This window comes from Pseudomonas sp. H9, assembly GCF_004353925.1.
Classification (GTDB): domain Bacteria; phylum Pseudomonadota; class Gammaproteobacteria; order Pseudomonadales; family Pseudomonadaceae; genus Aquipseudomonas.
This window is the reverse complement of the sequence record NZ_SMOK01000012.1, coordinates 281399-395852: the sequence shown is the minus strand read 5'-3', so window position 1 is coordinate 395852 and position 114454 is coordinate 281399. Positions and strand designations below refer to the sequence as shown.

General features: G+C 59.9%; 104 protein-coding genes, 1 other RNA gene and 2 pseudogenes (2 of these 107 cut by a window edge). 47 read left to right on the top strand and 60 right to left on the bottom strand.

What is annotated here, in order from left to right; translation table 11 throughout:
• The 4 genes from E1573_RS12430 to ggt form a co-directional block, all read left to right on the top strand.
• Nucleotides 1–803, top strand: the 3' portion of a protein-coding gene (locus E1573_RS12430) for a GMC family oxidoreductase (protein WP_133214033.1). Its footprint begins 793 nt before the window's first position; 803 of the gene's 1596 nt are visible here — the last part of the coding sequence; the start codon falls outside the window, past its left edge; the stop codon is at nucleotides 801–803.
• 115 nt (nucleotides 804–918) lie between these two features.
• Nucleotides 919–1398: a pantetheine-phosphate adenylyltransferase gene (gene coaD / locus E1573_RS12425; protein ID WP_133214031.1), complete on the top strand. Its 480-nt coding sequence runs from the start codon at nucleotides 919–921 to the stop codon at nucleotides 1396–1398.
• Nucleotides 1399–1506: 108 nt separating this feature from the next.
• Nucleotides 1507–1758: a YfhL family 4Fe-4S dicluster ferredoxin gene (locus E1573_RS12420; RefSeq protein ID WP_010222176.1), complete on the top strand. Its 252-nt coding sequence runs from the start codon at nucleotides 1507–1509 to the stop codon at nucleotides 1756–1758.
• Nucleotides 1758–3449: a gamma-glutamyltransferase gene (ggt, locus tag E1573_RS12415; protein ID WP_133214029.1), complete on the top strand. Its 1692-nt coding sequence runs from the start codon at nucleotides 1758–1760 to the stop codon at nucleotides 3447–3449. Before E1573_RS12420 ends, ggt begins: the two co-directional genes overlap by 1 nt.
• A gap of 95 nt (nucleotides 3450–3544) precedes the next feature.
• Here ggt and mutM read toward each other — a convergent pair whose 3' ends face one another.
• Nucleotides 3545–4357 carry a bifunctional DNA-formamidopyrimidine glycosylase/DNA-(apurinic or apyrimidinic site) lyase gene (mutM, locus tag E1573_RS12410; protein WP_133214027.1) on the bottom strand — a complete coding sequence of 271 codons (813 nt, stop codon included), beginning with the start codon at nucleotides 4355–4357 and terminating at the stop codon, nucleotides 3545–3547.
• Between the two features lie 3 nt (nucleotides 4358–4360).
• Nucleotides 4361–5173, bottom strand: coding sequence for an HDOD domain-containing protein (locus E1573_RS12405; protein WP_177494577.1), 813 nt, complete (start codon nucleotides 5171–5173; stop codon nucleotides 4361–4363).
• Nucleotides 5174–5380: 207 nt separating this feature from the next.
• Here E1573_RS12405 and E1573_RS12400 point away from each other — a divergent pair, with 207 nt between their 5' ends.
• Both E1573_RS12400 and ilvD read left to right on the top strand, forming a co-directional pair.
• Nucleotides 5381–6577 carry a class I SAM-dependent rRNA methyltransferase gene (locus tag E1573_RS12400; protein WP_133214023.1) on the top strand — a complete coding sequence of 399 codons (1197 nt, stop codon included), beginning with the start codon at nucleotides 5381–5383 and terminating at the stop codon, nucleotides 6575–6577.
• 287 nt (nucleotides 6578–6864) lie between these two features.
• On the top strand, nucleotides 6865–8706 hold the full coding sequence (gene ilvD, locus E1573_RS12395; RefSeq protein WP_133214021.1) for a dihydroxy-acid dehydratase: 1842 nt from the start codon (nucleotides 6865–6867) through the stop codon (nucleotides 8704–8706).
• 78 nt (nucleotides 8707–8784) lie between these two features.
• On the opposite strand, the gene E1573_RS12390 is transcribed toward ilvD, so the two are convergent.
• From E1573_RS12390 to E1573_RS12380, 3 genes are read right to left on the bottom strand one after another with little or no spacing between them, the layout of a single operon-like run.
• On the bottom strand, nucleotides 8785–11832 hold the full coding sequence (locus tag E1573_RS12390; RefSeq protein ID WP_133214019.1) for an efflux RND transporter permease subunit: 3048 nt from the start codon (nucleotides 11830–11832) through the stop codon (nucleotides 8785–8787).
• The gene (locus E1573_RS12385) at nucleotides 11829–12899 is read right to left on the bottom strand and encodes an efflux RND transporter periplasmic adaptor subunit (protein ID WP_133214017.1); all 1071 of its coding nucleotides are present in this window, start codon (nucleotides 12897–12899) and stop codon (nucleotides 11829–11831) included. Before E1573_RS12385 ends, E1573_RS12390 begins: the two co-directional genes overlap by 4 nt.
• Entirely contained in the window at nucleotides 12896–13987 is a 1092-nt protein-coding gene (locus E1573_RS12380) for an efflux RND transporter periplasmic adaptor subunit (protein WP_133214015.1), read from the bottom strand. The genes E1573_RS12385 and E1573_RS12380 overlap by 4 nt, the downstream gene beginning before the upstream one ends.
• Before the next feature lie 207 nt (nucleotides 13988–14194).
• Here E1573_RS12380 and E1573_RS12375 point away from each other — a divergent pair.
• Nucleotides 14195–14572, top strand: a pseudogene (locus E1573_RS12375) (AAA family ATPase); the annotation flags it as partial.
• A 74-nt stretch (nucleotides 14573–14646) separates the two neighbouring features.
• Here the strand turns inward: E1573_RS12375 and E1573_RS12370 are convergent.
• The 7 genes from E1573_RS12370 to E1573_RS12340 all read right to left on the bottom strand — a co-directional run bounded on the left by E1573_RS12370 (nucleotide 14647) and on the right by E1573_RS12340 (nucleotide 22944).
• Nucleotides 14647–15537, bottom strand: a complete 891-nt coding sequence (locus E1573_RS12370; protein ID WP_133214013.1) for an ABC transporter permease subunit — start codon at nucleotides 15535–15537, stop codon at nucleotides 14647–14649.
• The gene (locus E1573_RS12365; RefSeq protein WP_133214011.1) at nucleotides 15534–16454 is read right to left on the bottom strand and encodes an ABC transporter permease subunit; all 921 of its coding nucleotides are present in this window, start codon (nucleotides 16452–16454) and stop codon (nucleotides 15534–15536) included. Before E1573_RS12365 ends, E1573_RS12370 begins: the two co-directional genes overlap by 4 nt.
• Nucleotides 16451–17593, bottom strand: a complete 1143-nt coding sequence (gene potA / locus E1573_RS12360) for a polyamine ABC transporter ATP-binding protein (protein ID WP_133214009.1) — start codon at nucleotides 17591–17593, stop codon at nucleotides 16451–16453. The genes E1573_RS12365 and potA overlap by 4 nt, the downstream gene beginning before the upstream one ends.
• 60 nt (nucleotides 17594–17653) lie before the next feature.
• Nucleotides 17654–18748: a polyamine ABC transporter substrate-binding protein gene (locus E1573_RS12355; protein ID WP_133214007.1), complete on the bottom strand. Its 1095-nt coding sequence runs from the start codon at nucleotides 18746–18748 to the stop codon at nucleotides 17654–17656.
• 164 nt (nucleotides 18749–18912) lie between these two features.
• Nucleotides 18913–20010 (bottom strand): polyamine ABC transporter substrate-binding protein, encoded by a 1098-nt coding sequence (locus E1573_RS12350; RefSeq protein WP_133214005.1) that lies wholly within the window; start codon nucleotides 20008–20010, stop codon nucleotides 18913–18915.
• A 169-nt stretch (nucleotides 20011–20179) separates the two neighbouring features.
• Nucleotides 20180–21538 (bottom strand): aspartate aminotransferase family protein, encoded by a 1359-nt coding sequence (locus E1573_RS12345; RefSeq protein ID WP_133214003.1) that lies wholly within the window; start codon nucleotides 21536–21538, stop codon nucleotides 20180–20182.
• Nucleotides 21539–21585: 47 nt separating this feature from the next.
• Nucleotides 21586–22944 carry a glutamine synthetase family protein gene (locus tag E1573_RS12340; protein ID WP_133214001.1) on the bottom strand — a complete coding sequence of 453 codons (1359 nt, stop codon included), beginning with the start codon at nucleotides 22942–22944 and terminating at the stop codon, nucleotides 21586–21588.
• Nucleotides 22945–23525: 581 nt separating this feature from the next.
• On the opposite strand from E1573_RS12340, the gene E1573_RS12335 reads away from it, so the two are divergent.
• Nucleotides 23526–24902, top strand: a complete 1377-nt coding sequence (locus E1573_RS12335) for a glutamine synthetase family protein (RefSeq protein ID WP_133213999.1) — start codon at nucleotides 23526–23528, stop codon at nucleotides 24900–24902.
• A gap of 521 nt (nucleotides 24903–25423) precedes the next feature.
• On the opposite strand, the gene argA is transcribed toward E1573_RS12335, so the two are convergent.
• Complete coding sequence (gene argA, locus E1573_RS12330) at nucleotides 25424–26722, bottom strand: amino-acid N-acetyltransferase (protein WP_133213997.1); 1299 nt, start codon at nucleotides 26720–26722, stop codon at nucleotides 25424–25426.
• 115 nt (nucleotides 26723–26837) lie between these two features.
• Nucleotides 26838–27995 (bottom strand): acetylornithine deacetylase, encoded by a 1158-nt coding sequence (argE, locus tag E1573_RS12325; protein WP_133213995.1) that lies wholly within the window; start codon nucleotides 27993–27995, stop codon nucleotides 26838–26840.
• 127 nt (nucleotides 27996–28122) lie between these two features.
• Here argE and E1573_RS12320 point away from each other — a divergent pair, with 127 nt between their 5' ends.
• Complete coding sequence (locus E1573_RS12320; protein ID WP_133213993.1) at nucleotides 28123–29514, top strand: inorganic triphosphatase; 1392 nt, start codon at nucleotides 28123–28125, stop codon at nucleotides 29512–29514.
• A gap of 3 nt (nucleotides 29515–29517) precedes the next feature.
• Here E1573_RS12320 and E1573_RS12315 read toward each other — a convergent pair whose 3' ends face one another.
• Complete coding sequence (locus tag E1573_RS12315) at nucleotides 29518–29988, bottom strand: Lrp/AsnC family transcriptional regulator (protein WP_133213991.1); 471 nt, start codon at nucleotides 29986–29988, stop codon at nucleotides 29518–29520.
• A gap of 126 nt (nucleotides 29989–30114) precedes the next feature.
• On the opposite strand from E1573_RS12315, the gene E1573_RS12310 reads away from it, so the two are divergent.
• The 3 genes from E1573_RS12310 (at nucleotide 30115) to E1573_RS12300 (ending at nucleotide 32600) form a co-directional block, all read left to right on the top strand.
• Nucleotides 30115–30435 carry a hypothetical protein gene (locus E1573_RS12310; RefSeq protein WP_133213989.1) on the top strand — a complete coding sequence of 107 codons (321 nt, stop codon included), beginning with the start codon at nucleotides 30115–30117 and terminating at the stop codon, nucleotides 30433–30435.
• Between the two features lie 99 nt (nucleotides 30436–30534).
• Nucleotides 30535–32244 (top strand): GspE/PulE family protein, encoded by a 1710-nt coding sequence (locus tag E1573_RS12305; protein WP_133213987.1) that lies wholly within the window; start codon nucleotides 30535–30537, stop codon nucleotides 32242–32244.
• Nucleotides 32245–32297: 53 nt separating this feature from the next.
• Nucleotides 32298–32600 (top strand): DUF2388 domain-containing protein, encoded by a 303-nt coding sequence (locus tag E1573_RS12300; protein ID WP_133213985.1) that lies wholly within the window; start codon nucleotides 32298–32300, stop codon nucleotides 32598–32600.
• A 67-nt stretch (nucleotides 32601–32667) separates the two neighbouring features.
• Here the strand turns inward: E1573_RS12300 and gcvP are convergent, their stop codons facing one another.
• The 10 genes from gcvP to E1573_RS12250 form a co-directional block, all read right to left on the bottom strand.
• Nucleotides 32668–35544 carry an aminomethyl-transferring glycine dehydrogenase gene (gene gcvP, locus E1573_RS12295; RefSeq protein ID WP_133213983.1) on the bottom strand — a complete coding sequence of 959 codons (2877 nt, stop codon included), beginning with the start codon at nucleotides 35542–35544 and terminating at the stop codon, nucleotides 32668–32670.
• Nucleotides 35545–35625: 81 nt separating this feature from the next.
• Nucleotides 35626–36009, bottom strand: coding sequence for a glycine cleavage system protein GcvH (gene gcvH / locus E1573_RS12290; RefSeq protein WP_133213981.1), 384 nt, complete (start codon nucleotides 36007–36009; stop codon nucleotides 35626–35628).
• Between the two features lie 45 nt (nucleotides 36010–36054).
• Nucleotides 36055–37137 carry a glycine cleavage system aminomethyltransferase GcvT gene (gene gcvT, locus E1573_RS12285; RefSeq protein ID WP_133213979.1) on the bottom strand — a complete coding sequence of 361 codons (1083 nt, stop codon included), beginning with the start codon at nucleotides 37135–37137 and terminating at the stop codon, nucleotides 36055–36057.
• Nucleotides 37138–37258: 121 nt separating this feature from the next.
• Entirely contained in the window at nucleotides 37259–38881 is a 1623-nt protein-coding gene (locus tag E1573_RS12280; protein WP_133213977.1) for an iron ABC transporter permease, read from the bottom strand.
• A gap of 121 nt (nucleotides 38882–39002) precedes the next feature.
• A complete protein-coding gene (locus tag E1573_RS12275) occupies nucleotides 39003–40004 on the bottom strand; it encodes an extracellular solute-binding protein (RefSeq protein WP_133213975.1) in 1002 nt (333 codons plus the stop codon).
• Between the two features lie 113 nt (nucleotides 40005–40117).
• A complete protein-coding gene (locus E1573_RS12270) occupies nucleotides 40118–41335 on the bottom strand; it encodes a 2-octaprenyl-3-methyl-6-methoxy-1,4-benzoquinol hydroxylase (RefSeq protein ID WP_165957324.1) in 1218 nt (405 codons plus the stop codon).
• Nucleotides 41336–41344: 9 nt separating this feature from the next.
• Nucleotides 41345–41827, bottom strand: a complete 483-nt coding sequence (locus E1573_RS12265; protein WP_133213971.1) for a DUF4442 domain-containing protein — start codon at nucleotides 41825–41827, stop codon at nucleotides 41345–41347.
• 2 nt (nucleotides 41828–41829) lie between these two features.
• Nucleotides 41830–43023: a 2-octaprenyl-6-methoxyphenyl hydroxylase gene (gene ubiH / locus E1573_RS12260; protein WP_133213969.1), complete on the bottom strand. Its 1194-nt coding sequence runs from the start codon at nucleotides 43021–43023 to the stop codon at nucleotides 41830–41832.
• Nucleotides 43020–44354: a Xaa-Pro aminopeptidase gene (gene pepP, locus E1573_RS12255; RefSeq protein ID WP_133213967.1), complete on the bottom strand. Its 1335-nt coding sequence runs from the start codon at nucleotides 44352–44354 to the stop codon at nucleotides 43020–43022. The genes ubiH and pepP overlap by 4 nt, the downstream gene beginning before the upstream one ends.
• Nucleotides 44355–44376: 22 nt before the next feature.
• On the bottom strand, nucleotides 44377–44931 hold the full coding sequence (locus tag E1573_RS12250; RefSeq protein ID WP_133213965.1) for a YecA family protein: 555 nt from the start codon (nucleotides 44929–44931) through the stop codon (nucleotides 44377–44379).
• A gap of 152 nt (nucleotides 44932–45083) precedes the next feature.
• Here E1573_RS12250 and E1573_RS12245 point away from each other — a divergent pair, with 152 nt between their 5' ends.
• The 4 genes from E1573_RS12245 to E1573_RS12230 all read left to right on the top strand — a co-directional run bounded on the left by E1573_RS12245 (nucleotide 45084) and on the right by E1573_RS12230 (nucleotide 46498).
• Nucleotides 45084–45293, top strand: a complete 210-nt coding sequence (locus tag E1573_RS12245; protein WP_133213963.1) for a TIGR02449 family protein — start codon at nucleotides 45084–45086, stop codon at nucleotides 45291–45293.
• Nucleotides 45290–45607, top strand: coding sequence for a cell division protein ZapA (locus tag E1573_RS12240; RefSeq protein WP_133213961.1), 318 nt, complete (start codon nucleotides 45290–45292; stop codon nucleotides 45605–45607). Before E1573_RS12245 ends, E1573_RS12240 begins: the two co-directional genes overlap by 4 nt.
• A gap of 18 nt (nucleotides 45608–45625) precedes the next feature.
• Nucleotides 45626–45803, top strand: a non-coding RNA gene (ssrS, locus tag E1573_RS12235) — 6S RNA.
• 83 nt (nucleotides 45804–45886) lie between these two features.
• On the top strand, nucleotides 45887–46498 hold the full coding sequence (locus E1573_RS12230; RefSeq protein WP_133213959.1) for a 5-formyltetrahydrofolate cyclo-ligase: 612 nt from the start codon (nucleotides 45887–45889) through the stop codon (nucleotides 46496–46498).
• Nucleotides 46499–46513: 15 nt separating this feature from the next.
• Here E1573_RS12230 and E1573_RS26715 read toward each other — a convergent pair whose 3' ends face one another.
• Nucleotides 46514–46654, bottom strand: coding sequence for a hypothetical protein (locus E1573_RS26715; RefSeq protein ID WP_165957322.1), 141 nt, complete (start codon nucleotides 46652–46654; stop codon nucleotides 46514–46516).
• Between the two features lie 180 nt (nucleotides 46655–46834).
• Between E1573_RS26715 and E1573_RS12225 the strand changes: the two genes are divergently transcribed.
• The 4 genes from E1573_RS12225 to E1573_RS12210 all read left to right on the top strand — a co-directional run bounded on the left by E1573_RS12225 (nucleotide 46835) and on the right by E1573_RS12210 (nucleotide 52174).
• Nucleotides 46835–47284, top strand: a complete 450-nt coding sequence (locus E1573_RS12225) for an EVE domain-containing protein (RefSeq protein WP_133213957.1) — start codon at nucleotides 46835–46837, stop codon at nucleotides 47282–47284.
• Nucleotides 47285–47376: 92 nt separating this feature from the next.
• Nucleotides 47377–48336, top strand: a complete 960-nt coding sequence (locus tag E1573_RS12220) for an HlyD family secretion protein (protein WP_133213955.1) — start codon at nucleotides 47377–47379, stop codon at nucleotides 48334–48336.
• Nucleotides 48333–51056 carry a ribosome-associated ATPase/putative transporter RbbA gene (rbbA, locus tag E1573_RS12215; protein WP_133213953.1) on the top strand — a complete coding sequence of 908 codons (2724 nt, stop codon included), beginning with the start codon at nucleotides 48333–48335 and terminating at the stop codon, nucleotides 51054–51056. Before E1573_RS12220 ends, rbbA begins: the two co-directional genes overlap by 4 nt.
• Complete coding sequence (locus E1573_RS12210) at nucleotides 51056–52174, top strand: ABC transporter permease (RefSeq protein ID WP_133213951.1); 1119 nt, start codon at nucleotides 51056–51058, stop codon at nucleotides 52172–52174. The genes rbbA and E1573_RS12210 overlap by 1 nt, the downstream gene beginning before the upstream one ends.
• A gap of 12 nt (nucleotides 52175–52186) precedes the next feature.
• Here the strand turns inward: E1573_RS12210 and E1573_RS12205 are convergent, their stop codons facing one another.
• Nucleotides 52187–52591: a flagellar basal body-associated protein FliL gene (locus E1573_RS12205; protein ID WP_133213949.1), complete on the bottom strand. Its 405-nt coding sequence runs from the start codon at nucleotides 52589–52591 to the stop codon at nucleotides 52187–52189.
• Between the two features lie 236 nt (nucleotides 52592–52827).
• Between E1573_RS12205 and E1573_RS12200 the strand changes: the two genes are divergently transcribed.
• Entirely contained in the window at nucleotides 52828–53805 is a 978-nt protein-coding gene (locus E1573_RS12200; RefSeq protein ID WP_133213947.1) for an NADPH:quinone oxidoreductase family protein, read from the top strand.
• 5 nt (nucleotides 53806–53810) lie between these two features.
• Here the strand turns inward: E1573_RS12200 and E1573_RS12195 are convergent, their stop codons facing one another.
• The 6 genes from E1573_RS12195 to trxA form a co-directional block, all read right to left on the bottom strand.
• Complete coding sequence (locus E1573_RS12195) at nucleotides 53811–54452, bottom strand: energy transducer TonB (RefSeq protein ID WP_133213945.1); 642 nt, start codon at nucleotides 54450–54452, stop codon at nucleotides 53811–53813.
• A 146-nt stretch (nucleotides 54453–54598) separates the two neighbouring features.
• On the bottom strand, nucleotides 54599–55255 hold the full coding sequence (locus tag E1573_RS12190; RefSeq protein WP_133213943.1) for a gamma-glutamylcyclotransferase: 657 nt from the start codon (nucleotides 55253–55255) through the stop codon (nucleotides 54599–54601).
• A gap of 276 nt (nucleotides 55256–55531) precedes the next feature.
• Nucleotides 55532–56500 (bottom strand): CDP-6-deoxy-delta-3,4-glucoseen reductase, encoded by a 969-nt coding sequence (locus tag E1573_RS12185; RefSeq protein ID WP_133213941.1) that lies wholly within the window; start codon nucleotides 56498–56500, stop codon nucleotides 55532–55534.
• Nucleotides 56501–57967, bottom strand: coding sequence for a 4-hydroxy-3-polyprenylbenzoate decarboxylase (gene ubiD / locus E1573_RS12180; protein WP_133213939.1), 1467 nt, complete (start codon nucleotides 57965–57967; stop codon nucleotides 56501–56503).
• Nucleotides 57968–58093: 126 nt separating this feature from the next.
• Complete coding sequence (gene rho / locus E1573_RS12175; protein WP_010221159.1) at nucleotides 58094–59353, bottom strand: transcription termination factor Rho; 1260 nt, start codon at nucleotides 59351–59353, stop codon at nucleotides 58094–58096.
• A gap of 229 nt (nucleotides 59354–59582) precedes the next feature.
• A complete protein-coding gene (gene trxA, locus E1573_RS12170) occupies nucleotides 59583–59912 on the bottom strand; it encodes a thioredoxin TrxA (protein ID WP_045201042.1) in 330 nt (109 codons plus the stop codon).
• A gap of 242 nt (nucleotides 59913–60154) precedes the next feature.
• Here trxA and ppx point away from each other — a divergent pair, with 242 nt between their 5' ends.
• On the top strand, nucleotides 60155–61657 hold the full coding sequence (gene ppx / locus E1573_RS12165; RefSeq protein WP_133213937.1) for an exopolyphosphatase: 1503 nt from the start codon (nucleotides 60155–60157) through the stop codon (nucleotides 61655–61657).
• Here the strand turns inward: ppx and ppk1 are convergent.
• Both ppk1 and hemB read right to left on the bottom strand, forming a co-directional pair.
• Nucleotides 61644–63836, bottom strand: a complete 2193-nt coding sequence (gene ppk1, locus E1573_RS12160; protein ID WP_371925160.1) for a polyphosphate kinase 1 — start codon at nucleotides 63834–63836, stop codon at nucleotides 61644–61646. The two genes, ppx and ppk1, sit on opposite strands and share 14 nt — an antisense overlap.
• A 79-nt stretch (nucleotides 63837–63915) precedes the next feature.
• Entirely contained in the window at nucleotides 63916–64926 is a 1011-nt protein-coding gene (gene hemB, locus E1573_RS12155; protein ID WP_133213933.1) for a porphobilinogen synthase, read from the bottom strand.
• 207 nt (nucleotides 64927–65133) lie between these two features.
• On the opposite strand from hemB, the gene E1573_RS12150 reads away from it, so the two are divergent.
• Together E1573_RS12150 and elbB are read left to right on the top strand one after the other, a co-directional pair.
• Nucleotides 65134–65736, top strand: a complete 603-nt coding sequence (locus E1573_RS12150; RefSeq protein ID WP_133213931.1) for a DedA family protein — start codon at nucleotides 65134–65136, stop codon at nucleotides 65734–65736.
• Between the two features lie 110 nt (nucleotides 65737–65846).
• On the top strand, nucleotides 65847–66515 hold the full coding sequence (elbB, locus tag E1573_RS12145) for an isoprenoid biosynthesis glyoxalase ElbB (protein ID WP_133213929.1): 669 nt from the start codon (nucleotides 65847–65849) through the stop codon (nucleotides 66513–66515).
• A gap of 68 nt (nucleotides 66516–66583) precedes the next feature.
• On the opposite strand, the gene E1573_RS12140 is transcribed toward elbB, so the two are convergent.
• From E1573_RS12140 to E1573_RS12120, 5 genes are all read right to left on the bottom strand, one after another.
• Nucleotides 66584–67036 carry a YaiI/YqxD family protein gene (locus E1573_RS12140; protein ID WP_133213927.1) on the bottom strand — a complete coding sequence of 151 codons (453 nt, stop codon included), beginning with the start codon at nucleotides 67034–67036 and terminating at the stop codon, nucleotides 66584–66586.
• A 61-nt stretch (nucleotides 67037–67097) separates the two neighbouring features.
• The gene (locus E1573_RS12135) at nucleotides 67098–68996 is read right to left on the bottom strand and encodes a cytochrome c/FTR1 family iron permease (RefSeq protein ID WP_133213925.1); all 1899 of its coding nucleotides are present in this window, start codon (nucleotides 68994–68996) and stop codon (nucleotides 67098–67100) included.
• Nucleotides 68997–69176: 180 nt separating this feature from the next.
• Nucleotides 69177–69809, bottom strand: coding sequence for a LysE family transporter (locus E1573_RS12130; RefSeq protein ID WP_133213923.1), 633 nt, complete (start codon nucleotides 69807–69809; stop codon nucleotides 69177–69179).
• Nucleotides 69810–69892: 83 nt separating this feature from the next.
• On the bottom strand, nucleotides 69893–70480 hold the full coding sequence (locus tag E1573_RS12125) for a mechanosensitive ion channel family protein (protein ID WP_133213921.1): 588 nt from the start codon (nucleotides 70478–70480) through the stop codon (nucleotides 69893–69895).
• Nucleotides 70480–72390 (bottom strand): ATP-binding cassette domain-containing protein, encoded by a 1911-nt coding sequence (locus tag E1573_RS12120; RefSeq protein ID WP_133213919.1) that lies wholly within the window; start codon nucleotides 72388–72390, stop codon nucleotides 70480–70482. The genes E1573_RS12125 and E1573_RS12120 overlap by 1 nt, the downstream gene beginning before the upstream one ends.
• Nucleotides 72391–72440: 50 nt before the next feature.
• Between E1573_RS12120 and E1573_RS12115 the strand changes: the two genes are divergently transcribed.
• Nucleotides 72441–72923, top strand: a complete 483-nt coding sequence (locus E1573_RS12115) for a TIGR02444 family protein (RefSeq protein ID WP_133213917.1) — start codon at nucleotides 72441–72443, stop codon at nucleotides 72921–72923.
• Here E1573_RS12115 and E1573_RS12110 read toward each other — a convergent pair.
• Nucleotides 72899–74011: an AlgP family protein gene (locus E1573_RS12110; protein WP_133213915.1), complete on the bottom strand. Its 1113-nt coding sequence runs from the start codon at nucleotides 74009–74011 to the stop codon at nucleotides 72899–72901. The two genes, E1573_RS12115 and E1573_RS12110, sit on opposite strands and share 25 nt — an antisense overlap.
• A 226-nt stretch (nucleotides 74012–74237) precedes the next feature.
• On the opposite strand from E1573_RS12110, the gene E1573_RS12100 reads away from it, so the two are divergent.
• Complete coding sequence (locus E1573_RS12100) at nucleotides 74238–74903, top strand: FKBP-type peptidyl-prolyl cis-trans isomerase (protein WP_133213911.1); 666 nt, start codon at nucleotides 74238–74240, stop codon at nucleotides 74901–74903.
• Nucleotides 74904–74919: 16 nt separating this feature from the next.
• Here E1573_RS12100 and rsd read toward each other — a convergent pair whose 3' ends face one another.
• The 8 genes and pseudogenes from rsd to E1573_RS27245 all read right to left on the bottom strand — a co-directional run.
• Nucleotides 74920–75390 (bottom strand): sigma D regulator, encoded by a 471-nt coding sequence (gene rsd, locus E1573_RS12095; RefSeq protein ID WP_133213909.1) that lies wholly within the window; start codon nucleotides 75388–75390, stop codon nucleotides 74920–74922.
• 222 nt (nucleotides 75391–75612) lie between these two features.
• Nucleotides 75613–76131 (bottom strand): disulfide bond formation protein B, encoded by a 519-nt coding sequence (locus E1573_RS12090; protein WP_133213907.1) that lies wholly within the window; start codon nucleotides 76129–76131, stop codon nucleotides 75613–75615.
• A gap of 216 nt (nucleotides 76132–76347) precedes the next feature.
• Entirely contained in the window at nucleotides 76348–77586 is a 1239-nt protein-coding gene (locus E1573_RS12085; protein ID WP_133213905.1) for a heme biosynthesis protein HemY, read from the bottom strand.
• A complete protein-coding gene (locus tag E1573_RS12080; protein WP_133213903.1) occupies nucleotides 77583–78677 on the bottom strand; it encodes a uroporphyrinogen-III C-methyltransferase in 1095 nt (364 codons plus the stop codon). The genes E1573_RS12085 and E1573_RS12080 overlap by 4 nt, the downstream gene beginning before the upstream one ends.
• Before the next feature lie 45 nt (nucleotides 78678–78722).
• Nucleotides 78723–79490, bottom strand: a complete 768-nt coding sequence (locus tag E1573_RS12075) for a uroporphyrinogen-III synthase (RefSeq protein ID WP_133213901.1) — start codon at nucleotides 79488–79490, stop codon at nucleotides 78723–78725.
• A complete protein-coding gene (gene hemC / locus E1573_RS12070; RefSeq protein WP_133213899.1) occupies nucleotides 79487–80428 on the bottom strand; it encodes a hydroxymethylbilane synthase in 942 nt (313 codons plus the stop codon). The genes E1573_RS12075 and hemC overlap by 4 nt, the downstream gene beginning before the upstream one ends.
• Before the next feature lie 117 nt (nucleotides 80429–80545).
• Nucleotides 80546–81292 carry a LytTR family DNA-binding domain-containing protein gene (locus E1573_RS12065; RefSeq protein ID WP_133213897.1) on the bottom strand — a complete coding sequence of 249 codons (747 nt, stop codon included), beginning with the start codon at nucleotides 81290–81292 and terminating at the stop codon, nucleotides 80546–80548.
• Nucleotides 81289–81395 (bottom strand): annotated as a pseudogene (locus E1573_RS27245) (sensor histidine kinase); the annotation flags it as partial. The pseudogene E1573_RS27245 and the gene E1573_RS12065, both read right to left, overlap by 4 nt.
• A gap of 218 nt (nucleotides 81396–81613) precedes the next feature.
• Here E1573_RS27245 and argH point away from each other — a divergent pair.
• Nucleotides 81614–83008, top strand: coding sequence for an argininosuccinate lyase (argH, locus tag E1573_RS12055; RefSeq protein ID WP_133213895.1), 1395 nt, complete (start codon nucleotides 81614–81616; stop codon nucleotides 83006–83008).
• A 53-nt stretch (nucleotides 83009–83061) separates the two neighbouring features.
• On the opposite strand, the gene E1573_RS12050 is transcribed toward argH, so the two are convergent.
• Complete coding sequence (locus E1573_RS12050) at nucleotides 83062–83727, bottom strand: glutathione S-transferase (RefSeq protein WP_133213893.1); 666 nt, start codon at nucleotides 83725–83727, stop codon at nucleotides 83062–83064.
• 147 nt (nucleotides 83728–83874) lie between these two features.
• Here E1573_RS12050 and E1573_RS12045 point away from each other — a divergent pair, with 147 nt between their 5' ends.
• From E1573_RS12045 to E1573_RS12035, 3 genes are all read left to right on the top strand, one after another.
• The gene (locus E1573_RS12045) at nucleotides 83875–84159 is read left to right on the top strand and encodes a hypothetical protein (RefSeq protein WP_133213891.1); all 285 of its coding nucleotides are present in this window, start codon (nucleotides 83875–83877) and stop codon (nucleotides 84157–84159) included.
• Nucleotides 84160–84243: 84 nt separating this feature from the next.
• Nucleotides 84244–84489 carry a TIGR02647 family protein gene (locus E1573_RS12040; RefSeq protein ID WP_133213889.1) on the top strand — a complete coding sequence of 82 codons (246 nt, stop codon included), beginning with the start codon at nucleotides 84244–84246 and terminating at the stop codon, nucleotides 84487–84489.
• A gap of 151 nt (nucleotides 84490–84640) precedes the next feature.
• Nucleotides 84641–87490, top strand: a complete 2850-nt coding sequence (locus tag E1573_RS12035) for a class I adenylate cyclase (RefSeq protein ID WP_133213887.1) — start codon at nucleotides 84641–84643, stop codon at nucleotides 87488–87490.
• Between the two features lie 3 nt (nucleotides 87491–87493).
• Here the strand turns inward: E1573_RS12035 and rnk are convergent, their stop codons facing one another.
• From rnk to cyaY, 3 genes are all read right to left on the bottom strand, one after another.
• Complete coding sequence (rnk, locus tag E1573_RS12030) at nucleotides 87494–87913, bottom strand: nucleoside diphosphate kinase regulator (RefSeq protein WP_133213885.1); 420 nt, start codon at nucleotides 87911–87913, stop codon at nucleotides 87494–87496.
• Nucleotides 87914–88046: 133 nt separating this feature from the next.
• Nucleotides 88047–88268, bottom strand: a complete 222-nt coding sequence (locus tag E1573_RS12025; RefSeq protein WP_133213883.1) for a DUF1289 domain-containing protein — start codon at nucleotides 88266–88268, stop codon at nucleotides 88047–88049.
• Nucleotide 88269: 1 nt separating this feature from the next.
• Nucleotides 88270–88602 (bottom strand): iron donor protein CyaY, encoded by a 333-nt coding sequence (cyaY, locus tag E1573_RS12020; RefSeq protein WP_133213881.1) that lies wholly within the window; start codon nucleotides 88600–88602, stop codon nucleotides 88270–88272.
• Nucleotides 88603–88797: 195 nt separating this feature from the next.
• Here cyaY and E1573_RS12015 point away from each other — a divergent pair, with 195 nt between their 5' ends.
• The 6 genes from E1573_RS12015 to E1573_RS11990 are packed head-to-tail and all read left to right on the top strand — an operon-like array spanning nucleotide 88798 to nucleotide 93369.
• Complete coding sequence (locus E1573_RS12015) at nucleotides 88798–88935, top strand: lipoprotein (protein WP_128321863.1); 138 nt, start codon at nucleotides 88798–88800, stop codon at nucleotides 88933–88935.
• A 9-nt stretch (nucleotides 88936–88944) separates the two neighbouring features.
• On the top strand, nucleotides 88945–90192 hold the full coding sequence (gene lysA, locus E1573_RS12010) for a diaminopimelate decarboxylase (RefSeq protein ID WP_133213879.1): 1248 nt from the start codon (nucleotides 88945–88947) through the stop codon (nucleotides 90190–90192).
• 4 nt (nucleotides 90193–90196) lie between these two features.
• The gene (dapF, locus tag E1573_RS12005) at nucleotides 90197–91027 is read left to right on the top strand and encodes a diaminopimelate epimerase (RefSeq protein WP_133213877.1); all 831 of its coding nucleotides are present in this window, start codon (nucleotides 90197–90199) and stop codon (nucleotides 91025–91027) included.
• A gap of 13 nt (nucleotides 91028–91040) precedes the next feature.
• On the top strand, nucleotides 91041–91778 hold the full coding sequence (locus E1573_RS12000; RefSeq protein ID WP_133213875.1) for a DUF484 family protein: 738 nt from the start codon (nucleotides 91041–91043) through the stop codon (nucleotides 91776–91778).
• The gene (gene xerC, locus E1573_RS11995) at nucleotides 91778–92677 is read left to right on the top strand and encodes a tyrosine recombinase XerC (RefSeq protein WP_133213873.1); all 900 of its coding nucleotides are present in this window, start codon (nucleotides 91778–91780) and stop codon (nucleotides 92675–92677) included. Before E1573_RS12000 ends, xerC begins: the two co-directional genes overlap by 1 nt.
• Nucleotides 92674–93369 carry an HAD family hydrolase gene (locus E1573_RS11990; protein ID WP_133213871.1) on the top strand — a complete coding sequence of 232 codons (696 nt, stop codon included), beginning with the start codon at nucleotides 92674–92676 and terminating at the stop codon, nucleotides 93367–93369. The genes xerC and E1573_RS11990 overlap by 4 nt, the downstream gene beginning before the upstream one ends.
• A gap of 153 nt (nucleotides 93370–93522) precedes the next feature.
• Here the strand turns inward: E1573_RS11990 and sutA are convergent, their stop codons facing one another.
• From sutA to glnK, 3 genes are all read right to left on the bottom strand, one after another.
• On the bottom strand, nucleotides 93523–93849 hold the full coding sequence (gene sutA, locus E1573_RS11985) for a transcriptional regulator SutA (protein WP_133213869.1): 327 nt from the start codon (nucleotides 93847–93849) through the stop codon (nucleotides 93523–93525).
• Nucleotides 93850–94323: 474 nt separating this feature from the next.
• Complete coding sequence (locus E1573_RS11980) at nucleotides 94324–95655, bottom strand: ammonium transporter (protein ID WP_133213867.1); 1332 nt, start codon at nucleotides 95653–95655, stop codon at nucleotides 94324–94326.
• 41 nt (nucleotides 95656–95696) lie between these two features.
• Nucleotides 95697–96035, bottom strand: coding sequence for a P-II family nitrogen regulator (gene glnK / locus E1573_RS11975; protein WP_002555808.1), 339 nt, complete (start codon nucleotides 96033–96035; stop codon nucleotides 95697–95699).
• A gap of 372 nt (nucleotides 96036–96407) precedes the next feature.
• On the opposite strand from glnK, the gene E1573_RS11970 reads away from it, so the two are divergent.
• The 7 genes from E1573_RS11970 to E1573_RS11940 all read left to right on the top strand — a co-directional run bounded on the left by E1573_RS11970 (nucleotide 96408) and on the right by E1573_RS11940 (nucleotide 103113).
• Nucleotides 96408–96671, top strand: a complete 264-nt coding sequence (locus tag E1573_RS11970; RefSeq protein ID WP_133213865.1) for an accessory factor UbiK family protein — start codon at nucleotides 96408–96410, stop codon at nucleotides 96669–96671.
• A gap of 673 nt (nucleotides 96672–97344) precedes the next feature.
• Entirely contained in the window at nucleotides 97345–98841 is a 1497-nt protein-coding gene (locus E1573_RS11965; protein ID WP_133213863.1) for a YifB family Mg chelatase-like AAA ATPase, read from the top strand.
• A 141-nt stretch (nucleotides 98842–98982) separates the two neighbouring features.
• On the top strand, nucleotides 98983–99774 hold the full coding sequence (locus tag E1573_RS11960) for a winged helix-turn-helix domain-containing protein (RefSeq protein ID WP_133213861.1): 792 nt from the start codon (nucleotides 98983–98985) through the stop codon (nucleotides 99772–99774).
• Nucleotides 99771–100250 (top strand): hypothetical protein, encoded by a 480-nt coding sequence (locus tag E1573_RS11955; RefSeq protein WP_256659524.1) that lies wholly within the window; start codon nucleotides 99771–99773, stop codon nucleotides 100248–100250. The genes E1573_RS11960 and E1573_RS11955 overlap by 4 nt, the downstream gene beginning before the upstream one ends.
• A gap of 134 nt (nucleotides 100251–100384) precedes the next feature.
• The gene (locus E1573_RS11950; RefSeq protein ID WP_133213859.1) at nucleotides 100385–101068 is read left to right on the top strand and encodes a DUF3313 domain-containing protein; all 684 of its coding nucleotides are present in this window, start codon (nucleotides 100385–100387) and stop codon (nucleotides 101066–101068) included.
• Nucleotides 101069–101111: 43 nt separating this feature from the next.
• Nucleotides 101112–101612 (top strand): outer membrane beta-barrel protein, encoded by a 501-nt coding sequence (locus tag E1573_RS11945; protein ID WP_133213857.1) that lies wholly within the window; start codon nucleotides 101112–101114, stop codon nucleotides 101610–101612.
• A 70-nt stretch (nucleotides 101613–101682) separates the two neighbouring features.
• Nucleotides 101683–103113 (top strand): mechanosensitive ion channel family protein, encoded by a 1431-nt coding sequence (locus tag E1573_RS11940; protein WP_133213855.1) that lies wholly within the window; start codon nucleotides 101683–101685, stop codon nucleotides 103111–103113.
• Between the two features lie 3 nt (nucleotides 103114–103116).
• On the opposite strand, the gene E1573_RS11935 is transcribed toward E1573_RS11940, so the two are convergent.
• Complete coding sequence (locus E1573_RS11935; protein ID WP_133213853.1) at nucleotides 103117–104403, bottom strand: FAD-binding oxidoreductase; 1287 nt, start codon at nucleotides 104401–104403, stop codon at nucleotides 103117–103119.
• Nucleotides 104404–104525: 122 nt separating this feature from the next.
• Complete coding sequence (locus E1573_RS11930) at nucleotides 104526–106016, bottom strand: aldehyde dehydrogenase family protein (RefSeq protein ID WP_133213851.1); 1491 nt, start codon at nucleotides 106014–106016, stop codon at nucleotides 104526–104528.
• A gap of 135 nt (nucleotides 106017–106151) precedes the next feature.
• Between E1573_RS11930 and E1573_RS11925 the strand changes: the two genes are divergently transcribed.
• Together E1573_RS11925 and E1573_RS11920 are read left to right on the top strand one after the other, a co-directional pair.
• A complete protein-coding gene (locus E1573_RS11925; protein ID WP_133213849.1) occupies nucleotides 106152–107042 on the top strand; it encodes a LysR substrate-binding domain-containing protein in 891 nt (296 codons plus the stop codon).
• A gap of 101 nt (nucleotides 107043–107143) precedes the next feature.
• Complete coding sequence (locus E1573_RS11920; RefSeq protein ID WP_133213847.1) at nucleotides 107144–108541, top strand: VOC family protein; 1398 nt, start codon at nucleotides 107144–107146, stop codon at nucleotides 108539–108541.
• Nucleotides 108542–108611: 70 nt separating this feature from the next.
• On the opposite strand, the gene E1573_RS11915 is transcribed toward E1573_RS11920, so the two are convergent.
• Nucleotides 108612–109529 carry a LysR substrate-binding domain-containing protein gene (locus E1573_RS11915; protein ID WP_133213845.1) on the bottom strand — a complete coding sequence of 306 codons (918 nt, stop codon included), beginning with the start codon at nucleotides 109527–109529 and terminating at the stop codon, nucleotides 108612–108614.
• Nucleotides 109530–109685: 156 nt separating this feature from the next.
• On the opposite strand from E1573_RS11915, the gene E1573_RS11910 reads away from it, so the two are divergent.
• Nucleotides 109686–111077 carry a NorM family multidrug efflux MATE transporter gene (locus tag E1573_RS11910; protein WP_133213843.1) on the top strand — a complete coding sequence of 464 codons (1392 nt, stop codon included), beginning with the start codon at nucleotides 109686–109688 and terminating at the stop codon, nucleotides 111075–111077.
• A 61-nt stretch (nucleotides 111078–111138) separates the two neighbouring features.
• Here E1573_RS11910 and E1573_RS11905 read toward each other — a convergent pair whose 3' ends face one another.
• The gene (locus tag E1573_RS11905) at nucleotides 111139–112803 is read right to left on the bottom strand and encodes a bifunctional diguanylate cyclase/phosphodiesterase (protein ID WP_133213841.1); all 1665 of its coding nucleotides are present in this window, start codon (nucleotides 112801–112803) and stop codon (nucleotides 111139–111141) included.
• Between the two features lie 263 nt (nucleotides 112804–113066).
• Here E1573_RS11905 and rep point away from each other — a divergent pair, with 263 nt between their 5' ends.
• On the top strand, nucleotides 113067–114454 hold the 5' portion of the coding sequence (gene rep / locus E1573_RS11900; protein ID WP_133213839.1) for a DNA helicase Rep. It continues 622 nt past the right edge of the window; only the first 1388 of its 2010 coding nucleotides appear in the window; the start codon lies at nucleotides 113067–113069; the stop codon falls past the right edge of the window.

The window sequence follows — 114454 nt, the reverse complement described above, 5'->3', positions numbered from 1 at the left end:
TCGCCGGTGGCGGCATCAACAGCCCGGCCCTGCTGATGCGCTCGGATGCCCCTGATCCGCATGAGCGTCTGGGCAAACGGACCTTCCTGCACCTGGTCAATTTCAGCGCTGGGTTGTTCAAAGACAAGGTCAACCCGTTCTACGGCGCACCCCAGTCGATCTACTCCGATCACTTCCAGTGGCGTGACGGCACCACCGGGCCGATTGGCTACAAACTTGAAGTGCCGCCACTGCACCCGGCGCTGGCAGCCACCTTGCTCGGCAGTTTTGGCCACGACAATGCCATGCGCATGGAACAACTGCCCAACACCCACGTCATGCTTGCCCTGCTGCGTGACGGCTTCCACCCAGAAAGTGTCGGCGGCGAAGTGCAACTGCGCAGCGACGGTACACCCGTGCTCGATTACGCCGTATCTGCTTACGCCTGGGACGGCGTGCGCCGTGCGTTCCATAGCATGGCCGAGATCCAGTTCGCTGCCGGTGCCGAAGCCGTACTCCCCGTGCACAGTGACAGCCGCTATGTGAAAACCCCGAGTGAAGCCCGGCAATTGATCGATAGCTTGAGCCTGGAACTGTTCCGCACGCGCTTGGGCAGCGCTCACGTGATGGGCGGCTGCGCCATGGGTGAAGACCCGCGCCAGGCCGTGTGCGACAGCCTTGGGCGCCATCATCAGCTGGCCAACCTGTCCGTCCACGACGGCTCGCTGTTCCCCACCAGCATCGGTGCCAACCCGCAACTATCGGTGTATGGCCTCGCCGCGCGGCTCACCGATGGCCTGATTCAACGCCTGGTTGTCAACTGATGACAACAAATGGACACAATGTCTATAGTGCCTTCAGCGTGCGCAGGCGGCTTGGCCGACTGCCACTGCTGCGATACCATCCGACTCCCCAACGCACTCCTGCCAGGACGACGCGATGAACCGAGTGTTGTACCCAGGTACTTTCGACCCTATTACCAAGGGCCATGGCGATCTGGTCGAGCGTGCCTCGCGGCTGTTCGACCAAGTGATCATTGCGGTCGCTGCCAGCCCGAAGAAAAATCCGCTGTTCCCCCTGGAACAACGGGTAGAGCTGGCTCGTGAGGTCACCAAGCACCTGCCCAATGTCGAAGTCATCGGCTTCTCTTCCCTGCTGGCGCATTTCGCCAAGGAACAGCAAGCCAATGTATTTCTGCGCGGCCTGCGCGCCGTCTCGGACTTCGAATACGAATTCCAGTTGGCCAACATGAACCGTCAGTTGGCACCGGATGTCGAGAGCCTGTTCCTGACCCCATCAGAGCGTTACTCCTTCATTTCCTCGACCCTGGTTCGGGAAATCGCAGCGCTCGGTGGCGATATCAGCAAATTCGTCCATCCAGTGGTGGCCGAAGCCCTGACTGAACGCTTCAAGAAGTGACATCGGTGATTTGACCACGGCGCCCGCGTGCACTGCGGGCGCTAATGCGGCACAATTATGCCCATTGGTTTTCAAATGCCTGGGTTCTGAGCCCTGGCCGGAGTCCCCATGTCCCTGATCATCACCGACGATTGCATCAATTGCGACGTCTGCGAACCCGAGTGCCCAAACGCCGCTATTTCCCAGGGCGAAGAGATCTATGTGATCGACCCGAACCTGTGCACCCAGTGCGTTGGCCACTACGACGAACCACAATGCCAGCAAGTCTGCCCGGTTGACTGCATCCCACTGGATGAAGCCCACCCGGAGACTGAAGAGCAGTTGATGGAAAAGTACCGCCGTATTACCGGCAAGGCCTGATGCCGTTTGTCGCCCGGCTAGCCCCGCTGTTTGTTGGCGCCGCCCTGGCGCTGGGGGCAGTCTGTGCCCAGGCCCAAGGCCCGGGGCAAGCTGCCATCGCCAGCCCGCACGCCGAAGCGACCGCCGCCGCACGAGAAATACTCGAACAAGGCGGTAACGCCTTCGATGCGGCCATCGCCGTCAGCGCAGCCTTGGCTGTGGTTGAACCCTATGGTTCCGGCCTCGGTGGTGGTGGCTTCTTCCTCCTTCGCGAAGGCGGCACCCCGGCCCGATACGTCTTTATCGATGCTCGCGAGCGCGCGCCTGGCAAGGCCAGCGAGAGCATGTACCTCAAAGACGGCAAGGTTCAGCCTGGCTTGTCCATCAATGGCCCGTTGGCTGCCGCAATCCCCGGATTGCCGGCGGCACTGGCCGATCTCGCTGCACATTACGGCAAGCTTCCGCTGAAAAACACCTTGGCTCCTGCCATTCGCCTGGCCAACCAGGGTTTTAGTGTCGATCGCATCTATCGCGATCGAGCAAAAATGCGCCTGACTGCACTGCGTGACGATCCCGAAAGCGCCCGACTGTTCCTGCAGCAGGGGGAAGTCCCGACACTGGGTGCACATATCCGCCAACCAGAGCTTGCGGTCACCCTCGAACGTATCGCCAATCGAGGCCGCGACGGCTTCTACAGCGGCCCGACTGCCCAAGCTCTGGTGCAGGGTGTGCAAGCTGCAGGTGGTATCTGGAGCCTGGACGACCTGGCCAATTACCGGACGGCCAAACGTGAACCGCTGCGCTATCAACTGGCAGACCAACGCGAACTGATCAGCGCCCCACCACCGTCAGCCGGTGGCGTCGCTTTGGCCCAGAGCCTGGCAATGCTCCAGCGCCTACCGTGGCAAAGCGCCGAGCCGGTACAACGTAGCCACTACGTGCTCGAAGTGCTGCGCCGCGCCTACCGCGACCGCGGCCTGCTAGGTGACCCGGATTACGTCACCAACCCAATCCCACAGCTGCTGGCGCGTAACTACCTGAGCCAGCTGGCCGACGGCATCGACGTCCACAACGCCACACCAAGCAGCAGCTTGCCCCCGGCCCCAGCCTGGCGTGAAGGCGACCACACCACCCATTTCGCCGTGATCGACGCCGAAGGCAATGCCGTCGCGGCAACGCTCTCGGTCAATTTGCCCTTCGGCGCCGCCTTCAGCGCCCCCGGTACCGGCGTGGTACTGAACAACGAAATGGATGACTTTGCCGCCGATCCGCGAGGCAGCAACAGCTACGGCTTGGCCGGCAGCCAGGCCAATGCCGTAGCCGCTGGCAAGCGACCGTTGTCGAGCATGAGCCCCAGCTTTATCGAAAGCCCAACCCAATTCGCCGCCTTCGGCACACCGGGCGGCAGCCGCATTCCCAGCATGGTGCTGTTATCGATGCTGGGCTTTCTTGAAGGCAAACCGGTCTCCACCTGGCCCGCCGTGCCACGCTACCACCACCAGTATCTGCCAGATGTGATCGAACACGAACCGGGCACGTTCAGCGCTGAACAGCAACGCGAACTGCAGGCGCGTGGTTACCAGCTCAAAGACCTGGGCCGCACCTATGGGAATCAGCAAGTTCTGTACTGGAACAAGGCCAAACAAACCCTGGAAGCCGCCAGTGATCCGCGTGGCGTAGGTGTCGCCGAAGTGCTCAACCCGCCTCGGTAGGAGCGGGCTTGCCCCGCGATCAGCTGCGCAGCGACTGAAATATCGCGGGGCAAGCCCGCTCCCACCGATGGAGATGTAGGGGCCAGCGGATTTGCTTACTTCTGGCAGCGCGGGCAGAACACGCTGGCGCGTTGGCCCAGTTTGACTTCACGCAAGATGCTACCGCACACCTTGCAAGGCTCTTCTCTGCGCCCGTAAACAAACAGCTCCTGCTGGAAATAGCCCGGCTGGCCGTCACCCCCGATAAAGTCGCGCAAGGTAGTGCCGCCACGCTCGATGGCACAGGCCAGGATGCGTTTGATCTCGATGGCCAGTTTCAGGTAACGCGCCCGCGAGATACTCCCGGCTTCGCGACGCGGGTCAATGCCCGCCGCAAACAGGGCTTCAGTCGCATAAATGTTGCCCACCCCAACCACCACCGCGTTGTCCATGATGAACGGCTTGACGGACATCGCTTTGCCGCGCGACAACTGGAACAAACGCTCGCCATCGAACAGGTCGGTCAACGGTTCCGGGCCGAGTTTGATCAGCAACTCATGGTTGAGTGGATCGAGGCTCCAAAGCATCGCACCAAACCGACGCGGGTCGGTGTAGCGCAAAGCCAGGCCTGACTCCAGCTCGATATCCACATGCTCATGCTTGGCGGCGGGCAAACCAATTTCGACCAGGCGCAGGTTACCGGACATACCCAGGTGGCTGATCAACGTGCCGACTTCGGCATTGAGCAGCAGGTATTTGGCACGCCGCTCCACCTTGACGAAGCGTTGCCCCGACAGGCGAATATCCAGGTCTTCAGGAATAGGCCAGCGCAGGCGCCGGTCACGGACGATTACCCGGTTGACCCGTTGGCCTTCCAGGTAGGGCGCTATACCGCGCCGGGTGGTTTCAACTTCGGGTAATTCAGGCATGGATCAGTGAGTGCCCAATTCGCGGATGGTCTGTTTCAGGTTCTCAAAGTCGTACTCGGAAAGCCCCACATAGTCGAGCACCAGGTGCCCAACGGCATTCCACTCGTGGTCGACGGCTTGATTACCGAGCACTCGGTAAGACGAACAGATGTTCTCGGCCATTTTCAGAATTGCCAGCAGGTTCTTCAACTGCGAATTACGCGCCGATTCATCGCTGAACACCGCCAGGGCGTTGTGATGGTTGGCGATCGCATTGCTCAGGTGCTCAGGCAACCGCCAGGACTTGGCGGTGTAATACCCCACCACCGCGTGATTGGTGTTGAACGCCTGATTTTCGGTGTCTACCACGCGCTGATGCGTACCGGCATTGGCATATGCCTGCTCAAGCACACGCATGTAATCGGGAAAGCGCTTGAGCATCAGCGGCACACCGCAATCGTGGAACAGGCCCAGCGCGTATGCTTCGTCTACCGCCTGTGAACCGATGCGCTTGGCCAGGGTCATGCAGGTCATGGCCACGTCCTGAGCGGTGTCCCAGAAGCGGTTGAGGGTGACGATGGTGTCATCGCTCATTTCACCCTTGATCGATTGGGCGTTGATCAGGTTGATAATCGAACGGCTGCCGAGCAGATTCACCGCACGCTGGATCGAGGCAATCTTGTTGGTCAATCCGTAATAGGGCGAGTTCACCAGCTTGAGCAACGCGCCAGACAGGCCAGGGTCTTGAGAGATCAGCTTGGCGATGACCTCAAGGTCAGGATCAGGCATGTATTGCTCGAACTGCAGGTCTACCATGATCTGCGGTTGCGGCGGCACGCTGATTCCTTGCAGGGCGTGCTGGATCTGTTCGGCGGAGAGTTCCTGGGACATAAGTACACACTCGGGGCTGAGCGGCGATTCTAACCTGTTAGTACAAGCCTGCGGTGATACGAAAGGCCAGTGCTCTGTTGCAATTTGTCGCCATTCACATCAGTGAAACCGCCATCAGGTTATACTCCCGCTCTTTTTTCCCGGAGCGACGTCATGTCCCTGCCCAGCCTTCGTCTCAAAGCCAATGCCGACCGCCGCCTGCGCGCCGGCCATCTGTGGGTCTACAGCAACGAAATCGACGTCGCCGCCACCCCGTTGCACGGCTTCAAGGCCGGTGACCAGGCGATTCTGGAAACCACCAGCGGCAAAGCCCTGGGTGTCGTGGCCATGAGCCCGAACAACCTGATCTGCGCCCGTTTGCTGTCGCGTGACGCCAAGCTGGCACTGGACAAGTCGCTGCTGGTGCATCGCATCAATGTCGCCCTTTCGCTGCGCGAACGCCTGTTCGACAAGCCGTTCTACCGTCTGGTTTACGGCGACTCCGACCTGCTGCCAGGCCTGGTCGTCGACCGTTTCGGCGATATCCTGGTGGTGCAATTGGCATCGGCGACCATGGAACAACACAAGGACGACGTCATTGCCGCCCTGGTGCAAGTGCTCAAGCCAACCGGCATCCTGTTCAAGAACGACTCGGCCGCCCGCGATGCTGAAGGCCTGAACCGCTACGTCGAAACCGTGTTCGGCCTGGTGCCGGAGTGGGTTGCGCTGGAAGAGAACGGCGTGAAATTCGAAGCGCCGGTAATGGAAGGCCAGAAAACCGGCTGGTTCTACGATCACCGCATGAACCGCGCACGCCTGGCGCCGTACGTCCAGGGTAAGCGCGTGCTGGACCTGTTCAGCTATATCGGCGGCTGGGGCGTGCAAGCTGGTGCCTTCGGCGCCAGCGAAGTGTTCTGCGTTGACGCCTCGGGCTTTGCCTTGGATGGTGTTGAACGCAACGCTGCACTCAACGGCATCGGCGAAAAGCTCACCTGCATCGAAGGCGACGTGTTCGAAGCCCTGAAAGAGCTCAAGGCCTCCGAAGAGCGTTTCGACGTAATCGTTGCCGACCCGCCCGCCTTCATCAAGCGTAAAAAAGACCTGAAGAACGGCGAAGGCGCCTACCGTCGCCTGAACGAACAAGCCATGCGTCTGCTGACCAAAGACGGCATTCTGGTCAGTGCATCGTGCTCGATGCACCTGCCAGAAGACGACCTGCAGAACATCCTGCTGACCAGCGCCCGTCACCTGGACCGTAACATCCAGCTGCTCGAGCGTGGCGGCCAGGGCCCGGATCATCCGGTGCACCCGGCGATTCCGGAAACCCGCTACATCAAGAGCATTACCTGCCGTTTGCTGCCTAACAGCTAACACCTTCGCGGGGCAAGCCCGCTCCCACCAACCAGGTAGGAGCAGGCTTGCCCCGCGATGCTTTTCTCGCCAACCATCTACAACGCCATTCCTTCACAGCGCCAGCGGTGTAGAATCGGGCTATTCATCGCCAGTCATCCCGGCGGGTTTATGAGCTCTGGCCGAGCGCACGGCGATCCCGCGGCGATCTCGGCTTCATCCGTACCAGCGGCCACCTGCCTTCGGTGCAAAGGACAAGAGAAGCTCACTTCCCTTTTTGTTACCTGATTAGCCGCCAGGAGTGCTTCATGCCTGATTACCGCTCGAAAACGTCCACCCACGGCCGCAACATGGCCGGCGCACGCGCTTTGTGGCGCGCCACTGGGATGAAAGACGAAGACTTTAAAAAACCGATCATCGCCATCGCCAACTCGTTCACCCAGTTCGTCCCGGGGCACGTGCACCTGAAGGACCTGGGCCAACTGGTCGCCCGCGAGATCGAACGCGCCGGTGGCGTGGCCAAAGAGTTCAACACCATTGCAGTTGACGATGGCATCGCCATGGGCCACGACGGCATGCTCTATTCGCTGCCAAGCCGCGAGATCATCGCCGACTCGGTCGAGTACATGGTCAACGCCCACTGTGCCGACGCCATTGTCTGCATCTCCAACTGCGACAAGATCACCCCCGGCATGCTGATGGCTGCCCTGCGCCTGAATATCCCGGTGATTTTCGTCTCCGGCGGGCCAATGGAAGCCGGCAAAACCAAGCTGGCCAGCCACGGCCTGGACCTGGTCGACGCCATGGTCATCGCTGCCGACTCGACCGCATCCGATGAAAAAGTCGCCGAGTATGAGCGCAGCGCCTGCCCGACTTGCGGTTCCTGCTCCGGCATGTTCACCGCCAACTCGATGAACTGCCTGACCGAAGCCCTGGGCCTGGCCCTGCCGGGTAACGGTTCGACCCTGGCCACTCACAGCGACCGCGAACAGTTGTTCCTGAAGGCTGGGCGCACCATCGTCGAGCTGTGCAAACGTTACTACGGTGAGAACGACCAGAGCGTCCTGCCGCGCAACATTGCCAATTTCAAGGCGTTCGAGAACGCCATGATGCTCGACATCGCCATGGGCGGTTCGACCAACACCATCCTGCACCTGCTGGCCGCCGCTCAGGAAGCTGAAATCGATTTCGACCTGCGTGATATCGATCGCCTGTCGCGCAAAGTGCCGCAACTGTGCAAGGTTGCGCCGAACATCCAGAAGTACCACATGGAAGACGTCCACCGCGCTGGTGGCATCTTCAGCATCCTCGGTTCGCTGGCCCGTGGCGGCTTGCTGCACACCGATCTGCCAACCGTGCACAGCCCGAGCATGGAAGAAGCCATCGCCAAGTGGGACATCACCCAGACCGACGACGAAGCGGTGCACCACTTCTTCAAAGCCGGCCCGGCCGGTATCCCGACGCAAACCGCGTTCAGCCAGTCGACCCGCTGGGAAACCCTGGATGACGACCGTGAGAACGGCTGCATCCGCAGCTTCGAGCACGCCTACTCCAAAGAAGGCGGCCTGGCCGTGCTGTACGGCAACATCGCCCTTGACGGTTGCGTGGTGAAGACGGCCGGTGTCGACGAGTCGATCCATGTGTTCGAAGGCAACGCGAAAATCTTCGAAAGCCAGGACAGCGCAGTACGCGGCATCCTTGCTGACGAAGTGAAAGAAGGCGACATCGTCATCATTCGCTACGAAGGTCCGAAGGGCGGCCCGGGCATGCAAGAGATGCTCTACCCGACTTCCTACCTGAAATCCAAAGGCCTGGGCAAAGCCTGCGCCCTGCTGACCGACGGCCGCTTCTCCGGTGGTACTTCGGGCCTGTCCATTGGCCACGCTTCGCCTGAAGCGGCTGCTGGCGGTGCCATCGGCCTGGTGCAGGACGGCGACAAGGTACTGATCGACATCCCGAACCGTTCGATCAACCTGTTGGTTAGCGACGAAGAGCTGGCAGCACGCCGTGTTGAGCAAGACAAGAAGGGCTGGAAGCCGGTGGAAGTGCGTCCACGTAAAGTGACTACCGCGCTGAAAGCCTACGCCCTGCTGGCCACCAGTGCCGACAAAGGCGCGGTGCGCAACAAGGCCTTGCTTGACGGGCTGTAAGTAAAAAGCCTTCGCGGGGCAAGCCCGCTCCCACAGTCACTAACCTGTGGGAGCGGGCTTGCCCCGCGATTGCATTAATCACTCACCCTGCGGCTCCCTGATCTTGTACCAGGCCACATACAGCGCCGGCAGAAACAGCAATGTCAGCAGTGTCGCAACAATAATCCCGCCAATCATCGCGTAAGCCATCGGCCCCCAGAACACTTCCCGCGCAATAGGGATCATGCCCAGGCTCGCCGCTGCCGCCGTCAGCAGAATCGGCCGTCTACGATGGTTGGTCGCTTCCATCACCGCCGCCCAGGGCGACAGCCCATGCGACTCGAACTCATCGATCTGGGTCACCAGAATCACCGAGTTACGGATGATGATGCCGATCAGCGCGAGAATACCCAGAATCGCCACAAAGCCCATTGGCGTGCCCGTTGGCACCAACGCCAGCACCACACCAATCAAGCCCAGAGGCGCCACGCTGGCCACCAGGAAGAGCTTCTGTACGCTGTGCAGTTGGATCATCAGGAAGGTGCCCATCAGGAACAGCATCAGCGGTATCACCTTGGCAATCGGCCCCTGAGCCTTGCCACTCGCCTCCACCGTACCGCCGGTTTCAACCGTGTAGCCCACCGGCAGCTTGCTGATGAAGTCGTTGATCTGAGGCTCAAGCTCACGCACCAGGTCCGTCGGCTGAATCTCGCCGCGCACGGCGGCTTTGATGGTGATGGTTGGTTTACGGTCACGACGCCATACCAGCGGTTGCTCCAGCTCATAGCGCACGGTGGCAAAGGCCAGCAACGGAATCGACGTGCCGTTGGGGGTGACAATCTGCAGGTTCTGCAAGGTCTGCGGCGAACTGCGCTCACTGTCGACAGCGCGGGCGACAACGTTGATCAGGTAAATGTTGTCGTTCACCTGAGTGATCTGCGTACCGCTGACGATGCTATTCATGACATTGGCCACGTCTTCAGACGAAAGGCCAAGCTGACGCGCCTTGTCCTGAGCGATCTCGACCCGCAACACTTTGCCCGGCTCGTTCCAGTCGTAAATCAAACTGCCAATGTGTTGGTTGCTGTCGAGCATGGCCGCCAGGGCAATGGCATGTTTACGCACCTGATCGATGTCTTTGCCCATAACCCGGTACTGAATCGGTAACCCCACCGGTGGCCCCATTTCCAGGCTCTGAACGTTGCTGCCAATACCGACGAAGTCTTCGCGCAACCGCTGCTTCAAGCGTTTGATCAACCCTTCCCGCTCTTCGAAACCTTTACTGACGATCACCAACTGGGCGTAGTACGGGTTCTGCAGTTGCTGGTCGAGCGGCAGATAGAAGCGGATAGCCCCCTGGCCAATGTAGGTACTCCAGCGCTCAATATCCGGATCGCCTTTCAGTGTTGCTTCAAGCCGGTCCACCGCCTTGCGGGTTTCGTCAATCGAGGCGTTCTGCGGCAGGTTGAGGTCGACGAGAATCTCGGGGCGGTCCGAGGACGGGAAGAACTGGTTCTGAACAAAACGCATGCAGAACAACGCCAGCAGGAACAGCACAATGGTGCCGATAATGGTCAGCCAGCGGTGGCGCATACACCACACCAGGCTGTGTTCGAACATCTTGCCGACTCGCCCGGCTTCTTCATTGTGTGGTTTGACCTTGGCACTGAGGATATGCACACCAAGCACCGGCGCAAACACTACCGCCACCACCCAGGACACCAGCAACGCTGCGGCAATCACCGCGAACAAGGTGAAGGTGTATTCCCCTGCCGAACTGGCGTTGAGGCCGATAGGCATGAAGCCTGCCACGGTAACCAAGGTACCGGTAAGCATCGGGAAGGCTGTCGAGGTGTACGCGAACGTCGCCGCCTGCTCCTTGGTTTCCCCCATTTCCAGGCGTGTCACCATGACCTCCACGGTGATCATCGCATCGTCCACCAACAGCCCCAGGGCAATGATCAACGCACCCAGCGAGATCCGCTGCATGGTGATGCCGCTGTACTCCATGAAAACGAACACCATCGCCAGCACCAGCGGAATCGAACAGGCCACCACCAGGCCTGCGCGAATCCCAAGGCTGACAAAACTGACCGCCAATACAATGATCACCGCCTCGAACAAGGCACTGGTAAAGCCACCTACCGCTTCTTCCACCACCACCGCCTGGTCAGAAACGGTGTGCACCCCGACCCCCACCGGCAGCTCTGTGATCACGCGGTCCATCATTTTGTGCAGGTCGGCACCAAACACCTGAATGTTGCCACCCGCCTTCATACCAATGCCCAGGCCTATGGCAGGCTGGCCGTTGTAACGGAACAGTGGCGTAGGCGGGTCGACATAACCGCGCTCGATGTCGGCGATGTCGGCCAGGCGGTAGAAGCGGTCATTAATACGCAGGTTGACCGTTTCCAGGTCTTTTTCCGAGGCGAACTGGCCGGTGGTGCGCACCGACACGCGCTCGGGCCCGGCCTCAATTACCCCGGCCGGGGTCACCGCGTTCTGGCTCTGCAAGGCTTGCAGCACCTGGCGCTGATCGATGCCGAACGAGGCCAGCTTGCGGGTGGAGAAGTTCAGGTACAGCACCTCATCCTGGGTACCGATCATTTCGACCTTGCCCAAGCCCGGCACTTCACGAATCTCGGCCCGCACCTGCTCGACGTAGTCGCGCAGCTGCCGCATGGTCAGGCCGTCGGCGGTAAAGGCATAGATCGAGCCATAGACATCGCCGAACTCATCGTTGAACCCCGGCCCCTGGATACCCTGCGGGAACTGACCACGGATATCCGAGATCTTCTTGCGTACCTGATACCAGATTTCGGGAATGTCTTTGGCAGGCGTGGTATCCAGCAAGTTGACATAGACAATCGATTGGCCCGGCCGGGTGTAACTCTTCACGTAATCGAGTGAATCCAGCTCTTCGAGCTTCTTCTCGATGCGGTCGGTGATCTGGTTAAGGGTTTCGTCCTGGGTTGCACCCGGCCATGAGGTCTGGATCACCATGGTTTTGATGGTGAATGAAGGGTCTTCCTCACGGCCAAGGTTGAAGTAGGAAAAGATGCCCATCAGCAAGCTGACGAACATCAGGTACCAAACAAAGGATTGGTGCTTCAGCGCCCACTCCGACAGGTTGAAGCTTCCTTTCATTGCGGACCTTCCTCATCGACTATGACCTTCTGGCCCGGTTTCAGGGTGTTCACCCCGGCGGTTACCACCCGCTCCCCAGCATTAACACCTGAACCCACCACGATGCTGTTGGCTGTGCGCTCAAGCAGCTTCACCTCTCGGGCAGCGACCGTGTTCTGTCGCGGATCAATCACCCAGACTCGCGTCTGCCCGTCACGCTCCCACAACGCAGTGGCCGGAAGCTCGCTGCGCGGCGACACCGCAGAGGTCAGCGTGACACTGATCGCCGTACCCAAATAGAACGACTCGGGGGTATTGGCCAGGGTCAGGCGCGCACGGCGGGTGCGCGTGGCCGCATCGGCCTGGGGTTCAAGCACCCGCATGGTTGCAGAGGTGCTGATGCTCGGATCAAGTTGCGACGCCACCAGAAACTTCAGCTCACCGGTCAACTGCTCCGCCAGATTGGTTGGCAGGTCAATGACCGCCTCTTTGACATCCGGGCGGGCCAGGGTGACCACTGGTTGGCCGGCACTGATGGTCTGCCCGGCCTCGGCCTGCCAATCGGTGACCACTGCAGCATGATCGGCTCGCAGATCGCTGTAGCTCAGCTGGTCACGCGCCTGGCTGACACCCGCCTGGGCTTGCTCCAGGGATGCTTTAGTGGTCTTCAGGTTGGTCTGGGCTTCGTCCAGTTGCGCCTGGGCACCTACACCACGATCGAATAGCTGCTGCTGGCGGCGCGCATCGGCCTGGGCATTGATCCACTGCGCCTGGACTTTGGCCAGATCGCCTTCGGCAGCTCGTAACTGGTTACGTTGGTCGGCCGGATCAAGGCTGGCCAGAATGTCCCCCGCTTTCACCGTATTGCCGACATCGACCCAGCGTCGGGCAATACGGCCGGCGACACGAAAGCCCAAGGTGCTCTCGTAACGCGCCTCGATCGTGCCGGCAAAGCGGCCCAGATCGGCTTGTATCTGGGGTTCGACAACCACCGACAGCACCGGCCGAACCGGCTCCGGCGCCGTACTTTCCTTGTCGCACCCCACCAGCAACAATGCGCTGCACAGACCCAATATGAAGGCTTTCATTCAGCGACCCCGCTGTCCTTGAGCGGTGCGACTTCCACCTGCATGCCAGGGGTGAGCAACTGCCCACCGGCGACCACCACGGTTTCTCCGCCTTTGAGGCCTTCGGCAATGACCACTTTGCCGGTGAGGTAGCGGCTGACCTTGACCTGCTGCAAGCTGACCTTATTGCCCTCACCCACCAGCCACACCGCTGGCTCATGCAGGGCCTTGGTCAAGGCCGACCAGGGCAGCTCGATACTTGGCTTGCCTTGGACATGGCCAGTGGCAGACACAGCCGATCCCAGGTCCATGCCGGACGGAACATCGCGTAATGCCACTTTGACTTGCACCGTACCGCTTTGTGCCGAAACAGTCGGGGTGATTTCTCGCACATGGCCCTTGGCCTGGATTTCTGGGTTATCCACCAGGCTGACGACAATGGTTTCGCTGCTGGGCGGCGCCACCAGCAACGATTCGTAGACATTGAACACCGCATCGCGCTCGCCATCGTGGGCCAGGCTGAAGATCGGCGCCGTGGCCTGTACCACCTGCCCCACTTCGGCCTGACGCGCGGTGATTACCCCGTCGGCGTCGGATATCAACGCGGTATAGCTCAACTGATCGCGGGCGTTGGCCAACTGCGCCTGGGCCGCTTTCAAGGCGCTCTGGCTGCTGCGCAGAGACGCTTGAGCAGAGTCGTACTCGCTTTGACTGGTAAAGCCTTTGGGCAGCAGTTTCTGCTGACGATAAAAGGCCTTACTGGCCTCAGTAACTCGCGCTTGCTCGGCGAACACCTCAGCCTTGGCCGAGTCGACATTGGCCTGCAAGTCTTTGGGGTCAAGCCGTGCCAGCACTTGGTTGGCCTTCACGTGATCGCCAACGTCGACGCTACGAGAAATAATCTTGCCGCCCACGCGAAATGAAAGGTCCGCCTGCACCCGTGCCTGAATATCACCGGTGAGGGTTACGGACGCTGCAAAATCACTGGGTTGAACACGTTGTACACCCACCCTGCGAAGCTCGGATTCGAGAGGGGCTTGTTTCTCACAGCCAACCAGCACGAGCGCAAAGCCCAAGCTGACGATCAATACTCCACGCGACACCGTCATGCAGGCTCCTTGCATGTGTCAATTCGATACAGAGATGCGAGTGTTAGCGTAGATCAGGGAAAGGAGCGTTGCTGTAACAAATGCAATTCCTTTGAGTTCGATCAGATAGGTGATACTGCCGCCAATTTCACCTGCGCAAGGACGCCAAGATGCTGACCACGTTGGCTGTTGCAAATTACCGCTCGATCAACCACTTGGTACTGCCTCTGGCGCTTCTACGATCATTTTCGAACAGATCGCGACGCCCCAGCCCGACGACCTCAACTGGGCACGCGCACGCCGATCCTGCACCATGACGGCCGCGACCTGGCCGCCGCCCTGCAAACCATCATCGAGATCGGCGATGCGCAAGCGCTATGGGATACGATCAGCGACGCCTTTCCCGGCTCACATCTGACCATCGATGCGCTGCCTGGCAGCCAGTTCAGCTTGCAGTTCCATCAGCAAGGTCTGCTACGACCATTGTCCGCTGCCGAGCTCTCGGATAGGACCTGTAACTCGATTGTGCTGGAGAAGGTGTTGGGACAGACCCAGGTGACAGGTCAGGGGATGCTGACTGAACCGGCCTGGAATTGGCCGGATTAAACCTCATCGCGGGGCAAGCCCGCTCCCACCAAGGTCGGTGGGAGCGGGCTTGCCCCGCGATGGAGTGCTACAGATCAGGCCGAGACAGGCGTCCCGGCACGACTCACTTCAGGTTGTTTCCACGAATCGGCAGCGCTTTCTTCGATGGCCTGCTGGATCGCCCGACGGCGACGCTCTTCGGCCTGACGGCTGAAGTACCAGACCAGGAAGGTCACCAGCGACACCGACAGCAGGATCAGGCTGGCCACGGCGTTGATTTCCGGCTTCACGCCCAGACGCACGGCAGAGAAGACTTCCATCGGCAAGGTGGTCGAGCCTGGGCCCGACACGAAGCTGGCCAGTACCAGGTCGTCCAGCGACAGGGCGAACGACATCATGCCGCCCGCCGCCAGCGATGGCGCAATCATCGGGATGGTGATCAGGAAGAACACCTTCCACGGCTTGGCGCCCAGGTCCATCGCCGCCTCTTCGATCGACAGGTCCAGCTCGCGCAAGCGAGCCGACACCACCACGGCCACATAAGCGGCACAGAACGTGGTGTGCGCGATCCAGATGGTGACAATGCCACGCTCTTGCGGCCAGCCGATCATCTGCGCCATGGCCACGAACAGCAGCAACAGCGACAGACCGGTGATCACCTCAGGCATTACCAGTGGTGCAGTCACCAGGCCGCCGAACAGGGTGCGGCCTTTAAAGCGCGTTACCCGAGTCAGCACGAACGCGGCCAGGGTACCCAGCGCCACTGCGGCGATCGCGGTGTAGCAAGCGATCTCCAGCGAGCGCATCACCGAGCCCATCAGTTGGCTGTTGTCGAGCAAACCGACGTACCACTTCACCGACCAGCCGCCCCACACCGTTACCAGCTTGGAGGCGTTGAACGAGTAGATCACCAGGATCAGCATGGGCAGGTAGATGAACAACAAGCCCAGGATCAACATCAGCTTGGAGAAACTGAAACGCTTCATGCCCTGCCCTCCATCTCTTTGGCCTGACTACGGTTAAAGAGCAGAATCGGCACGATCAGAATCGCCAGCATCACCACCGCCAGGGCGGAAGCCACCGGCCAGTCACGGTTGTTGAAGAACTCTTGCCAGAGCACTTTACCGATCATCAAGGTTTCCGGACCGCCGAGCAGTTCCGGGATAACGAACTCACCCACCACTGGAATGAACACCAGCATGCAGCCAGCGATAATGCCGTTCTTCGACAGCGGCACGGTGATTTTCCAGAAGCTGTTGAAGGTACTCGAACCCAGGTCCGAAGCGGCCTCAAGCAGGCTCGCGTCGTGTTTGACCAGGTTGGCGTACAGCGGCAGGATCATGAACGGCAGGTACGAATAGACCACACCGATATACACCGCAAGGTTGGTGTTGAGGATCTGCAACGGCTGATCGATCAACCCCAGCCACATCAGGAAGCTGTTGAGCAGGCCGTTGTTGCTGAGAATGCCCATCCAGGCATAAACGCGGATCAGGATCGCGGTCCAGGTCGGCATCATGATCAGCAGCAACAGAACCGTCTGGGTCTCTTTTTTGGCGTTGGCAATGGCATAGGCCATCGGATAGCCGATCAGCAAGCACAGCAGTGTGCTAAAGAAGGCCATCTTCAACGAACCCAGGTACGCCGAGAGGTACAGCTCATCCTCGGTCAACAGGCCATAGTTGGCCATGTTGAGCACCAGCTGCAGCTTGTCTTCGACGTAGCTGTAGATTTCGGTGTACGGCGGAATAGCCACGTCTGCTTCTGCAAAGCTGATCTTCAGTACGATGAAGAACGGCAGCATGAAGAACAGGAACAGCCAGATGAAAGGCACGCCGATCACCAGATGGCGTCCCTCGGGTTTCACCCGTTCGAAGGCTCGCTTGAGCTTGCGCATGTTCATGACCGCAGTACCACGCCGCTGTCGTCTTCCCACCAGACGTAAACCTGATCATCCCAGGTCGGCCGAGTGCCCTGACGCTCGGCGTTGGCCACGAACGACTGGACGATCTTGCCGCCAGGCAGTTCAACGTAGAACACCGAGTGGCCGCCCAGGTAGGCGATGTCGTGGACCTTGCCGCGCGACCAGTTGTGCTCGCAGGTTGGCTGCTGAGTAGTGACCAGCAGTTTTTCTGGACGCAGTGCGTAGGTGATGCGCTTGTCTTCAACCGAAGTGGTCACACCGTGGCCCACGTAGATTTTGCGCTCCAGTTCAGGTGTGGCAATGACCGCATGGCCTTCGGCGTCTTCGACCACTTCACCGTCGAACAGGTTGACGTTGCCGATGAACTCGCAAACCAGGCGGCTGGTCGGGGTCTCGTAGATGTCGATCGGGCTGCCGATCTGGGCAATCCAGCCCAGGTGCATGATGGCGATGCGCTGGGCCATGGTCATGGCCTCTTCCTGGTCGTGGGTCACCATGACACAGGTCACGCCGACCCGCTCGATGATCTCAACCAGCTCAAGCTGCATCTGCGAACGCAGTTTCTTGTCCAGTGCACCCATCGGCTCGTCGAGCAGCAGCAGCTTCGGACGCTTGGCCAGGGAGCGGGCCAGGGCCACACGCTGACGCTGACCACCCGAGAGCTGGTGAGGCTTGCGCTTGGCGTACTGGGTCATGTGCACCAGCTTGAGCATCTCGCCAACGCGGGCGTCGATCTCAGCTTTGGGCATGCGGTCTTGCTGCAGGCCGAAGGCGATGTTCTGCGCCACAGTCATGTGTGGGAACAGTGCGTAAGACTGGAACATCATGTTGATCGGACGCTCATAGGGCGGCATGTCCGTGATGTCTACGCCATCAAGGAAGATGCGCCCTTCAGTCGGCCGTTCGAAGCCGGCCAGCATCCGCAGCAAAGTGGATTTACCCGAACCGGAGCCGCCAAGCAGGGCGAAGATCTCGCCCTTCTTGATTTCGAGGGACACATCGTCCACCGCGACCGTTTCGTCGAATTTTTTCGTGACCCGGTCGATTTTGACCAGCACCTGCTTAGGTTGCTGGTCGCCCTCGAGGGCTTTCTTATAGGCACCGGAGGCAACAGCCATTTTGTGAAACTCCCAACAAGATTTTTTGCGTCCGCCCCTGCCGTGGCGGACTCTGGATTTTTACTTGCCCGACTTGATCTTGGTCCAGCTACGGGTCATCAACCGTTGCACCTTGGGGGGTAGCTCGGAGTTGACGTACAACTTGTCCAGCACTTCTTGCGGTGGATAAACCGCTGCGTCGGTTCGCACGCTCTGGTCCATCAGATCGCCAGCCTTGGGGTTCGGGTTGGCATAACCGACGTAATCACTGACCTGGGCAATCACCTCAGGCTGCAGCAAATAGTTGATGAAGGCATGGGCCTCTTTGACATTGGTCGAGTCCTTGGGGATCGCCAGCATGTCGAACCAGAGGTTGCCGCCCTCTTTGGGAATCACATAGGCCACTTCAATCCCCTTTCCGGCTTCTTCGGCACGCGTTTTGGCCTGGAAGACATCGCCGGAGAAGCCAGCGGCCACGCAGATGTCGCCGTTGGCCAGGTCCGAGATGTACTTGGAGGAGTGGAAGTAGGTCACGTAAGGACGTACCGCCAGCAGCTTTTTCTCAGCGTCGGCGTAATCCTTGGGATTGGTGCTGTTGGGGTCACGCCCCATGTAATTCAGAACCGCCGGGAGCATCTCGTCAGCCGAGTCGAGGAAAGCGACACCGCACTTGGAGAGCTTCTTGATGTTTTCCGGCTCGAACAGCATGGCCCAGGAGTCGATCTTGTCGGTGCCCAGCGCAGCTTTGACCTTCTCGACGTTGTAGCCGATGCCATTGGTGCCCCACAGGTAAGGCACTGCGTACTGGTTACCCGGATCGTTCTTCTCCAGACGCTTCATCAGCACTGGGTCCAGGTTCGAATAGTTCGGCAGCAGCGACTTGTCGAGCTTCTGGAACGCGCCCGCCTTGATCTGCTTGCCGAGGAAATGGTTGGACGGCACCACTACGTCATAACCGGTACGACCGGCCAGCAGCTTGCCTTCCAGGGTTTCGTTGGAGTCAAAGACATCCTGCACCGGCTTGATACCAGTGGCTTTTTCGAAGTCAGCGAGTGTCGTCTGGCCGATGTAGTCCGACCAGTTGTAAATGTGCACCGTGGGCGCCGCTTGGACGCTGATCGCCAGCGTCAGACCCGCTCCAGCCAACATGGCCTTGCGAAATACAGAAATAGACAAGTGGGAGGTCCTCTACAAAAGTGCCCGTGTCGTTCGACAGAATGTTCTGCCGGACAAGCAAACCGGCGCGCAACTTACCTTCGATACACCCCTGCGGCAAAAAAATTTTGCCCTTCAACCGCTCTCGGACGCTGCTTTCACAGCGCCCGAGGGAAAAATCGGACTTATTTGCCCGATTTGATCTTGGTCCAGCTACGAGTGATATCGCGCTGAGCCGCCTTCTCCGGTGCTTTGATGGCGTACAACTTCGCCTTCACTTCATCGGATGGGTAGATGGCCGGGTCGCTGGTGATGTCTTTATCCACCAGCGGGGTAGCCGCCTGGTTGCCGTTCGGGAAACGTACGGCGTTGGTGATTTCGGCCATGACTTCTGGCTGCATCAGGAAGTCCATGAACTTGTAGCCCGCTTCGACGTTCTCGGCATCTTTCGGCATGGCGACCATGTCGTAGAAAGTACCGGCGCCTTCCTTCGGAATGACGTAGTTCAGCTTGACCTTGTCGCCGGCTTCGTGGGCACGGGCCTTGGACTGCTCCAGGTCACCCGAGTAACCCACGGCCACGCAGATGTTGCCGTTGGCCAGGTCCGAGATGTACTTGGAGGAGTGGAAGTAGGTGATCGAAGGACGGATCTTCAGGAACAGCTCTTCGGCTGCCTTCAGGTCTTCCTTCTTGGTGCTGTCGCTCGGCTTGCCCAGGTAGTGCAACGCCGCCGGAATCATTTCGGTCGGGGCATCAAGGAAGCTCACACCGCAGCTTTTCAGCTTTTCGATGTTCTCAGGCTTGAACACGGCATCCCAGGAATCGATCTTGTCGACGCCCAGTGCAGCCTTGACCTTCTCTGGGTTGTAGCCGATGCCGATGGAACCCCACATGTACGGGAACGCAAACTTGTTGCCTGGGTCACTGGCATCGCCGACGGCCTTGAGCAGTGCAGGGTCGAGGTTCTTCCAGTTCGGCAGCTTGGAGCGGTCCAGTTCCTGGTAGACGCCGGCCTTGATCTGTTTGGCCAGGAAGTTGTTGGACGGTACGACTACGTCGTAGCCCGACTTACCTGCCAGCAGTTTGGCTTCAAGGGTTTCGTTACTGTCAAAGACGTCATAGACAACTTTGATACCGGTCTGCTTTTCAAACTTGGCGACGGTTTCTGGTGCGATGTAGTCGGACCAGTTGTAGACGTGAACTACCTTGTCATCCGCTTGAACAGCACTGGCCATGGCGCCCATCAAGGACACAGCCAACAACGTCTTGCCCAATTTCTTCATGCGTAATGCTCCAGAATTTTTATTTAGCCATCTGTCCAGTTGGCCAGCTCTCTATGGTGCAAGTACCGGGCGACTGAAACAGCCGCTAGTCTGGCAAGTTCCAAGGCGCTCTTTCAAGGAAAGAGCACCTCGAAACGTGATGATGCCATTACGCTAGCCTAGCACTTGGTTATTTCAGCGCCTCAAGTGTCAAGTCCAGGCATTTGCGCGCCTTTTCCACCAACTCGTCGATCTCTTCACGGCTGATGACCAGCGGTGGTGCAATGATCATGGTGTCACCCACCGCACGCATGATCAGGCCGTTGTCGAAGCAGTGCTGGCGGCAGATCATGCCTACGCCCTGGCCTTCGTAACGTGCCCGCGTGGCTTTGTCTTTGACCAGCTCGATTGCACCGAGCATGCCCAGGCCACGCACTTCGCCCACCAACGGGTGATCGCTCAGCTCGCGCAGACGTTTCTGCAAATACGGTGCCGTTTCTTCCTTAACCCGCTCGATAATGTGCTCTTCGCGCAGGATGCGCAGGTTTTCCAGGCCCACAGCGGCAGCGACCGGGTGGCCGGAATAAGTGAAGCCGTGGTTGAAGTCACCGCCTTCGCTGACCACCTTGGCCACTTCGTCACGTACGATCACACCACCCATCGGGATGTAACCGGAAGTCAGGCCTTTGGCGATGGTCATCAGGTCAGGCTTGAGGTCGTAGTAGTCGGAACCGAACCACTCGCCAGTACGGCCAAAGCCGCAGATCACTTCGTCAGCGATGAACAGAATGTCGTACTTGGCGAGAATTTCCTTGATCTTCGGCCAGTAGGTATCTGGCGGAATGATCACACCGCCAGCGCCCTGAATTGGCTCGGCAATAAAGGCAGCGACGTTGTCTTCGCCCACTTCGAGAATCTTCTTCTCCAGTTGCTCGGCTGCCCAGACGCCGAACTCGTCCGGGGTCATATCACCGCCTTCACCGAACCAGTACGGCTGCGGGATATGCACGATGTCTGGCAGCGTGCCGCTTTGCGCGTGCATACCGCTCATGCCACCCAGTGCAGCACCGGCCACGGTGGAACCGTGATAACCGTTGATACGGCCGATGATCACCTTCTTCTGTGGCTTGCCTTTGACCGCCCAGTAATGACGGACCATACGCAAGTTGGTGTCGTTGCCTTCGGAGCCGGAACCGGTGAAAAACACATGGGTCATGCCTTCCGGCGCTACGGCCGAAACCGCTTTGGCCAGTTCCAGCGCCGGAGGGTGGGCGGTCTGGAAGAACAGGTTGTAGTACGGCAGCTCGCGCATTTGCTTGGCTGCCACATCAACCAGTTCTTCGCGACCGTAACCAATCGCCACACACCACAGACCAGCCATGCCATCGAGGATCTTGTTGCCCTCGCTGTCCCACAAGTGCACGCCTTCGGCTTTTGTGATGATGCGCGGCCCCTTCTCTTTCAGCTGCTTGTAGTCACTGAAAGGCGCCAGGTGATGATCACGGCTCAGGTCTTGCCACTCGCGGGTTTGCGGGTTGTTGACGCTCATGTGCTTCTCCGTTTTCTGACGGCCGCGCTCCTGCGGCTCCGGGTTGATCAGACCGCAAACAGCAGGAACTCACGTTCCCAGGAGCTGATTACGCGTTTGAAGTTTTCATGCTCGGCGCGCTTGGTAGCGACATAACCGGTAATGAATTTTTTGCCCAAGTAAGGTTCCAGGGCCTGGCAGTTCTCCATGCGCTCCAGAGCATCTTCAATGGTCAACGGCAAGCGCAGGTTGCGCCGCTCGTAACCACGACCCTGCACGGGTGCGCTTGGCTTGATGCCTTCCACCATGCCGATGTAACCGCACAACAGGCTGGCGGCAATCGCCAGGTACGGGTTGGCATCAGCGCCTGGCAGACGGTTCTCGACCCGACGGTTCTGCGGGCCGGCATCCGGTACGCGCAGGCCAACGGTACGGTTTTCTTCGCCCCACTCGACGTTTACCGGCGCCGAGGTGTCAGGCAGGAAGCGGCGGAACGAGTTAACGTTCGGCGCAAACAGTGGCAACACCACCGGGATGAACTTCTGCAGACCGCCAACGTGATTGAGGAACAGCTCGCTCATACGGCCGTCTTCATCCGAGAAGATGTTTTTGCCGGTATGCACGTCGATGATGCTCTGGTGCAGGTGCATGGCACTGCCCGGCTCACCGGTCATCGGCTTGGCCATGAAGGTGGCAGCCACGTTGTGCTTGAGCGCGGCCTCACGCATGGTGCGCTTGAACACCAGAATCTGGTCGGCCAGGGCCAGCGCATTACCGTGACGGAAGTTGATTTCCATCTGCGCCGTGCCGTCTTCGTGGATCAGCGTGTCCAGGTCGAGGTTCTGCAACTCGCACCAGTCGTAGACGTCTTCGAACAGAGGGTCGAATTCGTTCGCCGCTTCGATGGAAAACGACTGACGACCGGTTTCCGGGCGGCCAGATCGGCCAATCGGCGGCTGCAGCGGGAAGTCCGGGTCTTCGCAGCGCTTGGTCAGGTAAAACTCCATTTCTGGCGCCACAATCGGCTGCCAGCCCTTGTCGGCATAGAGTTTCAGGACCTTCTTGAGCACGTTGCGCGGCGACAGCTCAACTGGGTTGCCCTGTTTGTCGTAAGTATCGTGGATTACCTGAGCGGTCGGCTCGATCGCCCAAGGTACGAGAAACACCGCGTTCTCGTCGGGACGGCAAACCATGTCGATGTCTGCCGGGTCCAGCAATTCGTAATAGATGTCGTCATCGACGTAGTCGCCGGTAACGGTTTGCAGCAAGACACTCTCGGGCAAGCGCATGCCTTTCTCGGCAATGAACTTGTTGGTTGGAGAAATTTTGCCACGTGTGATCCCGGTGAGGTCGCTGATCAAGCACTCCACTTCAGTGATCTTGTGTTCTTTCAACCAATCGGTGAGCTGGTCGAGGTTGTTACTCATAAATACCTCAGGAGGTAAATGTCTGGACTGTCGTCAGGACACCCGGAGTGGGCCGTCCCAGACATTCTGGATGCCGCGCGAAGCTAAAGCAAAAGGCACGCAGGGGCATACCGCGGCGCTGGCCGCTATAGTGATGGCAGAGGATATTCAAAGGTGCATCGACAACAGGCAGGCTGCCCTGGCCGTCAATTATTTCAGCCGGGGGCGTGCGTGTAGACGCGCAGCGATAATCGCTCGCGTAAAATGCGTGCAAACCGATCTGCGGGCGGCAGGCGGTGATGCCGGTTGTCGGCAGGCGTGACATGTAACCCCCGGTATTATTGATGTTATGGGTTGCCACCGAGCTTAGCCTTGTTCATTTTTTTACACAACACCCCCGTAAAAAATAGAACACGGCCCGCTCAAAACCGCTTCTATCGTACGAAAGCAGCGATTGTCGACGCCCTCAATTGCAGCAAAAATGCCGCTTGAGGGCCAATTTAGGGCATCATGGGGTCGGCTTGACTTCAGTAGGGCTTTCCGATTGACTGGAGCTGCAAGCCCCCATTGATTGATATTTTTAACAACAAAGGTGTTGCATCATGTCGGTACCCCCGCGTGCCGTTCAGCTTAACGAAGCGAACGCGTTCCTTAAGGAACATCCTGAGGTTCTCTACGTTGACCTTCTGATTGCAGATATGAATGGTGTGGTGCGTGGCAAGCGCATCGAGCGCACCAGCCTCCACAAGGTTTACGAGAAAGGCATCAACCTGCCGGCCTCACTCTTCGCATTGGATATCAACGGTTCAACGGTCGAAAGCACCGGCCTTGGCCTGGACATCGGCGATGCCGACCGCATCTGCTATCCAATCCCGGACACGCTGTCCAACGAGCCTTGGCAGAAGCGCCCTACCGCGCAACTGCTGATGACCATGCACGAACTTGAAGGCGAGCCGTTCTTTGCCGACCCGCGCGAAGTGCTGCGCCAGGTGGTCAGCAAGTTCGACGAGATGGGCCTGACCATCTGCGCCGCGTTTGAGCTGGAGTTCTACCTGATCGACCAAGAGAACGTGAATGGCCGTCCGCAGCCGCCACGCTCGCCGATTTCCGGTAAACGCCCACAATCGACCCAGGTGTACCTGATCGATGACCTGGACGAGTACGTAGACTGCCTGCAAGACATCCTCGAAGGCGCCAAGGAACAGGGCATCCCTGCCGACGCCATCGTCAAGGAAAGCGCCCCGGCGCAGTTCGAAGTCAACCTGCACCACGTTGCCGACCCATTGAAGGCCTGCGACTACGCGGTACTGCTCAAGCGCTTGATCAAAAACATCGCCTACGACCATGAAATGGACACCACCTTCATGGCCAAGCCTTATCCAGGTCAGGCGGGTAATGGTCTGCATGTCCATATCTCGGTGCTGGACAAAGATGGCAAGAACATCTTCACCAGCGAGGATCCCGAGCAGAACGCCGCACTGCGTCACGCGATCGGCGGTGTGCTCGAGACCCTACCAGCGTCGATGGCGTTCCTGTGCCCGAACGTCAACTCGTATCGCCGTTTCGGTGCCCAGTTCTACGTGCCCAACGCCCCGAGCTGGGGCCTGGACAACCGCACCGTAGCCCTGCGCGTACCGACAGGTTCGGCTGATGCCGTGCGCATCGAACACCGCGTTGCCGGTGCCGACGCCAACCCATACCTGCTGATGGCTGCCGTACTGGCCGGTGTGCACCATGGTTTGACCAACAAAATCGAGCCAAGCACCCCGATCGAAGGCAACGCCTACGAGCAAGTGGAGCAAAGCCTGCCGAACAACCTGCGTGATGCCCTGCGCGAGCTGGACGACAGCGAGATCCTCAACAAATACATCGATCCAAAGTACATCGACATCTTTGTTGCGTGTAAGGAAAGTGAGCTGGAGGAGTTCGAACACTCCATCTCCGACCTTGAGTACAACTGGTACCTGCATACCGTTTGATGCTCAAATCGCGGGGCAAGCCCGCTCCCACAGGCCTTGTGGGAGCGGGCTTGCCCCGCGATGGTTTCCCGGTTCCCACACCAATCGTTGAAAATCCACAGCACTGTAAGAGTGCTCTGTAAGACCCTTCTGATTCATACTTCCGACCGTTGCGCCAGATGCTCGCTGAACCTAGGCTGCAGTCGTCGTTGGATCGTCCAATGACCGGATTTAGCAGTCCGACTCAATGACACAATCTACGCAACGCGCTTAATGGCGGTTGTACGTGGGGCGTCTTCGGGCGCGCCGGTTTTTTGTGTCTCTGACCGGTCTGCTAACCCGCGTACAGCTGCCACCCTTCGTTTAGCAGCGAAGTGTCGCCGCATAAGCCGGAGACGCAAATCATGAAGAAACACGTACCCGATCATTGATGGGGCCGGTATGCCGAGGCTGTTCAGCTACTTCTAGTTAGCTTGAGGGGCTCTTCGCGGGGCAAGCCCGCTCCCACAAGGCCTGTGGGAGCGGGCTTGCCCCGCGATGGGTTACAAGGCTTTTTCGAAGATCTTCGAATTACGCTGGTAGTTGTACAGCGACGCCCGCGCCGCCGGTAGCCGCTCTACCCCGCTAGGTACAAACCCACGCTCACGGAACCAGTGCGCCGTACGGGTCGTCAGGACGAACAGGGTATTGAGCCCCATTTCCCGCGCCCGTGTTTCGATGCGTTCCAGCAGTTCATCACCACGACCACCATGGCGGTACTCAGGATTGACCGCCAGGCACGCCAGTTCCCCGGCCTCGGAGTCAGCAATCGGGTACAACGCTGCACAAGCGATGATCATGCCTTCACGCTCAACCACACTGAATTGCTCGATCTCGCGCTCCAGCACTTCGCGTGAGCGACGCACCAGGATGCCCTGCTCTTCTAGCGGGCTGATCAGGTCAAGCAAGCCGCCAACATCTTCGATCGCCGCTTCACGCACTTTCTCGAACTGCTCCTGGGCAACCAGAGTGCCGCCACCGTCGCGGGTGAACAGCTCGGTCAGCAGTGCGCCATCTTCGGCGTAGCTGACGATATGACTGCGCGCCACACCGCCACGGCAAGCCTCGGCCGCAGCATCGAGCAACTCGCCCTGATAGTCGCTGCCCAGACGCGCCAGATGCGCCGGAACCTGTTGCGGGCGTAGCTCACGCACCAGCCGTCCTTGCTCGTCGAGCAAGCCGCGTTCGGCACCGAACAGCAGCAATTTGTCGGCGCCTAGCTCGATGGCCGCACGGGTGGCGACGTCTTCGCAGGCCAGATTGAAAATCTCGCCCGTCGGTGAATAGCCCAGTGGCGACAGCAACACTATGGAGCGCTCATCGAGCAGCCGGTTGATACCTTTGCGGTCAACCCGGCGCACTTCACCAGTGTGGTGGTAATCCACCCCTTCCAACACCCCGATCGGGCGTGCGGTCACCAGGTTGCCTGAGGCTACACGCAGCCGCGAACCCTGCATGGGCGACGCGGCCATATCCATCGACAGGCGCGCCTCGATGGCCAGACGCAGGTGGCCTACCGCATCGATCACGCACTCCAGGGTGGCGGCATCGGTAATGCGCATGCCGCGATGGTAATGCGGCGTCAGGCCGCGATTGGCCAGGCGCGCTTCGATCTGCGGGCGCGAGCCGTGTACCAGCACCAGGCGCACACCAAGGCTGTGCAGCAGCACCAGGTCGTGAACGATATTGCCGAAGTTAGGGTGTTCAACGCCATCACCGGGCAGCATGACCACAAAGGTGCAGTCCCGGTGGGCGTTGATGTAAGGCGAAGCATGACGCAGCCAGTTGACGTAATCGGGCATAACCACAGAGCCTGTAAAAAATGGGACAAGAACGGGAAAGCACACAGCGCTCGAAGGGTTATCGTCGGAACAGGCTTGGCGTCACGCGCAATCTCCTTTGGGAAAACGGCTGAACTCAGCGGGCAATTACCGAGCTCAGGCAATAGTGTTCGATCAATTCACGCAATAGACGCACGGTAGGCTGCAAGCGTGACATTTCAAGGTGTTCACCCGGCTGGTGGGCACAGGCGATGTCTCCTGGGCCCAACACCAGCGTGTCGCAGCCCAGGCGCTGAAGATAAGGCGCTTCGGTGCCAAAGGCTACCGCTTCGGCGCGATGCCCGGTAAGACGTTCGGCCAGGCGCACCAGTTCCGCATCGGCAACCTGTTCGAAGGGCGGCACTTCCGGGAACAGCGGGGCATAGTCGATTTTCACCTGATGCTGCTCGGCCAGCGGCACCAGTTTCTGCCGGATGGCCGCACGCAAGGCCTCTGGGTCCATACCCGGCAGTGGCCGCAGGTCGAATTCCAGGGCACATTGGCCACAGATTCGGTTGGGGTTGTCGCCGCCGTGGATGCAACCGAAGTTCAGGGTGGGTTGCGGCACACTGAACTGGGCGTTGTTGAATTCCTTTTGCCATTGCCGGCGCAGGTTCATCAACTCACCCATAACCTCATGCATGGCTTCCAGCGCGCTACGCCCCAGGCTCGGGTCCGACGAATGGCCACTGCGCCCGAGGATTTCGATGCGCTCCATCATCACCCCCTTGTGCATGCGGATCGGCTTGAGCCCGGTCGGCTCACCAATCACCGCCGCCCGCCCCAACGGGCGACCCGCTTCGGCCAGGGCACGGGCGCCGGACATCGAACTCTCTTCATCGCAAGTGGCGAGGATCAGTAGCGGCTGCTTGAAGTCGTGGGCCAGCAGCGGCTGCACCGCCTCGATGATCAAGGCAAAGAACCCTTTCATGTCGCAACTGCCAAGGCCAACCCATTTGCCATCCACTTCGGTGAGTTTCAACGGGTCGGTCTGCCACAAGGCCGGGTCATAAGGCACCGTATCGCTATGGCCGGCCAGCACCAGCCCGCCAGGGCCTGTGCCGTAGCTGGCCAGCAAGTTGAACTTGCCCGGCGCCACCTGCTGGATATCACAGGCAAAACCCAGGTCGCCCAGCCAGCCGGCCAGCAGGTCGATCACCGCGCGGTTGGACTGATCCAGCGCAGGTTGGGTACAGCTGACCGAAGGCGTCGCAATCAGCGCGGCAAACTGGTCTTTGAGCGATGGCAGCGGCATGCGCGTTCTCCTCGGGGCGAAGCTCATCATAGGGCCATCGGGCACCTGGAATAAACCGTCGGTGGCCGACTCCTGTACACTGCACGGCCAAGACGCTCCCTGTCATCCGAGCCTGGATTACCCAGCAATGCACAAAGAAACCGAAATCAAACTGCGGGTCAGCCGCGAGACCCTCGCCGCCCTGCGCGAACATCCATTGCTGAAGAAGCGCAACAAGTCTGGCTGGCAGCAGCGTGAACTGCTGAACCAGTACTTCGACACCCCTGAGCGCGACCTGGCTGCGGCCAAGGTTGCCCTGCGTCTGCGCCGCGACGGCGACGTGGTCATCCAGACCCTCAAGACCCGCGGCCAGAGCGTTGCCGGCCTGTCTCAGCGTAATGAGCATGAGTGGCAGCTGCCCAAGGCCAAGCTGGACCTGAAAAAGCTCGACGACCAGTGCTGGCCGGCCGAACTCGCCGAGGTGGACAAAAAAGCCATCAAAGCCCTGTTCACCACCGACTTCACCCGTGAATACGCCGAAATCGCCTGGGGCCGTGGCAAGTCCAAAGTGGTGATCGAAGCGGCGCTCGACCTGGGCACCGTGGTCTCGGGCAAGCTCAAGGAAGAAATCTGCGAGCTGGAACTGGAGCTGCGTGAAGGTGAGCCTGAAGCGCTGCTGGAGCTGGCCGCTGAACTGTCCGCCGCCCTGCCCTTGTTCCCGTGCGACATCAGCAAAGCCGAGCGCGGCTACCGCCTGCTCGACCCGGCCAGTTACGCTTTGAGCCTGCCCGCTGCCGAGCTGACTGCCGATATGCCGCTGGACGACGCCTATGCTGCGCTCGCCTGGCAATTGCTGGGCGCCAGCCAACGCCTGGCTGAACAGTACCGTTTCAACGGCCATTGGCGCCTGCTGCAAGACTGGGTTCAGGCCCTGGCCGAACTGCGCGCCCTGACCAGCAGCCTCGGCCAGGCCGCGCCGCGCAGCACCACTGCTGCCCTGCGCAGCAGCCTCGATGCCCTGCTGGAAGACTGGCGCCCGCTGGTACTGGCCGGTAACGACGACGAGGACGTACGCCGCGCAGCACCTGAGCAGTTCGCCGAAGAACTGCTGGATACCCGCTGGGGTCAGTTCTCTCTGGAAACCTCGCGCTGGCTGCTGGCTCGCGGCTGGGCCGTCGAGCGCAACAAGCGTGGCGACCGCCAAGGCGCTGCCCAGTTGACCAACTGGCTGAACGTGCTGCTGGCCGATGAAGCCAAGGCCCTGAACCTGCCGCTGTATCATCGCCAGCCGGAAGACCTGGCCGAGCAGCTACCGCGTATCGAGCGCCTGCTGGCTTGGTTGCACCATGCCCGTCAGGTGCTGGAGAGCCCAGACCTGGATCGCCTGTTCGGTGAACTGAACAAGCTGCACGAGCTGGCTAACCTGCCGATCAGCGACGAAGTGGAAGCCGACGTGCGCACTGAAGTCCTGGAAGCGCGCACCCAACAAGCGATGGCGGTGTTCCAGAGCCGTGGTTGGAAGCACCTGCTGCGCAAGTAAGATTCAGCGCAGCACAGGCAGACTCGTCGTGGACTTGATTTCGGACAAGGCCACGATCGAGTTGACCTCCTGAATCCCCGGCACCATCGACAGCTTTTCGAAGAAGAAGCGTTCGTAGGCCTCGATGTCCGGGGTGACAATGCGCAACAGAAAGTCCACTGACCCCATCAGCACATAGCACTCCAGCACTTCCGGGAAACCACGAATCGCTTCGGTGAACTCGGTGAAGTTGGAACGCCCGTGGGCGTTGAGTTTGACCTCGGCAAAAATCTGCGTGTTCAGGCCGATCTTTTTGCGGTCGAGCAAGGTCACCTGGCCGCGAATCACCCCCTCTTCCTTCAAACGCTGAATGCGTCGCCAGCAGGGCGACTGAGACAGGCCAACACGCTCGGCGATCTGCGCGCTGGACAGCGAAGCATCTTCCTGCAGCAAGGCCAGGATACGGCGATCATAAGCGTCGAGTTCGCTGTGCATAATTAATCCCATCATTGATTGCTTGGCGAATTGCTCAAGTCGATTATTCGCCAAATACGCTGATCTTAGAGAAAAAATACCCAGTCGCGCATGGGAAAATTTCTGGCATTGAATCCGGAGATTTCCATGAGCGCACTTGAACGCTTCGACAGCCCTGTGACCCCACTGCGTGACGATGTCTGGGCCGTAGGTAGCGCCCACAGTTGCGTGCATTACCACCTGCAGGTCGAAGCCGAGCCCGACAGTCTTTGCCGTGTGTTGAATTTATTCGCCCTGCAGTTCCTCACCCCGCACAACGTGCAGATGAAGCAGCTGAACGATGCGCTGGACATAAAAATCGAAATTGCCGGCCTGAGCTGGCATCGCGCAGAGTTGATTGCACAAAAAATGCGCAATTTGATCTGTGTGGATAACGTTGCTCTGCGCCGGTTGCAGCACCCGGATTGAACTTGGAAATGCCTGGATACGCAGATCGACCTTGTGTTTGCCCAGAGTCAACTACGCTTGTGATTGCCACCCCTTCAGGCAGCAAGGCAAGGACGCCACATGACTGTCAGCAACGAGGACCGCAGGCTCAGCCTGAGCGGCCTGTTGGGCGACCTGCTTGACGCCCGATTAATCAGTGCAAACACCGCCCAATCACTGCAAACCCACCGTTTGGCCACCGACACCCACCCGCTTGAACACCTTGCTCGCCAGCGCCTGCCCGACCCACGCCAGCCCGGCCACTACCTCGATCTGGAAACCCTGTGCCAGTGGCAGGCCAAACAGGCCGGATTGCCTTACCTGTACATCGACCCGCTACAACTCGACCTCGCCGCAACCACCGGCCTGATGTCTGCCGCCTTCGCTCAACGCCACGGCATTCTGCCCATCGCGGCCGACAGTCAAAGTGTGACGGTGGCCAGCGCCGAACCTTATGTCCGATCCTGGGAAGCTGATCTGACGCAGGTGCTGCGCCGCCCGATCAAACGTGTGCTGGCAAGCCCGGTGCAGATTCGCCAGTTCAGTCAGGCCTTCTTCCATCTGGCCCGCTCGGTCAACAGCGCCAGCGGCCAGCCGTTATCCGCGTTGCCCGGCGGCAACCATGAGCAGTTGCTTGAAGTGGGTACGCACAGCCAGCAACGCGAAGACGATGACGCCCATATCGTCACCATTGTTGACTGGCTGCTGCAGTACGCCTTCGATCAACGCGCCAGCGATATCCATCTGGAACCCCGGCGAGCCCACGGCCATCTGCGATTTCGCATCGACGGCTTGCTGCATCCCGTCTATCAGTTCCCGGCCGACGTTACGCTGGCCGTGGTCAGCCGCCTGAAAACCCTCGCGGGCATGAACGTCGCAGAAAAACGCCGCCCTCAGGATGGCCGGATCAAAACCCGTCTGCCAGTCGGCAGCGAAGTTGAACTACGCCTGTCGACCTTACCCACCACCTTCGGTGAAAAGCTGGTGATGCGTATCTTCGACCCCAATTTGCTGCAACAGGACTTCACCCAGCTAGGCCTGACGGGCAATGACTTGCAGTGCTGGCAAACGCTGATCGGGCAACGTCACGGCCTGATTCTGGTGACTGGCCCGACCGGCTCCGGCAAAACCAGCACCCTGTATGCCACCCTCAAATACCTGGCAACCCCGCAGGTCAACCTGTGTACGGTTGAAGACCCGATTGAGATGGTCGAGCCCAGTTTTAACCAGTTACAGATTCACCCGGCGATAGACCTGGGCTTTGCAGAAGGCGCCCGCGCCCTACTGCGCCAAGACCCGGACATCATCATGATCGGTGAAATCCGCGACCTGGAAACCGCTCAGGTTGCCTTTCAGGCCGCGCTAACCGGCCACTTGGTGCTGTCGACCCTGCATACCAATGATGCCTGCAGCGCCATCAGCCGCCTGCTGGAACTGGGTGTCGCCCCACACCTGATCAAGGCAGGGCTGATCGGCGTTATGGCCCAACGCCTGGTGCGCACCCTGTGCAATGCCTGCAAGGCACCAGAGACGGCAGGCGAAACCGGTTATCAGGCCCGAGGCTGCAACGAATGCCGACAAACCGGCTACCACGGACGCACAGGCATTCATGAGCTGTTGTGTATCAGCAGCGCAATGAGCGCCAGAATTCGTCACGATGTCGATCTGGCCGCGCTGCGCCAACAAGCGGCGCAGGAAGGCCTGTGCAGCTTGCTGCAAAGCGGCAAGCAAAAAGTGGCCTCTGGCCTTACCACTCAAGCAGAAGTGCTTAGAGTGGCGCCAGGGAACTAGAGACAGGCGAATCACTCCAATCGCTCAGTTCAACTCAGCTGGAGTCACCCTCGATGCGTCTCAAACCTGCAGTCGCAACCCTTGCCCTGCTTTCCCTGCCAATCGGTTCGGCCATGGCCGATACATTCTGGCGCAATGTCATTACCTCCGGCGCAACCACCGGCTCCACCTACCTGACGTCCAAAGACCACAAACTGGTCGCGGCCGCTCAAGACGACGCCAGCAGCTTTGTGGCCAGCGACGGTGCTATTCGTGGCCCTTACCTGGAATCCGCCATGAACAAGGTCCGGGCGGAAAACCCAGGGCTTGAGGCCAGCGACATGGAATTGGCCAACGCGATTCTGGTTTCGCGTTGATTTCTCGCGGGGCAAGCCCGCTCCCACAGGGTTGATGTGAACCTGTGGGAGCGGGCTTGCCCCACGATCAGCTGCGGTAATCATCCACCGGCACACAGGCACAGAACAGGTTCCGGTCACCAAACACGTTGTCGACCCGATTCACCGCTGGCCAGTACTTGTGCAACCGCACATGCTCACTGGGCGCAACACCCTGGGCAAGGCTGTAAGGCCGCTCCCACACGCCCAATACATCTGCCAAGGTATGCGGCGCATGCTTGAGCGGGTTGTCCTCCGCCGGCCAATTGCCGTCCTGCACTTCACGAATTTCCTCACGAATTTTCAGCATCGCTTCGACAAAACGATCCAATTCGGCTTTCGACTCGCTCTCGGTTGGCTCGACCATCAAGGTTCCCGGCACCGGGAACGACATGGTCGGCGCGTGGAAGCCGTAGTCCATCAGGCGTTTGGCGACATCCTCTTCGGTAATTCCAGTCAGTGCTTTCAATGGCCGTAGGTCAAGAATGCACTCATGAGCGACCCGCTCGTTACGCCCCCGATACAGTACTGGGAAGGCACCACCCAAGCGCTCGGCCAGGTAGTTGGCCGACAGGATCGCCACCTCGCTGGCATCGGCCAGTTGCGGTCCCATCATGGCGATGTACATCCAGCTGATCGGCAGGATGCTCGCACTGCCCCAGGGAGCGGCGCTCACTGCGGTGTTTTTCGGGTCTGGCCCAGGCACGGGTACCACCGGATGGCTGGCAACGAAGGGGGCCAGGTGTGCGCGCACACCAATCGGGCCCATGCCTGGCCCGCCACCACCGTGGGGAATACAGAAGGTTTTATGCAGGTTCATGTGCGAGACATCGGCGCCGATGTCGGCCGGTCGGGTCAAGCCAACCTGAGCATTGAGGTTGGCGCCGTCCATGTACACCTGACCACCCTGCCTGTGGATAACCTCGCAAATTTCGCTGATGCCCTCTTCATACACACCGTGGGTCGAGGGGTAAGTCGCCATCAGGCACGACAGCCGGTCGCCTGCCGCCTTGGCCTTGGCTTTGAGGTCGGTCAGGTCAACGTTACCCGCCTCATCGCATTCAACGATCACCACCTGCATACCGGCCATCTGCGCTGAGGCCGGGTTGGTGCCATGCGCCGAGGATGGAATCAGGCAAATGTCACGGTGCGGCTGATGCCGGCTGCGGTGGTATTTGGCAATTGCCATCAGGCCGGCGTACTCACCCTGGGCACCGGAGTTGGGTTGCATGCAAATGGCATCGAAACCGGTGATTGCACAGAGCCAGGCTTCCAGCTCATCAATCATTGCCTTGTATCCCTGCACCTGCGCAGCCGGTGCAAAGGGATGCAGGGCAGCAAAGCCTGGCCAGGTGATCGGAATCATTTCACTGCTGGCGTTGAGCTTCATGGTGCAGGAGCCCAGCGGAATCATTGACTGATTCAGCGCCAGGTCTTTGTTCTCCAGCTGCTTGAGATAGCGCAGCATCTCGGTTTCGCTGTGGTGCAGGTTGAACACCGGGTGCGTGAGAAAAGTTGACTGGCGTACCAGTGCCGCAGGAATACCTTCCGGCAAAGCCAAGGCATCGAGGGCGGCAATATCCAAACCGTGGTCAGCGCCAAGGAATATATCGAACAGGCGCAACACCGTTGATTCGTCACAGGTTTCGTCGAGGCTGACGCCCAACTGGCCACGCCCCAAGATGCGCAGATTGATCTGCGCTGCTTCAGCACTTTCGATAATGGCCGTCTGGCTGCCGCCCACCTCCAGGGTGAGCGTGTCGAAGAAGTGCTGGTTGAGGCGTTTGATGCCCTTGCTTTCCAACCCTGCGGCCAGCACGAAGGTCAATGCATGCACGCGCTGGGCAATGCGCTGCAAACCTTCCGGGCCGTGATACACCGCGTAAAAGGCGGCGATATTGGCCAGCAGCACTTGAGCGGTACAGATGTTGGAGTTGGCCTTCTCGCGGCGGATATGCTGCTCACGGGTTTGCAGGGCCATGCGCAGCGCCACGTTGCCGCGCGCATCCTTGGACACGCCAATAATGCGACCGGGCATGGCCCGCTTGAAGGCATCACGGCAGGCAAAATAGGCCGCATGCGGGCCGCCATAACCCATGGGCACACCAAAACGCTGTGACGTGCCCAGCACGACATCTGCGCCTTGTTCACCCGGTGGGGTCAACATCAGCAGGCTGAGCAGATCGGCAGCCACGCAGGCTAACGCGTGTTGTCTATGCAGGTGCTCGATCAACGGGCGCAGGTCACGGATTTCACCGTGGGTATCGGGGTACTGCAGCAACGCCCCGAAAACCTGGTAGTTGCCGAGGTTATCCACAGCATCGACGACCAGTTCAAAGCCGAACCCCTCGGCGCGGGTTTGCAGTACCGACAGGGTCTGGGGATGACAGTGCTCATCGGCGAAGAACACATTGCTTTTCGACTTGGCCATGCGCTTGGCCAGCGCCATGGCTTCGGCCGCTGCGGTGGCCTCATCGAGCAGAGAGGCGTTGGCCAGGTCTAAACCGGTGAGATCGATGATCATCTGCTGGAAATTCAGCAGGGCTTCCAGGCGACCTTGAGCAATTTCCGGCTGATAGGGCGTGTAGGCGGTGTACCAGCCCGGATTTTCAAGGACGTTGCGCAAAATGACGTTGGGCGTGACCGTGCCGTGGTAGCCCATACCGATCAGGCTGGTCCATACCTGGTTCTGCTCGGCATAGCCCCTGAGTTTATTGAGGGCGGCCTGCTCATCGAGGGCGGCAGGTAATGCCAGTGGGCCACTCAGGAGAATGCCCGGGGGTACGGTCTGTTCAATCAGTTCACGGCGGCTGCCCAGACCCAGGGCCTGTAGCATGGCCTGCTGCTCCGAGGCATCAGGGCCCAGGTGGCGACGCAGGAAAGGATTGGGGTCGTGCAGTTGGCTCAGGGACGGCGACTGGGACATAGCGGCTCTCTCTTCCTAGACCAAGCCCCGACCAGTCGAGGCATATTGAGTCTAGGAAGAGATTGGCGCTTTGTGTGAAAACTATTCGCCGATGGCAGCTTTGTAGCCAGCGGCATCGAGCAGTTTGTCCAGCTCGGCCTTGTCGCTTGGCTTGAGTTTGAAGATCCAGCTGTCGTAAGGAGATTCGTTCAGCGACTCTGGGCTATCGGCCAGTTCCTCGTTCACCGCGATCACTTCGCCGCCGACCGGGGCATAGATGTCCGAAGCGGCCTTGACCGATTCAACCACACCGGCAGCGTCGCCTGCAGCGAAGACCTTGCCGACTTCTGCCAGCTCAACGAACACCACGTCTCCCAGTGCTTCCTGGGCATGGTCGCTGATACCGACAGTTACCGTGCCATCAGCTTCCAGCCTGGCCCACTCATGGCTTTCGGCAAAACGCAGTTCGGCGGGAATATTGCTCATCTTGTTATCCTCAATAGGGTCAGCGGTAGGCCCGCCAGAATAGGGTCAGATCAAAATCTTGCCATGGCGCACGAAGGTCGGCTTGACCACCCGCACCGGGTACCACTTGCCACGGATCTCCACTTCGGCACGCTCACCGGTTGCCATCGGCACCCGTGCCAGCGCTATCGACTTGCTCAGCGTAGGAGAGAAACTACCACTGGTGATCTCTCCTTCGCCAATACCCGCGACACGAACCACTTGGTGAGCACGCAAGACACCGCGCTCTTCCAGCACCAGGCCAACCATTTTTTGCTCGACGCCGTGCTCGATTTCCGCCAACAAGCCCTGACGGCCGATAAAATCACGCTCGGCTGGCTCCCAGGCCACGCTCCAGCCCAGGTTGGAGGTCAGCGGTGTGTGGGCCTCGTCGATGTCCTGGCCGTAAAGGTTCATGCCTGCTTCAAGGCGCAGTGTGTCACGTGCACCCAAGCCACTCGGTGCGATGCCCGCGCCCACCAGGTCGTTGAAAAATGCAGTGGACTGGTCTTTCGGAAAGATGATTTCCAACCCGTCTTCACCGGTGTAGCCGGTGCGGGCGATGAACCAATCACCTTCACTGCGGCCTTCAAAGGGTTTGAGCTCACGGATCATGGCTGCCCGTGGTGCCGATACCAGCTCGGCGACTTTGTTACGCGCTTCGGGTCCCTGGATTGCCAGAATGGCCAGCTCAGGGCGCTCCTTGAATTCAACCTGAAAGCTGCCCTTGCAGGCAGTCATCCAGGCCAGGTCTTTGTCTCGGGTCGAGGCGTTGACCACTAGGCGGTAACCGTCTTCACAGCGGTAGACGATCATGTCGTCAATGACGTTGCCCTGCTCGTCGAGCATGGTGCTGTACAGCGCTTTGCCAGTTTCAGTCAGACGGTCGACGTCGTTGGCCAGCAATCGCTGCAACCAGACACGGGCTTGGGCACCGTTTACGTCGATGACGGTCATGTGGGAAACGTCAAACACCCCACAGTCACGTCGCACCTGATGGTGCTCCTCGACCTGCGAGCCGTAATGCAAGGGCATATCCCAACCGCCAAAATCGACCATCTTGGCGCCGAGGGCCAAGTGCAGGTCATACAAAGGCGTGCGCAGTCCCATGGGTTTCTCCTTCCGGGCGTGGCTAAGCCACGGCTGTTGGCAGCATTTCAGCTACCCGGTCTGTAGGACCGGCCGCAGCGAATGCCGCGCATTGTAGCTGCAAGCTTGAAGGCTGACACCCTCAGCGCGTTTGACCTACGTGTCGGGCTGAACGTCGGATCAGACCGATGACCGGTAAAAGGCCTACCAGAATCAAGGTCAGGGCCGGCAAAGAGGCGCGTGCCCACTCACCTTCGCTGGTCATTTCAAAGACGCGGACGGCCAGGGTGTCCCAGCCGAAGGGACGCATCAGCAAGGTGGCCGGCATTTCCTTGAGGACATCGACGAACACCAGCAAAGCGGCGCTCAATGCGCCGGGTACCAAGAGCGGTAGATACACCTTGAAAAACAATCTCGGCCCACTGACCCCAAGGCTGCGCGCAGCCTCCGGCAATGAGGGGCGAATGCGCCCCAGGCTGTTTTCCAGAGGCCCGTAGGCCACCGCCATGAAGCGCACCAGATACGCCAGCAGCAGGGCTGAAAGACTGCCCAGCAACAAAGGCCGGCCTGCACCGCCCAGCCAGTTGGATAGCGGTACCACCAGTTGATTGTCCAGGTAACTGAAGGCCAGCATGATCGACACCGCCAATACCGACCCCGGCAAGGCATAGCCCAGGTTGGCAATACCGACCCCGGCACGTATCCCCGAGGTAGGAGCCTGACGACGGGCAAAGGCCAGCACCAACGCCACACTCACAGTGATCAGCGCCGCCATTGCCCCCAGGTAGAGGGTATGGAGGATCAGACTGGTGTAGCGCTCATCCAGATCGAATCGCCCACGCTGCCAGAACCACACCAGCAATTGCACCACCGGAATAACGAAGGCACAGGCGAATACCAATGCACACCAGCCGGTAGCGGCCAGCGCCTTGATACCACGCAAGTGATACAGCGCCTTGCCCCGTGGCCGCTCGTTGCTGCTGCGCACAGCGCCACGGGCACGGCGCTCGCCGTAAAGCACCAGCATCACCGCCAGCAGCAACAAGCTGGCCAGTTGTGCCGCGCTCGACAGGCTGAAGAACCCGTACCAGGTCTTGTAGATTGCCGTGGTGAAGGTGTCGAAGTTGAACACCGACACCGCGCCAAAATCAGCCAGGGTTTCCATCAAGGCCAGTGCGACACCAGCACCGATCGCCGGACGGGCCATCGGTAGGGCAACGCGCCAGAACGCTTGCAACGGCGAATGCCCCAGCACCCGCGCCGCTTCCATCAGGCCTTTGCCTTGAGCCAGGAAGGCCGTGCGCGCCAGCAGGTACACATAGGGGTAGAACACCAGCACCAGGACGATGATCACCCCGCCGGTGGAGCGCACACGCGGCAGGCGCATGGGCCCGAACCACTCGCGCAACAGGGTTTGTACCGGCCCGGAGAAGTCCAGCAAGCCAACAAAAACGAAGGCCAGCACATAGGCAGGAATGGCGAACGGCAGCATCAGCGCCCAGTCCAGCCAACGCCGCCCGGGGAACTCGCACAGGCTGGTGAGCCAGGCCAGGCTGACACCCAGCAAGGTGACGCCCACACCGACCCCGACAATCAAGGTCAAGGTATTGCCCAACAGGCGGCTCATCTGGGTGTCGAGCAGGTGCGACCAGATTTGCATGTCGACCGACTGCCACGACAGCAAGAGCACGCTCAGCGGTAGCAGTACCAGAGCGGCAATGGCGAAAACCAGGGGATACCAGCGGCGTTGGGCAGGGTGAGCCAAAAGGGGGAATCTCTATAGGGGAACACTGTGGGAGCGGGCTTGCCCCGCGATCGCGGTGTGTCTGTCACGTCGCAATCGCGGGGCAAGCCCGCTCCTACACAGGCAGGATAAAGCTTTGCGCTTAGTTCCAGCCAGCCCGATCCATCAAACGAATGGCTTCAGCCTGACGCTTGCCGGCAATTTCAACCGGAATGGTGTCAGCCTTGAAGGTGCCCCAGGCCGCCACTTCTTCAGACGGTGCAACTTTCGGGTTGGCCGGGAACTCCTGGTTTACACCTGCGAAAATCTTCTGTGCTTCTTCACCAGTCATCCACTCGACCAGCTTGGTCGCAGCTTCAGGATGCGGTGCATACTTGGTCAGGCCAATGCCCGACAGGTTGACGTGCACACCACGGTCGGCCTGGTTTGGCCAGAACAGCTTGACCTTCAGGTCCGGGTTTTCCTTGTGCAGGCGACCGTAGTAGTAAGTGTTGACGATACCCACGTCGCATTGACCGGCGTTGATGGCTTGCAGCAGGGCGGTGTCGTCAGAGAACACATCGGTGGACAGGTTGTTGACCCAACCCTTGATGATTTCCTCGGTTTTCTTCTCACCGTGGGTTTCAATCAGGGTCGCGGTCAGCGACTGGTTGTAGACCTTCTTCGCGGTCCGCAGGCACAGGCGCCCTTCCCAGTTCTTGTCGGCCAGCGCCTCGTAGGTGCTCAGCTCTTCGGGTTTGACCCGCTCGGTGGAGTAGGCGATGGTCCGTGCGCGCAGGCTCAGGCCGGTCCAGTCGTGTGACGTGGCGCGGTACTGCTTGGGAATGTTGGCATCGATCACGTCCGATTTGATCGGCTGCAGGATGCCCATCTGTTCAGCCTGCCAGAGGTTGCCAGCATCGACGGTGAGCAGCAGGTCGGCGGTAGCATTCTGCCCTTCGGCCTTGATGCGCTGCATCAGCGGCGCTTCCTTGTCGGTGATGAACTTGACCTTGACCCCGGTCTTGGCGGTGTAGGCGTCGAACACCGGCTTGATCAACTCGTCGATGCGCGAGGAATACACCACCACTTCGTCTGCCGCCTGGGCAGTACCGCCCAACAGAGTCAGAGCCAGAGCGGCCAATACGTGCTTGCGTGGCAACATGGTGCAGTCCTCAGAGTTCAATTAAGGCGCAAATGGTAGTTAATCCCATTTGCCTTCTCAACCGAACTCACCGGGGAGGAGTTACCAGATGTTACGGAGGTTAAAGAATGGCGTCAGGCCCGCGCCAACTCCGGCAGATCGCCGCTAAGCCCCAGGGCCTGACGCACAAACAGTGCTTTGGCCTCGGGCAATTGCTCAACCCATTTCAGGCCACTGTTGCGCAACCAGCGCAGCGGTAATGGATCGGCCTGGAACAACCGCTCAAACCCTTCCATGGCCGCCATCAGCGCCAGGTTGTGCGGCATGCGCCGCCGCTCGAAACGGCTCAGCACACGCTCATCGGCCAATCGTTCACCGCGTTCATAGGCACGCAGCAACTCTTCAGCCAACACTGCCGCATCGAGAAAGCCCAGGTTGACACCCTGCCCGGCCAGCGGGTGAATGGTGTGCGCAGCGTCGCCAATCAGCGCCAGACCTTCGGCCACGTAACGCTTGGCGTGGCGCTGGCGTAGCGGCACGCACAGTCGAGGGTCAGCCTGTAGAACGCGGCCAAGGCGCCCTTCGAAGTCACGCTCAAGTTGGGCGCAGAACTGCGCATCGTCCAGTTGCATCAGACGCTCAGCCTGCTCTGGCGTTGTCGACCAGACAATCGAGCACCAGTCCTGTTGACCATCACGTAGCAACGGCAAGAAGGCCAACGGCCCGTCATCGGTGAAGCGCTGCCAGGCAGTGGCCTGATGCGGCGCAGTGCAACGCACACTGGTGACAATCGCGTGATGCTGGTAATCCCACTCGCGGGTCTCGCAGCCGGTCAGGCGGCGTACGGCCGAGTTCGCGCCATCGGCGGCAATCACCAGCGGCGCACGCAATTTACGGCCATCGGCGAGGGTCAGCAGCCACTCATCACCGGAGCGGCGCATCTGCTCCAGGCGCGCATTGGCCAGCAGGCCGACTTCACTGTCATGCAGTCGCTCCAGCAGGCCGTCTTGCACCACTCGGTTTTCAACGATATGCCCCAGCACCTCGGCATGCACGCTGGCGGCAGAGAAATGAATCTGCCCGGTGCCGCTGCCGTCCCAGACGCGCATGTCGGTGTAAGGGCTGATACGTCGCCGCTCAATCCCCTGCCAGGCGCCCAGGCGCTCAAGAATGCGCTGGCTGGCCATCGACAGGGCACTGACCCGAGGCTCGAAGGCTGCCTGCTCATCGAAGGATTTGACCGACAACGGGCTGCCGTCGAGCAGGAGAATTTCCAGGCCGCTGTGCTGCAATGCCAGGGCCAGGGCGCTGCCGACCATACCGGCACCGACAATCAACAGATCTGCGCGCATTTCCATGCCTTAAGCCTGTCTCGCTTGCGGCTTGAGCCGCACGTAAAGGGTTTTGTCGACCTGCGCTACCAGTTCACCGGCAGCGTCACGGATATCGACCTGAAGTCGTGGCAGGTATTTCTTGCCACCTGCCGTGTGCTCGCGAATGTCAGTCAGTAACTGATCATCGATGCGCAGCTCGGCGAACACCGGGCCTTTGCCCGGCGAAATGAAATCGATGCTGGCTGCTTTGTCCCAGACGATATATTCGCGGCCCAGCAGTTCCATCAGCATCAGCATGTAGAACGGATCGACCATCGAATACAGGCTGCCGCCAAACTGAGTGCCGACATAGTTGCGATTGAACCTGTTCAAGGCCATGCGCACCTTCACCTGCCGAAAGTCCGCACTGATGCTTTGCACGCGAATACCCGCGCCAATGTAGGGCGGGTAAAAATTGAGTATCCAGCGCAGCACACGCGCACGCCGGGCCAGTTTGCGCGAATCGGCCATGCTCAGCTCCGTGGGTCCGGGCGGGTTCCCAGGCCCATGGCCTGCCGGGCAAACCAACGCTTGGCCGGGGGCAGCAGATCGAGCCCGAGCAGCCCCAGGTTACGCCCCGTGGCGATCAGTGGCTGAGCACTGCCGAACAGGCGGGTGACCCGGTCGGAGAAGCCGACAGTCAGGTCCTGGTCCAGGCGCTGACGCTCGCGATAGGCTTGCAGCGTTGCAAAATCACCGGGTACTGCCGGGCCAGCCAGCAGGCCTTCGGCCAGCGACTGCACATCACGTAGCGACAAGTTGAACCCCTGCCCGGCAATCGGGTGCAGGCTGTGCGCGGCATTACCCAAGACCACCAGGTGCGGGCGTACCTGCTCCTGTGCTTCTACCAGCGACAAGGGGTACAGATGCCGTGCGCCGACCTGACGCAATGCGCCCAAGCGATACCCGAACACCGCCTGCAACTCGCTGAGGAAGCTGCGCTCATCCAGTTCGGCCAAACGCTTGGCGTCCATACCGGCTCGGGTCCAAACCAGCGCACAGCGATTCTCCGGCAACGGCAGCAAGGCCATTGGGCCTTCGTCGGTGAAGCGTTCGAACGCCTGGCCACGGTGGGCTTCGCTCGGTGTGATGTTGGCGATCAGCGCGCTCTGGTTGTAGGGCCGTTGGCTGACATGAATACCCAGTTGCTCACGCAAACCGGAGCGGCCACCATCGGCCAGCACAGCCAGGTCGCACTCGATCAGGGTGTCATCGTTGAGCGTCAGTCGATAGCCGTCTTCCAGTGCCTGCATGGCAGTGACTTCAGCCGGGCAACGCCAGCTCACCACTTCGGCATCCAGCGCTTTCCACAGGCACTGGCCAAGCCAGGCGTTTTCAACCACGTAGCCCAGGGCAGGAACCCCTTCTTCCAGTGCATCCAGGCGTGTGGCACCAAAGCGGCCACGGTCAGAAACCTGGATCTGGCGGATCGGCTCGGCGCGGCGACTGATCTGTTGCCACAGCCCCAGACGCTCATAGATCTGGCGTGTGCCGAAGGACAACGCCGAAGAGCGTGCGTCGTAGCTCGGCTGATAGCTATCGCCCGGCGCAAAGGGCTCGATCAGCAGGATTTTCCAGCCACGCGCTTTAGCGCCAGCCTGCAGGGCGAGTGCCAGACTGGCGCCCACCAGGCCACCGCCAATGATTGCAAGGTTTACCCGACTCATGCCGCAGCACTGCGCGCGGCAGCCATCAAGGCCTCGATTTCGGCGACTGTCTTCGGCACACCCGAGGTCAGGATTTCACAGCCCTGTTTTGTTACCACTACGTCGTCCTCGATACGTACACCAATGCCGCGCCACTTTTTCGCGACACTCTGGTTGTCGGCACCGATGTAGATGCCAGGTTCCACTGTCAACGCCATACCCGGTTCCAGTACACGCCACTGGCCGCCGACCTTGTACTCACCCACATCATGCACATCCATGCCCAGCCAGTGCCCGGCACGGTGCATATAGAAAGCGCGATACGCCTCGCTTTCTATCAAGTCTTCGACCTTACCCTTGAGCAGGCCCAATTCCACCAGGCCCTCAGTGATGACCTGTACCGTCGCTTCATGGGCGTGGTTCCAGTGCTTGCCTGGGGCAATAACCGCGAACGCTGCTTCCTGGGCTTTGAGCACCAGTTCGTAGATCGCCTTCTGCTCCGGCGAAAACCGCCCGCTGACCGGAAAGGTACGGGTGATGTCGCTGGCGTAGCAGTCAATTTCACACCCGGCGTCGATCAGTACCAGATCGCCATCCTTGAGCGGTGCATCGTTCTCTTGGTAATGCAGGATGCAGCTGTTGCGGCCTGCCGCGACAATCGAGCCATAGGCTGGCATCTTCGCCCCGCCTTTGCGGAACTCGTAATCCAGCTCGGCTTCCAGGCTGTATTCACGTAGCCCCGCCTGACATGCCTGCATCGCCCGTACATGAGCCCGCGCGGAAATCGCTGCAGCCTCACGCATCACTTTCACTTCTGCCGCCGATTTATACAGACGCATGTCATGCAGCAGATGATCCAGGGCAACGAACTCGTTCGGCGGCTGGGCGCCAAGGCGCGCTTTGGAGCGGATCACGTTGATCCACTCCATCAGGTGACGATCGAATTCGGCATTGCTGCCCATGGCCGAATAGACTCGGTCACGCCCTTCGATCAGGCCCGGCAGGATGTCGTCGATATCGGTGATGGGGAAGGCATCATCGGCGCCAAAGTCACGGATCGCCCCTTCTTGCCCTGCGCGCAGACCGTCCCACAGCTCGCGCTCCGGGTTACGCTCGCGGCAAAACAGCACGTACTCGCCATGTTCACGGCCTGGGATCAGGGCGATCACGGCCTCGGGTTCGGGGAAACCACTCAGGTACTGGAAGTCGCTGTCCTGACGGTATACATGCTCGACATCGCGGTTACGAATGGCAACGGCGGCTGCGGGCAGGATGGCAATACTGTTGGGCTCCATCTGCGCCATCAGCGCCTTGCGTCGACGGGCGTATTCCGACTTGGGGATATGGCTCATGGGCAGTGGAGTCCTTCTACTATCAGTGCAGCGACGGTTTGGCAGCAGGCTCGACCGGCTTGGCCAGCTCCGTGTACAGCAGCAACGGAGCGACGCGCAGGTATTCCATGACTTCCATATAGTCGCTTTCGCCGTCTTCGGACTCTTCCAGAGCGTCCTGAACCTGCGAAATGGCGTCCAGGTCCTGCAAGACTTCTTTGGCCTCGGCGCTCAGGGTCAAGCCACCCGCATTCAAGCCAAAACCATAGAGGAAGCCCTTGCACCACTCACCCAGGGCAGCAGCCCGGTCGGTCAGGGCAGCGTCATCGCCCGGCAACAGCAGCACAACAGTGATATCGTCGCCGGTGAGTTCACCTTTGACCATTTCCTGCAGGCCGATCAAAGCATTACGAACGTTGTCTGCCGGATCGTTTTCCAACAGGTGGGCAGCATCGGCCAGCCAGGCTTCGGCATCGAAGCCGGCGCCTGCGCAGCTGCGGCCGAGCAACAGACCGTGCAGTTCGGCAGGGGAAACAGGGTGCCCGTTGCTGCTGAGCAACGTGGCGAAAGCGGTATACGGCGAATTGGTATTGGGCATGGGCAACTAGGCGCCAGACGGCGCAATGACTAGAATGAAGACCTTGTATCCTAGCACCGGCAGGCGCGCCAAGACCATCGACGCGGCCAACTCGGGGCAGGCCGGGGTATAAACCGGGCAACCATCCGCCAGACCGAATCGAGTGGCAATCCATGCAAGAGAACGATCTGCAAACGCTGATGGGCCGATTCGAGCTACTGATAGAGCGAGTCGAGCAACTAAAACGGCAAAACGCACTCCTATTAACGCAGGAAAAGTCCTGGCGCGAGGAACGCGCCCACCTCATCGAAAAAAACGAAATCGCCCGGCGTAAGGTCGAATCGATGATTTTGCGACTCAAGGCCCTGGAGCAAGACTCATGAGTTCAAGCAATAGCGTCACCGTTCAGATCCTCGACAAAGAGTACTCGATCATCTGTCCGCCTGAAGAGCGCAGCAACCTGGTCAGCGCCGCGCGCTACCTGGATGGCAAAATGCGCGAAATTCGCAGCAGCGGCAAAGTGATTGGTGCCGACCGGATCGCCGTGATGGCTGCACTGAATATCACCCACGACCTGCTGCACAAGCAGGAGCGCCCTGAAGTACCGGCTGGCGGTGCAACGCGCGAACAGGTACGCGACCTGCTCGAACGCGTTGATCAAGCACTGGCCGACGATCAAGATTCAAATAAGGGTTGAGTATCGGTATACTGGCGCCACTCCCTGGAGTGCTTGCCAGTCGGTCATGTCCCTGAGCCGATACGCACAACCACGGGGGTTGCACGTGGGGCCGGTGTGCATGTCCGCTTGACGGAAAGCCTTAACGCCTCCTGCAATCTCCACCTTGAACTTTCGGGTTCAAGGGCTACACCGACAGCGGTTCGTCGGGGAGCCTGAATTATCATTGCTCGCATCCTGCTGCGGGCAATTCGAGCTGTCACCCGTTCGGGGGCAGCCCTCTCTGGGAACGCCCGTGCCATGACCGACACCGCGCCGCTCACCCGCCCCCAGCTTCGCCGCCTGTTACGTGATGCTCGCCGCGCCTTGAGCCCGGCCCAGCAGCGTCAGGCCGCGCTTGGGTTGTACCGGCAACTGGCGCAGCATCCGCTGTTCCGCCGCGCCCGCCACATCGCCCTGTACCTGCCCAACGATTGCGAAATCGACCCACGTCTGCTGCTGCGCGAAGCCCAGCGACGGGGCAAGCGCACTTATTTGCCGGTGTTGCATGCCTGGCCGAGAACCAAGATGGCCTTTCAGCGTATCGAGCACGGAGAAAAGCTGCGCCCCAACCGTTTCCGCATCCCCGAACCGCACATCAGTCTGGCGCGGCAACGCCCCATCTGGGCGCTGGATCTGATCTTGCTACCCTTGGTAGGGTTTGATGAAGTCGGTGGCCGATTGGGGATGGGGGGTGGCTTCTATGATCGAAGCCTGGCCTATCAGGCGCGGCGCAAAGCGTGGAAAAAGCCTTTGCTGTTGGGCTTGGCCCATGAGTGCCAGAAAGTTGAACGGCTGGCTCAAGCCAGTTGGGACGTGCCGCTACAAGGAACGGTCTCGGACCGCGGTTGGTATCTAGCGCCTCTTCAATAAGCGCCAGCCTGGCAATCAACGTTGCTGCGGATTGACCGGCACTTCGTAGGCCGCGTCGAGCTTGCGCTCCCAAAGGCTTTGCGCATAACCGGTAGTGACCACACCCAAACCGAACAGAAACACCAAAATCCAGAGCAGGTCCGGTTTGCGATTCATTGATTGCCCCCCTCAGGCAAACTGATCACGTTGTCAGCAACGTTTTTTAATGGTTGCAGCAGCGCCAAGCTTAAAAAGGGCGCATTCTCCGACAACCTGCGTCGACACGCAAACCTTGACGCCAACCGGCTGTCGGTTTCATGCAACAGGTTATTTCAAACTTTTTCAGGAGCAGTATCCATGGCCTATTGGCTGATGAAGTCCGAGCCCGATGAGCTCTCGATCAAGGATCTGGCGCGCCTGAAAGAAGCGCGCTGGGACGGCGTTCGCAACTATCAAGCCCGTAATTTCCTGCGCAGCATGGCGGTGGGCGACCAGTTCTTCTTCTACCACTCCAGTTGCCCGGAACCGGGTATCGCCGGTATCGCGCGGATCAGTGCAGAGGCCTATCCCGACCCAACGGCACTGGACCCACAAAGCCATTATTTCGACGCCAAGGCCAGTGCCGAGAAGAATCCTTGGAGTGCGGTGGACGTAGCCCACGTGGAGACCTTTAGCAAGGTTCTGGGCCTGGGCTACCTCAAGCTGCAGACCGCACTGGCTGAGTTGCCTCTGGTGCAAAAAGGCAGCCGCCTGTCGGTGATGCCCGTCACCGCAGAACAATGGGCCGCCATACTCGCACTGCGTTAAACCGGGTAGGATGCTATCGATTTGACTAACATCAACGCACCAAGGTCGGTGCCGCGTCACAATCTGACGTGAATGCAGCAGGATGCAGACTGATGAGCCAACGAACCCCAAAACTCTTTGCCGGCGCCCTGATCGCCCTGCTTGTAGCTGCGGGCGGCCTGGGTTACTGGAAATCCCTGCACGATCGCTTGCCTGAAGGTTTGAGCATGGGCAACGGTCGGCTTGAAGCCACTGAAGTGCAAATCGCCAGCAAAATTCCCGGCCGCCTGGCCGAGGTGCTGGTCGATGAAGGTGACACGGTGCGCCAAGGCCAGTTGCTGGCACGCATCGACACCCGCACCCTGGAAGCCCAACGCAGTCAGGCCGAGGCCGAGGTACTGCGCGCCCAGGAAAACTACTCCGCCGCCCAGGCCAACGTGCAACTGCGCCAGAGCGAACTGCTGCTGGCCAGCCAGGAACTCAAGCGGGTGCGGGAGATTTTCCAGCGCAAATATGCCAGCCAACAGCTGCTCGACCAGCAACAGGCACGCTACGACACCGCCAACTCCGCCGTGGTTGCCGCACGCGCGCAACTGGCCGCCATTAAAGCCGCCATCGGAGCCGCCGAGGCGCAGGTCGCGCAACTCACCAGTGAGATCGATGACAGCAGCCTGCGCGCACCTATCGATGGCGTCATCCAGCTACGCCTGGCCGAACCGGGTGAAGTGCTCGGCGCCGGTGGCCGGGTATTGATGCTGATCGATCCCAACGATCAATACATGAACCTCTACCTGCCCGCCTCCACCACCGGCCGCCTGACCGTGGGCGACCAGGCGCGCGTGGTGCTCGACGCCCTGCCGGAAAAGGCCCTCCCGGCGAAAATTGCCTTTGTTGCCGCCAAGGCGCAGTTCACCCCGAAACAGGTGGAAACCCGCGATGAACGCCAGAAGTTGGTGTTCCGGGTCAAGCTGCGCCTGACCGAACCCAGTGCGGTGCCACAGGCCAAGCCGGGGATGCCCGGTGCCGGTTACGTGCGCACGGCTGATGTGGACTGGCCGGCCAACCTGCAATGAACGCACTGGCGCTGCAGGCCGCAGGCATCAGCCACCGTTATGGCAAGCTCAAGGCCTTGCAGGACATCTCCTTCGACCTGCCTGCCGGCACCCGCTGCGGCCTGATCGGCCCCGATGGCGCCGGCAAGTCCAGCCTGCTCGGGCTGATCGCCGGGGTTAAAAAGCTGCAAGCGGGTGAGCTTTCCGTACTCGGTGGTTCAATCCGCAAGCGCCGCCATCGCAACAGCCTGTACCCACGCATCGCGTTCATGCCTCAGGGCCTGGGCAACAACCTCTACCCTGAGCTGTCGATCAGCGAGAACATCCGCTTCTTTGCCACTCTGTTTGGTCTCAGTGCCGCAGAGTGCGAGCAGCGTATGCACAACCTGCTGCTGGCCACCGACCTTGCACGCTTTGCTGATCGGCCTGCGGGCAAGTTGTCTGGCGGAATGAAGCAGAAACTGGGTTTGTGCTGTGCGCTGATCCACGAGCCGGACTTGCTGATTCTCGACGAACCCACCACCGGTGTAGACCCATTGTCGCGCCGACGCTTCTGGGAGCTGGTAGAACAGGTGCGCCAGGAGCGACCACAGCTCACCCTGCTGGTGGCGACCGCCTACATGGAAGAGGCCGAACAATTCGAACATTGCCTGATGCTCGATCGTGGCACCTTGATTGCCGCCGGGCTCAGCCAAGAGCTGGCCAGCGTCACTGCCACCGGCAAGCTGGACGACGCCTTCACTCACTTCCAGGGCGACAGTGCACACGATGCTCAGCCGTTGCAGATTCCGCCACGCCCTGAAGGCGATACCACGATTGCCATCGAAGCCCATGAACTGACCTTGCGTTTCGGTGATTTCACCGCCGTGAACAAGGTCAGCTTCGCCATTGGCCGCGGTGAGATTTTCGGCTTTCTCGGCTCCAACGGCTGCGGCAAGACCACCACCATGAAGGTACTCACCGGCCTGATGCCTGCCAGTGAAGGCAGTGCCACACTGCTCGGTCGCCCGGTAGACGCCAAGGATCTGGCCACGCGCAAACGCGTCGGCTTTATGTCTCAAAGCTTCTCGCTGTATGGCGAACTCAGCGTACGACAGAACCTTGAACTGCACGCCCGTCTGTTCGACCTGCCCAAAGCTGAAAGCGCACCACGTATCGCCGAGCTGATCGAGCGATTCGACCTGGGCGAAATCGCCGATCAACAATCCGGTGCCCTGCCCCTGGGTTTGCGTCAGCGTCTGTCGTTGGCGGTCGCGGTATTGCACCGCCCGGAAGTGCTGATCCTCGACGAACCTACCTCAGGGGTTGACCCAGCTGCGCGCGATGATTTCTGGCGCCTGTTGATTGAACTGTCACGGGATCAGGGCGTGACGATCTTCCTGTCCACACACTTCATGAACGAAGCACTGCGCTGCGACCGCATCTCCCTGATGCACGCTGGCAAGGTATTGGCTTGCGACACACCCGCCGCGCTGCAACAGCAGTTCGGCGGCGAAACACTGGAAGACGCCTTCGTGACCTGCCTGGAGCAAGCCCAAGGCGCCAGCGAAGCGCCGACAGCCACGACCCAACTGGATACGCCCGCTTCCACCGAACCCCTGCCGATGGCGCAGGGTTTCAGTATCAGGCGCCTGTTCGCCGTGGCCACCCGCGAAGGCAAAGAACTGCTGCGCGACAAAGTGCGCCTGGCATTTGCCCTGCTGGGCGCCATGTTCATGATGGTGATCTTTGGCTTTGGTATCTCGCTGGACGTGGAGAACCTTGCCTTTGCCGTGTATGACCAGGACCAGAGCCCCCAAAGCCGCGCTTACCTGGAAGCCTTCCGTGGCTCACGCTACTTCGCCGAGCAACCGCCGATTCACGACTCAACGCAACTGCATAAGCGTTTGCAGCGCTCGGAAATCAAACTGGCCCTGGAGATACCACCAGGCTTCGGCCGCGATCTACATGCCGGTCGCCAGCCGGTGGTAGCGGCCTGGCTCGACGGTGGTATGCCATTTCGCGCCGAGACCAGCCGTAACTATGTTGAAGCGGTGCATCAAGCCAACCTGGAACAACTGGCCGCCCTGAGTAGCAAAGCGCAGGCCGGGCAATCGCCAGTGCGTCTGGAAACTCGCTTTCGTTACAACCAGGATGTGGTCAGCGTCAATGCGATCGGCCCCGGGGTGATGGCGCTGATTCTGGCGTTCATTCCAGCGATGCTCACGGCACTTGGGATTGTTCGCGAGAAAGAACTGGGCTCGATCACCAACTTCTATGCCACACCGCTGACCCGTCTGGAGTTCCTGCTCGGCAAACAGGCCCCCTACCTCGCCATCAGCCTGATCAACCTGGCCTTGCTGGTGGCTATGAACCGCTGGCTGTTCGGCGTCCCGTTCAAAGGCAGCGCCCTGGCCCTGGCCTGCGGCGGCTTGCTGTACCTGCTGGCAACCACCAGCATGGGCTTGCTGATCTCGGCGTTCACCCGCACCCAGATCGCCGCGATCCTCGGCACCATGATCATCACCAGCCTGCCAACCATTCAGTTCTCCGGGCTGATCGTGCCGCGTTCATCGCTCGATGGCTCGGCAGCGATGATGGGACAGCTGTTTCCGGCGGGCTATTTTCTCGATGTCGCCGTCGGCACCTTCACCAAGGCCTTGAGCCTGCGTGAGTTGTGGCCGCAATGCCTGGCGTTGCTGGCGTTCTTCCTCGGATTCACCGGGCTTAGCCTGGTCATGCTCAAAAAGCAGGAGGCCTGATGCAGCGCTTGGCACACACACTGCGCCTGGGCCTCAAAGAGCTGACCAGCCTGCGCCACGACAGCGTCCTGCTGCTGTTCCTGCTGTATGCCTTCAGTGTGGCGATCTACATGCCGGCTGCCGGGTCGATCATTGGCGTGCACAACGCCAGCGTTGCGGTTATCGATGAAGACCACAGCCGGCTTTCGCGCAAACTGGCCGAGTCGCTGCAACCGCCCGAATTCCAGCCTGCCGTACCGTTAGCCTACGACCAGCTCGACCAAGCAATGGACAGCGGCCTGTTCACCTTCGTCATCAATGTGCCGGTCAACTTCCAGAGCGACTTGCTGGCCGGGCGCTCGCCTGAGCTGCAGATCAATGTCGATGCCACCGCCATGAGCCAAGCGTTCATGGGCGCAGGCTACATCGGGCGGATTTTCGAGCGCGAGCTGCTGGAATACGCCAATCAGGGCTCGGCGGCCACCAACAGCCCAGCACAGATCAGCCCCAGAGCGCTGTTCAACCCGAACCTGGAAGGCGGCTGGTTTCTGGCGGTGATTCAGATCGTCAACAACATTACCATCCTGGCGATTGTACTGACCGGCACAGCCTTGTTGCGCGAACGTGAACACGGCACGCTCGATCACTTGCTGGTGCTGCCACTGACGGCGCTGGAAATCATGCTGGCCAAGATCGGCAGCAATGCGCTGGTGGTGGTGCTATGTACCTGGGTGTCACTGGAAGTGGTGGTCAAAGGTGCGCTGGGCGTACCGTTGGCCGGCTCGCTGGCACTGTTCCTGAGCGTGACAGCGCTGTATTTGTTTGCCAGTACAGCGCTGGGGATTTTCCTGGCCACCCTGGCGCGCTCGACCCCGCAATTCGGCCTGTTGGCGATTCCGGTGATCATCCCCATGCTCTTGTTGTCTGGCGGCAGCACACCTCTGGACAGCATGCCGCAGTGGCTGCAGTGGGTGATGCAACTGTCGCCGTCGACCCATTTCGTCAGCCTGGGTGCCGCCATTCTGTTTCGCGACGCCGGGCTGGACGTGGTCTGGCCCGACGTACTGGCCCTGGCAGCCATCGGCCTGACGTTTTTCGCCATTGCCCTGGGACGTTTTCGCCGCAGCCTTACCTCGTAAGGCTTGCGCGATTTACTGCACGATTAGGTTGTTGAACAGCAGGTCATCGACCATTGGCTTGCCTTCTTCGTTTTCCAGCACCTGCTGAACCTGCTTCAGAGCTTCCTGACGCAGTTTTTCCTTGGCTTCAACGTTGCTCATGCTTTCCAGGTTCTGCTGGGTAAACAGCGCCACCAACTGGTTACGGATCAAGGGTTCATGGTGCTTGACCGCCGTCGCCGCCGCATCGCTGTTGACGCGCAACGCAACGTCAGCCTTGAACACGCGCAGTTTCGGGCCGCCATCAAGGGCATAGTTGCCCACAAAGGGCGGGCTCAAGGAGATGTAGGAGACCTTCGGTTCCCCTTCCTTGGCTTCTTCGGCCATGGCCGCCATCGGCAGCATCAGCGCCAGTACCATCACGATCCACGCTTTCACGCATTCTCTCCTCATACAGTTGGCGCCAGCATACCCAGCGCACCGGTCAAACCCAAGCGGCTAATCCCTGTAGGAGCGGGCTGGCCCCGCGATTGCAGTGTGTCAGTCACATAGCATCGCGGGGCAAGCCCGCTCCCACAGCGCTTATACCCACTTATCAGGCCAGGCCATGCTCATTGACCCAACAGCGTGCCCACCTACACTTATCGGCCACTACGCGCAAAGGAATAGTCCCGATGAAAGCAGTGTTGTGCAAAACGCTGGGGCCAGCTCAAGGCCTGGTTCTGGAAGAAGTCGAAAACCCGGTGCCGAAGAAGAACGAAGTTCTGCTGGAAGTACACGCGGCCGGGGTCAATTTTCCCGACACCCTGATCATCGAGGGCAAGTATCAGTTCCAGCCACCGCTGCCGTTCTCGCCCGGTGGCGAAGCGGCAGGCATTGTCCGTGCAGTAGGTGAGAAGGTCACCACTCTCAAGGTCGGTGACCGGGTCATGGCGCTGACCGGTTGGGGCAGTTTTGCCGAGCAAGTGGCGGTGCCAGCCTACAACGTGCTGCCGATCCCCGAGCAAATGGACTTCACTCACGCCGCCGCCTTCAGCATGACCTACGGCACTTCGATGCATGCCCTGCAGCAACGTGGTCAGCTCAAGGCCGGTGAAACCCTGCTGGTGCTGGGCGCTTCCGGTGGAGTCGGGCTGGCAGCGATAGAAATCGGCAAGGCCATGGGCGCTCGCGTTATTGCCGCGGCCAGCAGCGCCGAAAAGCTTGCAGTGGCCAAGGCTGCCGGTGCCGATGAACTGATCAACTACAGCGAGCACAGCCTCAAGGATGAGATCAAGCGCCTGACCGGCGGCAATGGTGCCGATGTGATCTACGACCCGGTGGGTGGCGACCTGTTCGACCAAGCCGTGCGCGGTATTGCCTGGAATGGCCGCTTGTTGGTGGTGGGTTTCGCCAGTGGGCGCATTCCCGAGCTACCGGTGAACCTGGCACTGCTCAAGGGTGCGGCAGTACTTGGCGTGTTCTGGGGCGCGTTCGCGCAGCGTCAACCGGCCGACAATGCGGCGAACTTCCAGCAGCTGTTCAGATGGTACGCCGAGGGCAAGCTCAAACCGCTGGTGTCGCGCACGTATCCACTGGCCGAGGCCGGAGCGGCCATCGACCAGTTGGGTCAGCGCAACGCCGTCGGCAAGCTGGTGGTGACGATGCGTTGAGCGCTTTAGCGCGCGGGCACTAGGCGATCACGCAAGTAGGCCGGCCACAGATCGACGAAGTCTACGCCCGGATAGGTCTGGCACTGCTCGGCAATTTTCGGCAGTGCCTTTCTGAAGGCGTTCCCAGTCGCAACTGACTCCATGTAACTGGTGGCGCCGTCGACTTCATAGTGCGAAATCATGCGAATCGACAACAGCGTGGTATCCATGTCGGCGAGCGATCTGTTCGGGTCGTCTTTACGGTACAGCGCCACTTCGTCGTTGAACTGCTTGCAGGTCATCAGCACCAGCCCGGCGAGCTCATAGAGCTCCCGCCACTCATTCTTGTCGTTCAGGCGAAAGCGCAGCTCATTGAGTACTTCGATCGACGCGGGGTTTTCCTTGGATACAGTCCAGGGTTTGAAGCGCCACTGTTTGACGGCATCAAGTGCAGCATCAGCAAATGCCGGATCGCTGCTCTGAATCACCTTCAAATCAGCGACCGAGCCGTTGGCCAGCACGTTAAAGCCGACTTTAACGGAACCGGTGATAGCTGCCTTGCGCAGCTCGGCGGGATACACCGGAATGACTTTCTCAACGAACTCGATTTTGACGTCGGCCTGGGCAATGCTCGCACCCAGGCACAACAGTACTGCTAACCACTTCATCCTTGATCCTTTTGTGTTCCATCAGATTCAAGGCGCTATGGTAGCGTGCAAGCTCAGCCTACAAAATAACAATTCTCATTATTGACTGTAGGAGCGGCGGTGCGGCGATCCGACTTGCCCCGCGATACGATGTGCCTGACAGATTGCTATCGCAGGGTAAACCCGCTCCTACACAAAGCGTCAAAGCGTGCTTCAAGATTGCGATCAGGCATGGCATGGCTGCGCAGGGCATTGAGGGTTTGCTCTACGTAATCACGGGTGCTGCCGTAACGACCCTTGGCCGTGGCGAAGATCTGACTGAGCAATTCGTCAGGCACATTGCCGGCATAGCACGGCAGGTGCCGTTCCAACACAAAGCCCAGGGCCTGAACCTTGCTGCCATCATCCAAACGGCAACTGAGCCAGTGCGGCCTATACGCCGGATAGGGCATCTCGCGCTGCCACAGGGCTAACAGGGAATCTTCCAGGCATTCGTCCGGCAGGCGATAGGCAAAGCCGCCACACGAACCACCGCGATCCAGGCCGAACACCAGGCCAGGACACTCCGGCGTGCCCCGATGCTCATGCGACCAGAGGTAAAGCCCTCGATGATAGCCATGCACCTTGGCCCGCCGCCGTTCAGCGGCATTACATTCCGGACGCCAGATCAATGAACCGTAGGCAAACAACCACACCGGGCCACCCTGATGCCGGGCCATGGTGTGCTGTACCGAAAGTTGAAGTTGCTCAAGTGTCAGTTGTTGTCCGAAATCGAGCAACGGAGGATAAGCCACATTAAAGGATGCAGTTTCAATCGCCGACATAGCTGCCGCCAGAATTCCTCGTGAACTACTGAAGTGAGTCACTGTAAACCAATACATCATCCACGTACTTACCGTACGGCAGATCGCAGGTTCAATACAAGCCTCACCCCACCCCTGGAAGCGCTCTACAAAAGGCTTTGAGCGAACAAACGGGTGTTGTTTCAAGTGTAGCGAAAGTTATTTACGCTGCTGGCAATAATAATCGTGTTATGCCGGGCACAAACAAGTGTGGTTATTAAAACCGGCACGCCATTGCAGCGTGCCTTATTCCGTCATTCAACCGCGAGGGGCATAAGCGAATACATCAGCACGCATTTGGTGCGCATCCATTCCCGCTTCAACCAGTGCATCGAGAGTGGCGTAAATCATGTTCGGTGAGCCGCTGGCATACACATACACGCCCGCCAGGTCGCCCAGGTCTTCGCAGACCGCCTCATGCAACATGCCACAGCGCCCTTCCCAACCACACAAATCACTGACGACCTTGTGCAGGAACAGGTTCGGCAAGCGTTCCCACTCAGCCCAATGCTCGATCTGATAGAAGTCTTCCGGAAGTCGCACGCCCCAGTACAGGTGCACCGGATGCTTGAAGCCCTGGGCACGGCAATGCTCAATCAAACTATGCATTTGCGCCATGCCAGTGCCTGCTGCAATCAGCACCAACGGGCCGTCGGGCAGCTCCGCCAAGTGTGTGTCGCCAAACGGCATCTCAAGCCGAGCCATACCGTTGCGTTGCAACTGTGCGATCAGCTCTACGGCACTGTTTTCGCGCGCCAGCACATGCAGCTCAAGATCACGCCCGCGGTGGGGCGCCGAGGCCAGCGAGAATGCTGCCTTGTCGCCGCCGTCACGCTCAATCATCAAGTACTGCCCGGCATGGTAGCGCGGCGGTTTGCCGGCTGGCGCGCGCAGGCGCACCCGCCAGACGTCGCCACCGACCTCAACGCACTCACTCAACTGACAGGCCAGCGTCCGTACCGGCAACTCGCCTAACGCGAGCACGCCATCCCACAACAAGACACAGTCCTCCAGCGGCTCGGCGATGCAGGTGAACAGTTCGCCATGATCACGCTCCTGCCCCTCCTGACGCACCCGTCCTTCCACCAGCAACGCTGCACAGACATGGCAGTTGCCATTGCGACAGCTCTGCGGGCAGTCGTAGCCAAGCCGCCGCGCCCCATCCAGAATCCTTTCGCCGGGGTTTAGCACCAACACTGCCCCGGACGGCTGCAAGGTTACCTGCATTTAGTCTATTCCCAACTGGTTCCACAGCTCATCGATCCGCCGGGTGACCGCTTCATCCTTGACGATGACACGTCCCCATTCACGGGTGGTTTCGCCTGGCCACTTGTTCGTCGCGTCCAGGCCCATCTTCGAACCCAGGCCGGAAACCGGCGAGGCAAAGTCCAGGTAGTCGATCGGGGTGTTGTCGATCATTACCGTGTCGCGCTTGGGGTCCATGCGGGTGGTAATGGCCCAGATCACATCGTTCCAGTCACGGGCGTTGATGTCGTCATCGGTGACAATAACGAACTTGGTGTACATGAACTGTCGCAAAAACGACCAGACACCGAGCATGACCCGCTTGGCGTGCCCTGGGTACTGCTTCTTCATCGTCACTACCGCCATGCGGTAGGAGCAGCCCTCAGGCGGCAGGTAGAAGTCGGTGATTTCCGGGAACTGCTTCTGCAGGATCGGTACGAACACTTCATTGAGTGCAACACCGAGAATTGCCGGCTCATCAGGCGGCCGCCCGGTGTAGGTGCTGTGGTAGATCGGCTTTTGCCGGTGGGTAATGCGTTCGACGGTGAACACCGGGAAGCTGTCGACTTCGTTGTAGTAACCGGTGTGGTCGCCGTAAGGGCCTTCTGGTGCCATCTCGCCCGGATGAATCACCCCTTCAAGAATGATCTCGGCAGTCGCCGGTACCTGCAGGTCATTGCCACGGCATTTGACCAGCTCAGTACGGTTGCCACGCAGCAAGCCGGCAAACGCGTATTCGGACAGGGTATCGGGCACCGGGGTAACAGCCCCCAGAATGGTCGCCGGGTCTGCGCCCAAGGCAACGGAAACCGGGAATGGCTGGCCCGGATGCTTCTCGCACCACTCGCGGTAGTCCAGCGCGCCGCCACGGTGGCTGAGCCAACGCATGATGACCTTGTTGCGGCCGATCACCTGCTGACGGTAGATCCCCAGGTTCTGGCGCTCTTTGTTCGGACCACGGGTGACGGTCAGACCCCAGGTGATCAGCGGCGCAACATCGCCCGGCCAGCAGTGCTGTACCGGTAGCATGGCGAGGTCGACGTCGTCACCTTCGATGACCACTTCGTGACAGGCCGCATCCTTGACGACTTTCGGCGCCATCGACACGACTTTCTTGAAGATCGGCAGCTTTGACCAGGCATCCTTGAGGCCCTTGGGCGGCTCAGGCTCCTTGAGGAAAGCCAACAGTTTGCCGATTTCACGCAGTTCGGTGACCGACTCGGCGCCCATGCCCATGGCCACCCGCTCTGGCGTGCCAAACAGGTTGCCGAGTACTGGAATGTCGAAGCCTGTAGGCTTTTCGAACAACAGCGCCGGGCCTTTGGCGCGCAGGGTGCGGTCGCAGACTTCGGTCATTTCCAGAACTGGAGAGATCGGAACCTGGATGCGCTTGAGTTCGCCGCGCTGTTCCAGGCCTCGGATAAAGTCGCGCAAATCGCGATACTGCATGCAAAAGCCTCGTATTCGCCGTACCGGTCGGGGTGCAAAGTGTATCGCCTAACCCGGCCAGCCAGAATAGCCAAAGTACAGATAGCAAAAAGCCGGGTTGCCCCGGCTCTTGCACAACGCAATAGTTTACTTGCGCTTCATCGACAAGAAGAACTCGTCGTTGGTCTTGGTCTGCTTGAGCTTGTCGACCAAAAACTCGATGGCCGCTACTTCGTCCATCGGGTGCAGCAGCTTACGCAGGATCCACATCCGTTGCAGTTCGTCGTCAGCGGTCAGCAGCTCTTCGCGACGGGTACCGGAACGGTTGATGTTGATGGCCGGGAATACGCGCTTCTCGGCGATCTTGCGGTCCAGCGGCAGCTCCATGTTGCCGGTGCCCTTGAACTCTTCGTAGATCACTTCATCCATCTTCGAGCCGGTTTCAACCAGCGCGGTAGCGATGATGGTCAGCGAGCCGCCTTCTTCGATGTTACGTGCAGCACCGAAGAAACGCTTTGGCTTCTCCAGGGCGTGAGCATCGACACCACCGGTCAGCACCTTGCCGGAGCTTGGGATCACGGTGTTGTAGGCACGGGCCAGACGGGTGATCGAGTCGAGCAGGATGACCACGTCTTTTTTGTGTTCAACCAGGCGCTTGGCCTTCTCGATGACCATTTCAGCCACCTGCACGTGGCGGGTTGGCGGCTCATCGAAGGTCGAGGCAACCACTTCGCCGCGCACAGTGCGCTGCATTTCGGTTACTTCTTCCGGGCGCTCGTCGATCAGCAGAACGATCAGGTGGCACTCGGGGTTGTTACGAGTAATGTTGGCCGCGATGTTCTGCAGCATGATGGTCTTGCCCGCTTTTGGCGGAGCAACGATCAAACCACGCTGACCTTTACCAATCGGGGCGCAGAGGTCGATAACCCGGCCGGTGAGGTCTTCGGTGGAACCGTTACCGGCTTCCATCTTCAGGCGCTCGTTCGGGAACAGCGGCGTCAGGTTTTCGAACAGAATCTTGTTCTTCGCGTTTTCCGGCCGGTCGAAGTTGATGGTGTCGACTTTCAGCAGGGCGAAGTAACGCTCGCCTTCTTTTGGCGGGCGGATCTTGCCGACGATGGTGTCGCCGGTACGCAGGTTGAAGCGACGGATCTGGCTTGGCGAGACGTAGATGTCGTCCGGGCCGGCCAGGTAAGAGGCATCGGCCGAGCGCAGGAAGCCGAAGCCGTCCTGGAGAATCTCCAGCACGCCGTCACCGGAGATTTCCTCGCCGCTTTTCGCATGCTTTTTCAACAGGGAGAAAATCACATCTTGCTTGCGCGAACGGGCCATATTTTCTATGCCCATCTGTTCGGCCATTTCGAGCAGATCGGTAATCGGCTTTTGCTTGAGTTCAGTCAGGTTCATAAGGGGAGTGACGTAATCATGTAAGAAGGGAGAATTAAGCTTCTGGCTTAATGAAGCCGCGCCGCAGAGATGGCGACAGGATCGCGTACTGATTCGAATTAGGGATGCGTCGGCGACGGCGTGCAGAGGGCACCAAAAAAACAGTGCGAGGCCGAATGTAACACCTGCATTTTCTGGCGTCTAGTCACCAGATAAAGAAAAGCCCCGGCGAATGCGGGGCTTTTTTGACTCAGATATTGGCGTCCAGGAAGGCTGCCAGCTGAGACTTGGACAGTGCGCCGACCTTGGTGGCCTCGACGTTGCCGTTCTTGAACAGCATCAGCGTCGGGATGCCACGCACGCCGTGCTTGGCCGGGGTTTCCTGGTTGTCGTCGATGTTCAGCTTGGCGACAGTCAGTTTGCCCTGGTAGGTAGCGGCGATGTCGTCCAGTACCGGAGCGATCATTTTGCAAGGGCCGCACCATTCAGCCCAGTAGTCGACCAGCACCGGGCCTTCTGCCTTCAGAACTTCGGCTTCGAAGGTGGCGTCGGTGACGTGTTTGATAAGATCGCTGCTCATGGAAGTCTCCAAGGTCGTAAGCAAAAAAACGTGGCCCATCATAGCCGCACCTGCGACGGACAGGAAGCCGCGAACGATTGAGTGTAACTATAGTTGTGCATGACCGCGCATATCATCGCAGTCACGGGAAAGTCATATTTCCTCAATCAACCTGCCCCACATCAAGCCTTGATACGCTGCGCGTTGGCGTCAGGCTTGGATCGTGGCAGGATTGCCGGGTTATCGACCGAGAAGCCACGACCATGCCGCAAACCTCAGCCAAGAATCTGTCCTTGATCGCTGCCATCGACTTGGGCTCCAACAGTTTTCATATGGTTGTGGCCAAGGCCCACCATACCGAGATCCGCATCCTTGAGCGGCTTGGGGAAAAGGTTCAGCTGGCCGCTGGTATCAACGAAGAACGTCAGCTCAACGAAGAATCCATGCAGCGCGGCCTGGATTGCCTCAAGCGTTTCGCTCAGCTGATCAGCGGCATGCCGGCGGGCTCGGTGCGTATCGTCGGCACCAACGCCCTGCGCGAAGCCCGCAACCGCGGCGAGTTCATCCGCCGCGCCGAAGAGATTCTCGGGCACCCGGTCGAAGTGATTTCCGGCCGTGAGGAAGCCCGCCTGATTTACCTGGGCGTGTCCCACACCTTGGCTGATACCCCCGGCAAACGTTTGGTAGCCGACATCGGTGGCGGCAGTACCGAATTCATTATTGGCCAGCGATTCGAACCATTGCTGCGTGAGAGCCTGCAGATGGGTTGCGTCAGCTACACGCAACGTTACTTCCGCGACGGCAAGATCACCCCGGCACGTTACGCTCAGGCCTACACCGCTGCGCGCCTTGAGCTGATGAGCATCGAAAACGCACTACACCGCCTGACCTGGGATGAAGCCATCGGCTCTTCCGGGACTATTCGCGCCATTGGCTCGGCACTCAAGTCTGGCGGCATGGGCAACGGTGAAGTCAACGCTGAGGGGCTCGCCTGGCTCAAACGCAAACTGTTCAAGCTGGGCGAAACCGACAAGATCGACTTCGAAGGCGTCAAACCTGATCGCCGGGCCATTTTCCCGGCGGGCCTGGCGATTCTCGAAGCGATTTTCGATGCCCTGGAACTGCAGCGCATGGATCACTGCGACGGCGCGCTGCGTGAAGGCGTGCTGTTCGACCTGCTGGGCCGCCATCACCATGAAGACGTACGTGAGCGCACCCTGACCTCGCTGATGGAGCGCTATCACGTTGATCAGGGTCAGGCAGCCCGCGTCGAACGCAAAGCCCTGCATGCCTTTGACCAGGTGGCCAAGGCCTGGGACCTGGAAGACGGTATCTGGCGTGAGCTGCTCGGCTGGGCGGCCAAGGTGCATGAAGTGGGTCTGGACATTGCCCACTACCACTATCACAAGCACGGCGCCTACCTGATCGAGCACTCGGACTTGGCCGGCTTCTCCCGCGAAGACCAGCAAATGCTGGCGTTGCTGGTACGCGGCCATCGCCGCAACATTCCCAAGGACAAGTTCGCCGAGTTCGGCGAAGACGGCACCAAGTTGATTCGCCTGTGCGTGCTGCTGCGTTTTGCGATCCTGTTCCACCACATCCGCGGCACTCAGCAAATGCCGACCGTCACGCTGCACGCGGCAGGCGATAGCCTGGATGTGGAATTCCCAGCCGGTTGGCTGGAACAGAATCAGCTGACCCAGGCCGACTTCGGCCTGGAGGCCGAGTGGCTGACCCGGGTCGGCTTCGTCCTCAGCGTACGCTGAGGACCGGGTTGCTCAGGCGCTCGAGCAGAGCGGCCTGGGCACTGCGTGGGTTCTGGTTGCCGGTAGGCGTGCTGCGCACATAACGCCCATCAGGCTGCAAGATCCAGGCGTGGGTGTTGTCGGTCAGATACCCTTCCAACTCCTTCTTCACCCGCAAGATCAGTTTCTTGCCCTCGACCGGGAAGCAAGTCTCAACCCGCTTGTCGAGGTTGCGTTCCATCCAGTCGGCACTGGAAAGGAACATCTGCTCCTCCCCGCCATTGAGGAAGTAGAACACCCGGGTGTGCTCCAGGAATCGACCAATGATCGAACGCACCTGGATGTTATGCGACACCCCGGCAATTCCTGGACGCAGGCAGCACATGCCACGTACCACCAGATCGATGCGCACACCTGACTGACTGGCTTTGTACAAGGCACGGATGATCTTTGGATCGGTCAACGAGTTGAACTTGGCGATGATGTGCGCAGGTTTGCCTTCAAGGGCAAACTGGGTTTCGCGCGCGATCATGTCGAGCATGCCTTTCTTCAGGGTGAACGGCGCATGCAGCAGCTTCTTCATGCGCAACGTCTTGCCCATGCCAATCAACTGGCTGAACAGTTTGCCGACGTCTTCACACAAGGCATCGTCGGAGGTCAGCAGGCTGTAGTCGGTATACAGGCGCGCGTTACCTGCGTGGTAGTTACCCGTACCCAGGTGGGCATAACGGACGATCTCACCTGCTTCACGGCGCAGGATCAGCATCATCTTGGCGTGGGTCTTGAAGCCAACCACACCGTAAATCACCACTGCACCCGCCGCCTGCAGACGGCTGGCCATCTGCAGGTTGGACTCTTCGTCGAAACGTGCGCGCAATTCGATCACCGCCGTGACCTCTTTGCCGTTACGTGCCGCATCGACCAGGGCGTCGACAATCTCCGAGTTGGCACCACTGCGGTACAGGGTTTGGCGCACAGCCAATACATGTGGATCTTTGGCGGCCTGGCGCAGCAGGTCGACCACCGGCGTGAACGACTCGAAGGGGTGCATCAGCAGGATGTCCTGCTTGCCGACCACGCTGAAAATGTTCTCGGCGTTCTGCAACAGCTTGGGAATCGCTGGCGTGAACGGCGTGTACTGCAACTCCGGATGGCTATCCAGGCTGGTGATACTGAACAGTCGGGTCAGGTTGACCGGGCCGTTGACTTGATACAGCTCACTCTCACTCAAGCTGAACTGCTTGAGCAGGTAGTCCGACAGGTGTTTAGGGCAGGTGTCGGCTACTTCCAGCCGCACTGCATCACCATAACGGCGTGAGAACAACTCACCACGCAGGGCGCGGGCAAGGTCTTCGACATCTTCGGAGTCCAGCGCCAGGTCGGCGTTACGGGTCAGGCGGAACTGGTAGCAGCCCTTGACCTTCATGCCCTGGAACAGATCGTCGGCATGTGCGTGGATCATCGAAGACAGGAATACGTAGTTGTCGCCTGGGCCGCCGACATCCTCCGGCACCTTGATTACCCGTGGCAACAGACGCGGCGCCGGAATGATCGCAAGACCAGAATCGCGACCAAAGGCGTCCACCCCTTCGAGCTCGACGATGAAGTTGAGGCTCTTGTTCACCAACAATGGGAATGGGTGCGTCGGGTCAAGACCAATCGGGGTAATGATCGGTGCGATCTCGTCACGGAAGAAACGTCGCACCCAGGTTTTGAGCTTGGTCGTCCAGTGACGGCGGCGAATGAAGCGGATCTGGTGTTTTTCCAGCTCTGGCAGCAACACATCGTTTAGGATCGCGTATTGGCGATCGACTTCGCTGTGCACCACTTCGCTGATCCGCGCCAACGCCTGGTGCGGTTGCAGGCCGTCAGCACCGGCCTGCTCACGGGCAAAGGTGATTTGCTTTTTCAGGCCCGCCACACGAATTTCGAAGAACTCATCCAGGTTGCTGGAGAAGATCAGCAGGAACTTCAACCGCTCCAACAGCGGGTAGTTTTCATCCAGCGCCTGTTCGAGCACGCGGATGTTGAACTGCAGCTGGGACAACTCGCGGTGAATGTACAGGCTGCTGTCATCCAGGCCGGGAATAGCGACGGCCGGAGCAACAGAAACCGGGGTCGCCACAGGTGCAGGTGCGGGCGCCTCCACCTCGGCCACCGGCTCAGGCACGGCAGCAGGCTCCGGCGGCGTTTCGAGCATCTGCTCTGGCACAGGCTGAGCTTGCTTCATAGCGACATCACTGAGTACTTCGTTATTCATCTGGCGTTCCTGAAGGGCCTTATTGCCCTCTCAACAATTGAGCAGCGCGAACAGCGAAATAGGTCAGGATGCCATCAGCTCCTGCCCGTTTAAAGGCCGTGAGGGATTCGAGGATCACTCCTTCACTGAGCCAGCCGTTCTGAATCGCAGCCATGTGCATGGCGTACTCGCCACTGACTTGATAGACAAAGGTCGGGGCCTTGAATTCATCCTTGACCCGATAAAGGATATCCAGGTACGGCATGCCTGGTTTGACCATCACCATATCGGCGCCTTCGGCCAGGTCCGCAGCCACTTCATGCAGGGCTTCGTTGCTGTTGGCCGGGTCCATCTGGTAGGTGGCCTTGTTGGCCTTGCCCAGGTTCAGGGCCGAACCGACTGCATCGCGGAAGGGGCCGTAGTAAGCGCTGGCATACTTGGCCGAATACGCCATGATACGCACGTTTACGTGACCAGCCAGCTCCAGTGCTTCACGAATGGCTTGAATGCGACCGTCCATCATGTCGGAAGGGGCAACCACCTGAGCGCCGGCTTCCGCGTGGGACAGTGCCTGACGGACCAGAGCGTCAACTGTGATGTCGTTCTGGACGTAGCCTTCTTCGTCGAGGATGCCGTCCTGACCGTGGGTAGTGAACGGGTCCAGGGCAACGTCGGTAATCACGCCCAGCTCCGGGAAGCGCTCGCGCAGCGCGCGCGTGGCACGCTGAGCAATGCCATCCGGGTTCCACGACTCAGCACCGTCCAGGGATTTCTTTTCGGTTGGCGTCACCGGGAACAGCGCCAGCGCTGGAATGCCCAACTTCACCCATTCCTGCGCCGCTTCCAGCAGCAAGTCGATACTCAGACGCTCTACACCCGGCATCGAGGCCACTTCTTCGCGACGGTTCTCGCCATCGAGCACAAACACCGGCAGGATCAGGTCATCGACGGTCAGTACGTTTTCGCGCACCAGGCGACGGGAAAATTCGTCACGACGGTTGCGACGCAGACGAGTGGCAGGAAACAAACGGTTAGCGGGGGTAAAGCTCACGGCAGACTCCTGAGCCCGCTCAGGCGGGCGAGCGCGACAGTTATAAGCGGCCATTATGACGCTTGTATGACGGCATGGGACAACCCTGCGACTTAAGGGCGCAGTCATTGTCCTTGTAGGAAATGTTAACGTCGAGACACATTTGGATACTTTCCCCAACGGCCACGAAGGGTTAGGCTGCGCGTTCATTTCGCCAGCACCCAGAAAATGCTCCAAGAATTCCTGCAGGATTTTGGTTACTTTGCCCTTTTTCTAGGCACGTTTTTCGAAGGTGAGACCATTCTGGTTCTCGCAGGCTTCCTTGCGTTCCGCGGATACATGGATATCAACCTGGTGGTCCTGGTGGCCTTCTTCGGCAGCTACGCCGGTGACCAGCTTTGGTACTTCATGGGGCGCAAACACGGGCGCAAATTGCTGGCACGCAAACCGCGCTGGCAGTTGATGGGTGACCGGGCACTCGAACACATCCGCCGTCATCCGGACATCTGGGTTCTGAGCTTCCGCTTCGTCTACGGCTTGCGTACCGTCATGCCGGTGGCCATTGGTTTGTCAGGCTACCCGCCACGCCGTTACTTACTGCTCAACGGCATCGGTGCAGCGGTCTGGGCCCTGGCACTGGGCGCTGCGGCCTATCACTTCGGGGCCATTCTCGAAGGCATGCTGGGCAACGTGAAAAAGTACGAGCTGTGGGTACTCGGTAGCTTGCTGGCCTTCGGCGGCTGCCTGTGGCTGCGTCGTCGCTTCAAAGCCGCGCGTGTGGCGCGTAAGGAAGCTGCTGCGCTACAGGAGCAGGACGGCGATAAGCCATAAGCGGCAAGCATCGCCGGATTCGGCCACACTCAGAGCAATGAACTATGGCACCTATGGCAGCATCTGCTGTTTTAGGAGACATTGAGTGCCTCGACTCGGGAGTAGTGAGCATGACCAAGAAAAAAGTTGCGGTAATTCTTTCCGGCTGTGGTGTCTTCGACGGCGCCGAAATCCACGAGAGCGTCATTACCTTGCTGCGCCTGGACCAACGTGGCGCCGAGGTGCAGTGCTTCGCCCCCAACATTGCGCAGATGCATGTGGTTGACCACCTGACCGGCGAAGAAATGCCTGAAACGCGTAACGTCCTGGTGGAGTCAGCGCGCATCGCTCGCGGCAACATCAAAGACCTGCGTGAAGCCGACGCCAAAGACTTTGACGCCTTGATCGTGCCGGGCGGTTTTGGCGCTGCGAAAAACCTCTCCAACTTCGCCGTTGAAGGCACAGGCTGCACCGTCAACCCAGACGTGCTGGCCTTGGCCGAAGCCTTCGCCGAAGCCGGCAAGCCGGTTGGCCTGATCTGCATCTCACCTGCGCTGGCGGCGAAGATTTACGGCCCTGGCGTGGTCTGCACCATCGGCAACGATGCCGACACCAGCGCCGCCATCGTCAAAATGGGCGGCACCCATGAAGAATGCGATGTGCATGACATCGTCGAAGACACCCAGCGCAAGTTGGTCACCACCCCGGCGTACATGCTGGCGCAGTCGATCAGCGAAGCGGCTGGCGGCATCTACAAGCTGGTAGACCGGGTGCTGGAGCTAACGCACGAGAACGATTGAAGCCTGTCGCGGGGCAAGCCCCCCCCTACCGGCCCGGTGGGAGCGGGCTTGCCCCGCGATCAAACTGACTACTGACGTGCCAGACGCGTAAGAATCCGGTCCAGAGAATTGGCAAACGCCTGCTTCTCGCGGTCGCCATAAGGCGCCTGGCCACCCCCGACCTGCCCCTGCTCACGCAAGTCGGTGAACAGATTGCGCACAGCCAGACGCTCGCCCATATTGCGCTCGTCGAACTCCCGACCGCGTGGATCAAGACACGCCACGCCTTTCTTCACCAGCCGATCGGCCAACGGTACATCACTGCAGATCACCAACTCGCCAGGCACTGCATGCTCGACCAGGTAATCGTCAGCAGCATCAGGACCGCTCGGCACCACAATCAGTTTGACGCAGGCAAAAGCCGGCTTGATCTGGCTCTGCCCGGCCACCAGCACCACCTCCAGCTGACGTTTCAGGGCAAATTTGACGACCTGATCCTTGGCCGCCTTGGGGCAGGCATCAGCATCAATCCAGACACGCATGACAACACTTCCAACATAAAAACGGGCGAACAGTATCTCCGCTCGCCCGCTGCGCTTCAAATCAGCCTGCTGAAACGCGGCGTTTCTCAGCCAGGCGGCTGCGCCCGTAGAGAATCACAATCGCCAGCAAGGCAACCGCCTGCGCCGTCAGCGAATAAGCATCCGCGTGGATACCCAACCAGTCGAAGTCAAAGAACGCCACCGGATGCGTACCAAACACCCCAGCTTCCTGCAGGGCCTTGACCCCATGACCGGCAAACACCACCGACAAGGCGCAGAGCAAAGCAGCGTTGATGCTGAAGAACAGCGCCAGCGGCAGCTTCGCCGAGCCCCGCAAAATGATCCAAGCCAGCCCCACCAGCAGCAGCAAGGCCGTAGCACCACCCGCCAGCACGGCCTGGTGCCCTGCTGGGCCGGCCTGTAGCCACAGGGTTTCGTAGAACAGAATCACTTCGAACAGCTCACGGTAAACCGAGAAGAACGCCAGCAAGGCAAAACCGAAGCGCCCGCCACCACTGACCAGGCTGCTTTTGATGTAGTTCTGCCAGGCTGCCGCATGCCGACGGTCGTGCATCCACACGCCCAGCCACAACACCATGACGCTGGCGAACAGCGCCGTACACCCCTCAAGCAGCTCGCGCTGGGCGCCGCCAACGTCGATCACATAAGCGGCCAGGGCCCAGGTGCCGAAACCGGCCAGCAACGCCAGCAGCCAACCAATATTGACGCTACGCACCGCCGACTGCTGACCGGTGTTGCGCAGAAAGGCGAGAATCGCCGCCAGCACGAGGATCGCTTCCAGGCCTTCGCGCAGCAGGATCAACAAGCCCGAGATGTAGCTCAGCGTCCAGCTCAGGCCATCGCCGCCCAACAGGTCGGCCGCTTCCTTGAGCTTGCCTTTGGCCGCCTGCAGGCGCTGGCTTACCTGCTCGATCGGCAAGCCATCCTGCAGGGCCTGACGGTAGGCCATCAGTGATTTTTCAGTGTCTTTGCGTACATTGGCGTCGACGTTGTCCAGGGAGCTTTCGACCAGTTCGAAGCCCTCCAAATACGCCGCTACCGACAGGTCGTAGGCCTGTTCATGGTCGCCGCTTTGATAGGCCGCCAGGCTCTTGTCCAGTGTACTGGCGGTGTAATCCAGCAGCTGTGCCGGGCCCCGCTGAACCTGCGGTGGCTGAGCGCGTTGGGCACGGAATGTCGCCGCCGCTTCCAGCCCTTGCGAGGCCTCAATCTCCAACGGAGTCTGACGCGCCAGGTCGGCAAGGTTGTAGGTGGTTTCGCTTTTGGCCTTGGCCGGATCTGCGGTGAAGCTGGCGACATAGGTGGCCAGGTCCCAGCGTTGACGCTCGTCCAACTGGTCGGCAAAGGAAGGCATGTCGGTGCCCTCGATACCTTGCCCCAAGGTGTTGTAGAGGTCATACAGACTAAGCCGCGCGAGTCGCTCGCTGCTGCGCAGATTGGCCGGTGGTGGCTCCAAGCCTACACCTGCCGGGCCATCTCCGGCACCGCTGTCGCCGTGGCACACCGAGCAGTGCTGTGCATACAGCGGTGCGCCGCGTGAAGGGTCTGGGGTGATGATCGGTGCCTGGCTGACTTCGTAGGCAACGGCCAGTTGCGCGCCGAGCTGTCGAGCCTGACGCGCGACACTGGCACCGTCTTGGCGTTGATTGATTGCCTCACGCAGGCTGACCACGCCCTGTTCCAGGGCCTGGCGCTCGGCTCGTGCTGGCAAGCCACTGATCAGGCCTTGCAACACGTCAGTGAACTCCAGCTGCTCGCGGTATTCGCCGTCATCCACCACCTTGCCGGCCTCCACCGTGGCCGGGTAATCGGCGCCGATGTAATCGAGCAAGTGCAAAGCCTTGGCAGCGTCGTCCACGGTGTCAGCCAGCAGCACAGAACTGCTCAGCGCCAACACCGGCCATAGCAGCCAGGCGAGCAAGCGGGAACGGGGAATCATGAGCCAATCTCAAATAACAATGCGAGGAATTGCATTGTTCACTTCCATTGGCGATCGCTCAAGGTTTACCGGTCAATCTAAGTAAAATTTAGTGACAATTTCATCTGTAGGAGCGGGCTTGCCCCGCGATCCGATATGACTGACACACCGCAATCGCGGGGCAAGCCCGCTCCTACAGAGTCAGACGGGGGTTCGGCGAATGGTCGCGAGCAAAGTCGCGGCACCGAGGAACAAGCCGGCAAAGGTACGGTTCATCCGCCGCTGTTGCTTGGGCGTGCGCAGCAAACGCAATACCCGCGCGGCCAACCCGGTGTAGCCCGCCATCACCAGCAAATCGACGGTGATCATGGTCGCGGTGATGATCAGGTACTGAGGCAACAGCGGTGCATGCGGGTTGATGAACTGTGGCAGCACCGCAAGCATGAAGACCAGAGCCTTGGGGTTGCTGACGTTGACCAGAAATCCACGAAACACCAGGCTCAGCGGTTTACCGATAGGCCGTACGGCGGACTCATCGCTGAGGTCAGAAGGCAAGGCGCGCCATTGCTTGACGGCCAGGTACACCAGGTAGGCGACACCGAACCATTTGATCAGTTGAAACGCGGTGGCCGATGCGGCAAGGATGGCGCCGACGCCTGCAGCAATGATCGCGATCTGTAGCACCAGGCCCAGCTGCAGGCCCAAAGCGTTCCAGTAACCGCGCCAGAATCCATACTGCAAGCCACAAGACATCGAGGCAATTGCCCCTGCGCCCGGTGACAGGCTGATCACCCAGCAAGCGGCAAAAAATGCCAACCACGTTTCTAACGACATCACACACCTCGGCCCGAACTTGTAACAAAACTCTAAGCTAGTGTGCTGGTGAAAAAATAACCACGATTTTTTTCAGTTCGCGATCATTTACCTGTCGTTTTGTCGTCCCCCACCAACGGCACAACATCCGTACCGCGCCAACGCCTGACCGACTTCTGGAAAAACTGGCTGTTGGGCACCTGAACCGTCGCCCCACCTGCTTCAGGCATTTCCGTGAGGGTGGTGAACAGCAGGTTGATAGCCACTACCCGGCCTTTGACACCGGGCTTGTCGATGGTCTCGACCAGTTCCACCACATCACCGATGCGAAACGGCCCGACGGTGAAAATCAGGACGGCGCACAACAAGTTCGACAGCACACTCCACATGGCGAAAAACGCCACCGCAGCCACGGCAACGAAGCCCGACAACGCTGTCCACAACACCGTGGCAGAGACCCCGAGGCGCTCCAGGACGAACACCAGCGCGCTGCCCATGATCAGCCAGCGCAAGCTACCGCGCACCGGCATCATCAGTTCCGGTGGCAACGGATAGCGTTCACCAAGGCGCTTCAAGCCCCGCCCGACCAAGCGCTGCAGCACAAACGCAGCGCAAAGGATCAGGAGAATCTGCAAGCCCATCCAGAACGGCGCAATCCACTCCGGCGGCACCGGCAACTGCCATGACGCCATCAAGACAAGGCCTCCAGCTCCGCCTGCATGGTCTCCAGCTGCTCAAGGGCGGCCATCCAGGCTTCTTCCAACTCTGCCTCGCGCACCTTGAGCTTGGCCTGCTGGGCCAGCAAGTCGCGCAATTCGTCCTTGCGTGCAGCCTCATACAAGGCGCTGTCACCCAGGCTGGCATCGACCTTGGCCAGTTGCTCGTGCAACGTGCCCAGCTCGCGCTCCAGCTTGTCGGCTTCACGCTTGTGTGGCGCCAGTTGCTGACGCAATGCAGCTGCGGCCTGACGCTGAGCTTTCTTGTCAGTCTTGTCGGCATTCACCGGCGCAGCACTGACCGGTGCATTGCGCTGACGGTACTCGACCAACCAGCGGGTGTAGTCGTCCAGGTCGCCATCGAAAGTCTCGACCTTACCGTCGGCTACCAACAGGAAGTCGTCAGTGGTGCTCTTGAGCAAGTGACGGTCGTGGGACACCACCAGCACCGCGCCACTGAACTCCTGTAACGCCATGGTCAGCGCCAGGCGCATTTCCAGGTCCAGGTGGTTGGTCGGCTCGTCGAGCAGCAGCAGGTTAGGACGCTCCCAGGCAATCAATGCCAGGGCCAGGCGAGCCTTCTCACCACCGGAGAAGTTCAGCACTGGCTCATCGATACGCCCGCCGCGGAAGTCAAAACCACCGAGGAAATCACGCAGGGTTTGCTCACGCTCGGTCGGTGCCAAGCGCTGCAGGTGCAGCAAGGGGCTGGCCTTGTTATCCAGAGAGTCGAGCTGGTGCTGGGCGAAGTACCCCACAGACAGGTTCTCACCGCGCACCAGGCGCCCGCTCAGCGGCTCCAGTTCACCGGCCAGGTTCTTGATCAGCGTCGACTTACCCGCACCGTTGGGGCCGAGCAAACCGATTCGCGCACCCGGCGTGAGCTGCAGCTTGACCTTCTCGAGGATGGTCTTGTCGCCGTAACCCAGGCGCCCTTCCGACAAGTCGAGCAGCGGGCTGGAGATTTTTTCTGACTCACGGAAGGTGAAGTCGAACGGCGAATCTACATGTGCAGCCGACAACTCCTCCATGCGTTCCAACGCCTTGATCCGGCTTTGCGCCTGACGGGCCTTGGTGGCCTGGGCCTTGAATCGGGCGATGTACTTTTCCATGTGCGCACGCTGAGCCTGCTGCTTCTCATAGGCCTGTTGCTGCTGCGCCAGGCGCTCGGCACGCGTGCGCTCGAACGCCGTGTAACCGCCGCGGTAAAGCGTCAATTTGCACTGTTCGACGTGCGCCACATGGTCGACCACGGCATCGAGAAAATCGCGGTCGTGGGAAATCAGCAACAGCGTGCCGGGATAACCCTTGAGCCATTCCTCCAGCCACAGGATCGCATCGAGGTCCAGGTGGTTGGTTGGCTCGTCGAGCAGCAACAGGTCGGATGGGCACATCAGTGCCTGGGCCAGGTTCAAACGCATCCGCCAGCCACCGGAGAAGTCACCGACACGACGGTCCATCTGCTCGTTGGTAAAGCCCAGACCTGCCAGCAATTTGCGCGCGCGAGCATCGGCGGTATAGCCGTCAGCACTGTCGAGCTCAATGTGCAGGCGCGCGAGCGCCGTACCATCATGGGCCGCCTCGGCAGCGGCGAGGTCAGCCTGGACCTTACGCAGTCGAGCGTCACCATCAAGCACATAGTCGACCGCCAGCCGGTCGAGGGTATCGACCTCCTGACGCATGTGCGCAATGCGCCAGTCTGCCGGCAGCTGACAGTCACCGGAATCGGGCGTCAGCTCCCCGCGCAGCAAGGCGAACAGGCTGGATTTACCGGCGCCATTGGCACCGATCAGGCCGGCTTTCTGGCCGGCGTGCAGGGTCATCTCGGCGCCTTCTAGCAGGCGCTGAGGACCACGCTGTAAAGTGAGGTTCGATAGTCTGATCATAATGGCCGCGAAGTCTACCAGCTTCGTCGGCAACTGGCGCGAGTAGGACCATGCACACCGACCTGTGGAATTTTGCCCTGAATCTTTACGCCCGCCCCGGCGTGGAAGCTGCGTGCCTGCAATGGCAGGATCAAGGAGGCGATGTCTGCCTGCTGCTGTGTGCAGCCTGGCTCAATACCCGCGGCATTGCGCCAACTGAGCAACGTATGCAGGCCTTGCGCGAACGTGCCGCAGCCTGGCAACTCGGGGTGATCACACCGTTACGCAACCTACGCCAGCAATGGCGAACCGCAGCCAGTCAGGATCCGCAACTGGCTCATTTGCGTGAGCAGGTGAAAGGGCTGGAACTCAATGCAGAGCGTATCTTGCTCGAACGCTTACAGGAGATCTGTGACGATTGGTTGGCAGCATCTGAACCGGCTGCCGACTGGTTGAACTACCTGACACCCGAAGGCACCAGTGCGCATCACGACGCGCGGCATACGCTGCGCGTCGCGATGCAATCGACTCAGGAGGCCGAAGACGGCGTCTGAGGTGCAGTTACTGGCGATGCCGGAGCGGCTGGCGCAGCTGTCGGTGCCGTGGCTGCTGGCGCTGGAGTGGAAGCCACTGGCGCGGGTGCCGGGGTAGCAGGCTTGGCTGCAGCAGGTTGCGCTGCCGGTTTGGCGGCTGGCTTGGCCGCTGGCCGGGCAGGTGCTTTTGCCGCAGCAGGTTTGGCTGCAGGTTTGGCCGGGGCTTTCGCTGCGGCAGGTTTTGCTGCCGGCTTGGCAGGTGCCTTCGCTGCTGCCGGCTTGGCTGCAGGTTTAGCAGCTGGCTTGGCAGCAACCGGTTTGGCCGCAGCAGGTTTGGCCGGGGCTTTCGCAGCGGCTGGCTTAGCTGCTGGCTTGGCTGCGGCAGGTTTGGCAGCAGCCGTTTTAGCGGCAGGCTTAGCAGCCGCTTTGGCAGCTGGCTTGGCCGCCGGTTTTGCTGCTGGTTTTGCTGCTGGTTTTGCTGCTGCCGGTTTCGCCGGCGCTTTTGCGGCAGCCGGTTTGGCTGCTGCGGTTTTGGCTGCAGGCTTGGCGGGTGCTTTAGCCGCAGCAGGCTTGGCTGCAGCAGTACGCGCAGGGGCCTTGGCAGCCGGTTTGGCAGCAGCTTTTGCCGCAGGCTTGGCGGCAGGTTTGCTCGCGACTCTGGCGGCTGGCTTGGCAGCTGGTTTGGCCGCTACAGGAGCAGGTTTTGCTTCACGCTGAGTCAGTGCCTTGGCAGCTGCTTCTCTAACCTTGCCAACACCCTGGGCCAGTTTCAGGCTTTCCTGAGCGTCACGCTTGAGTTGAAGAATATAGGTGCGAGTCTGCGACTGACGCTCTTTGAGCGAATCGAGCAACTCTTCCAGTTCAGCGGCAGTGGACTTGGCTTTGGCTTGTGCCTTGGCTTTTCCAGACTTGGCTGCGTCTTGAAGTTTGAGACGGGACTTGTGCAGTTTTTCTTGTGCCTTGCCACGCTGTTTTTCCAACTTGGCGAGCAATTTTTCAGCATCAGCCAGCGCTTGCGAGCAGGCATTTTCCAAATGATCAAGCAGGCTGCCCGAGAGTTGTTGGAGCAGGTGCAACGGCGTACTTACTGGCTTCTTATTGGCCGACATGGTTTACCTCCTGGCTGACGAGAGTGCGGCTCATACTATGCTTCTGCTGCTACCGCCGCTAGGGCATGTTGACAGTATTGATGGCGCCGCGTTGCATGCCTGGGCAAAGTTGTTATCGCTGCAGCTGGAATCAAGTGTAGATGCTTCAAAAAGTGTTGCTGATATTTACACGAAGTCGCAGACGAAGGCTGGCATACTTCATGTCCGCTGAAGCAGGAGTGAGCCCGTGTCGCGCTATCTCGTATTAGCTCTTTTTCTATTCCCGGCATCGCTCTTGGCAGCTCCGGCACAACCCACCACAAATGAGCACGATCTGGCCTACAGCCTGGGGGCAAGCCTTGGTGAGCGCTTGCGTTCTGAAGTTCCCGACTTGCAATTGGAAGCCTTGCTTGAAGGCCTGCGTCAGGCCTATCAGAACAAGCCGTTGGCGCTGAGCAAAGAGCGTATGACAGCCATACTCAGTGAACATGAAAATCGTGCACAGGAAGCCGCGCTACAGGCACAACAAGAACAATTGTTGAGTGCAGAAAAACGCTTCATGGCCACTGAGCGAGCCCGAGCAGGTGTGCGCGAATTAGCCGCAGGCATTCTCGTCAATGAATGGGCAACTGGCACCGGCGCCAAGCCCTCTGCCCACGGCAAAGTTCAGGTTCGCTATGTCGGGAAATTGCCCGATGGCACAGTCTTCGATCAGAACCAGCAAGCACAATGGTTCAACCTGGACAGTGTGATCGAGGGGTGGCAAGTGGCGCTGCCTGAAATGGCAACTGGGTCGAAGTGGCGCCTGGTGATTCCTTCAGCGCAGGCCTATGGCGCCGAAGGCGCGGGCGACCTGATTGCGCCCTATACGCCACTGGTGTTCGAGATCGAGCTTCTGGGGGTTGCCGACTGAGCTGTCGGCATGCCCATCAGGCCTGTACCGCGCCCTCTTCACTGTGCGCGTTGTGCAGCACTTCGATCAGGCAATCTTCGAGTTCGAAGCGCTCGTGCAGCAGGCTCCCAAGCTCGCTCAGCTTTTTCGCAAAGCGCTCAGGGTCGTTGCAGTTACCCTTGTCGCAATGATCGTTGAAGGCCGTAGCAATTTCAGTGGTCGCATCGATACGCGGGCTGATTTGTTTGGCCAGTTCCAGCCCCCGTGTATCACCAAAGGCTTTAGCTTCGCTGACCAGTTGTTCACTCACTTCAAAATGCCAGGCCGACACATAGTCGATCAGCACCGCACAGAAGTCCCGGCTCTTGTCCTTGTCAGCAAATGCCGGCTTGGCATCGCGTAACGCGCGAAAGGCTGTCACCAACTCTGCACGCTCATCCAACCAGCGGTCTATGAGCTTATGAACCCCACCCCAGCGTTCCTGAGCATTCTGACAACTATCTAGCATGGCGATCTCTTCCCTTCTGGGTAATGCGCCTGCCCCCGCTCGCAAACGTGCGCAGCAAAGGTGAAATCAGCAGGCGGCATCGAGCAGCTGTGTTTTCGGTATGCGTGCAGGGAGATTATTCCCGTGCGCCCTTGGCTTCAAGGTACGCAGGCGACAAAGTTCATACAAGTGTTTAATCCCACTTTGGTCTGCCGCCGGTCGTTTGAACCCGAACCCTTCGCTTCAGTTATTGGCCAAGCGGCGGATGACGGCGTGCCTGTACGCAAACAGGCGAACAAGCAGCAAGAGGGCTAACAATACGAACGCCAACAAGCTCCATTCAGGCACCGTCAGATCGAGAAAACTCCAATTGATCGGCACACATTCAGAACTGCCCAGCACCATGACTTTCAGCAACTGGCTCAGCGGCATGCTTTCGATGAAATAGCTCATTGAAGGCTGACAACCAAGCGTCAGAGCCGATGCCCCCTGCAACCACACATGCCTGGCTGCAATCAGCGCTCCGGCAGCAGCAAACAACAACGCCAGCCCGGCATAAACGTAAGTACCAAAGGGGCCGGGAAGGTGCAGCACTGCGCAAAAGCAGACCAATACAAAGCCACCTAGAAAAAGTCGCTGGCTGTAACACAATGAGCAAGGCGACAACGCCATACCCCATTCAAGATAAAGCGCGACGGCCAGCATTAGCACCGAGGCCAAAAAGGCCGGAAGGAACATTGAGCGCACGCGTGGCAACGGCATGATGTGTCCGTTATCGAATTAAACAAGCTTCAACGGTAGAGGAAAGTCGCGTCTTGTTTCAAGGCACGACAAATAAGGTAAGTCCCTGAAGTGAAAGGGAATAATCGCGTAGCCGCGTAGAAAATTCGTCGGCTCTTATAAGGAAAATAAACCTGGACTTGTAGGTCTTTTCTGCAACACCTTGGGCATGCGCATTAGCGCACACCCAAGGGTCAGTCAGGCTTGCACAGCCCCAGGCAAGGGCAATGCCAGCAGGCGCTCGTCGAGCAGCCCCAAGCCTTCCTGAAATAGCTGATTGCTGCGCTCGGAATCACCCAGCCCGGCCAACAAACGTGCCAGCTCGGCACAGGCCTCAGGATTTCGCTGCAGGCGCAAACTACTTTCCAGGTAATCACGCGCCTTGCCCCACAGCCGGTTCTGCAGGCTCAACCGCCCCAGAGTGAGCAACAGCCCTGGGTCATCGCCATGCTCCTTCAACCAGCCTTCGGCCGTTTGTAACTGCCGCGCCGGATCAGAACCACGCACCAAACCATAAAGGCGCGCCAGATGACTTTCATACTCACGTTTGAGTGCCGTGCGCAGGGCCTTCTCAGCCTCACTTTCGGCCCCCAACTGACGCAACTGCTCGGCATAGGCCAACACCAGCTGTGGCTCCTGGCGCTGCGCGGCTGTCAGTTGTTGCCAAGCCCGCTCAAGTGACTGCAGTGCGCTTTGCTCTTCCCCTTCACGACTGGCAGCAAGGCTGAGGTTTTCTCCCCAGGCGCGCTGCTCCAGATCTGCCAATTCAGCGGCGGGCAGTACCTTGCCTTTGCGCAACTCTGGCATCAGGCGAATCAGTGCCGACCAGTCGCCGCGCTCGCGGTACAGCCGTTGCAGCAATCTGAGCACTTGAGCGTTATGCGGATGACGTTCCTGCATGGCTTGCAATGTCATCAAAGCCGCATCGCTCTCACCGTGATCCATCTGCAGTTGGGCATGGCTCAAGGCGATGGCCAGCTCCGCTTGCGGCTGGCGCTCCAGAGCACGCTCAAGCAGGTTATCGCGGTCCTCGATCCGCCCCAGCTCGTTCGCCGCGCGGGCAGCGCCGAGGTAGTACAACAAGGGTTGACGCTCAGCCTCGGCTGCACGCTGCAAGTGGCGCTGCGCGCTCGCCCAACGGCCCTCAGCAAGATCCAACTGGCCCTGCTCGATTGCCAGGCGCGTACGACGGCTGCGGTTACGCCGCGACCACGGGTTGACCACACCGCTGGAAGTCAGCACCAAACCGACCAGGTAGCGCACCAGCAGCACGCCGAGAATGATGCAGGCCAAGACCGCCAGCGCCGCCCACAGCCCTGACTGATAGCGAAAGCTGCCGTATGAAATCAGCACATAACCACTGTGCTTGGCGATGGCGATCCCGAGTGCGGCAGCGGCCGCAATGGCCACAACCGCCAGCAGGTAGACGCGCTTCATGGCTTAGCCTCCTCGGCCGGCAGGTGCCGACGCTCAAGGTAGGCTTGTACGGCGCTGAGGCTGTCGGCCAGATCCGGGACCACCACCGATACCGGCTCCTCGGCCAATGCGTTGAGGCTGTCGAGCATGGCCTTGCTTTGCGGGTTGTCCGGGTTGAAGTTGGCCAGCAAGACACTGCGCGCGTCGTCCAGGGCCTGGGTGTAGACCTTCGCCTCACCGTTGAGTGCCGCCCACTGGGCTTGCTCGATGGTCAGGCTCAACGCCAGGCGAAGCTGATTAAGCGACTGCCCGGCCAGCAATGGACGGACATTGTCATCCACGTCGAAATCGATCTGGAAGTACTTGGACATCTCTGCCCACCACTGCGACCAACGACTGGCGCCATCACCATCAGCAGTCAGCGCACCCAACGCATCGGCATCACTGTTGAATTCGGGCGATTGCGCGCTGAGCTGCTGGACCAGCTCACGCTGAGCTGCCAGTTTCAGGAACAGCCCGGTGCGATCCGGCTGTTGAACGCTGTTGAGCGTGGCCAGGCTCTTGGCCAGTTGCTCACGGGCGGCAAAAGCACCCGGGTCGCTCTGCTCTCGCAGGATGTCATCGGCACCCTGCACCAGCGCACGGGCGCTGACAACATCCTGCAACGCAGACAAGCGCAAGCTTGCCAGACGCAACAAGTGCTCCGCCTCGGCCAGACGCCAGTCCTTGCGGCTGGCCCCTAGAATGGTTTCCAGACGCTGGCTCAAGCGTTGTTGATCGCCCTGCAGTTGCGCGACCAAGCGGCGGCGGTCTTCCAGCTCGTCAGCCGCAGGCAACTTCGCCAGCTGCGCCGAGATCTGCTGCTCACGCAATTGCAACGCCTGGGTCTTTTCGCTCAAGGATTGCAGGTATTGCCCCTGGCCCTGTTCGGCGCCCTGGAGCTGACGCACCTGCCATACACCCCAACCACCGACGGCTACGCCTGCGGCGCCGAGCAGCAGCGCCAGGACGGCCAGCCCATTGCCCGAACGTTTGCCCGGCGTAGTGGCAGAGGGTTCAGACGCCGCTGGCGTCGATTGCAGGTCATCGTTGGGCAAGACAGTTTCGCTCACGTATCCATCCTTTGCATTGGGCTCGTCGCCAATCAGCTTAGCGCTTCAGAGGGCAGGTGCAGGCATTTGCTGCAGGGCTGCCAACAACGCCGCGGCACTGGCACCGCGACAGTCCACTACATTCTGTGCCCCGGCATCCCGGGCTTGCGCGGCAACACGCGGGCTGGGAACGAACAGCGTCAGCTGTGCGAGCTGAGGCCAATCTTCCCCGGCCAACTGCCGCAAATGTTCAAAACCCTGCCCACTGCTGACCACCAAGCCGTTCAGGCGTTCCTCGGCAACACGCGCAGGCAGCGCACCGTCGGGGTAAGTCGGCAGCAAGCGGCGATAGAGTTGCAGATAATCGACACTAGCACCTCGCTCGGTGAGACGCTCGGCAAGCAATTCGCGCCCCCCTTCACCGCGCATGATCAACACCCGGGGTGCCGGGCCGGCGATTACCTGATGCAACGCCGGTAACTGCAGCAGTGCTTCGCTATCGTCGCCGGCGGCGGGGTAGCTGACCTGGCAGCCGCTGGCCTGAAGCACCTGTGCAGAGGCGGCCCCCACCGTGAACCAGGCTTGTTCAGGTAGCTGTGGCCAGTAAGGGGATAACGCGGCCAACCCGAGGCGGGCCGCCGGCTTGCTGACCACAATGATGGCGGCGTAACGATCGACACCACGCAACACGTCCAGCTGCGCCTCGTCCAGTTCCAGCGGCTCGATGTCGAGCAACGGTAGGCTGCTACTGGCAACCCCTTGTTCGGCCAGCGCCTGTGCCAGCGCAGCGCATTCTTCCGCTGGCCGGGTCAGGAGCAGACGCCAGCCGCTCACGGGTGACCGGCCTCGCCATAAACGGCTTTGAGGATGTCGTCAGCGCCTTGTTTGAGCAGGTCTTCGGCCACCTGCACGCCCAGGGCTTCAGCATCCTGGCGCGGCGCACGGGCTTCGGCGCACAGCAACTTGCCGCCACTGGGTTCACCCACCAGGCCACGCAGCCACAATTGGTCACCTTCGAGCACGGCATAACAGGCAATCGGCACCTGGCAACCGCCATTGAGATGCTTGTTGAGCGCCCGTTCGGCAACCACGCGGTCGGCGGTGTCCTGATGGTGCAGAGGCGCCAGCAACGCGTGAATTTCACTGTCGGCGCTGCGGCATTCGATGCCCACGGCACCCTGGCCACCAGCAGGCAGGCTGTCTTCGACGCTGATGCCGGAGGTGATGCGCGCTTCAAAGCCCAGGCGGATCAAGCCGGCGGCGGCCAGGATGATCGCGTCGTACTCACCCGCATCGAGTTTGGCCAAGCGCGTATTGACGTTGCCACGCAGGAAGCGGATTTCAAGGTCCGGGCGACGGGTCAGCAGTTGCGCCTGGCGACGCAAGCTGGAAGTGCCCACGATACTGCCAGCTGGCAGCTCATCCAGGCTCTTGAAGGTATTGGAAACAAAGGCGTCACGCGGGTCTTCGCGCTCGCAGATGCAGTACAGGCCCAGGCCCTCGGGGAAGTCCATGGGCACGTCTTTCATCGAATGCACGGCGATGTCGGCCTGGTTTTCCAGCAGCGCGGTTTCCAGTTCCTTGACGAACAGACCCTTGCCACCGATTTTCGACAACGGTGAGTCAAGCAGCTTGTCGCCCCGGCTAACCATCGGGACCAGTGTTACCAGCAAACCCGGGTGGGCCTGCTCCAGACGGGCTTTGACGTATTCGGCCTGCCACAAGGCAAGAGCACTTTTGCGTGTGGCGATGCGGATTTCACGAGTGGACATGGATCGATCCGTACAAGATAGATGTAACGGATGATAACAGCTCAGTCCGACCCACTTGCAGATCTATGTCACTGGAGAAATGCACCATCCTTGGTAGGAAAATTCTCCAGCCCCGGCCTAAAGCTGTCGCATCATGTTGCGCACACCGGCCACATGCCGACGGCTGACAATCAATGCATCGCCATTGAGGCCTTTGAGGTACAGCTGAAAATGCCCCAGCGGCGTGCGCTGCAGCCGGTCGATTCGGTTGCGGGCCACCAACGCGTTGCGGTGAATCCGCACAAAACGATCACCAAACTCGTCTTCCAGCGCCTTGAGCGGCTCATCCAGGAGCACCTCGCCGGCGTCGTGGCGCAAGGTCACGTACTTATGGTCGGCGATGAAGTAGATCACCTGGTCCAGGGGAATCAACTCGATGCCTTTACGGGTGCGCGCACTGATATGGCTACGCGGGCCACTGCCACTCTCGGCTGCCGGGCGCGTCAACGCCGCCAGTTGCACCCGATTGGGCCGCTCGGCCTTGCGCAAGGCTTCACGCAGGGCATCGGCCGTCACCGGTTTGAGCACGTAGCCCAACGTGCTGTCTTTGAAGGACTGCACGGTGAACTCGTCATCACCGGTACAGAACACTACAGCAGGCGGTGCCTCGCGCTCGCACAAGCGCGCGGCGACCTGCAAGCCATCCAGACCAGGCATGCGGATGTCGAGCAGGACCACCTCAGGTTTGAGGCTGTCGATCAGGGCCAGAGCCTCTTCGCCATTGCTGGCACTGGGCTCCAGTACTGTATAGCCTCCCAGTTCACCGAGCAGTCGGCTCAGGCGTTCCCGGGCTTGGGGTTCGTCATCAACGATCAGGACATTCATATTGCGCTGGATTCCTGCGTGAGTCTCGCACAAGGGTAGCGTAGACAAGTGAGGTACGACCGTCACGGCGATCCACGCTCAGACTCGCACGAAGGCTAAAGATTCACTGGTCGGCTAGAAACATGCCGATCCTCTGTCCAACTGTAGACGGTTGCCGCAACACTGCCGTTCAATCGATAAATATCCTGTTGCGCACGCCCTGTCGCGCGCCTGTGCTGCGACACAATCACGCACACGCACCGACCGCCGTCCTACGGTGCAGCCCTTAACCCTGTTATCATCGGCAGCACTTTTCCGTTCACGCCTTCAACGAGTGAATCCATGAGCACCGACAAGACCAATCAGTCCTGGGGCGGCCGCTTCAGTGAGCCCGTCGACGCCTTCGTCGCCCGTTTCACCGCCTCCGTCAATTTTGACCAGCGCCTGTACCGCCACGACATCATGGGTTCGATCGCCCACGCCACCATGCTGGCGAAGGTCGGCGTGCTCACAGACGCCGAGCGCGACACCATCATTGATGGCCTGAAAACCATTCAGGGTGAAATCGAGGCCGGTAACTTCGACTGGCGCGTCGACCTTGAAGACGTGCACATGAACATCGAAGCACGCCTGACCGACCGCATCGGCATCACCGGTAAAAAACTGCACACCGGCCGTAGCCGTAACGACCAGGTTGCCACCGACATCCGCCTGTGGCTGCGTGACGAGATCGACCTGATCCTGGCCGAAATCACCCGCCTGCAAAAAGGCCTGCTGGAACAAGCCGAGCGCGAAGCCGAAACCATCATGCCCGGCTTCACCCACCTGCAAACTGCTCAGCCGGTCACCTTCGGCCACCACCTGCTGGCTTGGTTCGAGATGCTCAGCCGCGACTACGAGCGTCTGGTTGACTGCCGCAAGCGCACCAACCGCATGCCGCTGGGTAGCGCTGCACTGGCAGGCACCACTTACCCGATCGACCGCGAACTGACCTGTCAGTTGCTGGGCTTCGAAGCCGTGGGTGGCAACTCGCTGGACGGCGTCTCCGACCGCGACTTCGCCATTGAATTCTGCGCCGCTGCCAGTGTGGCAATGATGCACCTGTCGCGCTTCTCTGAAGAGCTGGTGCTGTGGACCAGCGCCCAGTTCCAGTTCATTGACCTGCCCGACCGTTTCTGCACCGGCAGCTCGATCATGCCGCAGAAGAAAAACCCAGACGTTCCGGAGCTGGTTCGCGGCAAGACCGGTCGTGTATTCGGCGCCCTCACCGGCCTGTTGACCCTGATGAAAGGCCAGCCACTGGCCTACAACAAGGACAACCAGGAAGACAAAGAGCCGCTGTTCGACGCCGCCGACACCCTGCGCGACTCGCTGCGTGCCTTTGCCGACATGATCCCGGCGATCAAGCCTCGCCACGCGATCATGCGCGAAGCCGCCCTGCGTGGCTTCTCCACCGCCACCGACCTGGCTGACTACCTGGTACGCCGCGGCCTGCCATTCCGTGACTGCCACGAAATCGTCGGCCACGCAGTGAAGTACGGCGTCGATACCGGCAAAGACCTGGCGGAAATGAGCCTGGAAGAGCTGCGTCAGTTCAGCGACCAGATCGAGCAAGACGTATTCGCGGTGCTCACCCTGGAAGGCTCGGTCAACGCCCGTAACCACATCGGTGGTACCGCCCCGGCCCAGGTACGCGCCGCCGTAGCACGTGGCCAGGCCTTGCTGGCCAGCCGCTGAGTGACGGCGCAGGCTCGTCGGCGCAATGCCGCGAGCCTGCTTCGGTGTGCAGGTTAGCGCTTGGAGCCACGCACCATCTCAAGAAACGCCGGCATTTGTGCGTCCTTGTCTGCAACAATTTTCTGCACGTTGGGGTTCTGCTTGAAGTGCTTGAGCAGGGCCTTGGCCTGTGGGAAGTCCGCCAACAGGTCCATCTCAAACACCTCTTTGCCCACGGCGCAGGCCAGATCGAGGCTGAAGCAGAACAGCATATCGGCGACGGTCATCTGCTCACCGGCAACGTAGGGTGCGAACGCACCGTTGCGCTTGAGCGTTTGCACCCCGGCCAGCAGCTCTGCTTTGGCTTTTTCTTTGATCGCCGGGTCAACCTTGGTGCCAAAGAAGGCTTCCGGGTAACAAGCACGGGCAGGCAGTTCGATGTACAGCTCGATTTCCTTGGCCAACTCGCGCACCTTGGCCTGGGCAAAGGCGTCGGTCGGCATCAGAGCCTTCTCAACGGGTTGCGTCTGCTCGATGTAGTCGAGGATCAGATTGGTTTCGCTGAGAAAACCATGTTCTGTCTCCAGCACCGGCACTTTGCCACGCGGGCTGACTTTCAGTGCCTCCGGGCTTTGGCCGCCGAAGAACAGCACTTCCTGAAACGGAACGCCTTTTTCCAACAGCGCCAGCTTGACCATGTTGTAGTAGTTGCTGACGGCAAATCCGTGAAGCTTGAGCATGAAAACAGCCTCCAGGCCGCAAAGGGGTTGGCCGGGATGTTATAGACCCATGCCAGGCTACTGACCAGCATCATGGAGTTTGTCGATAGCAAGGCATTGGTGTCTGGCTCATGGCACACTGAGCATCCCTTTAGAGGAGATTCGCCCATGAGCGAGCCAACCGAAATCGACAACGACGACGAAGCGTTCGCCGAGTCGACCTTGATCGAAGCGATCGAAAACCAGATCGAAACCGAAAACCCACCCGCAGCCAAAGCCACCTTCAACAAGCTCACCCTAGTCGGTTACGAGCGCGAAGACATCCTCAACCTCATGGCCCACGTCCTGGCCTACGAGATCGATGCGATGCTCGATGATGACCGTGCCTTTAACACCGAGTGGTATGAAACCGCCTTGCGCGCCCTGCCTGAGCTGCCGCCTGAAAAGGACTGAAGCAAAGCAGGATTTCCCTGACTACACTGCGAAATCAGGCACCGGCTACGGTGCTGCCCTCCCTGTCTGGAAGTCGGAGTTTCTATGTCGTTTACCCCCGATCTGATTGCCGAGCTGGAAGTTCTTGCCCTGTTCAACCTGGATAGCACCCAGGAAGGGATCAAGGTTCATAACACTGCTTCTAAAGATCTCATCGCAGCAGCCCAACGCCTGTACGACAAACAACTGACCGACCAGCCCGATGGCGGTTACCTGACCAGCCTGGGGCATGATGCGGCCGAGCATGCGCAGCAACTGCTGACCATCCTCAACGTCACTCAGCCGGCCTGAGAACACCAAAAATCGCGGGGCAAGCCCGCTCCCACAGGTGATTACCTGCCTGTGGGGGCGGGCTTGCCCCGCGATGCGTTAACAAAATGGCGTCAAAATAAAATTAACGCTTAAACTTGCCCTTGCTCCCTGACGGCCGGTTTAGCCCGCAATGAACCATCCCCACGAAATTCGCCCCGACCTTGACCAAGGTATCGACCGTAAGGTGCTCAGCCACCTGCGCACGCGCTTCCTGACGCTCAACCAGGGCCGCCTGGCGCGCGCCATGGAAGGCTTGTCGAGCCGTCAGCAGCAAGTATTGACCCTGCTGCCACTGTTCCTGCACGTCAATCACCCCCTGCTGCCAGGTTACGTATCAGGCACCACGCCCGCAGGCGTCGCGAATTTCGAGCCGGACAATCAGCTGCTCGCTGAAGCCCAGCGCCTGACCCGCTCATTCGCTTACAGGCCTCGACACGGCAACCCGCCTCAGCCGATTCAAGGGTTGTTCCTGATGGGTAGCCTCGGCACCTTGGCTCAGGCCGAGCAGAGCGATATGGACGTCTGGGTTTGCCACACCGCCGACCTGAGTGAAAGCGAACTGGCTGAACTGCGCAAAAAATGCCAACTCCTGGAAACCTGGGCCGCCAGCCAAGGGGCCGAGGCCCATTTATTTCTGATCGAGCCGCAAAGCTTCGCCAAGGGCGAGCGCGACTGCCAATTGAGCTCCGACGACTGCGGCACTACCCAGCACTACTTGCTGCTCGATGAGTTTTACCGCACCGCGATCTGGCTGGCCGGGCGTACACCTTTGTGGTGGATGGTGCCGACCTACGAAGAATCGCGTTATCACCTGTACATCGAGACCCTGCTGTCCAAGCGTTTCGTGCGCCCCGAAGACAACCTCGACCTTGGCCATCTGGCGCACATTCCACCGGGTGAGTACGTCGGCGCCGGGCTCTGGCAACTGTTCAAGGGCATCGCCTCACCCTACAAGTCGGTGCTCAAACTGCTGCTGACCGAGGTATACGCCAGCGAACACCCGCAGGTGCAGTGCCTGAGCCTGCAGTTCAAGCAAGCGGTCTTCGCCAATCGTCTGGACCTCGATGAACTCGACCCGTACATGATGGTTTACCGGCGTATTGAGCAGTACCTGCAAGGGCGCGGCGAGCATCAACGCCTGGAGCTGGTGCGCCGTAGCCTGTATTTGAAAGTGAACAAAAAACTCACCGGTCCCGGGCGTCAACGCAGCGCCAGCTGGCAGCGTGACCTGCTGCAGCGCCTGACCCAGGAATGGGGCTGGGACGAGCGTCAACTGACACTGCTCGACAGCCGCAGCCAATGGAAAGTGCGCCAGGTTGCGGTCGAACGTCGCGAGTTGGTGGCCGAGCTGAATGTCAGCTACCGCTTCCTGTGCCAGTTTGCCCGTAACCAGAACGTCGCCAGTCGCATTGACCAACGCGACCTCAGCGTGCTCGGGCGGCGCTTATACGCGGCCTTCGAACGCCGCGCCGGCAAGGTCGAGTTCATCAACCCGGGGATCGCCCCCGACCTGGCCGAAGACACCCTGACGCTGGTCCAGTCCCCCAACCGCAAGGAACCCGGGCAGATTCACTGGGGCCTGTACAACGGTAATCTGGGTGCCCATGAATGGGAGCATTTTGCGCCGATCAAACGCTGCCGCGAGCTGCTTGAGCTATTGGCCTGGGCCTACCGCAATGGCGTCATCGACAGCAGTACGCGCCTCGCCCTGCACCCGGGCAGCAGCGACCTGACCGAGCATGAACTGTTCAACCTGCTCGGCAGCCTGCAACAGAGCATCGCCCTGCCCTTTGCGGATGTCAGCGAACAACGCTTGCTACAGCCAAGCGTGGCGGACGAGATCCTCCTGCTGGTCAACGTTGGCATCGACCCATTGCGGCACCACCGCGACCTGAACATTCTGATGACGACCGAACGCACCGACTCGTTGAGCTACGCCGGGGTGCGCGAGAACCTGGTGCTGACCCTGGATCAGGTCACCCTCAACAGCTGGAACGAAGTTCAGGTACACCGCTACGACGGCGAGCATGCCTTGCTACGCTGCCTGCGCGACTACCTCAACAACCTCAAGGACGCCAATCACCTGCCCCGGCTACAGGTGCGTTGCTTCTGCCATAACCGTGCCCAGGCCATTGCCCAGCGGGTTGAAGACGTGTTCGTCTGCGCCCGTGAACTGTTGGCGCAACACCTCAACCACCGTTACCTGCTGCAAGTCGAGCAGCATACCCATGTGCTGGAGCTGCAAGCTGGCGCGGTGAATCTGGTCACCCTGGAAGATCTTGATGCTGTGCGGCGTTATCTGGGCAACGACCGTAGTGTCTACAGTCCCCTGCACCTGGATGCAAATGCCCTGCAAGACCTCGATCTGGCGCAGGTCCTGCCCCTGGGGCAGCCACAGTGCATTCAGTTGTTTTACCGGGTGCTCGAGGGCTGGGCAGATGTCTACGTGCTGGATGAGCACAACGCACTATGGCAACAACGCCTGCCGTTCCATGACGAAACCAGCTTACTGCTGCCACTACAGCGCTTCTTGAAGTCGATCGCTTTTCGCCGCGAAGCACGGCTGCCACTGGACAGCCTGCAGGCCCAAGGCTCACTGGATATTCTTTATTACCAATTGTTGCCATCGGCACCTGGCAAGGTTCGCCAGGTGGAAACCAGGCGCGTAGAGATCACCGCCACCGACAACCCCTACTACGAAGTGCAGGCTATTCTGCAGGCTGGCGCCAGCGATGACGTGCAGGTCACGCTGTACTGCAATCAGCGCGAGTTTTCCGAACTGGAGCACGGCGACCAGCTGTATACCGTGGTCGCCCGCGAGATCATCGGCCAGCGCCGCGAGGCTGAGCGCTACCGTTGCTACATCACCGACCTGGACCTGTCCGGCCTGCTGGCCGATGGCCTCGGTTCAAGCATTCTCTACCTGCGCTACAAGGGCGAGCTGGAGCAGGCGCTCAACGACGCCCTGGCGCAGGTTTGAGGCTCAGAGGTCGAAGTCGCCCGCTGCTTCTGGCTGGTATTCGACTTCCAGCAGCTTGAGCTTGAGGGTCTTGCCGCCCGGTGCGGGCCAATCGATCTGCCCGCCTACCGACAGGCCCAGCAGCGCGCTGCCGATTGGCGCAAGAATGGAGATCTTGCCTTCGTCAGCGTTGGCATCCTTGGGGTAGACCAAGGTCAGGTGGTAGTCCTTGCCGCTGGCTTCTTCACGGCAATGAACCCGCGAATTCATGGTGACGACACCGGCCGGCACTTCCTCGTGACCGACCAGCTCGGCGCGGTCCAGCTCATCCTGCAAGGCGAGCACACCCGGCGAGTCCTGCGTCTTTTCATCGAGGCTGTCGATCAGACGCTCGAGACGCTGAACGTCCAATCGGGTGACGATAATGGAAGGCGTGGTGCTCATGATCCAATCAGGCTCCTTTTTTTGAGCGACATAAAGCAAAACCCCGCCCAAGGGCGGGGTTTGCAAGAACTCGGCACAGCCGAACTAAGTCCGACACTACCACAGCCAAGTAAATACACAATACCTATGGGGTTTACGTTGCCCCTGCCAGTTGCCGACGAACCTGAGCCTGCTGGCAGATCTGCCGACGCTGTTCGTCATCGGCCGAACGCCATTGGCGAATGTCTTCAACATGGCGAAAACAGCCAATGCACACCTTGTGTTCATCCAGCCGACAAGTGCTGATGCAAGGTGACGGCACCGCCGGGCTGACGTTGCTGTAGAGCGGTTTGGCCGGCTTTGCTGCAGTGCTCATCTCAGATCTCGTCGAAGTCGAGCTTCTCGCCAATTCGTTCCCAGACGATGCGCTCAAGCATCTCGCCCAGCAACTCTTCGGTTTTTTCGCAGGTCCACTTGCCACTCTGCTCGTCATAGTCGAAGTGGAAGCCACCGGATTTGTCAGCCAGCCACAGCTGACGCAAAGGTTCCTGACGGCTGAAGATCAGCTGGCTGCCGTTGTCGAACTTGATGGTCAGGACCCCCGCCGAGTTCTCCATATCCAGATCCAGGTCCGTCTCATCGAACAGGTCTTCCAGTGCCTGTTGGGTCGCGTCGACCAGGTCGTGAAAACGCGCTTCGGTCAAACTCATTGCAAGAACCTCAAAAATGTCTGCACACACGCAAGCCGGGCAAGATACGAGCGCGGCGCGCCGAATGCAAAGGATACCGACCTGCGCCTGCAGGCGCAGCCACCCCCCCGCCCGACGGCGAGCTGCCTGCATAGGCAAGGCGGCGGGTGCTCGGTATACTCGGGCGCAATACTGCTTATTTCAAAGGATTACGCCATGAAGCGCCTGATCTCCTCCCTCGCGGCGCTCGTCGCGATTGCCTGCCTTGTTTCCGCCTGTGGCCAGAAGGGCCCGCTGTACCTGCCAGACGACAGTAAAGACGGTCAAAAGTCGCAATCGCACAAGCATCAGTAAGGGTAAACCATGGACGCTTTCAACTACCGCGACGGTGAACTGTTCGCGGAAGGCGTGGCCCTGTCGGCCATCGCCGAACGTTTCGGCACACCAACCTATGTGTACTCGCGCGCCCACATCGAGGCCCAGTACCGTAGCTATGCCGATTCTTTGCAGGGTGTTTCGCACCTGGTGTGCTTTGCCGTCAAAGCCAACTCCAACCTGGGCGTACTGAATGTGCTGGCCCGCCTGGGCGCAGGCTTCGACATCGTCTCCGGCGGTGAGCTTGAGCGTGTATTGGCCGCAGGTGGCCGCGCCGATCGCGTGGTGTTTTCCGGCGTTGGCAAAACCCGTGAAGACATGCGCCGTGCACTGGAAGTCGGCGTTCACTGCTTCAACGTCGAGTCCACCGATGAGCTGGAACGCCTGCAAGTGGTTGCCGCCGAAATGGGCCTGCGTGCGCCGATCTCGCTGCGCGTCAACCCAGACGTCGACGCCGGCACCCACCCGTACATTTCCACGGGCCTGAAAGAAAACAAATTTGGTATCGCCATCGCCGATGCCGAAGAGGTGTACATCCGCGCGGCGCAGCTGCCGAACCTGGAAGTGGTCGGCGTCGACTGCCACATCGGTTCGCAACTCACCACCCTGGAGCCTTTCCTCGACGCCCTTGATCGCCTGCTGGGCTTGATCGACCGCCTCGGTGACTGCGGTATCCACCTGCGTCACCTCGACCTGGGCGGTGGTGTTGGCGTTCGCTACCGCGACGAAGAGCCGCCGCTGGCGGGCGACTACATCAAGGCCATTCGCGAACGCCTCGGCGACCGCGACTTGGCGCTGGTGTTCGAGCCGGGCCGCTACATCGTGGCTAACGCTGGCGTCCTGCTGACCCGCGTCGAATACCTCAAGCACACCGAACACAAAGATTTCGCCATTGTCGATGCGGCCATGAACGACCTGATCCGTCCAGCCCTGTACCAGGCCTGGATGAACGTCACCGCCGTGCAACCGCGCGAGGGTGAAGGCCGTACCTACGACGTGGTTGGCCCGATCTGCGAAACCGGCGACTTCCTGGCCAAGGAACGCACGCTCAACCTGGCCGAAGGCGACTTGCTGGCGGTGCACTCGGCGGGCGCCTATGGTTTTGTCATGAGTTCGAACTACAACACCCGTGGCCGCTGTGCCGAAGTGCTGGTCGATGCCGATCAGGCGTTCGAAGTTCGCCGCCGGGAAACCGTGGCCGAGTTGTTCGCCGGCGAAAGCCTGCTGCCGGAGTAAACCCATGCTGCTGCGTTTTACCAAAATGCATGGGCTGGGTAACGACTTCATGGTCCTTGACCTGGTCAGCCAGCATGCGCACATCCTGCCCAAGCACGCCAAACAATGGGGTGATCGCCACACCGGTATTGGCTTCGACCAGCTGTTGATCGTGGAAGCACCGAGCAATCCGGAAGTGGACTTTCGCTACCGGATCTTCAATGCCGACGGCTCGGAGGTCGAGCAGTGCGGCAACGGCGCGCGCTGCTTCGCCCGCTTCGTGCTGGACAAGCGCCTGACGGCGAAGAAGCGCATCCGCGTTGAAACAAAAGGCGGCATCATCGAGCTGGACGTGCGCAACGACGGGCAGATCTGCGTCGACATGGGCCCGCCACGGCTGGTGCCCGCTGACATTCCGTTCGACGCCCCGGCCCAAGCCCTGAGCTACCCACTGGAAGTGGCCGGCCAACAGGTTGAACTGGCTGCCGTTTCCATGGGCAACCCCCATGCCGTACTGCGGGTTAACGACATCAACAGTGCGCCGGTTCACGATCTGGGCCCGAAGATCGAGCACCATCCACGCTTCCCTCAGCGGGTCAATGTGGGCTTTATTCAGGTCATCGACCGCCACCGCGCGCAGTTGCGCGTCTGGGAACGTGGCGCTGGGGAAACCCAGGCCTGCGGTACCGGTGCCTGCGCCGCCGCCGTAGCCGCGATCAGCCAGGGCTGGATGGACTCTCCACTGCTGATCGACCTTCCAGGTGGGCGTCTGTCCATCGAATGGGAAGGCCCGGGCAAGCCGGTACTGATGACCGGCCCGGCCGTGCGTGTATTTGAAGGACAGGTTCGTCTATGAGTGAGTGCCAACCATGACCGATCAGCCCCAGGCTCCTGCCGAACAGCCCACCGACCTTAGCGCCGAGGGCTCGACGCCCGCCCTCGGGGCTGAGGCCGTGGTTGCCTTTCTGCGCGACAACCCGACATTCTTCGCCGAGCACGACGAACTGCTCAGCGAGCTGCACATTCCCCACCAGCGCGGCGACAGCGTTTCCCTGGTGGAGCGTCAGCTCAAGTTGCTGCGCGACCGCAACATCGAGATGCGCCACCGCCTCTCGCAGTTGATGGACGTAGCCCGCGACAACGACCGCTTGTTCGATAAAACCCGCCGACTGATCCTCGACCTGCTCGATGCCGACAGCCTGGAAACTGTGGTTATGGCCGTTGAAGACAGCCTGCGCCAGGAGTTCAAGGTGCCCTTCGTGAGCCTGATCCTGTTCGGTGAAACGGCCGCACCCGTGGGTCGCTGGGTCAACAGCGTCGACGCCCAGCAAGCTATCGGCGGCCTGCTGTGCAGCGGTAAAACAGTCAGCGGTAACCTGCGCGACCATGAACTGGACTTCCTGTTCGGCGAAGCCCAACGCAAAGAAGTCGGCTCTACAGCGGTTGCCACCCTGAACCATCAAGGCCTTCACGGCGTGCTGGCAATCGCCAGTCGCGACCCTCAGCATTACAAAAGCACGGTCGGCACCCTGTTCCTCAGCTACATCGCCGAAGTGCTTGGCCGCGTTGTGCCACGCTTTACCCAGACCTTGCGCCCGGTGCGCTGATGGAACGCCAGCTACAAGCCTTCATCGCGCATTTGCGCAATGAGCGCCAGGTATCCGAGCATACCCAGCTGGCCTACCGCCGCGACCTCGACCATGTGCTGGCGTACTGCAGCAAGTCGGGCATCGACAACTGGAATGCCCTGCAGATCCAGCACCTGCGCCAGTTCATTGCCCGCCAGCACCATCAGGGCCAGTCTTCACGCAGCCTGGCTCGCCTGCTCTCGGCGGTGCGCGGGTTCTATCGCTACCTCAATCGCGAAGGCGTGTGTAACCATGATCCGGCCAATGGCTTGTCGGCGCCCAAGGGTGAGCGACGCCTGCCGAAAACCCTCGACACCGACCGTGCCTTACAGTTGCTCGACGGCGCAGTGGATGATGATTTTATCGCCCGCCGTGATCAGGCCATGCTTGAACTGTTCTACTCCTCTGGCCTGCGATTGTCGGAGCTGACCAGCCTCGATACTGACCAGCTCGACTTACCGGCCGGTTTGGTTCAGGTACACGGCAAAGGCAGCAAAACCCGCGTACTGCCGGTCGGTCGCAAGGCTCGCGAAGCCCTTGAACACTGGCTAGCGCTACGGGGCATCAGCGCGCCCGTGGACAACGCAGTGTTCGTCAGCCGCCAGGGTCGTCGCCTCGGCCCACGGGCCATTCAACTGCGTGTACAGGTCGCCGGCCAGCGCGAACTCGGCCAGAACCTGCACCCGCACATGCTGCGGCACTCGTTTGCCAGCCACATGCTCGAATCGTCCCAAGACCTGCGCGCCGTACAAGAGATGCTTGGCCATGCCGACATTGCCACCACGCAGATCTACACTCACCTTGATTTCCAGCATTTGGCCGCCGTCTATGACAGCGCCCATCCGCGGGCCAAACGCAGCAAGGGCAGCGACTCATGAGTATTGAGCTGATCACGTTCGACCTCGACGACACCCTCTGGGATACCGCACCGGTAATCCAAAGCGCCGAGACGGTCCTCCGGGACTGGCTCGCCGCCAATGCGCCAGACCTTGGCGCCGTTCCCGTAGAACACCTCTACAGCATCCGCGAACGCCTGGTAGCAGCCGAACCTGGGCTCAAGCACCGTATCAGCGCCTTGCGCCGCCGGGTGCTGTTCCATGCGCTGGAAGATGTTGGCTACAGCGAAAACAAAGCCCGTGAGCTGGCCAACGAAGGCTTTGAAGTGTTCCTTCACGCCCGCCATCAGGTCGATATTTTCCCTGAAGTGCAGCCGGTGCTGGAGATCCTCCGCCACCGCTACACCTTGGGCGTAGTCACCAACGGCAATGCCGATGTGCGCCGCCTGGGGCTGGCCGACTACTTCAAGTTTGCCCTGTGCGCCGAAGATCTTGGCATTGGCAAACCTGATCCACTGCCGTTCCATGAGGCATTGCGTCAAGGCCAGGTCCAAGCGCACGCGGCAGTGCACATCGGCGACCATCCGGGCGACGACATCGCCGGTGCCCAACGCGCGGGCCTGCGAGCGATCTGGTTCAACCCCCAGGGCAAGACGTGGGATGCCGATAGCCGCCCTGACGCTGAAATTCAGCGCCTTTCGCAGCTGCCTGAACTGCTCAACAGCTGGCGCTGACACCCCCGGTAGGAGCGGGCTTGCCCCGCGCTTGCGGACTGTCAGGCACATCACATCGCGGGGCAAGCCCGCTCCCACAGTCCCGCTATTCAGCTACACGACACCCACAAAAAAGCCCGCAGCGACGGCGGGCTTTCTTGCTAACAACAGCCCTTAGATAGGGCGGCTGCCGTATTTGTTGTCTGGCTTCTTGGGCGGATCGGCGACCACGTTGGCCTCCACTTCCTGCACCTTGCCGCCACGCGCGAGGAACTCTTCCATGGCCTTGGCCAGGGCATCGCGCTCTTTCTGCTTGGCTTCCATGCTCGGCATTTCATCGACCGAGACCGCAGCCGACTTGGACTTGCCTTTGGTAGCAGGTACCGGGCTGTCGTCACCACTGTCGTCAGCTACATCATCAGCTGCCGCTTCGAGGCCTTCATCACCTTCGTCTTCGTCGCCTACTTCGAGGTCGTCATTTTCCAGATCGTCGTCGCTCATGTTCTACCTCATGACTTGCGAAAAGCAGATTAGTTTTAGACCAGCAGCGCCGGGAATCGGCAGCCACCGGAAAAATTCACAGGGTCGCGGGTTTGCCGCCACCTCAGGCGTGCGCCATGGCATATGCCGCGCGCCGTGCAAGCCCCGCTCTTGGCAGGGCCTGACGAAATTAAAGAGCTGCCGACAGAACACCCGTCGGCCTACCCCGGCGTGATCGGCCTGCTCATTGGCAAGCCTAGCAAAGGGTAGCGAAGTTTGCGGACAGCTTGTCAGCTCCCTTCGGCGCGCATTCTAGCGTGCTCAGAGAAAAAACAAAGCGTCTAACTCTCACTCTGAGCTGTAAGTTTTCTGCCTCTCTGATGCCAGCAAAAAAAGCTACCTCAAAAGCGTCGAAAGAAACCGTTTGCGTTGACCAAAACCGACAAATTGCAGGCAAAAAAAATGCCCGGCAAGCCGGGCAAATTTTCGAGCAGGTTACAGGTTGTAGCCGCGCTCGTTGTGTTGCGCCAGGTCGAGACCAACCGACTCTTCTTCTTCGTTAACCCGCAGGCCCATCACCAGATCCAGCACCTTGAGGATCACGTAGGTAACGATCGCGGTGTAGATCACGGTGAAGCCAACGCCTTTGGCCTGAATCCAGACTTGAGCGCCGATGTCTTCAACGGTGCCGAAACCGCCCAACACAGGAGCTGCGAATACACCGGTAAGGATCGCACCGACGATACCGCCGACACCGTGTACGCCGAACGCGTCCAGCGAGTCGTCGTAGCCGAGCTTGCGCTTGAGGCTGGTGGCGCAGAAGTAGCAGACCACCCCAGACACAAGGCCGATCACCAGGGCACCCATCGGGCCGACGGTGCCAGCAGCAGGGGTGATGGCAACCAAGCCAGCCACTACACCCGAAGCAATGCCCAGTGCGCTTGGCTTACCGTGAGTCACCCACTCAGCGAACATCCAGCCCAGGGCAGCAGCGGCCGTCGCGATCTGGGTCACCAGCATGGCCATGCCTGCCGTACCGTTGGCCGCCGCAGCAGAACCTGCGTTGAAACCGAACCAGCCGATCCACAGCATCGCCGCGCCCATCAGGGTGTAGCCCAGGTTGTGCGGTGCCATCGGCGTGGTCGGGAAACCCTTACGTTTGCCCAGCACCAGGCAGGCTACCAAGCCCGCAATACCGGCGTTGATGTGCACCACCGTGCCGCCCGCAAAGTCCAGCACGCCCCAGTCCCACATCAGGCCGCCATTGCCGGCCCAGACCATGTGCGCAATCGGCGCGTAAACCAGGGTGAACCAGATGGCCATGAAGATCAGCATGGCCGAGAACTTCATACGCTCGGCAAAGGCCCCGACAATCAGCGCCGGAGTGATGATCGCGAAGGTCATCTGGAAAGTAATGAATACCGCTTCAGGGAACAGCGCCGCCGAAGAGGTCAGGCTCGCAGGCGTCACGCCAGCCAGAAAGGCTTTGGACAGGCCACCGACGAAGGAATTGAAGTTGACGACGCCTTGCTCCATACCGGTGGTATCGAAAGCCAGGCTATAACCGTAAACCACCCACAGGACACTGATCAGGCCGGTAATCGCAAAGCACTGCATCATCACCGACAGCACGTTCTTGGAACGCACCATACCGCCGTAGAACAGGGCCAGACCAGGGATGGTCATGAACAGCACCAACGCGGTTGCGGTCAACATCCAGGCGGTGTCGCCGGAGTTGAGGACGGGGGCTGCCTCCTCTGCCAGGGCCATGCCGGGCATTACGAGGGACAAAAGGGCTCCTAGCCCTGCGAATTGACGCAGAGTCATATTGTTATCTCCTGGGGCGTTGGGGTTTGGTGAGGCTTTTTTTAGATCGCGTCGGTATCGGTTTCGCCGGTACGGATGCGAATCGCCTGCTCCAGATTGACTACGAAAATTTTCCCATCACCGATCTTGCCGGTGTTGGCGGCCTTGGTAATCGCTTCAATGACCCGGTCCAGATCTTTGTCGTCGATGGCGACGTCGATCTTCACCTTGGGCAGGAAATCAACCACATACTCAGCACCGCGATACAGCTCGGTGTGGCCCTTCTGGCGACCGAAGCCTTTGACTTCAGTGACAGTAATACCCTGCACGCCGATTTCAGACAGCGACTCGCGCACGTCGTCCAACTTGAACGGCTTGATGATGGCAGTGACTAGCTTCATGAAACTCTCTCCCGATTTGGTGGACTTGCCCCAGGAAAAACAAACCCGACTCAAGTCTAAGCGCAGCGCCTGGCTTTGTAACGCATCGTCGACCGAAACAGCTGGATGCCCCGCTTGCACCCTGCCTCGTCACGGTGACTGCATCAGTGCATGGGTCACTATGGTCTTAGCAGAAAGCTTGCCAGATCCGCTAAATCACCCAATTACAGGCACTTACGTTGCGCGCTGGTGATTGGCCAGTCGCCAGCACCGCCGGACTGCACAAATACGGTGCGCGGCAAATCACCGCGATGCTCAAAAAGCGTGCAACTCAAGGTCAGCAAAACTGCGTGCTACACTGGCGCCCCACTTCGATACAGCGGATAGCCGAACATGCTCGCGCCCAAAGCCTTTCTCGACGCCCTGAGCGACCAGGCCTCACGCCTGTTCAGCGGCGACACTTCCCAGCCTCGTGCCGAACTGGAAAGCCAGTTCAAAGCCTTGCTGCAAAGTGGTTTCAGCAAACTGGAACTGGTCAGCCGGGAAGAGTTCGACAGCCAGATGGTAGTACTGGCTCGCACCCGCGCTCGCCTAGAAGCGCTGGAGGCCAAAGTGGCTGAAATGGAAGCTCGCCTGAGCCCAGCAGCGACTGAATGATTCAACCTGTAGGAGCGGGCTTGCCCCGCGATGCGATTTGTCTGAAAGGCCGCAATCGCGGGGCAAGCCCGCTCCCACAGCACACTTCAACCAGGCAGACGCTGCAGCTCAATCCCGTCGAGCAACGCATCAATCAATGCCCGCGCTAACTCAACAGAGTTCTGAGTAGACCAGGCATAGGACTTCTTCATCGAGCAACTCCTATGCGGATGGAGCAACCACCGTTCGCTGCGAAACGAAGAGGGTGGCAGCTGTACGCGGGTTCGCAGACCGGGCATAGGAACCGGCGCACCCGAAGGTGCCCCACGCACAGCCGCCATTAACCTGTTTCTGGAAAATGGAGCTCTACTAAGCCTGGACTGCGAAATCCGGTCGCTGAATTGGCAACGACAGACGCAGGGTAGGCACGCACCGAGGCAGGCGCAACAGAGCAGCGGCGCCGGAAGTATGATTCAGAAGCGTCTGACAGAAAACCACTACAACCTGTAGGAGCGGGCTTGCCCCGCGATGCGGTGTAACTGATGCAACCCAGTCGCGGGGCAAGCCCGCTCCCACCGGAGGTCTCAAATTCGCCTGTAAAAAACAGACTCACTCTTCCCCGCCTTCACCCGCCTCACCTCACTATGCTCTGCAGATCCGCAGGAAGCGGCCCCACACAGAACACGGAGCGTTCATGTCCCTCGCCCTCGTCCACAGCCGCGCCCAGGTGGGTGTATCTGCACCCGCGGTCAGCGTTGAAGCCCATTTGGCCAACGGACTGCCCGCACTGACATTGGTCGGCTTACCAGAAGCCACGGTCAAAGAAAGCAAAGACCGGGTTCGCAGCGCGATTCTCAATTCGGGCCTGGAGTTTCCCGCACGGCGCATCACTCTCAATCTGGCACCCGCCGACTTACCCAAGGACGGCGGGCGCTTTGACCTGGCGATTGCTCTGGGAATTCTTGCGGCCAATGCGCAGTTCCCATATCAAGTACTGGAAGGCGTCGAATGCCTGGGCGAGCTGGCGCTGTCGGGCGCGATACGCCCCGTCCAAGGCGTGCTGCCAGCCGCCTTGGCCGCGCGGGAAGCCGGGCGGGCGTTGGTGGTGCCGAAAGAGAATGCTGAAGAAGCCTGCCTGGCCTCCGGTTTGGTGGTGTACGCGGTCGGTCATCTGCTGGAGCTGATCGGCCACTTCAACGGCCAGGCCCTGATCACACCCTACGCTGCCAACGGCCTGGTGTTACAGGCCAGGCCTTACCCCGACCTCAATGAGGTTCAGGGCCAGCAAGCTGCCAAACGGGCCTTGCTGGTCGCGGCGGCAGGTGCACACAACCTGCTGTTCAGCGGCCCTCCGGGCACGGGAAAAACCCTGCTCGCCAGCCGCCTGCCCGGCCTGTTGCCGCCGCTGGATGAACGTGAAGCGCTGGAAGTGGCCGCAATTCAGTCCGTTGCCAGCCATGTACCCTTGAGTCATTGGCCACAACGCCCGTTCAGGCACCCTCATCATTCGGCCTCCGGGGCGGCATTGGTGGGCGGCGGCAGTCGCCCGCAACCCGGCGAGATCACCCTCGCCCACCACGGCGTGCTGTTTCTCGATGAGTTGCCGGAATTCGAACGCCGCGTGCTCGAGGTGCTACGTGAGCCGTTGGAATCGGGTGAAATCGTCATTGCCCGGGCCAAGGACAAGATCCGCTTCCCCGCACGCTTTCAACTGGTGGCGGCGATGAACCCCTGCCCCTGTGGATATCTCGGCGACCCCACCGGGCGCTGCCGTTGCGGGAGCGACCAGATTCAGCGTTATCGCAATAAACTCTCTGGCCCGCTGCTCGACCGCATTGACTTGCACCTGACCGTTGCACGCGAGGCCACAGCCTTGTGCCCGGTCGACAATAATGGCGACAGCAGTGCCACCGTCGCGAGCCGTGTTGCCGAGGCCAGGACGCTCCAGCAGCAACGCCAGGGCTGTGCCAATGCATTTCTCGACCTGCCGGGCTTGCGCCAGCACTGCGTGTTATCCACAGCCGATCAGCACTGGCTGGAAAGTGCCTGCGAACGCCTGACCCTGTCCTTGCGCGCCGCCCATCGCTTGTTGAAGGTTGCCCGTACCCTCGCCGATCTGGAACGAACCGAGCGCATCGGCAGAGCCCACCTTGCCGAAGCGTTGCAGTACCGCCCGACAACTACGATCTGAGCAATTATTTCAACATTGAAATATATATTGCCCAATAGTCTATTTATATATTAACGCCAGGGCAAGCACATTCCATCGACTTGGCTTAAACGATATCGGGCTTTATAATAGTAGTGAATTTCACAACACGCGTACTGTTGGATGATCTACAAATTTCGACTAAAAAACAGCGAGCTTGTGGAGTTTAACTCCGAACACTGCAAGATAATCATTTACAGAACACACGGCACCCCCGAGGAGCTGACGCTCGCACGCGCCGAGTCCCGCATACTTGAACTTTTGCTAATGGACGCAGGGGCCATTTGTTCACGTGAAGCCATTCTGGAGTTTGCCTGGGACGACCGTGTCGTTTCGGCAGGTAGCCTCAACCAGTCGATCTTCATGCTGAGAAACATTCTCGGCGACGGTAAAGACCACGAGATCGTCATCACCGTGCCGCGACGGGGCTATCGTTTCAACAGCGATTATGTACTCTCCCATACCGAAACCCAACCCGTGCCGGTACAGGCTCCGCCGGAGCCCACCGCCCCGCCCGCAGCTGAAGGTAACGCCACGCCTGAACAAAAGCGGACGATGGGAATTTCCGTACGGATCGGTTATCTGGCGGCAACGCTGTTCGCTATATTTTCAATATGGCGTTTGTATGTTTGGTTTGAACCAGCCAATGAATTACATGTCGCCATCATTAAACAAGGCGAACTTTCTATTTCGGCCGTTGGCAAAAGTGACAGCGCTGTCAATGCGCTGAAATCTGAAGTGTTAAGTTTGAACTTGCCAGATGAAAACATGCAAGGCCAAGTATTTATTAGCCGCACAGGTTCTCGCGTGAATCTGTCGTGCATAAGAAAGACAGGGCGTACATATAACCTCGAATTTCAAATTCGGGACGAGCCGCTTCTCAATATGTTGAATAAATGCGTGGCCGGTGAATGATGAAAAACTATAAAGTAGCTTGGCGGCACTGGCTGATTATCGCTTCTATCTTTGTAGCCTGCCTGGTGTCGTTAACCGTAACGCTGCCCCGTTCTTACATAAACAGCCAGCCTTATCGTTCAGAAGGCCGGAATTACATCGAGCACGACTTCATCGACTCCAAGGAAGCGCTAACCATCAGTGAGCCCAGTGCGGTGATCAGCGTGCTGGAGCGCATGGGCGATAAAGAGCGCCACGTCGCAGTGGGTGCGTCACTGGTCGAGGCTTCACGCTGGCGCATCAAAATCAAGATTGAAGACATTCAGGCCAGTACACATACCGAGCTGTTCGACGTCAGCCGTCATTCAGACCTACTGTTTGCCCGGCAGTACTTCAGGCTCGGTTCTATTCTTAGCCTGGTGGTTATCCCTAACAATAGTGAGGCCTTGTGTTATTACTTCCTTGAGCTTGATCGCATGAGGTGCGTAAACAAGTGAAACCGGGCATCTACGCTGGTTGAGGCATGCGTGCCGACCGTCATAAATAACGATTTTTGATTCCTGTTTTCCCCGCTCGCCGGCCAGAGTGGGGATACGCCGCTCACATCCATGTGACGCCAACAGGAACGTTCATGCCTCTTAAAAAGCTTTCAATTTTTCTTTTCTCGATGAGCCTGTTTGGTTGCTCGATGGCCCCGAGCATCGACACCGCCATGCCCTCCGAGACGCAACCGAAAACTGCACTTCAGGTTATCGAACACAGCGACACGAGTGTCGCCTGGAAAAAGTCTTCCGAGGCCTTGTCGCAAAACCATAACAAGACAGTCTTTATCAACTTGCCAAAGACTTTTTCCTTCGACAGCAAGGATCCACGCTTTGCCAAGTTTGCTGGCGATGCAACTAAGTTGCGCCAACGCTTCCGTAGCCAGTTGGAACAGCAATTGACGACAGCGGGTTATCGCCTGGTCAGTAAACCCACTTCCGGTGCGCTGTCGCTCAATGTATCGGTCGCCGATATTGAACGCGCGCCGCGTGATCCGAATGTCACCGAATACATCCCCATCGGCATGCTGGTTGGCCTCTCGCTGCACGCCACCGGTATTCGCGACGAAACCCTTTACCTGTTCTTCCAAAGCGAGATCCGCGACAGCCTGACCGGCGAAACCCTCGCCCGCGCCGTGGACCGTACTACCGGCAAGAACGTCGAGCAGGACAAAGGGCCTGTCGTCGAAGACCTCTATCCCGCCATGGACAGCGCCGCGCAGTTGATCCGTGAACGCCTGGATCGGGAATTCCAGAACAAAGGATCGGCGTGATCCCGCCAGCCTCCCCCATTGACTAAACCCCGTTGGAGAAACGATGAACGTTGTAAAACAGCTTGTGGCCGCCTTTTGTGTATTCACCTCCCTGAACGCCATGGCCGATGACCGTGGCCTGTATCTGGGCGGCGGTGTCACCCGCGTGGAGGCCGACGAACACCAACTCAGCGATGACGACACGGCCTACAAGGCGTTTGTCGGCTACCGTCTCAACCCTTATCTGGCGGTGGAAGGTGCCTGGGTAGATCTGGGCGACCTCGGCGGTAAATATGGCAGTTTTGACGGCCACTCCGTCCAGGCAGCCGCTCACCTCGGCTTCCCGATTGGTCAGCGTATCCGCCTGTTCGCCAGCGCCGGTGTGCATGCCTGGGACGCTGACAAAGACGTCGCTGGCGACAGCAGCGACCTGGACATGACTTACGGCCTGGGCGTCGAGATGGACGTGCTGCGTAACGTTGGCGTACGCCTGGAGCAAGAAGTGCTGAAAGTAGGCGATATCGACCTGGATCAGACCAGCGCCAGCGTTTATCTGATGTTCTAACCCCATACGCCGGTAGTAATTGCCAGCAACCTGCTCTTTACTAGCAACATCCCACCGCCGCGAGACCGGTATGTTTGCGCTCATCCAGAGTTACCCGTTGCTGATCGGTATTCTGCTGATCGCACTCGACCTGCTGCTCTGGCATTTCATCCCGGTCCAGCGGCGGGCCTTGCGTATAGGCCTGCGTCTTGTGGTGTTCCTGGTGTTTACCTGGGTGCTGATCAGCTCCGGGGTGAGCCCGCTGCAACCGGCGCCGTGGGCCGATGATCTGGCGCGCAACCTGCTGGCCACGGTGCTGGGGATCGGTTGGTGGCTGTTTGCGGCGCGCACCATGACCGTGGTGCTCGGTGTGATTCTGGTATCCCGTAGCAGCCATACCGGGCGCCTGTTGCAAGATGTACTGGGGGCGGTGATCTTCCTCATCGCCATTGTTGCTGCAGCGGCTTACGTGCTGCAGCTACCGGTCAAAGGCCTGCTGGCAACCTCCGGGGTGATGGCCATCGTGATCGGCCTGGCGCTGCAGAGTACGCTCAGCGACGTGTTTTCGGGCATTGTCCTTAACACCACCCGCCCCTATCAGATCGGCGATTCGATCAGTATCGACGGTACCGAAGGCAAGGTGATCGACATCGACTGGCGCGCCACTCGCCTGCTTACCGGTAACGGCAGCCTGGCAGTGATTCCCAACTCGGTCGCGGCCAAGGCCAAGCTGCTTAACTTCAGCCAGCCCAACGATGTTCATGGGGTTTCCATCAGCGTTGTAGTGCCCGCCAAGGTACGCCCTCGACGTGTGCTGGATGCGCTGGAGAAAACTTTACAGGGCACCCGCACGCTGCTCAGCACGCCTGCACCCAAGGTGACGATCAAGAGTTCAAACCTGGAGTCGGTGGAGTACGAAGCAAGTGGCTTTGTCAGTGCCATGAGCCAGAAGACCGAAGTGCGCAATCACATGTTCGACCTTGCCCACCGCCACCTGGAAGCGGCTGGCGTGGTGTGGAATGCCGACACCCAGACACCGCAAGCCTGGAGCCGCCAGCGCGCTCTGCTTGAAGACGTACGGATCTTCCGCTCCCTGACCAACGAAGAGAAAGACAGCCTGAGCCAGCGCATGACTGCCGTCGAGTACCTCGCCGATCAGATGATCCTTGGCGTAGGCGACAGTTCAGACTACGTGCTGGTGATTGGTACCGGGGTGGTATCAGCAGGCATCCGTGATGGCGATAAGCAAATCGAGGCAGGCCGCATGGGGCCGGGCGAGGTGCTGGGAGTTGAAGGCTTGCTGGAAACAGAAAACTCCACCGCCGAGTTCCGCACCCTCACCAGTTGCATTCTTTACCGCATCGACAAAGACGACGTGCGTAATTGCCTGGAGCAACGCGGCGAGGTGAAGACGGCATTGATCAAGCTGCAACGCATCCGCCAGCAAACCCGCCAGTCGTTACTGGAACAGAAACCGGCAGCCATCAAGAAAGGCGGCTTTCTCAGCTGGCTGCACAAGTAGCGGTCAGAGCACCACGCGCAAACATTGCCCGGCGTGATACAGCGAAAACCCGGTTTCGTAGAAGCCAGTGCGCAGCGCCGGGGCCGCGACCGGCTTCATTGCCGAGAACGGAATTGGCAAAGCGTCCGGATTGTCGTGCAACAGGAACTGAGCAAAAGCCTTGCCGATGACCGTGCCGGTGGTGTTGCCACGGCCGTTGTAACCGGTCACGGCAACCAGGCCCGGAGCCGGTTCGAACAGGCGCATCAAGTGATCGGGAGTGAAGTCGATGCAGCCGGTCCAGTGCATTTCCCACTCAACCTTGCCCAACTGCGGAAAGTAGTGGTTCTGGATACGGTCAGCCCAGCTGCGGATGAACCAGCTTGGCTTGTTATCCACCCGCCCCAGGCTACCGAGCAACAGGCGGCCCTCGTCATCACGGCGGATGCTGCTCAGCACCGTGCGGGTATCCCAGGAGCCCTGGCCATGCTTGAGCACATTGTCAGCGGCGGCACCGTGCAATGGCGTAGAAGCGACCTGATAGTAGTAACCGCGGAAAAAATGCTTTTGCAGGGTGGTCCAGTCGCCTTCGGTGTAAGCACCGGTAGAGATCACCACCTTGTCGGCACTGACCGAACCGTTGGCGGTTTTCACCCGCCAGCTACGCCCTTCACGCTCCAGGCCCTGAACCGCTGATTGCTGAAAGATCTGCCCACCCAGTCGGGTAACGGCCGCGGCCAGACCTTGGGTGTAAGCCATGGGGTTGATGGTGCCGGCACGGCGATCAAGCAGTGCGGCGGAAATCTTGTCGGTACCGCAATAGTCTTCGCAGCGCGCGCCGGTGAGTAGCTCAACGTCTGCTCCACGGCGGCTCCATTGCTGGTGACGCGCTTCGAGGTCGGCAACGCCAGTGGCGTTGTGCGCCATATGCAGGGTGCCGTTGTTGTGTGCCTGGCAGTCGATACCCAGGCGCTTGATGGTCGCGAAGACTTCAGCCGGGGCTTCGCCGAGCACCTTGTTAAGGCGGCTGCCTTGCGATTGGCCCAAGGTGGCTTCAACATCGTCAGGGCGAATCCAGGTCCCGGCGTTAACCAAGCCTACGTTGCGCCCGGAGCCGCCGTGGCCGATTTTCCAGGCCTCCAGCAACACCACTGACTTGCCCGCTTCGAGCAGATGCAAAGCGGCGTTGAGACCGGTGATACCGCCACCAATCACACACACGTCGGCCTTGAGCTCGCCACCCAGCTTTTCCACTGGCGTTGCGAGCGTGGTGACGTGTTCCCACAAACAGTGTTGGCGCAGCTCTGGCATGGCCGGCTTCCTTAGTTGTTCTTGTCGTCTGTGGGAGCGGCTTGCCCCGCGAAACAACTTCGCTGACACACCGCAATCGCTGGGCAAGCCCGCTCCCACCAGGTGCTGCTTTATTAGCCAGTTCAGTCGAACACAATCCCCTGAGCCAGCGGCAGTTCACGCGAATAGTTCACGGTGTTGGTCTGCCGACGCATGTAGGCTTTCCAGGCATCGGAGCCCGATTCACGGCCACCACCGGTTTCTTTCTCGCCACCGAAGGCGCCGCCGATTTCCGCGCCGCTGGTGCCGATGTTGACGTTGGCGATACCGCAGTCGCTACCCGACGCACTCTGGAACCGCTCGGCTTCACGCAAATCGGTAGTGAAGATGCACGACGACAGGCCTTGTGGCACTTCGTTGTTCAGGCGCAGTGCCTCTTCGAAGTCGTCATACGCCAACACATAGAGGATCGGCGCAAACGTCTCGTGACGCACGACTGCGCTCTGGGCTGGCATTTCGGCAATGGCAGGCGAGACGTAGTAAGCGTTCGGGTACTGTTCCTGCAACTGGCGCTCACCCCCGAACACCTGGCCACCTTCGTCACGGGCACGGGCCAGCGCATCTTGCATGGCATTGAAGGATTGCTTGTCGATCAGGGGGCCGACCAGGTTGTCTTTGCGCGGGTCACCGATGCGCACTTTGGCGTAAGCCGCTTTGACGCGGGCCACCACCTCATCCTTGATCGAACGGTGCACGATCAAGCGACGCAGGGTGGTGCAACGCTGGCCCGCAGTACCGACCGCACTGAACAGGATGCCGCGCACCGCCAGGTCCAAATCAGCGCTAGGCGCCAGGATCATGGCATTGTTGCCGCCCAGTTCAAGGATGCTACGCCCGAATCGAGCGGCAACGCGCGGGCCGACTTCACGCCCCATACGCGTGCTGCCAGTGGCACTGACCAGCGGTACGCGCGGGTCATCAACCAAAGCTTCACCGGCTTCGCGATCACCAATGATCAACTGGCTCAGGCCATCCGGTGCCTCGCCGAAGGCTTTCAGGGCCTTCTCGAACAGCGCCTGGCAGGCCAGCGCGGTGAGCGGCGTTTTCTCCGAAGGCTTCCACACCACGGCGTTACCGCACACCAGCGCCAGGGTGGTGTTCCAGGCCCAGACCGCAACCGGGAAATTAAAAGCGCTGATAACACCGACCACACCCAGCGGGTGCCAGGTTTCACGCATGTGGTGGCCAGGACGCTCGGAGGCGATGGTCAGGCCGTACAACTGACGCGACAGACCCACGGCGAAGTCGCAGATGTCGATCATTTCCTGTACTTCACCCAAGCCTTCCTGGGTGATTTTGCCGGCTTCGATGGACACCAGTTCGCCCAGCGCCGCTTTGTGTTCACGCAGGACTTCACCAAACAGGCGAATCAGCTCACCGCGACGTGGCGCCGGCACAGTGCGCCAGGCCTGGAAGGCCAGTTCGGCCTTGTCGATCTTGGCCACGACCTGGGCTTTGCTTTCCAGCTGCACCGAGGCAATCGCGCTGCCGTCGATAGGGGTATGAACGGGATGGTTGCCGTGTGTGTAGGCACTGGCGGGGACACCCAGGCGGTCAAGCAGTCCATCAACCATATTCTTCTCCTGCATGCGATGAGTGGTTGAAATCGAGATCCGGATCAGTATTAATCCGATCACTCTGGCGCAACAAACGACCTTTATTCCGTACATCATTCCGCCAGGTAATGATCTACCTGCTCAGAGACTGCAATGTCCAAACGTCTGGTGCCTTCAATGGCCGCCCTGCAGTGTTTCGAGGCTGCGGCCCGCCACTTGAGTTTTACTCGCGCCGCCGAGGAACTGCACCTGACCCAAAGCGCGGTGAGTAAACAGGTGGCTCAACTGGAAGAGATGTTGCGCCATCACCTGTTTCTGCGCATCCGCCGCCGCCTGCAACTGACGCCAGCAGGCGCGCTGTACCTGGCCGAGGTCAACAAGATCCTCACTCAGGTCGATATGTCCAGCCGCTACATCCTTTCCTATGGCCAACAAACAGAAGTATTGAAGGTAGCCACTCAACCAAGTTTTGGCGTGCGCTGGTTGATTCCGCACCTTAAAGGTTTTGGTAAACGCCATCCGAATATCCACTTGGACATCCGTAACGAGATGGAGCCTTTCGCCCTGCTGCAGGGTAATGCCGACGTGGTGTTTTTCTACGGCCAAGGCACCTGGCCAGGGGCAACCTGTATAGAGCTGTTTGGCGAGGAAGTGGTACCGGTATGCGCGCCGGAACTGATGCAAGGCCGCACCCTCAACGACGCCAGCGAGCTGTCCGAGTTGGTGCTGCTGCAAAGCACCTCACGCCCGGAAGCCTGGCATGAATGGTTCCTCGAACAAGGCCTGCATTCAGCCCACAGCTACCACGGGCCCCGCTTCGACACCTTTTACATGAGCCTGAGCGCTGCCCAGTCAGGCTGTGGCGTGGCCTTGGTACCGCGCTATCTGGTGGCTCAGGAACTGGCCGAAGGCAAATTGATCGTGCCGTGGCAGCACAGCATGCGCAGCAGCGGCTCCCATTTCCTGGCATTTGCCGAGCACGCGGCAGAAGTCCCCAAGGTACGTGCACTGGTTGATTGGATTGCAGACGAGTTAGCCGGTTAGATCAAGAATCTACGGAATGACGCTTAGACTTTTTTTCGCTTGTCGGCGTGGTGCATTCCTCGCTTTCATGTAGGGGTGCCCACCTCACCAGGAAGCTTTCGATGCCCGCTCAAGATTTCGTCAGCCCGGACAGCATTCGCGCGCAGTTCTCCGCCGCCATGTCGCTCATGTACAAGCAGGAAGTGCCGCTGTACGGCACCCTGCTGTCGCTGGTGAGCGAAATCAACCAACAGGTCATGAGCCAACAGCCTGAAGTGGCCGAAGCGCTGCGCTGGACCGGTGAAATCGAGCGTCTGGACCAAGAGCGTCACGGTGCAATTCGCGTGGGCAGCGCCGAAGAGCTGGCGACCATCGCCCGCCTGTTTGCGGTGATGGGCATGCAACCGGTGGGTTACTACGACCTGAGCTCAGCGGGCGTACCCGTGCACTCCACCGCGTTCCGCGCCGTACATGAACAGTCGCTGCATATCAGCCCATTCCGGGTGTTCACCTCGCTGCTGCGCCTGGAACTGATCGACAACCCAGCCTTACGAGAACTGTCGCGGCAGATCCTCGCCAAACGGCAAATCTTTACCCCGCGCGCCCTTGAGCTGATCCAGCAATTCGAGAACGAAGGCGGCCTGAACGCCGAAGATGCCCGCACTTTTGTCGAGGAGGCCTTGCACACCTTCCGCTGGCACCACGACGCCACCGTGACCGCCGAGCAGTATCAGCAGCTGCACGACCAGCACCGCCTGATTGCCGACGTAGTGGCCTTCAAAGGCCCGCATATCAACCACCTGACGCCACGCACCCTGGACATTGATGCAATCCAGCAAGGTATGCCGGCCAAAGGCATTCCACCCAAGGCCGTGATCGAAGGCCCACCGCCGCGCCGCTGCCCGATCTTGCTGCGCCAGACCAGTTTCAAGGCGCTGCAGGAAAAGGTCGCATTCAGTGATCAGCAGGGCGCGGCGAGCGGCAGCCACACCGCGCGCTTTGGTGAGATCGAACAACGTGGTGCAGCGCTGACGCCAAAGGGCCGTCAGTTGTACGACCAACTGCTGGATGCGGCGCGCGATGCCTTGGGCGGCGTACCGGCTGAAGCCAACGCCGAACGCTACATGAGCCTGCTCACAGACAGCTTCAAGGCATTCCCGGATGACTTGGCGCAGATGCGTGAACAAGGCCTGGCGTATTTCCGTTTCTTCCCCACCGAACGCGGCCTGGCCGCCCGCAGCGATGCAGGGCGCCCCACCACCTTGGAAGGTTTGATCGCCGCAGGGCACGTGCATTTCGAAGCGCTGGTGTACGAAGACTTCCTGCCCGTCAGCGCGGCTGGGATCTTTCAGTCCAACCTGGGGGATGACGCCCAGAGCGAGTACGGCAGCAACGCCAACCGCAATGCCTTCGAGCAGGCGCTGGGCAAGCCGGTACAGGATGAATTGGCGCTGTATGCGCAGAGCCAGCAGCGCTCGTTGCAGGCGTGTGCCAAGGCGTTGGATCTACCGGAACCCTAACTCGGTGGGAGCGGGCTTGCCCCGCGATGCGGTTTGACTGACAGACCGCTATCGCGGGGCAAGCCCGCTCCTACAGCACTTCGACCTTGGGCAAGTCCATGGCATCTGCCTCGCCTTGCAGGAAGTCACTCAAGCGCCGCAGGCGCTCGCCACCCGGGCGGGTTTTCGGCCACACCAGGTAATAGTCCAGGCCGCTGGCCACTGCCGTTGGCCAAGGCAGGCTCAAGCGCCCTTGGGCGACGTCTTCGGCCACCATCAGCAAGTCGCCCATCGACACCCCGTAACCCCGCGCAGCAGCGATCATGCCCAGCTCCAGGGTGTCGAATACCTGCCCACCCTTGAGCGAAACTTTGTCAGTCAGCCCCATACGCGCCAGCCAGCTACGCCAGTCGCGCTTGTCGGGTGTGGGGTGCAGCAACTCGATACCGGCCAGGCGTTTGGCGTCCCAAGGCCCTTCATCCAGCAGATCAGGCGCGCCCACCGGAATCAGCAGTTCGGAAAACAGCCGCGCCACTTCCCAATCGGGCGGAAAATGCCCGTCGCCCAGCAGTACCGCGCAATCAAACGGCTCATGGTTGAAGTCGACATGATCGACATCCATCCAGGCGCTGGTCAGTTGCACTTCATTGCCCGGCTGTAGATGGCGAAAGCGACTGAGCCGCGCCAACAGCCAGCGCATGGTCAGGGTCGAGGGTGCCTTCATGCGCAGAATGTCGTCCTCGCTGCGCAAGGTGTTGCAGGCGCGTTCCAGCGCGGCGAAGCCTTCACGCACCCCGGGCAACAACAGCCGAGCAGCCTCGCTCAGTTGCAGGCTACGGCCATTACGCACGAACAAGCGGCAGGCAAAGTGCTCTTCCAGGGTACGAATATGCCGGCTGACGGCGCTCTGGGTGATTGATAACTCATCCCCGGCGCGGGTGAAAGAACTGTGCCGGGCAGCCGCCTCGAACGCACGCAAGGCATACAACGGCGGCAAACGACGGGACATCAGCGAATCCTCCACAGGGGTTCAAGTCAGTGCATTGCATCATACTGATATGAGTTTTAATCATGCCACTGATCGTTTTTATCCTTTTGCGAATAACCGCATAAAGGATGAGAATTTCAGGCTTTCCCCCAAAGCCGTGTCAAAAAGGACGATCCAATGCAGGCCGCACCCACTCATGAACTCAAGGCTCTGTTGCGCCTGGCCGGTCCACTGATCGCCTCGCAACTGGCTCACATGCTGATGGTGCTGACCGACACCCTGATGATGGCCCGCATCAGCCCGCAAGCGCTGGCCGGTGGTGGCTTGGGCGCGGCGAGCTATTCGTTCGTGTCGATTTTCTGCTTGGGCGTAATTGCTGCGGTCGGCACTTTGGTGGCCATTCGCAAGGGTGCCGGTGACATCGCTGGCGCCACCCGCCTGACGCAAGCCGGGCTGTGGCTGGCCTGGGCCATGGCCTTGGTAGCGGCGCTGGTGCTGTGGAACCTGGAGCCCGTGCTGTTACTGCTCGGCCAGAGCCCGAACAACGTCGAGTCTGCCGCCCAGTTCCTGCTGTTGCTGCCCTTGGCTCTGCCCGGCTACCTGAGCTTCATGGCCTTGCGAGGTTTTACCAGCGCCATCGGCCGCTCCACACCGGTGATGGTGATTAGCCTGGTCGGGACCGTGGCCAACTTCCTGCTCAACTACGCGTTGATCGAAGGCATGTTCGGCCTGCCGAAATTGGGGCTGGTGGGTATCGGGCTGGTGACCGCCATCGTTGCCAACTGCATGGCCGTGGCCATGGCCCTGTACATCCGCTGGCACCCGGCTTATGCGCCCTACCCGATCAGCACCGGCTTGAGCCGCCCATCTTGGCCAGCCTTGCGCGAACTGTGGCGTCTGGGCCTGCCGATTGGCGGCACCTACACCGTGGAAGTCGGCCTGTTCGCCTTTGCCGCGCTGTGCATGGGTGTACTGGGCAGCACTGAACTGGCGGCGCATCAGATCGCCCTGCAGATCGTCTCTACGGCGTTCATGATCCCGGCCGGTTTGTCATATGCCGTGACTATGCGGGTAGGCCTGTATTACGGCGCCGACAACTTGCTCGGCGCACGTCATGCGGGCCGGGTCGGCATTGGTTTTGGTGCAGCGATGATGCTGATGTTCGCCATTCTTTTCTGGCTGTTGCCCGATCCGCTGGTGGGCTTGTTCCTCGACCACGATGACCCGGCGTTTGCCGATATCATCCAGTTGGCGGTGAGCCTGCTGATGGTCGCCGCCTGGTTCGAGCTGTTCGACGGCGTGCAAACCATCGCCATGGGTTCGATCCGAGGCCTCAAGGATGCCAAGACTACCTTCCTGGTTGGCTTGTTCTGCTATTGGGTGATCGGTGCCCCGGCCGCGTGGCTGCTGGCCTTCACCTTGGGCATGGGTGCCGTGGGTGTGTGGTGGGGCCTGGCACTGGGCCTGGCGTGTGCGGCGGTAAGCCTGACGCTGGCGTTCGAGTGGCGGATGAAGCGTCTGATCGGTGGCTCGGGAGATGTGAAAAAGGCGACTGCTTCGGCGGTTTAAAAGCCTTTTCGCGGGGCAAGCCCGCTCCTACCGTGGGAGTGGGCTTGCCCCGCGATGCTTTTTACAAAGCCACCGCCTGCTGCGCCGAACCACTCAACAAAAACGCCATCAGTTCATCAATCGGCAACGGCCGGCTGATCAAAAATCCCTGCACCTGATCACACTTGAATGTGCGCAACAGGTCCATCTGCTCCGGGGTTTCCACACCCTCGGCCACCACCTCAAGGTTAAGGTTGTGCGCCAGGTTGATCATCGCGTGCACCAGCTTGCGGTTCTCTTCACGCTTTTCCATGCCACCGACAAAGCTGCGATCGACCTTGAGCAGGGTAATCGGCAGGCTGTTGAGATGGACGAACGACGAAAAGCCGGTGCCAAAGTCATCCAGAGAAAACCGCACACCCAGGCGCCCAAGGGCGTCCATGGTCTGCTCGACCAGATCATTGCGACGCATCACTGCCGTCTCGGTCAGTTCGAACTCCAGCCAACGCGCATCAACACCATGCTCGATAATCAGTCGGCTGAGGGTGGGCAATAGTTGGCTGTCCTGGAACTGGCGGAACGACAGGTTCACCGCCATGTGCAATGGCGCCAGGCCCTGTTCACGCAGCGCCTGCATGTCACGCAGGGCTCGGGAAATCACCCAGTAGCCCAACGGTACAATCAGCCCGCTCTGTTCAGCCAGCGGCACGAACTCGCTGGGCGGCAACAAGCCCCGCTCGGCGTGGCGCCAGCGCACCAACGCTTCCAGGCCGACAATGCGGCCATCAGTCATGTCCAGCCGCGGCTGGTAATGCAGTTCCAGTTCGTCACGGCGCAAGGCACGACGCAGCTCGCTTTCCAGGTCGGCAAGGCTGCGAGCGTTGCGGTTGATCCGCTCGTTGAAAATATGGAAGGTGCAACCTTGGGTGCCCTTGGCCTGTTGCATGGCGATATGCGCATGCCACATCAGCGGGTCTGCGCCGCCCTGCGCGCGGGCATGGGCGACACCCAGGCTGCAGCCGATCAACAGGCTCTCGCCATCCACCCAGTAGGGCTCGGCCAGCGCCTCGGTAATGCGCTCGGCCATCCACTCGGCACGTTGAGGCTCGCGACGGGTGTCGATCAGCAGGGCAAACTCATCGCTGCCCAGGCGAGCCACTTGATCACCCGCTTCAAGCTGGCTTTTCAAACGCCCAACCACCTGCAAGATCAGCCGGTCACCGGCCTGGTGGCCCAGCGCGTCGTTAGCACGGCGAAAGTTGTCCAGATCCAGATGACCAAGGGCAACGCCTCGCCCTTCGTTGTCGGCCAGGCGTGCCGCCAGCAGGGTCTGAAAGCCCTGGCGGTTGGCAATACCGGTTAACGGATCCTGTTCGGCCAGACGCTGCAGGGTGGCTTCCAACACACCGCGCTCACGCACATGGCGCAGGCTGCGACGCAAGGTATCGGGGTTGAGCTGGTCAAGAACCAGCCAGTCGCTGACGCCTGGTGGTGGCACCTGCGGCTCGTGCTCCAAAAGCAGCACCATCGGCAAAATGCAGCGGCCAGGCGCCGGCTGCAATTGCGGGGTCGCCAGCACCAACGCATTGCGATCATTGGCAAACAGGCTGTCGACAGCCTCCCAGTTCGGCGCAGTCAACAACACCGCCGTGCCCGCCAGCGGCGTCAGGCAATCTCGCAGGGCGGCCGCCCATACGGGTTCATCTGCCAGCAAAAGCAAACGCAAGGGTTCGGCAGGCGTAGACAAGCTGGCTCCTTAGGACGTGGCAAAGTCAAATGACAATGGGCAGCGAGAGGCTCATCCTAAACCATTAGTGAAAATGATTTTCACTTAAAGTCGAGCCACTCCATTGCCGACATCCCGCAAGTTTCGCCACGCATCCTGCGCGAAAGAATCGAAAGCGGCAAATTTAGATCGAGTGGTACGTCACACTGTCAGACGGTCGCGGCAGAAATTCTCTACCCCTGCTAAAATGCGCGGCTATTTTTCTAGCGACCCCGGTTTTTGTCATGTCCCGACTCAACCCTCGGCAACAAGAAGCCGTGAACTACGTCGGCGGCCCTCTTTTGGTGCTCGCCGGTGCAGGTTCCGGCAAGACCAGCGTAATCACCCGCAAAATCGCGCACCTGATCCAGAATTGCGGCATCCGTGCGCAGTACATCGTGGCCATGACCTTCACCAACAAGGCCGCGCGGGAGATGAAAGAGCGGGTCGGTACCCTGCTGCGCAAAGGTGAGGGGCGCGGCCTGACTGTGTCGACCTTCCACAACCTGGGGCTGAACATCATCCGCAAGGAGCATGCACGGCTGGGTTACAAGCCAGGGTTCTCGATCTTTGACGAGACGGACGTCAAAGCTCTGATGACCGACATCATGCAGAAGGAATACTCGGGCGACGACGGTGTCGACGAGATCAAGAACATGATCGGCGCCTGGAAAAACGACCTGATCCTGCCGCCCGAAGCCCTGGAGAAGGCTCGCAATCCCAAGGAGCAGATGGCCGCGATTGTTTACTCGCACTACCAGCGCACCCTGCGGGCATTCAACGCGGTGGACTTCGACGACCTGATCCTGCAGCCGGTAAAACTCTTCGAGGAACACGCCGACATTCTCGAAAAATGGCAGAACCGTGTGCGCTACCTGCTGGTGGACGAATACCAGGACACCAACGCCAGCCAGTACCTGCTGGTGAAGATGCTGATCGGCACGCGCAATCAGTTCACCGTGGTTGGCGACGACGACCAGTCGATCTACGCCTGGCGTGGCGCGCGCCCGGAAAACCTGATGCTGCTCAAAGAAGACTACCCGTCGCTGAAAGTGGTGATGCTCGAGCAGAACTACCGCTCCACCAGCCGCATCCTGCGTTGCGCCAACGTGCTGATCGCCAACAACCCGCATGCCTTCGAGAAACAGCTGTGGAGTGAAATGGGCCACGGCGACGAGATCCGCGTGATCCGTTGCAAGAATGAAGATGCCGAATGCGAACGGGTAGCCATGGAGATCCTCAGCCTGCACCTGCGCACCGACCGTCCCTACAGCGACTTCGCGATCCTCTACCGGGGCAACTACCAGGCCAAGTTGATGGAGCTGAAGCTGCAGCACCACCAGGTGCCGTACCGCATGAACGGCGGCAACAGTTTCTTCGGCCGCCAGGAAGTGAAAGACCTGATGGCCTACTTCCGCCTACTGGTGAACCCGGATGACGACAACGCCTACCTGCGGGTGATCAACGTGCCCCGCCGGGAAATCGGCTCGACCACCCTGGAAAAGCTTGGCAACTACGCCACCGAGCGCAAGATCTCGATGTATGCCGCCAGCGAGGAGCTGGGCCTGCGCGAGCACCTGGACAGCCGCTTCACCGACCGCCTCGAACGCTTCAAGCGCTGGATGGACAAGGT

Bases quoted from the DNA above. Each gene is read 5' to 3' on its own strand.
- E1573_RS12135 (WP_133213925.1), bottom strand. From the start codon at position 68,996: ATGATTCCCCGTTCCCGCTTGCTCGCCTGGCTGCTATGGCCGGTGTTG.
- E1573_RS12270 (WP_165957324.1), bottom strand. From the start codon at position 41,335: ATGCGCGCAGATCTGTTGATTGTCGGTGCCGGTATGGTCGGCAGCGCC.
- rnk (WP_133213885.1), bottom strand. From the start codon at position 87,913: ATGAGCACCACGCCTTCCATTATCGTCACCCGATTGGACGTTCAGCGT.
- pepP (WP_133213967.1), bottom strand. From the start codon at position 44,354: ATGAGCCATATCCCCAAGTCGGAATACGCCCGTCGACGCAAGGCGCTG.
- E1573_RS12040 (WP_133213889.1), top strand. From the start codon at position 84,244: ATGTCGTTTACCCCCGATCTGATTGCCGAGCTGGAAGTTCTTGCCCTG.
- E1573_RS11910 (WP_133213843.1), top strand. From the start codon at position 109,686: ATGCAGGCCGCACCCACTCATGAACTCAAGGCTCTGTTGCGCCTGGCC.
- E1573_RS12380 (WP_133214015.1), bottom strand. From the start codon at position 13,987: ATGACGGTGTCGCGTGGAGTATTGATCGTCAGCTTGGGCTTTGCGCTC.
- E1573_RS12400 (WP_133214023.1), top strand. From the start codon at position 5,381: ATGTCCCTGCCCAGCCTTCGTCTCAAAGCCAATGCCGACCGCCGCCTG.
- E1573_RS12230 (WP_133213959.1), top strand. From the start codon at position 45,887: ATGACCGACACCGCGCCGCTCACCCGCCCCCAGCTTCGCCGCCTGTTA.
- gcvP (WP_133213983.1), bottom strand. From the start codon at position 35,544: ATGTCCCAGTCGCCGTCCCTGAGCCAACTGCACGACCCCAATCCTTTC.
- E1573_RS12050 (WP_133213893.1), bottom strand. From the start codon at position 83,727: ATGCTCAAGCTTCACGGATTTGCCGTCAGCAACTACTACAACATGGTC.
- E1573_RS12025 (WP_133213883.1), bottom strand. From the start codon at position 88,268: ATGAGCACTGCAGCAAAGCCGGCCAAACCGCTCTACAGCAACGTCAGC.
- E1573_RS11955 (WP_256659524.1), top strand. From the start codon at position 99,771: ATGATGAAAAACTATAAAGTAGCTTGGCGGCACTGGCTGATTATCGCT.
- sutA (WP_133213869.1), bottom strand. From the start codon at position 93,849: ATGAGCGACGACGATCTGGAAAATGACGACCTCGAAGTAGGCGACGAA.
- E1573_RS11915 (WP_133213845.1), bottom strand. From the start codon at position 109,529: ATGTCCCGTCGTTTGCCGCCGTTGTATGCCTTGCGTGCGTTCGAGGCG.
- E1573_RS11930 (WP_133213851.1), bottom strand. From the start codon at position 106,016: ATGGTTGATGGACTGCTTGACCGCCTGGGTGTCCCCGCCAGTGCCTAC.
- potA (WP_133214009.1), bottom strand. From the start codon at position 17,593: ATGGCTGTTGCCTCCGGTGCCTATAAGAAAGCCCTCGAGGGCGACCAG.
- E1573_RS12320 (WP_133213993.1), top strand. From the start codon at position 28,123: ATGCACAAAGAAACCGAAATCAAACTGCGGGTCAGCCGCGAGACCCTC.
- argH (WP_133213895.1), top strand. From the start codon at position 81,614: ATGAGCACCGACAAGACCAATCAGTCCTGGGGCGGCCGCTTCAGTGAG.
- ubiH (WP_133213969.1), bottom strand. From the start codon at position 43,023: ATGAGTCGGGTAAACCTTGCAATCATTGGCGGTGGCCTGGTGGGCGCC.
- E1573_RS12265 (WP_133213971.1), bottom strand. From the start codon at position 41,827: ATGGCCGATTCGCGCAAACTGGCCCGGCGTGCGCGTGTGCTGCGCTGG.
- E1573_RS12200 (WP_133213947.1), top strand. From the start codon at position 52,828: ATGAAAGCAGTGTTGTGCAAAACGCTGGGGCCAGCTCAAGGCCTGGTT.
- E1573_RS26715 (WP_165957322.1), bottom strand. From the start codon at position 46,654: ATGAATCGCAAACCGGACCTGCTCTGGATTTTGGTGTTTCTGTTCGGT.
- E1573_RS12150 (WP_133213931.1), top strand. From the start codon at position 65,134: ATGCTCCAAGAATTCCTGCAGGATTTTGGTTACTTTGCCCTTTTTCTA.
- E1573_RS12000 (WP_133213875.1), top strand. From the start codon at position 91,041: ATGACCGATCAGCCCCAGGCTCCTGCCGAACAGCCCACCGACCTTAGC.
- argA (WP_133213997.1), bottom strand. From the start codon at position 26,722: ATGCCCGATTACGTCAACTGGCTGCGTCATGCTTCGCCTTACATCAAC.
- E1573_RS11960 (WP_133213861.1), top strand. From the start codon at position 98,983: ATGATCTACAAATTTCGACTAAAAAACAGCGAGCTTGTGGAGTTTAAC.
- ggt (WP_133214029.1), top strand. From the start codon at position 1,758: ATGCCGTTTGTCGCCCGGCTAGCCCCGCTGTTTGTTGGCGCCGCCCTG.
- E1573_RS12420 (WP_010222176.1), top strand. From the start codon at position 1,507: ATGTCCCTGATCATCACCGACGATTGCATCAATTGCGACGTCTGCGAA.
- E1573_RS12310 (WP_133213989.1), top strand. From the start codon at position 30,115: ATGAGCGCACTTGAACGCTTCGACAGCCCTGTGACCCCACTGCGTGAC.
- E1573_RS12370 (WP_133214013.1), bottom strand. From the start codon at position 15,537: ATGAAGCGTTTCAGTTTCTCCAAGCTGATGTTGATCCTGGGCTTGTTG.
- E1573_RS11970 (WP_133213865.1), top strand. From the start codon at position 96,408: ATGCTCGCGCCCAAAGCCTTTCTCGACGCCCTGAGCGACCAGGCCTCA.
- E1573_RS12110 (WP_133213915.1), bottom strand. From the start codon at position 74,011: ATGTCGGCCAATAAGAAGCCAGTAAGTACGCCGTTGCACCTGCTCCAA.
- E1573_RS12350 (WP_133214005.1), bottom strand. From the start codon at position 20,010: ATGAAGAAATTGGGCAAGACGTTGTTGGCTGTGTCCTTGATGGGCGCC.
- E1573_RS11965 (WP_133213863.1), top strand. From the start codon at position 97,345: ATGTCCCTCGCCCTCGTCCACAGCCGCGCCCAGGTGGGTGTATCTGCA.
- E1573_RS11945 (WP_133213857.1), top strand. From the start codon at position 101,112: ATGAACGTTGTAAAACAGCTTGTGGCCGCCTTTTGTGTATTCACCTCC.
- E1573_RS12130 (WP_133213923.1), bottom strand. From the start codon at position 69,809: ATGTCGTTAGAAACGTGGTTGGCATTTTTTGCCGCTTGCTGGGTGATC.
- lysA (WP_133213879.1), top strand. From the start codon at position 88,945: ATGGACGCTTTCAACTACCGCGACGGTGAACTGTTCGCGGAAGGCGTG.
- trxA (WP_045201042.1), bottom strand. From the start codon at position 59,912: ATGAGCAGCGATCTTATCAAACACGTCACCGACGCCACCTTCGAAGCC.
- ubiD (WP_133213939.1), bottom strand. From the start codon at position 57,967: ATGCAGTATCGCGATTTGCGCGACTTTATCCGAGGCCTGGAACAGCGC.
- E1573_RS11950 (WP_133213859.1), top strand. From the start codon at position 100,385: ATGCCTCTTAAAAAGCTTTCAATTTTTCTTTTCTCGATGAGCCTGTTT.
- glnK (WP_002555808.1), bottom strand. From the start codon at position 96,035: ATGAAGCTAGTCACTGCCATCATCAAGCCGTTCAAGTTGGACGACGTG.
- mutM (WP_133214027.1), bottom strand. From the start codon at position 4,357: ATGCCTGAATTACCCGAAGTTGAAACCACCCGGCGCGGTATAGCGCCC.
- gcvT (WP_133213979.1), bottom strand. From the start codon at position 37,137: ATGGGACTGCGCACGCCTTTGTATGACCTGCACTTGGCCCTCGGCGCC.
- E1573_RS12045 (WP_133213891.1), top strand. From the start codon at position 83,875: ATGAGCGAGCCAACCGAAATCGACAACGACGACGAAGCGTTCGCCGAG.
- E1573_RS11940 (WP_133213855.1), top strand. From the start codon at position 101,683: ATGTTTGCGCTCATCCAGAGTTACCCGTTGCTGATCGGTATTCTGCTG.
- E1573_RS12315 (WP_133213991.1), bottom strand. From the start codon at position 29,988: ATGCACAGCGAACTCGACGCTTATGATCGCCGTATCCTGGCCTTGCTG.
- ppk1 (WP_371925160.1), bottom strand. From the start codon at position 63,836: ATGCTCGAAACGCCGCCGGAGCCTGCTGCCGTGCCTGAGCCGGTGGCC.
- E1573_RS12125 (WP_133213921.1), bottom strand. From the start codon at position 70,480: ATGGCGTCATGGCAGTTGCCGGTGCCGCCGGAGTGGATTGCGCCGTTC.
- E1573_RS12190 (WP_133213943.1), bottom strand. From the start codon at position 55,255: ATGTCGGCGATTGAAACTGCATCCTTTAATGTGGCTTATCCTCCGTTG.
- hemC (WP_133213899.1), bottom strand. From the start codon at position 80,428: ATGTCCACTCGTGAAATCCGCATCGCCACACGCAAAAGTGCTCTTGCC.
- E1573_RS12340 (WP_133214001.1), bottom strand. From the start codon at position 22,944: ATGAGTAACAACCTCGACCAGCTCACCGATTGGTTGAAAGAACACAAG.
- E1573_RS12250 (WP_133213965.1), bottom strand. From the start codon at position 44,931: ATGCCCAATACCAATTCGCCGTATACCGCTTTCGCCACGTTGCTCAGC.
- E1573_RS12300 (WP_133213985.1), top strand. From the start codon at position 32,298: ATGCGTCTCAAACCTGCAGTCGCAACCCTTGCCCTGCTTTCCCTGCCA.
- E1573_RS12335 (WP_133213999.1), top strand. From the start codon at position 23,526: ATGTCGGTACCCCCGCGTGCCGTTCAGCTTAACGAAGCGAACGCGTTC.
- E1573_RS11980 (WP_133213867.1), bottom strand. From the start codon at position 95,655: ATGACTCTGCGTCAATTCGCAGGGCTAGGAGCCCTTTTGTCCCTCGTA.
- E1573_RS12195 (WP_133213945.1), bottom strand. From the start codon at position 54,452: ATGAAGTGGTTAGCAGTACTGTTGTGCCTGGGTGCGAGCATTGCCCAG.
- E1573_RS12385 (WP_133214017.1), bottom strand. From the start codon at position 12,899: ATGAAAGCCTTCATATTGGGTCTGTGCAGCGCATTGTTGCTGGTGGGG.
- ilvD (WP_133214021.1), top strand. From the start codon at position 6,865: ATGCCTGATTACCGCTCGAAAACGTCCACCCACGGCCGCAACATGGCC.
- rho (WP_010221159.1), bottom strand. From the start codon at position 59,353: ATGAACCTGACTGAACTCAAGCAAAAGCCGATTACCGATCTGCTCGAA.
- argE (WP_133213995.1), bottom strand. From the start codon at position 27,995: ATGCCGCTGCCATCGCTCAAAGACCAGTTTGCCGCGCTGATTGCGACG.
- E1573_RS12120 (WP_133213919.1), bottom strand. From the start codon at position 72,390: ATGATCAGACTATCGAACCTCACTTTACAGCGTGGTCCTCAGCGCCTG.
- rbbA (WP_133213953.1), top strand. From the start codon at position 48,333: ATGAACGCACTGGCGCTGCAGGCCGCAGGCATCAGCCACCGTTATGGC.
- E1573_RS12090 (WP_133213907.1), bottom strand. From the start codon at position 76,131: ATGCCGTTGCCACGCGTGCGCTCAATGTTCCTTCCGGCCTTTTTGGCC.
- E1573_RS12225 (WP_133213957.1), top strand. From the start codon at position 46,835: ATGGCCTATTGGCTGATGAAGTCCGAGCCCGATGAGCTCTCGATCAAG.
- dapF (WP_133213877.1), top strand. From the start codon at position 90,197: ATGCTGCTGCGTTTTACCAAAATGCATGGGCTGGGTAACGACTTCATG.
- E1573_RS12275 (WP_133213975.1), bottom strand. From the start codon at position 40,004: ATGTTGCCACGCAAGCACGTATTGGCCGCTCTGGCTCTGACTCTGTTG.
- E1573_RS12065 (WP_133213897.1), bottom strand. From the start codon at position 81,292: ATGAATGTCCTGATCGTTGATGACGAACCCCAAGCCCGGGAACGCCTG.
- E1573_RS12305 (WP_133213987.1), top strand. From the start codon at position 30,535: ATGACTGTCAGCAACGAGGACCGCAGGCTCAGCCTGAGCGGCCTGTTG.
- E1573_RS12245 (WP_133213963.1), top strand. From the start codon at position 45,084: ATGCAAGAGAACGATCTGCAAACGCTGATGGGCCGATTCGAGCTACTG.
- E1573_RS12210 (WP_133213951.1), top strand. From the start codon at position 51,056: ATGCAGCGCTTGGCACACACACTGCGCCTGGGCCTCAAAGAGCTGACC.
- E1573_RS12085 (WP_133213905.1), bottom strand. From the start codon at position 77,586: ATGAAGCGCGTCTACCTGCTGGCGGTTGTGGCCATTGCGGCCGCTGCC.
- gcvH (WP_133213981.1), bottom strand. From the start codon at position 36,009: ATGAGCAATATTCCCGCCGAACTGCGTTTTGCCGAAAGCCATGAGTGG.
- E1573_RS12140 (WP_133213927.1), bottom strand. From the start codon at position 67,036: ATGCGTGTCTGGATTGATGCTGATGCCTGCCCCAAGGCGGCCAAGGAT.
- E1573_RS11990 (WP_133213871.1), top strand. From the start codon at position 92,674: ATGAGTATTGAGCTGATCACGTTCGACCTCGACGACACCCTCTGGGAT.
- E1573_RS12220 (WP_133213955.1), top strand. From the start codon at position 47,377: ATGAGCCAACGAACCCCAAAACTCTTTGCCGGCGCCCTGATCGCCCTG.
- E1573_RS11935 (WP_133213853.1), bottom strand. From the start codon at position 104,403: ATGCCAGAGCTGCGCCAACACTGTTTGTGGGAACACGTCACCACGCTC.
- E1573_RS11920 (WP_133213847.1), top strand. From the start codon at position 107,144: ATGCCCGCTCAAGATTTCGTCAGCCCGGACAGCATTCGCGCGCAGTTC.
- E1573_RS12015 (WP_128321863.1), top strand. From the start codon at position 88,798: ATGAAGCGCCTGATCTCCTCCCTCGCGGCGCTCGTCGCGATTGCCTGC.
- E1573_RS12365 (WP_133214011.1), bottom strand. From the start codon at position 16,454: ATGAACATGCGCAAGCTCAAGCGAGCCTTCGAACGGGTGAAACCCGAG.
- E1573_RS12240 (WP_133213961.1), top strand. From the start codon at position 45,290: ATGAGTTCAAGCAATAGCGTCACCGTTCAGATCCTCGACAAAGAGTAC.
- E1573_RS12185 (WP_133213941.1), bottom strand. From the start codon at position 56,500: ATGCAGGTAACCTTGCAGCCGTCCGGGGCAGTGTTGGTGCTAAACCCC.
- E1573_RS12115 (WP_133213917.1), top strand. From the start codon at position 72,441: ATGCACACCGACCTGTGGAATTTTGCCCTGAATCTTTACGCCCGCCCC.
- coaD (WP_133214031.1), top strand. From the start codon at position 919: ATGAACCGAGTGTTGTACCCAGGTACTTTCGACCCTATTACCAAGGGC.
- E1573_RS11925 (WP_133213849.1), top strand. From the start codon at position 106,152: ATGTCCAAACGTCTGGTGCCTTCAATGGCCGCCCTGCAGTGTTTCGAG.
- elbB (WP_133213929.1), top strand. From the start codon at position 65,847: ATGACCAAGAAAAAAGTTGCGGTAATTCTTTCCGGCTGTGGTGTCTTC.
- E1573_RS12390 (WP_133214019.1), bottom strand. From the start codon at position 11,832: ATGAAAGGAAGCTTCAACCTGTCGGAGTGGGCGCTGAAGCACCAATCC.
- cyaY (WP_133213881.1), bottom strand. From the start codon at position 88,602: ATGAGTTTGACCGAAGCGCGTTTTCACGACCTGGTCGACGCGACCCAA.
- rsd (WP_133213909.1), bottom strand. From the start codon at position 75,390: ATGCTAGATAGTTGTCAGAATGCTCAGGAACGCTGGGGTGGGGTTCAT.
- xerC (WP_133213873.1), top strand. From the start codon at position 91,778: ATGGAACGCCAGCTACAAGCCTTCATCGCGCATTTGCGCAATGAGCGC.
- E1573_RS12345 (WP_133214003.1), bottom strand. From the start codon at position 21,538: ATGAGCGTCAACAACCCGCAAACCCGCGAGTGGCAAGACCTGAGCCGT.
- ppx (WP_133213937.1), top strand. From the start codon at position 60,155: ATGCCGCAAACCTCAGCCAAGAATCTGTCCTTGATCGCTGCCATCGAC.
- E1573_RS12035 (WP_133213887.1), top strand. From the start codon at position 84,641: ATGAACCATCCCCACGAAATTCGCCCCGACCTTGACCAAGGTATCGAC.